Origin of the sequence: Microbacterium sp. B35-30, assembly GCF_010634855.1 — a bacterium.
Lineage (GTDB): Bacteria > Actinomycetota > Actinomycetes > Actinomycetales > Microbacteriaceae > Microbacterium.
In genome coordinates, this window is the sequence record NZ_MWLQ01000026.1 from 57,154 (window position 1) to 169,545 (window position 112,392).

Here is a 112,392-nt window from a genome sequence, read left to right on the forward strand (position 1 = left end):
GAGTAGCTCGAGATCGCGCTGTACCCGGCCGTCATGCACCCATTATCGCGGGAGCCTGCCGCCGATCGGGTCGCGCGGGCGCGGAGCGGATCAGAAGAGCTGGCCGAAGATCAGGATCGCGATGAAGAACACGGCCAGGATGGCGACGATGATCCCCAGCGTCCGGCCGGAGAGCTTCGCGACGCCCCACCCGATGAGCACGGGCACCGCGAACAGGAAGATCGCGACGATCCACCAGAACGTCGAGTATCCGGCGTTGCTGGCCTCTTCGAGGCGGCCGCCGAAGAGCTCCTGCGTCGCAGGGTGGGTGGCGAAGCGCACCGCGATCGAGATGGGGACCGCCACGAACACGAACACGACGAGCCCGATGAGCCAGCCCCAGAGGACGGGGCTGCCGTTGCCCGCGAGGACCCCGCCGTGAAGTTCGGGTTCGGGCTGGTGCTGCTGCTTGCCTGATGCCATGGGCATGACTCTAGCGGCGCGCGGCCGCGTCAGTCGCGAGTTGCGCCCGGACGTGGCGCTGCCCGCCGCTCATGGGGGAGGAGGCGGGCAGCGTCGGGGCGCCTGGGATCATCGCCTGGGGGTGCGATTCTCCGCGCTCACCATCCACGAGAGCTGCTCAACACGCTCGAGGACGGCGTGGAGGATGTCTGCACTCGTGGGGTCTTCTTCGTCGACGGCGTCGTGCACGTCGCGGCACGTTGCGGCCACGTCGTCCAGTCGTTCCGTCATGAGATCGATGACTTCCTTGGTCGCGATCTCGCCCTGCGGGAACTCCGGCAGGGTCGTGGTCTGTGCGACGACATCGCTGCGGCCGTCGGGGAGGGCGTGCAGCGAGCGCATCCGCTCGGCGACGGTGTCGGCGAAGTCCCGGGCCGCTTCGATGATCTCGTCGAGCTGCTGGTGGGTGTCGCGGAAATTGCGGCCCACGACGTTCCAATGCGCCTGCTTGCCCTGCAGTGAGAGCTCGATGAGGTCGACGAGCACCTTCTGCAGGTTCTCGCTGAGCGTCTCGGACGCCGTGAATCCGCGCTCGGCGTTCTGCTCGGGGGTGAGCTCCGCGCCCACTCCGCCGCGCGCCGTACGGCGCCTGCTCTTGGCCGTGCCGCTCGCGCTGCTCTTGCCGGCCGCACTCTGCGAGGTGCTCTTCTTCGCGGTGGTCGTCGCCACTGTCGCTCCGTTCCTGAGGCGCACCGGTGGGGGGCCGTCCGGGCCCGCCGTCGGGCGCCCTCGTCCAAGGATCCGCTGGGGCTAGCGGATGCCTCGACGGTAACCGGGTGGCGTCCTGTGCGCGCGGGGGTTGCCCTCCTGGCAGACGCGTGCTAGCCGTCGCCGCCGACCCGCGGTGCATGGTGGGATGGGATCGCCATGACACCGCCGAACCCCGTGCCTGACTCTGCCGGAGCGATCGCCGCCGCCGTCCGCGCCGGCGAAGCGTCCGCCCTCGAGATCGTCGAGAGTCACCTCCGGCGCATCGCCCGTTTCAATCCCGAGGTGAACGCGCTGAGCGTCCTCTTCGGCGATCGGGCGCGTGCGGCCGCCGTGGAGGTCGACGCGGCCCTCTCCGCGGGCGACGACCCGGGTCCGCTGGCGGGCGTGCCGTTCTCGGTGAAGGAGAACATCGACCTGACGTGGTCGGCGACGACGAATGGCTGGCGCGGGCTCGCCGACGCGGTGCCGGAGCGCGACGCCACGATCGTGCGCCGGCTGCGGCGGGCCGGCGCCGTGCCCGTCGGCCGCGGCAACATGCCCGACTTCGGCATGCGGTGGGACACCGACAACGATCTCTTCGGGCGCACCCTCAACCCGTGGAACCGCGACCGCAGCGCCGGCGGATCCAGCGGCGGCGACGCCGTCGCGGTCGCGACGGGCATGAGCGCGCTCGGGCTCGGCAACGACTTCGGCGGCTCGCTGCGTCTTCCCGCCTACGCCGCCGGTGTCGTCGGCCTGCGTCCTTCGCAGGGCCGGGTGCCGCGCGCGGCCGTCCGCGGGCAGTCGGTCGCACTCACGCTCCAGCAGTTCTCAGTCAACGGGCCCCTGGCGCGCACCGTCGGCGACGCCGCTCTCGCGCTCGGCGTGCTGCAGGGGTGGGATGCCGACGACCCGATGTCCGTCGTCGCCCCGCCGCCCTCGATCCACGTGCCCCGCCGCGTCGGCGTGGTGCGCGAACCCGGCGGGGGCGGCGTGCATCCCGAGGTGGCTGCCGGGATCGAACGGGCTGCGGCATCCCTCGCCCGCGACGGCTGGGATGTCGTCGACGTCGAGGCTCCGCACCTCGAGGAGGCAGCTGTGCTCTGGCGGCGGCTGTCGTGCACCGACATGCTGATGTCGCTCGATCCCGCTGTGCTGGGGCAGCCTCTCGGACGCTCAGCGACGTGGTTCCTGCGCGACAGCACGGCGGCAGCCGGCCCCTACGAGACGGCGCGCGAGTACGCCGAGGCGTGGGCGCGGCGGGCCGCGATCGCCGCGGACTGGCGCCGTCTGCAGGTCGATGTTCCGCTCCTTCTCGGCCCGGTGTCGACGTCGCGCATGCGGGAGCCCGACCACGACCTCGGCGGGCAGGAGCCGGCTGACCGTGCGTGGCGTGACCTGTGGCTCACGGTCGCCGCGAACTTCCTCGGACTACCCGCCCTGGCGCTTCCGACGGGACCCGGGACGGATGGGATGCCCACCGGCGTGCAACTCATCGGCCCGTCGTTCGGAGAGGACCTCCTCGTCGAGGCCGGACGTGCGGTAGAGGCAGGGGTGCCGCCGCTGGCCGCACTGCCGGGGCTGAGCCGGGCCTGACAGCGGCACACGCGGCTGACTACTCGCCGGCCAGGCGCCGCTGACGGCGGAGCGCGCCGGGCTCTCGGCACGGTGGCATCGGCGCGTCGACGGCGCCACGATGGGGGAGGGAGCGCGGCGTCGTCGGGTATCACAGGCACCCGCCGGTCCTCTTCCGAGACGGACAGCCGAACGGAGAGCCCATGTCTCGCACGCCCGCATCGCCGGTGGCGAGGTCCGACCTGCGCGGGCGCACCGCGCTCGTCACCGGCGCGAGCGACGGCGTCGGCGTCGAGATCGCCCGGGGCCTCGCTGCGGCGGGGGCGGACCTGGTGCTGCCGGTGCGCAACCGGGCGAAGGGTGAACGGGCGATCGAAAGCATCCGCGCGACCGTGCCGGGCGCGCGCGTGAGCCTGCGCGACCTCGACCTCGCCCGGCTGGAGACGGTGCGCGCGCTCGCCGACGAGCTGCGCGCCGAGCGCGGCCCGCTCGACATCCTCGTGCTCAACGCGGGCATCGTGCTGCTCGGCGATCCCGAGCGCCACGTCAGCGTCGACGGGTTCGAACTGCATTTCCAGACGAACTTCCTCGGACACTTCGCGCTCACGACGGCACTGCTGCCCCTGCTGGAGGAGCGGCGCGCGCGCGTCGCCGTGCAGCTGAGTCTCGCCGCGGGCGTCTCGAGGGTGCTTTGGGACGACCTGCAGAGCGAGCGCCACTACCGCCCACTTCGGGCGTACGGCGCCTCGAAGGTGGCACTCGGTCTGTTCGGGTACGAACTGGCACGTCGCTCCCGCGCTCGGGGGTCGGACGTCACGGTCGGTTTCAGCCATCCCGGCGTCGTTCCCGGCACCGCGATCGCGCCGGCGATGCGGGCGCGCGGGGGCAACAGCGCCGGCCGCGCACTCAGCGAGCGACTCGGGGGAACTCCGGCTCAGGCTGCGCAGTGCGCGCTGCTCGCGGCGACCGCCCCCGCCGAGGAGGCCCCGAGCTTCTTCGGCCCTTCGGGCGTGTTCCACTTCGGCGGTCCCGCCGCGCCGCAGCGGCCGTATCGCCGGCTCGCCGATCCGGCGGACTGCGCCCGCCTCTGGGGGCTCGCCGAACGCCTTCTGGGCGAGCGCATCGGCACGACCGCCCCCTGACCGACGACAGCATCGTTTCGCTTGCGCTGCTTGCACGCCCCGCCCGTCTGAATCCGTACGTTCAGCGCAAGTGGATCGACTCAGTCGGGCACGGGCAGGCGGAGGTTCGCGATCTCCGCGCTACGGGAACGGCGTCTCCGGCGTCTGCGGGAACGACGGCTCCGTCGGATGCGGCGCGAGCGGCTCTTCCGGCCAGGGCGCCGGTGGTTCGGCCGGCTGGTCCGGCATGGGCTGACCGGGCGCCGGCTGGTCGGGCGCCGGTTGGTCCGGAGGCGTGGTGCCCGGCGGCATCTCGCCCGGAGGGGGCTGGCCCGGGAACGGTTCGGGGACGGTGGGATCGGTCATGGCGAGTCCTCCAATTGTTCGGGCGCGTGTCGCCTCAGGGTCGGTGCCAGCATCCCGCTTCCGAGGGTGCGCTGTGAGGGCCTTGACCGCGTGCGGCAGAGGGACTACTACGCGTCGCGCGTGCCATCGTCTCGGAGCGCGCCGTGGGCGGCCGAGTCCCCGTCGAGCGCACCCCGAGTCTGCCCTCGACGTTCGTCAGAAGGGTGCAGCGGAGTCGTCGCCGGGGACGAAGACCACGCGGCGTGGGGGATCGTCGAAGTGGGCGCGGCCGGCGGGGCTGGTCCACTCGAGGGTGCCGCCGGGGAGTTGGCGGACCTTCCATTCGGTGGCGTGTTTCAACGTGTGGTGCCGAGCGCACAGGCAGGCGAGGTTGCGGATGTCGGTGGGTCCGCCGTGCGCGTGGTCGAGGGTGTGATCGTGGTCGCACCGCCGGGCTGGTCTTCGACACCCTGGGAATCGGCAATGCTGATCGCGGGCGTTCAAGAATCGCTGCTGCGCCGCGGTGGGTTGATATCGGTCGACGGCGAGCACCATCCCGGTGACCGGATTGGTCATGACGCGGTCCCACCCCGGTGCGGTGCCGGCGAGGCGGCGAGCCGTCTCGGGATCGACCGGCGCCACGCCGTCGAGTTCTGCGCCGCTGCTCGTGATTCCGGTGAGCGTCATCACCGGAACGGTGATCTGCACGATCGCGCGGATCGCCCCGAGCCCGCCGGGGGTGGCGTTGACGGTCGGGTCGATCCCCGGTGTGCCGGTCAACAGCATGTCGGCGACGAGGTCAGCCCGGATCTGATCGATGGTCCGTTCGTCGAACCACACGTCGTCTTCCCCGGCCGAGTCGCCGACGCCAGGGCCGGAGCCCAGGGCCTCACCGCCGGCCTCAGCGCCGCCGACCTCAGCGCCGCCGACCTCAGCGCCGCCGATCCCAGCGCCGCCGATCCCAGCGCCGCCGATTCCAGCGCCGCCGATCCCAGCGCCGCCAGGTTCGGTGTGGCCGGAGGTGGACGTGGCTGGGGCCGCGGCATCCGTCCCGCCGTTCGTCGCCAGCACGGCACGACGCCGTGCGGCGTCGGTGCGCTTGATGAGTTGCGCCTGGCGCGTGGTGCGCTCGATGATGCCGTGGGCGATGACGGTCGGCAGAAGCTGGCACAGCACTGACATGCCGTCGTCGACGTCGGTGACCCAGATGCGGCGCCCCCGCGCGGCGAGGTCGTGGCGTTCCTGCATGGTAAGTGGGTTGTGGATGTCGGCCTGTTGCTTCGCGTACGCGCGCGTGCGGGTGGGCGTGGTGGTCTCGGCGTAGTCGAGGACGGCTCGTTCGAACGCGGCGCGCGCGGCGGGGTCGTCGAGTGCGGCGCCGGTGTCGAGGATCGCGCTGACATGTCCGCGCGAAATGCGGCCCTGTTCGAGGGCGGTGACCGTGGACGGGAACGACGTGGTCAGGCGGTGCGCATCCCACATGTGCGACTGCATCATGCGGTCGCCGGCCCGGACGGCGAGCCCGAGCTCGGCCGCCAGCGCCCGCAGCGGCATGTCGCGCTCCTTGGACCGCGTCGATGGGATGCGAGCCTTCTGCGTCTCAGCGAGCGCGAACGCCTCGGCCAGCAGACGAAGCCTGCGGGCGTGGAGGGCGGCCTCCTCGTCGTGGAGGCGGCGCAGCTCATCGGCCAGGGCGCCGGCGCGTTGCGCCTCGACCTCGTCGCGTTGTGCGTCGTCCACGTTGTGCCCTTTCGCCGCGCAGCGCGCGACCGCGATCCTGATGGGGATCCCACCATGCGACACACGGGGCACAACGTGTATCGCGTCGTTCGAAGCCACCGGATCACCCGTCGCTTCGAATAGTTCCATCATGCCGGGGGCCTCCGACATGGCCGTTTCCGCGTGCGTGCCGAGGCCCAGCGCCGCCGCGGCCCCGCGGCGGAGCCATCCCAGCCCGCCAGCCGGCTGGGCCAGCGACATCCACCTCACTCATCCGAAGCACTCCCGCGCCGAGCGCGTGCAGCGCGGCATCAGCCCGGCTGACCGTTCGAATCTGGCGTGCGCCAGGCGGTGCAGCGTCAGGACGACGGTGCCCGGCTCCGGCCGTTCGCACGCCGTGGCGTCCGTAGGCTGGAGGGGTGGCATCCGTTCTCAACATCTCGGCGTATCTGTTCACGCGCATCGCCGACGCCGCCGAGCTGAAGCCGGTGCTGCGTGACCGCGCGGTGGCCGCCGGGCTCAAAGGCACGATCCTGCTCGCCGAGGAGGGCATCAACCTCTTCCTCGCGGGCGATGCCGATGCGGTGCGCGACTTCGTCGACGCGTTGCGTGCGGACCCGCGATTCGCGGAGCTGAGGACGAAGGAGAGCTGGTCCGAGACGCAGCCCTTCGGCAGGATGCTCGTCAAGGTGAAGCGCGAGATCATCCGCATGGACCACCCCGCCATCCGCCCCGAATCTGGCCGCGCGCCGTCGGTCGCGCCCGCGACGCTGCGCCGCTGGCTCGACCAGGGCCGAGACGACGAGGGGCGCGAAGTCGTGCTGCTCGACACGCGGAACGCCTTCGAGGTGGACTACGGCTCATTCGTCGGCGCACTGGACTGGCGCCTCGAGCGGTTCACCCAGTTCCCGGATGCCGCAGCCGCCGCCGCGGCGGACCTCGACGGCAAGACCGTGGTGAGCTACTGCACCGGCGGCATCCGCTGCGAGAAGGCGGCGATCTACCTTCGCGAGTCCGGCGTGGACGCGTACCAGCTGGACGGCGGGATCCTCGGCTACTTCGAGCAGGTCGGCGGCAACCACTGGAGCGGGGACTGCTTCGTGTTCGACGAGCGCGAAGCGCTCACCCCCGGCCTCGCTCCCCGGCCGGAGGTGCGCGCATGACGGGCGCCGCCCCGACGGCGCGTGCGACCGAGCGCCCCGCCCGGCGTGCGGTGGCGCTCGCGCTCGGGCTCGACATCGTGCTCGTGATCGCCTTCGCCGCGGTCGGCCGCGCGAGCCACGACTCGGACGTGTGGACGGGCCTCGGACAGACGGCGTGGCCGTTCCTCGCCGGCCTTGCGGCGGGCTGGCTCGTCACACGGGCGTGGCGCGCACCCGCAGCGCCCGTGCGGACCGGTCTCGGCGTGTGGGCGGTCACCGTGGCCGGAGGGATGCTGCTGCGCGCGGCATCCGGTCAGGGAACCGCGATCGCGTTCATCGTCGTCGCCGCCGTGACGCTGCTCGTCGCCCTCGTCGGCTGGCGCGTCATCGCCCCCGTCGTGCGCCGCGCGCGCCGGCGCTGAGGCGCAGAGCCCTTCGCGCAGCCGGGCGACCGAGGGGCGGCATCCGCTGTCTGCTGTCCGTGTGAAGCCGGGCGTCTGCCGACGCGCGTGGCAGCTGTTCACCTTCCGTTCCATTCGCGGTCCGGCGGTCTCGTAATTCGCCGTCACCTCGACGGGTTTGCATACCGGTGTTCTCGAAAATCCCCAGAACTCCGGAAGGAACCCCTCATGCGCCGCGTCGCAACCCCCGCACTCGGACTCCTCAGCATCGCCGCCCTCGCCCTCACCGGCTGCTCGGCCACGGCCTCGGCCTCGGGCTCCGACGCCACCGCGGACGCCCCCATCACCATCGCCACGCTCCCGCTCGGCGACGACCCCACCGCTGAGAACCCGATCGAGGCGTTCGCCGCCCTGATCGAGGAGGAGACCGGCCGCACGGTCGAGGTCACCGACGTCCCGGACTACCTGAGCGTCGTCGAGGCGATCCGCGCCGACCACGTCGACATCGGCATCATGAGCGGCTTCCCCTCGGCCCTCGCCGTCAACACCGGCGAGGTCGACGCGCTGCTGGCGTGGAAGGGCGACGACACCCCGGTGTCGACGTGCGTCGTTCTCGACGGCTCGCCGATCCAGGAGGTCGACGACCTCGCGGGCAAGACCATCGCGTTCGCCGACCAGGCGTCGAGCTCCGGCTACTTCATGCCGGTCTACATGCTCCACGAGGCCGGACTCGAGCAGGGCGAGGACTACGAGGCGATCTTCGCCGGCGGGCACGAGGGCAGCTTCGCCGCACTCGAGCAGGGCCAGGTGGATGCCGCCTGCACCGCGATCATGCTGACGCAGATGGGTGCTCCGTACTTCCCGTTCGCCGACGGCGAGTGGCGGGGCGTGGGTGAGAGCCCGTCGATGCCGGTCGCCGGCACGGTGCTCGTGCGGCAGTCGATCGACGACGACACCCGGACCCTCCTGGAGGAGGCGCTGCCGAAGGTCTTCTCGGAACCGAACGCCGAGGCGCTCGGCGCGCTCGGAGAGGGCTTCATCGGCCGCGAGACGATCATCGCGCCGGAGCCCGGGCTCTTCGAGGGCTTCGTCGACATCGCCGCCGTCGCGGGCGTCAAGCTCGAGGACCTGCGGTGACGGTGCTGACGGCGAGGACGGTGCCGACCGCGAAGACGGATGCCGCGCCCGCCGCGCCCGGCAGGTCGAACGGGGAGCCCGCCACTGCGCCGGTGCGGCCTGAGGCTCCGCAGGACGCGCCGACCACCGCCCCGGTGGTCGCCGTCCGCGGCCTCGCGGTCACGTACGACCGCACCCCTGTGCTCAGCGACGTCGATCTCGACCTGCACCCGGGCGAGACCGTGGCACTGCTCGGCGCTTCGGGATCAGGCAAGTCCACGCTGATGCGCAGCCTCACCGGGTTCGCGCCGATCACCGCCGGCAGCGTCCACGTCGCGGGGCACGAGGTCGCGTCGATGCGCGCCGGCGATCTGCGCGCCCTGCGTGCGCAGATGGGCCAGGTCTTCCAGCAGTTCAACCTGATCCCGCGTCTCAGCGTGCTCACGAACGTGCTGACCGGGGGACTCCACCACGCGGGGCCGCTCAACCTCGTCGGCGGGTTCACGCGTGAGCAGCGCACCCGCGCCCTCGAACTGCTCGACCGGGTCGGCATCGCCCACAAGGCGACCGAGCCTGCGCGTTCTCTCAGCGGCGGGCAGCAGCAGCGCGTCGCGATCGCGCGGGCGCTCATGCAGCGGCCTCGGGTGATCCTCGCCGACGAGCCGGTCGCCTCGCTCGACCCGAAGCTCGCCGACTCGGTGCTCACCCTGCTCCGCGGCATCGCGCGGGAGGACGGCATCCCGGTGCTCGTGAGTCTGCACGTGCTACCGCTGGCGCTCGCGCACAGCGACCGGGTGATCGGCCTGAAGCACGGCGAAGTCGTCGTCTCGGCGCCGACGTCGCGGCTCGACGCCGCCGCACTGTCGGTGGTCTACGACGACGAGGAGGCGAACGATGACGACGACCACTGACCGCCCGGCCGCGGGTACGCCCGGCCCGGATGAGAGGACCGCGAGCCGGCAGCGGCCCGTGCGCGACACGCAGGCGCCTCAGTTGGATCCCCACGAGCGCGAACGCCTCGAGCACGCGTTCCGCGTGCCGCGAGCCCGCTTCCTGCTGGGTGTCGTCGTCGCCGTCGCGGTGCTCATCTGGTCGTTCCAGGGAGCGGAGTTCAACTTCGCCAAGCTCGCCGAAGGCGCGGTCAACATGACCGAGTTCCTGGGACGCCTGTTTCCCCCCGACTTCTCGGACTTCGGCACGATCGTGGCGCTCCTGATCGAGACGCTGCAGATGGCGATCGTCGGAACGGTGCTGGGCGCGGTGCTGTCGCTCTTCGTCGCTTTCGCGGCCGCTTCGAACATCGCGCCGAAATGGGTGTACTACCCGGCGCGGTGGCTGATGAACATCATCCGGTCGGTACCCGACCTCGTCTTCGCGCTCATGTTCGTGTCGGCGGTGGGCCTCGGTCCGTTCGCGGGCATCCTCGCGATGACCCTCGGATCGCTCGGCTCCATCGGCAAGATCTTCGCCGAGGCGATGGAATCGGTCGATCGCGGGCCGATGGTGGCGATGGAGGCCGTCGGCGCCTCGAAACGGCAGATCATCCAGTACGGCATCCTGCCGCAGTCCGCGCCGCTGCTGGTGTCGTACACGCTGTTGCTGTTCGAGGGCAACGTGCGCGGCGCGACCATCCTCGGGCTCGTCGGCGCCGGCGGCATCGGCCTCGAGCTCACCACCGCGATGCGCATGTACGACTACGGACACCTCTGCGCGATCGTCATCTGCATCATCGTCCTGGTCACAGCGATCGACCAGGGCAGCGCATTCATCAGAAGGAGAATCACATGACCATCGCAGCCATCGACATCGAGCTGAGCGCCCCCGTGAACCTGCGCGACCTGGGCGGCATCCCGGTCGCAGGTGGTGCGCTGCGTGAAGGCTTCGCGATCCGCACCGACGATCTCGCCTACGTGACCGACGAGGTCGCCGAGCAGCTGGTCGGCGACGGCCTCACCGCGATCATCGACCTGCGCTCGCCCCTCGAGGTCGGCGTCACCGGTCGCGGCCCGTTCGCCGCGCACGCCGTGTCCTACCACCACCTGCCGCTCATCGCCAACGTGGGCGAGTCGATGGCGGCGGAGCGTCCGAGCTTCAGTCATGAGGCGATGGGCCAGATGTACGTGAACATGGTCGAAAGCGCGGCACCGCAGCTGGTCACGGCGTTGAACATCATCGCGTACACCCCGGGAACGACCGCTTTCCACTGTGCCGCCGGGCGCGACCGCACCGGGGTCCTCGCCGCGATGCTCCTGCTGGTGCTCGGCGCCGCCGACGACGATATCGTCGCCGACTACGCCCTCACCGGCGACAACATGGCGGCGATCATGCGGCGCACCCGCCCGGTGATGGCGGCGATGTGGAAGGCGTTCGGCTTCGACCCGGAGGCGGACGACGCGACGTCGTCGCTGTTGGAGGGGTCGATGGCCGTGTCGATGAGCCTCCTGCTCGCCACGCTGCGGGAGCGCCACGGCGACGCCCTCGCTCCGCTGCGCGCCGCCGGCCTCAGTGAGGCCACGGTCGCGCGCCTGCGGGAGCGGGCTGTCGCGGCATGACGGTCGTCGAGGCATCGTCCGGGACCGCGGTTCGCCGCGGTCCCGGCCGTCCCCGGGACGCCGACCTGGACGCGCAGATCCTGGCGGGCGCACTCGCCCTGATCGACGAGGGCGCGACCGTCACGGTCAGCCTCCTGGTGGCGCAGAGCGGGGTGAGCCGGGCCGCGATCTACCGGCGATGGCCGTCGCTGACGGCGCTGGTGGCGGCGGCGCTGGATGTCGGGCGCACTGTGCCGCCCGACATCCCCCTCACCGGCGACCTGCGCGATGCGGTGAGCGGTTCGCTGTTCGGCGGACAGCGCGTCAGCGTCGTCGGCTACTCCGAGGAGCGGTTCCGGCAGCGCATCCGGCTGGCGATGGCCGACCGCGACCTGCAGCAGGCGTACTGGGACTCGCACGTGTCGCGGCGCCGGGCGTCCTTGGAGCGAGCGCTGCAGGCGGGCGTCGAGCGCGGCATCCTGCGGAAGGGACTCGATCCCGCGACGTGTTTCGACCTCCTTGCGGGGGTCGTCTACTACCAGCTGGTGGTGCGCGGCGACACGCTGAGCGATCCCGTGGTCTGGAAGCGCTGTCAGGACGCGTTCGACATCGCCTGGCGCGGCATGGTCGCCGAGACCGGCTGACGACGGATGCCGGATGCCGGCGCCCCTGCTCCGTCGCAGGTGCCCGGCACCGGCTCTCACCCGGTCTTGCGCAGCCCGGTCTCGATCACGATCCGGTTGCCGTCGATCACGCCCGGGCCGTCCCCGGGGGTCGGAGCGGGGGCCGGGGTGATCTGCTCGGCCTCCCACACGGCCCGGGCGTTCTCGGCGCTCGGATGGAAGAACTCGTCGATGCCGAGCAGTCCGCCGGACGAATGCGCGGGCGCCTCGCCCTGCTTCCGCCGCCGATGTGTGTCGAACGCGAACCAGAGGAAGTACACGGGCAGCAGGGCGGCCAGCGTGGCGAAGCCCCACAGCATGATCTCGCCCATGTGCATGACGACAGGCTACGTCGTCGTCACCGGCGGGCGGTCATCGGTGGGCGAAGGCCTCCACGGTCGCATCAGCGGGAAGGTCCTCGAACCAGGCTTCGAAGGCCACCGGGGTGCCGTCGCCGGGGACCGCATCGAGGTAGGTGCTGGTTGCAGCGGCGATCGTGCCGTCGGCGGCTCGGGCGAGCACCGTGACGGCGACGAATTCCTGATCGTCGGCGAAGTGCGCGCTCGTCGTTCCTGTCACGGCGACGGTACCGTCCGTGCCGGCCGGGGTCGCGTCGACCTCCACGGTGAAGAACCCGGTCTCCGTGCCGGGCGACAGTGTCGCTTGCGAGGCTTCCGGCAGGTCGGCGTCGATGCGCGCGATCTCGGCATCGCCCAGATCGAAGAAGTAGCCCACCAAGGCCGTCTTGCCGGAGAGCAGCATCGTGTACGCCGGAGCCGATCCGATCATGGACCCGTCCTCCGCGTAGGCGTGGACCTCGGCGTACGCGTCGAACACGTAGTCCGCGTTCGGGTTGTCGACCACCACCGCGTACCACCAGACGTCGTCGTACTCGCGTCCGAACGCCGTCTCGGTCGCCGTCGGCTGCACCGGTGGGGGGAACTGTGCCCCCGGGTCGGGCTGCCCATCCGTTCCCGGTGCAGCGATGCCGGGGACGGAGTAGTCCTCCCCGTTGTACCCGTCGTACTCGTCGACGTCGCCGCCGGAGGAGCTGGTGAACGCACCGAAGACCCAGGCGACCGCGATCACGACGGTGAGGATGCCGCCGACGATGGAGAGCAGCAGCGCGCCGACTCCGAAGCCCTTGCCGCCTTGTTTGCGGCTGATCAGCGCGATCAGCGAGAGCACGAAGGAGACGCACAGCAGCAGCGGTGACAGCCAGCCGACTCCCGCCGAGCCGATGACCGCTGCGACGAGCAGCAGGAGGACCCCGGCACCCGCCATGGACAGCGCGACGACGGCGAGCGCCTTCGGCCGGGTGTCGATGCCTCCCGGTGGGAACGACCCGCCCGTGCCGAAGGCAGGCGCGCCCGGGTAGGACGGGGGTGGGGCGGCGGCAGCGCGTGCGTAGGGGGGCAGACCGGTGGCCGGTGCCGCGACGTGGGCCGCGTAAGCGGCGGAAGGCGCAGCATAGGCGGTGGGGTACGCGTACGTACCGGGTCGAGGAGCGGTGCCGGGATCGGCATACGACGGCGTGGCGTACGCATGGGCGAGGGGCGGCGTACCAGGCGAGGGGGCGGACGGGGCTTCGCCGGGTGCCGGGGTCACCTGTGAGGGAATGGCGTACGCGGGCATCGCATACTGCGGGGCATCCGGCGAGGGTGCCGTGTACGGGCGCGGCGACGCACCGTCCGCGACGGGACCCGTGGGTGCCCCGTCACTCGACGGCTGCTCGCCGGATGGCTGCTCGGCCGATGGTTGCTCGCCCGATGGCTGCGCGCTGGACGGCTGCTGGCCCGATGGCTGTGCGCTGGACGGCTGCTGGCCCGATGGCTGCTCGCCCGATGGCTGCGGGGGGCGGGGATCGGACATGCGGCTCCTCTTCTCGGTCCTCCGAGTCTGCCCTACGCCGCCGACGGCGCGCGGATCGGCCGCGCCGACGCGCGTCGGGCGAACAGAACGGCGCCTCCCGTGGAATCCGCAGGGATCCGGGGGAGGCGCCGCGCCGGCAGACGTTGGTTCAGCTGAGGCCGTTGTCGGCGAGCCAGTCCGCCGCGATGTCCTCGGGCGAGCGCTGCTCCTCTGTGGACTCGACGTTGAGCGCGACGAGACCCTCGGGGGTCAGCGCTGCGCTCACGGCGTTGATGACGTCAGCGATGTCATCGGCGATCTCGGCGTTCACGACCGGGACGACGTTCGACGCGAGGAAGAGGCCATCCGGGTCTTCCAGCGTCACGAGGTCTTCCGTCTCGATCCGCGGGTCGGCGCTGTACACGTTGGCGATCTGGATGTTGCCCGCGACCAGTTCGTCGACGGTGGTGTCGGCGGTGGCCTGGAACGACACCGTGACGCCGTAGAGCTCCTGGAGTCCGGTCGGCCCATACGGGCGCTCCTCCAGTTCGGGCGCGCCGCCGAGCACCAACCCGTCGATCCCCGCGAGGTCGGCGATCGTAGCCAGTCCGTTCTCGTCGGCGAAGGCGGCCGTGACGTTGTACGAGTCCTGGTCGGTCGCCGACGACTGGTCGAGCACGGTCAGGCCCTCGGGCAGTGCCTCCTGCAGCGCGGCGTAGACGTCCTCGGAGGTCGTCGCCGTGGTGTCGGGCTCGAAGTACTGCAGCAGGTTGCCGGTGTACTCGGGGAACAGGTCGATCTCGCCGTCCTCGAGCGCCGGCATGTAGGCATCCCGCTGGCCGATGTTGAAGTTGCGCTCGACCGTGAAGCCGCCGGCTTCGAGGGCCTGCGCGTAGATCTCGGCGATGATCTCGTTCGAGTAGTAGGCCTGCGAGCCGATGACGATGGCCGAGGAGTCGCCGGTGTCGCCCGTGTCGGTGCTGTCGCCGCTCAGTGGGTCGCTCGAGGCGCAGCCGGCGAGCGCGAGCGCGGCGATGGCGGTCCCGGCGAGCGCCGCGGTCAGGCGCGTGCGTGCTGTGGACATTTTCGTTACCTCCGGTGTGGTGGGATCAGCGGGAGAACTGCGGAGCGCGGGCGAGCGCGGGGACGCCGCCCTGGGAGCGTTTACGGGCGCCGTCCGTGCGAGGCACGGCGACGCGGGCGAGCAGGGCGAAGAGCCCGTCGAGGACCAGGGCGAGCGCGACGACCACGATCGACGCGCCGAGGATCTCGGCGAAGTCGCGCAGCGCGATGCCCTGCAGGATGTAGTAGCCGAGTCCGCCCACGCCGATGTACGCGCCGATGGTGACGGTGGCGACCACCTGCAGCGTCGCGGAGCGCAGCCCGCCGATGAGGAGCGAGAGTCCGAGTGGCATCTCGATCCGGAACAGGATCTGCCACTGGGTCATTCCCATTGCGCGACCGGCGTCGATCACGGTCCTGTCGATCGCCTCGATTCCTGCGTACGCGCCGGCGAGGATCGAGGGGATCGCGAGCACCACGAATGTGGCCACGGCAGCCTCGGTCTTGAACGCCACACCCAGCAGCAGGCTCAGCAGGACGACGAGTCCGAGGGCCGGGAGAGCCCGGGCGGCACCCGAGAGGAAGACTGCGAGCTCGCGCCCTCGGCCGGTGTGTCCGATGAGCCACCCGATCGGGATGGCGATCACCGCCGCGATCGCAACGGAGCCGAAGGTGAACGCGAGGTGCTGGGCGATGGCCGTGGGCAGCGGCAGCGAGCCGGTCAGCCGCGCGGGCGCGAAGATCCAGGCGAGCGCCTCGGCGAGCAGGTTCATGCCGTCACCGCCCGGAGGCGGGCCTGCTTGGGCGGCGAGATGCGCCGGGTCCAGGGCATGAGCGCGCGCCCGGCCAGGAGGAGCAGCCCGTCGATGACGACGGCGATGACCACGACCGCGACGACGCCGGCGAAGACTTCGGCGATGATGCGACGCTGCGACCCGTTCGTGAAGAGGTAGCCCAGATTCTCGACGCCGATCAGGGCGCCGACGGTCGCGAGGGAGATCGTCGACATCGCGGTCACCCGCAGGCCGGCGAGCACGACCGGGCCAGAGAGCGGAAAGTCCACCGTCCAGAACCGTCGCCACGCGCCGAAGCCGACCGCCACCGCGGCGGAGCGCGTCACCGGGTCGACCGAGCCGAGCCCCTCGGTCACCGAGCGGGTCATGATCGCGACGGCGTAGATCGTGAGAGCGATGACGAGGTTCAGCTCGGACAGGTACGGCACGCCGAACAGCGTCAGCAGAGCGAACAGGGCGAACGACGGGATCGTATAGAGGAGACCGATCACCGTCAGCACGGTGCCTCGCAGCTTCGTGTACCGGAACGCCAGCCACCCCAGGGGAATGGACAGCAGGAACCCGGCAAGGATCGCGACCGCGCTCTGACGCAGGTGGTCGAGGGTCAGCGCCCCGATCAGGTCGAGGTTGTCGAGCACCCAGTTCACGGCTCGTCCTCCACGAGCACGCCCTGCGTGCGCCCCGCCGGGTCGACGAGCACCGTGCCGCGCGGCGTCTGCTTGGCCCGCAGGGCCCGCGCGCCGCGCTCGACCCCGATGAAGTCGGCGACGAAGTCGCTCGCCGGGTTCTCGATGATCTCGCTCGGGCTGCCGATCTGGGCGACGCGCGCGCCCTTCTCGAGGATCACGACCTGGTCGCCGAGCAGGAACGCCTCGTCGATGTCGTGGGTCACGAACACGATCGTCTTGTCGAGCTCACCCTGCAGGCGCAGGGTCTCGGTCTGCAGCTCTCTGCGGACGATCGGGTCCACGGCGCCGAACGGCTCGTCCATCAGGAGGATGTTGGGGTCGACGGCGAGGGCTCGCGCGACACCCACGCGCTGCTGCTGGCCACCCGACAGCTGGCTCGGATACCGCTTGGCCAGTCCGCGCTCGAGGCCGACGACATCCATCAGCTCGAGGGCGCGCTCGCGGGCCTTCGCACGGGGGACGCCGCTGAGCACGGGAACCGTCGCGATGTTGTCGACGACCGAGAAGTGAGGGAGGAGGCCCGCGTTCTGCAGGACGTAGCCGATGCCGCGGCGCAGGGCCACCGGGTCCCGACCCGAGATGGGCTGGTCATCGATGGCGATGACACCCGCACTGGGCTCGACGAGCCGGTTGATCATACGCAGCAGCGTGGTCTTGCCACTGCCCGACGAGCCGACGAGCACCGTGGTCTTGTGCGCGGGGATGAGCACGCTGAAGTCGTCGACGGCGACGGTGCCATCCGGGTACCGCTTCGAGACCCCGCGGAATTCGATCGCCATGCTGCCCTTTCGGCCGGGGTTCCCACATAACCACAGGCCGACGACATCATGACGGAGGCCGACAGACGCCCTGATCTCCGGTATCCTCGCCCCCCGCGATGCGGCGGCATCAGTCTCGCCTGTGTCGCGGGACGCGGCTACGTTGGGGCGCATGACTTCTCGCGAGTACGACCTCATCGTGATCGGAGCCGGCCCCGTCGGCGAGAACGTGGCAGACCGGGCAACGCAGGGCGGCTTGTCGGTCGTCGTCGTCGAGAGCGAGCTCGTCGGCGGCGAATGCTCGTACTGGGCGTGCATCCCGTCGAAGGCGCTGCTGCGTCCGGGTGCGGCGCTGCGGGCCGCGCGGGCGGTCGGCGGGGCGGCACAGGCAGTGACCGGCGAGATCGATGTGGCGGCGAGCCTGCACCGCCGCGATGAGCTCGTGCATCACTGGGACGACACCTCGCAGGTCGACTGGCTGCACGGCGCCGGCATCGATCTCGTCCGCGGGCACGGGCGGCTCACCGGTGAGCGCGAAGTCACCGTCACCGACGCGGACGGCGTCGAGACGGTACTGGTCGCCCGCCACGCGGTCACCGTCTCCACCGGTTCGGCGGCGCTGCTCCCCGACATCCCCGGCCTCCGCGAGGTCCAGCCGTGGACGAGCCGCGAAGCCACCGGCGTGCAAGACGTGCCGGCATCCCTTGTGGTGCTGGGCGGCGGTGTCGTCGGCAGCGAGATGGCGACGCTCTTCACCTCGTTCGGCGCGACCGTCACGGTCATCGCGCGGTCCGGCCTGCTGGGGGGCGTCGAGCCCTTCGCGGGCGAGGCGGTCGCGAGGGCGCTGACGGATGCCGGAGCCGCCGTGCGCACCGGCGTCGAGGTCGAGCGCGCGGCGCGCGACGGCGACGGCGATGTCGTGCTGTCGCTGTCGGACGGCTCTGAGGTGCGCGCGGCCGAGGTGCTGGTCGCGACGGGACGCGTGCCCCGCACGGCCGACATCGGTCTCGAGAGCGTCGGGCTCGAGCCCGGTTCGTGGCTCGATGTCGACGACACGCTGCGCGTCCGCGGCGTCGACTGGCTCTACGCGGTGGGCGACGTCAACCACCGCGCGCTGCTCACGCACCAGGGCAAGTACCAGGCGCGCGCCGCAGGCGATGTCATCGCCGCGCGTGCGCAGGCGGCGGAGATCGACGACGCCCCCTGGGGCGCCCACGTCGCGACGGCGGATCACTCCGCGGTCCCGCAGGTGATCTTCACCGATCCCGAAGTGGCGTCGGTCGGTCACACCGAGAAGTCCGCGCGCGCGGCGGGGCTCGACGTCCGGGTCATCGACTACGACCTGTCGTGGCTCGCGGGCTCGAGCGAACTGGCCGACGACTACCAGGGGCGGGCGCGGGCGATCGTCGACGAGAAGCGGCGCGTCCTCGTCGGTGCCACCTTCGTCGGCCAGGACGTCGGCGAGATGCTGCACGCGGCGACGATCGCGATCGTCGGCGAGGTGTCGATCGAGCGCCTGTGGCACGCGGTGCCGTCGTATCCGACGATCAATGAAGTGTGGCTCCGCTGGCTCGAGGAGTTCGGCCGCTGATCGAGGTCCCATCCGAGCAGTCGGTACCGGCGGAGAGATGGATGCTGCGGCGCCGGAAAGTGCTTCGTCACTCGATCCTCGACCGCTACGGTGAGGGACATCACGACTTCCGATCGGGTGCTGGGGCGGGCCGAGGAGTTGCACACCCTCCGCGCGCTCATCACGCACGCGCGCAACGGGGTGAGCAGCGCGGTGCTCGTGCAGGGCGACCCGGGTGTGGGCAAGACGACACTGATCGAGGAGGTGATCCGCGACCTCGCCGATGTGCGGGTGCCTCGCATCACCGGCTACGAGGTCGAGTCGACCCTCGCATACGGCGCGATGCAGCGCCTGGGGCGACCGCTCGCCGGTTACGTCGATGACATCCCGCCGACGCAGCAGAGCGCACTGCGCGTGGCCGCCGGCCTGGCCGAGGGCCCCCCGCCGGAACGTGCGCTGGTGGGCCTCGCCGTGCTGTCGGTGCTCGCGCGGGCGGGGGACGACACCACCACCATCTGCGTCGTCGACGACGCGCACCATCTGGACGCGGAATCGCTCGAGGTGCTGGGGGTCGTCGCCCGGCGCCTCTCCGCAGAGGCGGTGGCGCTCGTATTCGTCTCGCGGGAGGACGACGGCGTCGACCGCGCACTCGCCGGGGTGCCGCGCCTGCGGTTGTCAGGACTGGACGCCGACACAGCGGCGACGGTGCTCCGGGCATCAGTGCGCGCCAAGATCGATCCTGCGGTCGTCGCCGAGATCGTGAGCTACACGGCGGGCAATCCACTGGCACTGCGGGACCTCGGCGAGCAGCTCTCGGCGCATGAGCTCACGTCGATCGCGATCGGCCGCGCACCGGCTCCGCTCGGTCCACGCCTTGAGGATCACTATTCGGCGCAGGTCGCGACGCTCTCCCCGGCGACGCGGATGTGGCTGCTGCTGGCTGCGGCCGAGTCGACCGGCGATGCGGGCGTCGTGCGGGGGGCAGCGAGCGCACTGGGGCTCGCCGACGATGCGGCGACCGAGGCCGAGAGGCTGCGGCTGGTCGAGGTGCGTGAGCGGGTCAGGTTCCGGCATCCGCTCGTGCGATCCGCGGTGTACGGCGGCATGCCCGACGCCGACCGGCGAAGGGCGCACGCCGCGCTGCGCGACCAGACGGCCGGGCGCGGCCACCGCGAGCTCGCGGCGTGGCATGCCGCGGCGGCCTGCGCCGGCACTGATGCCGCCGTCGCCGAGGAGCTCGCCGTGGTCGCCGACCTCGCCGGCGCACGAGGGGGTACGAAATCCCGCGCACTGCTGCTCGCGCGGGCTGCAGAGCTGGCCCCTTCGCCGCGGCTGCAGAGCGAGTGGCTCGTCGGCGCTGCCGAGGCCGCGATCGCGGCGGGCGCCGGCGTGCTCTCGCGCCAGCTGCTGGAACGCGTCGAACCGGCCTTTCTGGACCCCATCGGACGCGGTCGGATGCTGGTGGTCGAGGCGATCTGCACCATCTATCTGGCCGACCCGACCTCGATGCGAGACACACCGGCGGTGCTGATGGCGGCCGCCGACGAGTTCCGCGGCCGGGCCAGCGCCCTCGAGCAGAAGACGCTCCTTCTCGCCTTGAATTCGGCGATGTCCGTCGAGGACCGTGCTGTCGGCGCCCGCGTCGAAGAGCTCGCGGTGCGCATGCGTTCTGCTGCGGAGGGCGACGGCAGCGTGTACGCGATCGCGCTGCGGGCCATCGCCTCGTTCGCGCTCGACGACTACGTCGAGGCGCTGCCGTCGCTGCGCGAGGCGGTGGCGATGCTCGAGGGCCTCGACGACGATGTGCTGTTGGACTTCAGCTTCTACACCGTCGCTCCCTGCATCGCGACGTGGGACTGCGACGCGGCATCCCGTCTGCTCTCACGCACCGTGCGCCTGGGGCGTGAGCGCGGGGCGTTGCGAGAGGTGGACGGTGCGCTGTGGGTGCTGAGCGCGGTGGAGCTGTCGCGCATGAATCCGGCTCGGGCGAGTGAGTATCTCGCGCAGGCGGAGGAGCTTCGGCGCGCCCTCGGCTATGTCGACGAGCAGACCGTCAACGCTGCGCAGCTGGCATGGCAGGGCGCGCCGCGGGCCACCGTGGAGCAGATCATCGACGGCATGGGCGCGCTCGGCTACGGCGGTGTCGCGCGGATGGCTGTCGGCGCACTCGGCATCGTCGAGATCGCTGAAGGGGACTATGCCTCGGCGTTCGAGCGCCTGTCGCACCTGGTGGAGCATCCCTTTCTGCAGGCGAGCTTCCATCACATTCCCGAACTCGTCGAGGCCGCCGTGCGCAGCGGCAACGTTGCCGCGGCGCATACGGCGGCGGCCAGCATGCGGAGGTACGCCGCCGCGTCTGGGTCGCCGTGGGCACGCGGCCTCGCCGCACGATGCGATGCCCTTCTCGCCGGCGACGGCGACGCCGAGGCCCTCTACCTCGCGTCCATCGGGCTGCTCGACACTCCGAGCCATCGAGGCGACGCCGCCCGCAGCCGCCTCGTCTACGGCGAATGGCTGCGCCGCATGCGACGGCGCAGCGACGCGCGGGTCCCGCTGCATGCCGCCCGCGAAGCGTTCCTGGACGTCGGCGCGACAGGCTTCGCCGAGCGTGCGCGTCGCGAGCTGACCGCCGCCGGCGAGCAGATCAGCGAGCCCGCGCTACCCATGGGGCAGCTCACGCCGCAGGAGGCCGAGGTGGCGCGGCTCGCCGCGCGCGGAGCTACCAACGCCGACATCGGCTCTGCGCTGTTCATCAGCTCCAACACCGTGGACTATCACCTGCGCAAGGTCTTCCGGAAGCTCGGCGTCTCGTCGCGACGTCAGCTCACCGACCACTTCCCACCCCGCTGAGCATCGCCGGGACGGATGTCCCTGGCGCGTGGTGCCAGAGCTCTCGACGGCGGTGGCGACTACGTGCGCACGTGATGCGCGGGAGCGCTCCCGCGCCGGACCATGGCAGCACCGAAGGGAGCCGGCCATGCCTTACCTCACCACGGAAGACGGCACGCAGATCTTCTACATCGACTGGGGCGACGGGGCGCCCGTGCTGCTGAGCCACGGCTGGCCGCTCAACTCTGACGCGTGGGAGGCCTCGGCGCGGTTCCTCGCCGAGCGCGGTCACCGCGTCGTGGCGCACGATCGCCGCGGCCACGGCCGGTCGACCCGCAGCTGGAACGGCAACGACATGGACACCTACGCCGACGACCTCGCGTGTCTCGTCGATCGGCTCGATCTCTCAGGGCTGACTCTGGTCGGACACTCGACGGGTGGGGGCGAGGTCGTGCGGTACGTCGCTCGGCACGGATCCGCACGGGTGGCGAGGATGGTGCTCGTCTCTGCCGTGCCGCCGCTCATGGTGCACGCCGATGACAATCCCGGCGGGCTCCCCCTCGATGTCTTCGACGGGATCCGAGCCGGTGAGGTGGCGAATCGATCCCAGCTCTACCGCGACCTGGCCGATGGCCCGTTCTTCGGTCACAACCGTTCCGGCGCCATCGCGCAGGGCACCCGCGACGCGTTCTGGTCCCAGGGGCTCGCCTCGGGCACCCACAACGCCCACGAATGCATCGCGGCGTTCTCCGCGACGGACTTCCGGAAAGATCTTGCAGCGATCGACGTGCCCGTCCTCGTGATCCATGGCGACGACGACCAGATCGTGCCGTTCGAGATCAGCGGCCGGCTGTCGGCCCAGTTGATCCCGGATGCGCGGCTCGTGGTGTACGCCGGCGGCGCACACGGCCTGCCCGATACGGCGCGAGAGCGCCTCCACGCGGATCTGCTCGCCTTCATCGGCGAGTGAGCCGTCGCCCTCCTCGACCTGTGGTGATCGGCACCACGGCATTGCTACACGAATCCGGAAGGAAGAATCCATGTTCCGACACACGCGTCGCGTGGCGCTCGCCGCCGCGGCAGCGACCACGCTCGCCCTCCTGATCGGCGGGGCGGCGCTGCCGGCCACCGCCGAGCCGGCCGACACCGCACGGCCCTCCACTCCCAAGCCGACGATCGTGCTGGTCCACGGCGCGTTCGCCGACTCGAGCGGATGGTCGATCGTCGGCACCGCCCTGCAGGCGGAGGGCTATCCCGTGATCGCCTTCTCGAACCCGCTGCGAGGATTGACCTACGACAGCGAGTACCTGCGGCAGTTCCTGAGCACGATCGAGGGACCGATCGTCCTCGTCGGCCATTCCTACGGCGGTGCGCTGATCACGAACGCCGCCACCGGCAACCCGAACGTGAAGTCCCTCGTGTACATCGCCGCCTACGCCCTCGACGCCGGCGAGTCGGTCGCCCAGGCGAACGGGCTCGGCGGTGGTCACACCGATGTCACCGATCATCTGGTGGTGCGGCCCTTCCCGGGAGCGTCCGAGGGCGATGCCGACGCCTACATCGACCCGGCCGCCTTCCCCGAGCTGTTCGCACAGGATCTGCCGCTCGTCGTCGCGCAGAACATGGCGGCCACCCAGCGTCCGGGTGCGTTCGCCTCGCTGGTCACGCCGTCCGGCGAACCCGCGTGGAAGACGATCCCGAGCTGGTACATGGTCGCCACGCAGGACCGCATCATCCCGCCGGAGGCGGAGCGGGCGATGGCGGAGCGCGCGGGTGCGAAGGTCGTCGAGGTCAAGAGCTCCCACGTGCCGATGATCAGTCAGCCTCTGAAGGTGCTGTCGCTGATCAGATCCGCGGCCAAGTGAGGCGACGGATGCCGCGGCCCGGGTTCTCCGCCCGGGTCGCGGCATCCGTCGTTCCGGTCTCATCCCTGCGGCGGCGCGGGGTACGGGCGCTCCTGGAGGAGCTTCGCGAGATGAGCGGCGTTGCGGGCGAGGGTCGCCGTGGTCGACGCGACCTTCTCAGGCGTCTCGGGCAGGTCCTTGTAGTCGGTGGTCTGCATCGCCTCGCCGTTCCAGTAGACCCCGCCCTGCGAGGGGATGGTGAAGCCGACGTCGCCGAGCGCCTGGTAGAGATCGGCCGTGATGGCGTGAGCGCCGTCCTCATTGCCGACGACCACCGTCACCGCGACCTTGCCGGCGAGGATCGCGCGCCCCTCGTCGTCCGTCTCCGACAGCTCGGCGTCGAGGCGCTCGAGCACGCGCTGCGCGACGCTCGAGAGGTGTCCCATCCACGTCGGCGTGGCGAAGACCAGGATGTCGCTGGCCAGCACCTTCTCGCGGATCTGCGGCCACTGATCTCCGTCGCCCATGTCGGCTTCCACTCCCGGCCGGATGTCGAGGTCGACCACCCGGACCTGTTCGCCGGCGACGTCGTGCTCGGCGAGCGCGTCGAGTACCTGCTGGGCGAGCAGTTCGCCGCTCGAGGCATCCGGCGAGGGCTTCAGGGTGCAGTTCAGTGCGAGTGCGCGGAGCATGTCGATTCCTTTCGCGTCGGTGGGCACGCTACGGAACCCGCGGCGTTCCCGGCGGGGCCTTGACAGGGTCTCCCGCAGGTGGGTGGTGGTCGCGCGGGGTAGCCTTGCCCTCCCAACCGCTGCTCCTCAAGGAGGTGGCATATGAGGCCTGAGCCATCGCCGGTCGGCCCCGGTCAGGAGTCCGTCTGGGACTACCCGCGTCCGCCGCGCGTCGAACACGTGGCTCGACGTGCCGTGATCCGCCTGGGCGGTGAGGTGATCGTCGACACCGACGACGTCGTCCGCGTGCTGGAGACGAGTCATCCGCCGGTCTACTACCTGCCGATCTCCGCGTTCGCCCCGGAGGCGCTGACGCCGGGCGAGGGGTCGTCGTACTGCGAGTTCAAGGGCAGCGCCCGGTACTTCGACGTGCGCGGCGGGGATCGGCTGCGACCGCGCGCGGCGTGGGCGTATCCGCATCCCGCCGAGGGTTTCGAGTCCCTCGAAGGCCGGGTCGCGGTGTACCCCCGTGAGATGGACCTCTGCACGATCGACGGCATCGAGGTCCGGCCGCAACCTGGGCGGTTCTACGGCGGGTGGATCACCCCGGAGATCGTCGGGCCGTTCAAGGGGGACCACGGCTCCATGGGGTGGTGACGCTCCCGTCCCCGTCGGTGCGGGGCATCCGTCACCGCGATCTGCACAGCGAACACCCAGCCGGCTCCCTTGTCGAGCGATATATCGCTAGGTATCGTCGGCATATCGGCACACACTCGTTCAGGAGGTCGTCATGAGCGGTTCGTTCCCCGGATTCGGTTCCCGTCCAAGTGGTCAGGGCTCCGGTCTGCCCGGCAGTCTGTGGGATGCCATGGACCAGTTGAAGGATGCCTTCGAGCGCGGGTTCTCGCCGCGCGTCGGGCGCGGCGATGTGCGGGCCGCGGTGCTCGCGATCCTCGCTGAGAAGCCCATGCACGGCTACCAGATCATCCAGGAGATCGAGGCACGCAGCGACGGCGCGTGGAAGCCCAGCCCGGGGTCGGTTTATCCGACCCTGCAGCTCCTCGCCGACGAGGGCCTCGTGGCGGCGGAGGAGGCGAACGGCAAGAAGACGTACTCGCTCACGGAGGCCGGCCGCGCCGAGGCGGCGGCCGCCGACGGACAGTCCGCGCCCTGGGAGTCCTTCGGCTCCCGCGACACGGGGCGCACCAGCGCCCTCCCCAAGGCGGGCGCGAAGCTCGCGCAGGCGGCCGCTCAGGTCGGACGCGGGGGTACGCCCGAACAGGTGGCGCAGGCGGTCGAGGTGCTGGACGAGGCGCGGCGTAAGCTCTACTCGATCCTCGCTCAGGACTGAGGGGCAGGCCGGGTGCCGGCACGGCACCACGACCCGCGCGCCTATTGGCGCACGGTATTCCGGGCGACCGGGATCGCGGGCACGGCTGATGACCTGATCCGCACCGCCTAGGAGCTTCGATGGCCGACGTCGGGAACCCGCGCGCCCGCTATCGCCGGATCCTGCGGTTCGCCGGGCGCTATATGGTCCAGGCGTGGTGGTACGAACTGTTCCTGCCGCGGTTCGGGCTCGGCGCGCTCGCCGCCCGCGGACGCACCCGGCGGCTGCGCACCATCGCGCGCCGCTTCCACGCGCTGGCGGTCCAGTACGGCGGGCTCATGATCAAGGTGGGCCAGTTCCTGTCATCGCGCCTCGACGTCCTGCCGCCCGAGATCACGAAGGAGCTCGAGGGCCTGCAGGACGAGGTGCCGCCGGTCGCCTTCCCCGCGATCCGCGAGCTCGCGGAGGCGGAGCTGGGTGTGCCACTGAGCCGCGCGTTCGAGTGGGTCGATGAGACACCGGTGGCCGCGGCATCCCTCGGCCAAGCGCACCGTGCCCGGTTGACATCGGCAGACGCCGCGGAGACCGGGTTCGCGGACGTCGTCGTCAAGGTGCAGCGGCCGGGGATCGAGGCGATCGTCGACGTCGACCTCGCCGCCCTCCGGCGCGTGGCCGGCTGGCTCAGCCGGGTCAAGGTCGTGCGCGACCACGTCGACCTGCCGCAGCTCGTCGAGGAGTTCGCGCACACCAGCCGCGAGGAGATCGACTACCTCCACGAGGCCCAGAACGCGGAGCGGTTCGCCGCCGACGTCGCCGGTGACCCGCGCGTCGCAGCCCCCGAGATCGCCTGGGAGCGCACCACCCGTCGCGTGCTGACGCTCCAGGACGTCACCGCGATCAAGATCAACGACGTCGAGGGGCTGCGGGCGGCCGGAATCGACCCGGCCGCCGTCGCGGTCGAGTTCGCCAACGTGATGTTCGATCAGCTCTTCCTCCGGGGCTTCTTCCACGCCGACCCGCATCCGGGCAACATCTTCGTGACCCCGGTGACGCGCGCGGCCGGCGACACCCGGCATCCCTGGACCCTCACGTTCATCGACTTCGGCATGATGGGCGAGGTGCCCGACACGCTGCGGCACAGCCTGCAGCGGCTCATGATCGCGGTGGCCTCGCGCAACAGCCGGCAGATGATCGACAGCATCCGAGCGGTCGGTGTGCTGCTCCCGTCTGCTGACACCATCGAGCTCGAGCGGGCCATGACCACGCTGTTCGCCCGGTTCGGCGGCATGGGCTTCGCCGAGCTGCAGAAGGTCGATCCGCGAGAGTTCCGCGATTTCGCGAAGGAGTTCGGCGACGTCGTGCGGTCGCTGCCGTTCCAGCTGCCCGAGAACTTCCTGCTGATCATCCGGGCGGTCTCCCTCACGAGCGGGATGTGCAGCTCGCTCGACCCGGCATTCAACGTCTGGGATGCCGTGGAGCCGTATGCCGATCGCCTGCTCCGGGACGAGCGGGGCAACGTGGGCCGAGCAGTCGTAGAGGAGGCGGCGTCGATGGCGGGCGTCGTGGCTCGCCTGCCGCGGCGGCTCGACGACATGGTGACGCGCATCGAGGACGGTCGGCTCGTCGCCGACGTGCCGAAGCTCGACCGGTGGCTGAAGCGCCTCGAGCGCATGGTCCGCCGCGTCGTCTCTGCCGTGCTCTTCGCCGGTCTGCTGATCAGCGGTTCGGTGCTGCGTGCGGAGGACCTCACGATCGGCACCGTGCTGATGGTCGCGTCACTGCTGCCGCTGCTGCACGCCCTGTTCGCGGGCTTCTCCGGCCGCCAGGGACCGTACGGCTGACCACTGCCCTCATGATCGGCGCGGAGGACACGCCACAGCCTCGTCCTCCGCGGGGAGGAACCGCACGGTGACGACGCCGGTCGGGGGTGACAGCTGGTCGTAACCGGTCCGTGCCGTGCGCGCAACCCCGAAGCGCGCACCGCACCTTCCGCCTACCGTGACGGCATGGCTACCGACAGACGCGACCAGTACACGTTCACCAACCCCGCTGAGATGTACGCCGCCTTCGATCCGAAGAAGCAGCATCAGCCGGAGCCGGGACTCGACGCCGAGCTGGAGCCGAAGGCCGATCTCGGCGAGGACACCTATCGCGGCTCCGGACGACTCGCCGGCCGCAAGGCGCTCATCACCGGCGCCGACTCGGGCATCGGCGCCGCGACGGCGATCGCCTTCGCCCGCGAGGGGGCCGACGTGGCGATGTCGTACCTGCCGGAGGAGGAGAAGGACGCCCAGCGCATCGCCGGGCTCATCCAGGACGCCGGCGTCACAGCGCTCACGCTGCCGGGCGACCTGCGCAACCCCGGCTATTGCCGCGACCTCGTCGCGCGCGCCGTCGATGGGCTCGGCGGGCTCGACATCCTGGTGAACAACGGCGGCAAGCAGGTCTTCAACGAGGATCTGGCGACGCTCGACGATCAGCAGTTCGACGACACCTTCAAGACGAACGTCTACGCGATGTTCTGGATCACCAAGGCGGCCCTTCCGCACCTGAAGCCCGGCTCGACCATCATCAACACGACATCAATTCAGGCCTACAAGCCGTCCGAGATCCTCGTCGACTACGCGTCGACGAAGGCGACGATCAACGCGTTCACCAAGGCACTCGCGCAGCAGCTCGCGCCGAAGGGGATCCGCGTGAACGCGGTCGCACCCGGACCGATCTGGACCCCGCTGCAGGTGACTGACGGACAGCCGCAGGAGAAGATCGAGAGCTTCGGAGAGCAGACGCCGCTGGGTCGCGCGGGCCAGCCCGCCGAGCTCGCCCCGGCATATGTGTTCCTCGCGTCCGCGGAATCCAGCTATGTCGCCGGTGAGACGCTCGCGGTGACCGGCGGTTCGCCGACCCCCTGACCGCATCCCGGGCGAGCGGCGGGCGCCGGTGCGGATCCGGGGATGGCCGGGACCGCGGTGGCGGCATCCGTCCCGGAGAGGGGGCGGTCGTGGGCATCGGCCGGTCCGCGCCGCTGCTCTCTAGACTGCGAGAACGGATGATCGAGCCTCTGGGCTGGACGGACGAGTGGAGGAGCGGCGATGCAGCTGGGAATGGTGGGCCTGGGCCGGATGGGCGGCAACATCGTCCGGCGTCTGATGCGGGACGGCCACGAGTGCGTCGTGTACGACGTGAGCGCGGACGTCGTCAGCCGCCTGGCGGCGGAGGGCGCCGTGGGATCGGGCAGTCTGGCCGAACTGGTGGCGCAGCTCGAGGCACCGCGTGCGATCTGGCTGATGATCCCGGCGGGACTGACCGGGAAGGTCGTCGACGAGGTCGCGGCACTGCTCGAGCCCGGCGACATCATCATCGACGGCGGCAACTCGAACTACCGCGACGATGTGCGGCGCGCGGCGGCTCTGAAGGGCAGCGGCGTCCACTACGTCGACGTCGGCACGAGCGGGGGCGTCTTCGGGCTGGAGCGGGGGTACTGCCTGATGGTGGGCGGCCCCGACGAGGCGTTCCAGCGCATCGAGCCGATCCTCCGGACCATCGCGCCCGGCAGCGGCGAGGCGGGGCGCACACCCGGCCGCGCGGGAGACTTCGCTCCCGAAGAGCTCGGCTACCTCCATTGCGGGCCATCCGGCGCCGGCCACTTCGTCAAGATGGTCCACAACGGCATCGAGTACGGCGTGATGGCGGCGCTCGCGGAAGGACTGAACATCCTCGAGCACGCGGATGCCGGAGTGCAGGAGGCCGAGCATTCGGCCGAGGTGGCGCCGCTGGAGGAACCGGAGTTCTATCAGTTCACGATCGACACGCCGAAGGTCGCCGAGCTGTGGCGGCGAGGATCCGTGATCTCGTCGTGGCTGCTCGACCTGACCGCGGCGGCGCTCCAGGGAAATCCGACCCTCGAGGGCCTCGCGGGGCGCGTGTCGGACTCGGGCGAGGGTCGCTGGACGGTCAAGGCCGCGGTCGACACCGGGGTGCCGGCTCCGGTGCTCGCCGCATCGCTGTTCGAACGGTTCGCGTCGAGGGACGAGGACCAGTTCGCCAATCAGGTGCTCTCGGCGATGCGACTGCAGTTCGGCGGCCACCAGGAGCTGCCGGCGGGCGACGTGCTCGAGGCCGGCGGGCGTAAGTCCGAGTCCTCGAGCGGCGGGTCAGCGCAGATCGGACCGGCGTGACGAAGGTCGACCTGAAGAAATCGATCGACGCGTACACGGCACCGCGAGGGTCGTTCGAGATTCTCGACGTGCCGCCGATGCGCTACCTCATGATCGACGGCCACGGCGACCCGAACACCTCGGACGAGTACGGCGATGCGGTCGGAGCCGTGTTCACCGTCGCGTACAAGCTGAAGTTCCTGAGCAAGGCCGAGCTCAGCCAGGACTACGTCGTGATGCCGCTCGAGGGGCTCTGGTGGTCGGACGACTTGGCGACGTTCACGACGGAGCGCGACAAGTCGCGCTGGAGCTGGACCATGATGAGCCTGGTGCCGGGGTGGATCGACATGTCGCACTTCGAGCGGGCACGGCAGGCGGCGGCGGCGAAGGCTGCGTCACCGGCTCTGGAACAGCTGCGCATGGCGGAGCTGACCGAGGGGACGTGCGTCCAGACGCTTCACGTCGGCTCGTACGACGACGAGGCGCCCGTGCTCGACGAGATGCACCGCCGATTCATCCCCGAAGCGGGCCTGCGCATGCGGGGGCTCCACCACGAGATCTACCTGGCGGATCCGCGGCGCACCTCACCGGAGCGACTGCGGACGATTCTGCGCCAGCCGGTCGAACCGGCGTAGCCGGTCGACGCGGCCGGATGACTGTCGGCAGTCAGCCGGGGCCGAAGAGATCGGCCCCGGCTGACGACAGATCAAAGCGGCCGGATGTTCGCTGCCTGCATGCCCTTGGGGCCACGCTCGGCGTCGAATTCGACCTTCTGGTCCTCGCGGAGCTCCTTGAAGCCCTCGCCGGTGATCGCGCTGAAGTGCGCGAACAGGTCGGCCGAACCGTCGTCGGGAGCGATGAAGCCGTAGCCCTTCTCCGAGTTGAACCATTTCACGGTGCCAGTGGCCATCGTGTCTTTCCTTCTTTTTCGTGGGCCGTGTGAACGGCCGCGGGTGCCACTCGCGCGAGCGCGCAGTGGACGTGTGAGGCGCGCGTGATGCGCGGGTGCGACGGTGTGCGAGGCGAACGACGCGGCGACCGCCGCGGACGCCTGCGGGTGCGTGGAGTGCACGCCGAGCGGCGACCCGAGGGCGCTCTGCGCCTCGAAGCCGTGGGAGCCGACAGCGACGAATCCTGCATACTCGCCGGCGGCCGTCGCGACGAAGACGTCGGGGTCGGCCTGGTGCCAGGCGAGCACGGGATGTGCTGGTGCTGCGGTGGAAGTGACGGAAGTCAAGGGAACTTTCAGAAGGTGCGCCTTCGCGAGGAGGAGAGGGGCACGGAAATCGATGGGAGTGAAACCGCACGCGGCGGTGGGCGTCGGAAGCTCTGCATTCCTCGTTGATGGCAGAGGATGTCGACAAAACAGCCCGATCGGGCGTTCCAGGTTAGCACGGCTGTCTGTGCAGTGCGCACCTGTCGGTACCGGAACCGGCGGGCCGGACGAGACGCGCTCCGCCACGGCCTACTTCGCACGCCCATCGGCGGCGCCGGCGGCCGGGGCCGTGCCTGCTCCAGGGGGCGTTGCGGCGCGCGGTGCCGTCTCCGAGCCGTCGCGGGGACTGCGGGAGATGAGGTTGGTCGCCCAGCGTTCGTTGAAGCCCGCGAGGAATCCGACCGAACCCCAGAAGAACCAGCTCTCCACCCGACCCTCGGGGATGGTGAACACCGTTGCGGCCAGGATCCCGCTCTTGAGCAGGAACACGACCGCCGCGGCGAAGAACCACCCGAGGAAGATGCGGTATCGCGCGGCCCCGCCGGCGGCGACCTCGATCGGGAGATCGCCGAGTTTGTGCATGCGCAGCAGCACGCTCACGCAGGCTCCGGCGGCGCCCGCCCCCACCGCGACCAGCACGTCGCGCAGCGCGTCGGCCTGTTCCGTGGGAATCGGGCCCCCTCGCCAGAGCGTGATGACGGCCGCACCGCCGCCGCCGATCAGCCCCAGAACGAGGAAGGTCAGGATCACGCCGCCGAGCAGGCCCCGCGCGTACCTCCGCCGCGCGAGCTCGCCCTCGCGGCGTTTCAGGAAGTCCTCCGCGTAATCGAGTCGGGCCTCGAGCGCCGCGATGTCGGCCGCCGGCGATCCCGGGCGTGCGAAGCCCTGTGCCGCGATCCGGACCGCTTCGCGGACGAGCTCGTCCAGCGTCGCGATGTCGTCGCCGCGCAGCACGAACTGCCCGCGCAGGAGCACCTCGTTCAGACGACCGAACTGTCGAGGCGCATAGGTGGCGACCTTGCGAGCCGCGGCGCGGAATTCGGCGTCGTCGCTGCGCAGCAGGCCGATCGGGGGTTTCTGGAGCGCCCGGCGTTCACGCTCGGCCGCTCGGGATCTGGCGCGGTTCGGAATGCGGGCCAGCTGGATCGCCGACCACGTCGACCAGGATGTGTCGCCGATCCACCCTGTCCGCAGTGGGGCTTGCGCTGCTTCGGCCACGATCGCTCCTCTCCTTGCGCCGCGCACACGTGGCGATGCTGAGATGAGGAGGCGGCGCAAGGCGCAGATACACGGATGCCGCGACCCGTCGGGTCGCGGCATCCGTCGTCTCGTGCCTGCGGTGCCCGGTCACCGACCGGGCCTGTCGTCACGCGGTGGCGTCAGCGCGCTTGGGCAGCACCCAGCCGGCACGCGGGAAGTGGCACGTGTAGCCGTTGGGGATGCGCAGCAGGTAGTCCTGGTGCTCGGGCTCGGCCTCCCAGAACGGGCCCGCGGACTCGATCGTGGTGACGGCATTGCCCGGCCACAGCCCCGACGCGTCGACGTCGGCGATGGTCTCGCGGGCGACCTGGTCCTGCTCGGGGGAGAGCGGGAAGATCGCCGAGCGGTAGCTCGAGCCGATGTCGTTGCCCTGGCGGTTCAGCGTCGACGGGTCGTGGATCTGGAAGAAGAACGCGAGGATGTCGCGGTACGTCGTCTTGGTGGGGTCGAAGACGATCTCCACCGCCTCGGCGTGCCCGGGGTGCTTGCGGTACGTCGCGTGCGCGTTCTCGCCGCCGGTGTAGCCGACGCGGGTGTCGAGAACGCCGGGCTGGCGGCGGATGAGGTCTTCCACGCCCCAGAAACAGCCGCCGGCGAGGACTGCCGTCTCGGTGCCGGGGGTGCGGGTGATCTCGCCGGTGTCGAAGGGACCGCTGGTCATGATGCGTGCTCCTGGTTCTGGGTGGTGAAGAGGTGTCGGTAGGCGCCGTAGCCCTCGTCGTCGAGCGACGAGGCGGGCACGAAGCGCAGTGCGGCCGAGTTCATGCAGTATCTCAGGCCGCCGGCCTGCCGTGGGCCGTCGGGGAAGACGTGACCGAGATGGCTGCCGGCGCCCGACGAGCGCACCTCGGTGCGAGGCAGGAGCAGCTTCCAGTCCTTCTTGGTCGCGACGGCATCCGGCTCGATCGGCTTGGTGAAGCTCGGCCATCCGGTTCCGCTGTCGTACTTGTCGGTCGACGAGAAGAGCGGCTGGCCCGAGACGACGTCGACGTAGATGCCGGGCTCGTGGTTGTTCCAGTACTCGTTGCGGAAGGGAGGCTCGGTGCCGTCCTCCTGCGTGACGTGGTACTGGGTGGCGGTGAGGCGGCTGAGCGCCTCGGAAGTCTTGCGGTAGTCGTTGCTCACGATTCCTCCTCGGATGACGTCGCTGGCTGCGGCGTCATAGAGGAAGAACGGATGCCGCACCGCTTTTGGTCCCGCGAACCTGTGAGCCAGCTTCGAGTTCGTCGGGCTCATGGAGCTCACTCCTGCTCCACCAGCCTGACCCGCGCGACGACGAGACCGGCGACGAGGCCGCCGAGCCCGCCCGCGGCCATATCGCCGATCGAGTCCCGGTAGGTCACGAAGATGCCGGGGTCGACGAACGTCTTGCCGACCCACTCCGCCATCTCCCAGACGGCGCTCAGCGCCAGGCCGATGCTGGTGACCAGCACGATCGGCGTCACGGGGCGGGTGGTCGGTGCGAGGGGCGTCGGCACGATCGCCAGCCTCGCCAGCAGGATGTAGGCCATGGCGGCCAGTACGCCGGTGCAGACGAAGTGCACGACCAGGTCCCATCCCGGCACTGTCTCGTAGAGGCCGAGCACGTTGCTCCAGGCCGCGACGAGCACGGTGAGGCAGAAGACGACGTCGAACGCCGGGCGCACCCCGACGAACCGGGGAACGACCAGCGCCAGCAGCGTCAGAGCCACGATGCCGGCGTCGGCCGGGCTCCACCAGACGAGGGCCGCGACGACGCTCAGCGGCCCGAGTAGCCGCACCGCGTCGGCCACCCACTCGGCGGCGCCCTGCGGCGGCCTGAGGAAGCGCGCCTTCACGCGGTGTCCCGCCGCACCGGGACGCTCACGACGGCCTGGACCGGAAGATGGTCCGAGGGCCATACGCCGCGATGCCGGAAGGTGTTGATGCCGGCGCGCTCCACCTGCACGTCCGGCGTGACGACGATCCAGTCGATGCGAGGGCGCGTCGGGCGCGGCGGACGGTAGCTGGCGAAAGTGCCGACGGATGCCGTCACCCGGCGCGCCGCGGCGGTCCACGCATCCTTGAGTCCGCCGTCGTCGAGCAGCGCTCGCAGGGTGCGCGACGTCTCACCCGCGTTCAGATCGCCGGTCAGGATGCTGGGGCCCCGGCCCACCAGCGCCCGGAGCACGTCGACCGAGCGCATGCGCGAGCGAGGGGAGAAGGGGTCCAGGTGCGTATTGAGCGCAGTGAGCGCGGCTCCCGTGCGACGGTCGCGGAAGCGCGCCGTCACCACGACGCGGGGGATGAGGTTGCCCCACGAGCGGGAGCCGGCGGCGTGCGGGTGATCCGAGAGCGCGCTCTGCTCCCAGTCCAGGAGCTCGAGCCGGTGGGTGTCGAAGAACACCGGGCAGCCCTCGCCGGCCCCGCGCGGGCCGTGACCCCGGCCGACGAACCGGTAGCGCGTGCCCAGCGCGGCCAGCACGGCTGCGGCCTGGTCCGGCATCGCCTCCTGCACGCCGAGGATCGCCGGCTGCTCCGACTCGAGCAGGGCCCGAACCGCCGGCGCGCGATGCCGCCAGCGATCCGCCCGGCGCCACCCGTGGCCCGTCATCCGGCGCCGGATGTTGAACGTCATGACGTGCAGGAAGGGCGGCTCGACGGGGCCGACGAGCGGCATGGCAGGCCCCGGGTCGACCGTCCTGTCTCGTCGGTGCATCCCTCACCGTAGGCAGATCGCGGAGCGAGGCGGGAGGGGCTTGCGTCGCGGCGGGTCTGTGGGCACCCAGCGCTCAGGCCGACCCGAGGCCACCGCTCAGCCGCCCGTGGAACGACGCCGCGGCGTCGCTCATGCCCTCGAGCACGACGGTGGTGCCGCGCTGCTCGTACTTCGTGACGATGGCGTCGAGCGCGGCGACGGTCGAGGCATCCCAGACGTGCGTGTGCGACAGGTCGATGACGACATGAGCGGGATCGGCGGCGTACTCGAACTGCGTCGTGAGGTCGTTGCTCGAGGCGAAGAAGAGCTCGCCGTCGACCCGGTACCGCGCGGTGTCGCCGTCGACCGTCCGGCTCACGGTGGTGAAGTGTGCGACCCTGCGGGCGAACAGCACCATCGCGGCGAGCACCCCCAGCACCACGCCGATGGCGAGGTTGTGTGTCCAGACGGTGGCGACGACAGTCACGAGCATCACGAAGGTCTCGCTCAGCGGCATCCGTCTCAGCGTCGCCGGCCGGATGCTGTGCCAGTCGAACGTCGAGACCGACACCAGGATCATCACGGCGACGAGCGCCGCCATCGGGATGAGGCCGACGATGTCGCCGAGAGCGACCACGAGGATCAGCACCCACACGCCCGCCAGGAACGTCGAGATGCGGGTGCGGCCGCCCGAGGTCTTCACGTTGATCATCGTCTGGCCGATCATCGCGCAGCCGCCGGTGCCGCCGAAGAAGGCCGACGCGATGTTGGCGACGCCGAGCCCCCACGCCTCGCGCGTCTTGCGGGAACGGGTGTCGGTGATGTCGTCCACGAGCTTCGCGGTCATCAGCGATTCGAGGAGGCCGACGAGCGCTGCGGCGAAGGCGTACGGCGCGACGATCTGAAGGGTCTCCCACGTCAGGGGCACCTCGGGGATGAGCAGTTCGGGAAGGCTGCGCGGCAGCTCGCCCTGGTCGGCGACGTTCGGAACGGCCGAGAGTCCGAACACGACGACGGCGGCGGTCAGCAGCACGATCGCGATGAGCGGTGCAGGGACGGCGCGCGTGATCCGCGGCCAGACGAACAGGATGCCGAGCCCCACGGCCACCAGCACGTACACCGCCCACGGCACGTCGATCAGCTGCGGCATTTGCGACAGGAAGATCAGGATCGCCAGGGCGTTCACGAACCCGACCATCACGCTGCGCGGGATGAAGCGCATGAGCCGCGCGACGCCGAGCACGGCGAACAGCACCTGGATCACCCCTGCGAGCACGATCGCACGATGAGGTAGTCGGAGCCGTGCTCGCGCGCGACCGGGGCGATGACGAGCGCGACCGCTCCCGCGGCGGCGGTGATCATCGCGGGGCGCCCGCCGGTGAACGCGATGACGGCCGAGAGCGCGAACGACGAGAACAGCCCGACCCGCGGATCGACGCCGGCGACCACCGAGAACGCGATCGCCTCGGGGATGAGGGCGAGTGCCACCACGAGTCCGGCGAGCACCTCCCGCGTGAGCAGCCGGGGGCGGCGCAGCGCCTGCAGCACGGTGGGCTCGATGCGGTAGCGATCGGCGGATTCAGCGACGGTGGACACGGGGGACGACTCTAGCCGTGCGGGATCCGCCCGCGCCTGTATCCAACACCGCAGCGGATCTCAAGGGCCTGCCCGGGACGCGAGCGGACCGGCAGACTCGCGGCATGGATTCCACGGACTCTCATGCGATCCCGGATGCCGCGGGATACGGCATCCTGCCCCACCCGAGGGGGAAGCGATGAAGATCACCGACACGAGCGACCTCTGGTGGAAGAGCGCCATCGTCTACTGCCTCGACGTCGAGACCTACCTCGACTCCGACGGCGACGGCACGGGCGACCTGCAGGGTCTGGCGCAGCGGATCGACTACCTCGCGCAGCTGGGGGTGACGTGCCTGTGGCTGATGCCGTTCTATCCGACGCCCGATCGCGACGACGGGTACGACATCACCGACTTCTATGGCGTGGATCCGCGGCTGGGCAGTCACGGCGACTTCGTGGAGGTCATCCGCACCGCCCACGACCGCGGCATGCGGGTGATCGTGGATCTGGTCGTCAACCACACCTCCGACCGGCATCCGTGGTTCCAGAAGGCGAAGCGCAGCGTGAACTCGCCGTACCGCGACTTCTACATCTGGCGCGACGATCCGCCGCCCAAGGGCCAGAAGAACACCGTCTTCCCCGGCGAGGCCGACGGCATCTGGACGAAGGACGATGCCTCCGGGCAGTGGTACCAGCACAGCTTCTACGAGCACCAGCCCGACCTCAACATCGCGAACCCCATGGTGCGCGATGAGCTCGCCCGGGTGATCGGCTTCTGGCTGCAGCTGGGGGTGTCGGGCTTCCGCGTCGACGCCGTGCCGTTCTTCCTCGAGATGCCGCCCGGGGCGCAGATCCCCGACCCGCACGAGCTGCTTCGGGACTTCCGGCGCTTCCTGCAGCGCCGCTCGAGCGAGGCGATCCTGCTGGGGGAGGTGAACCTGCCGTACGACCAGCAGGTCGCCTACTTCGGCGGGGGCGACGCGAGCGAGCTGTCGATGCAGTTCGACTTCGTCGGCATGCAGGCGTTCTACCTCTCGCTCGCGCGGCAGGATCCGGCTCCGCTCATCAAGGCGCTGACCTCGCGGCCGCAGCTTCCCGACGAGGTGCAGTGGGCGAACTTCCTGCGCAACCACGATGAGCTGACGCTCGACAAGCTGACCGACGCCGAGCGGGAAGAGGTGTTCGACGCCTTCGCGCCGGACGAGCGGCAGCGCGTGTTCGGCCGCGGCATCACCCGCAGGCTGCCCCCGATGCTGGGTGACCCGCGACGCATCCGCATGGCCTACAGCCTCATGTTCACGCTGCCTGGCACACCGGTCATGTTCTACGGCGAGGAACTCGGCATGGGGGAGAACATCGACATCCCCGGGCGCAGCGCGGTGCGCACGCCGATGCAGTGGACCGCGGAGAAGAACGGCGGCTTCTCGCAGGCCGCACCGTCGCGGCTGATCGCCCGACCGCCGGGCGACGGCTATGCACCGCAGCACGTCAACGCCGCGGATCAGATCGAGGACCGCGAGTCGCTGCTGCACTTCTTCCGCGATCTGATCTCGCGATACCGGATCTCACCCGAGCTCGGGTGGGGGGCGTTCGAGGTGCTGGAGCAGCCTGTCGATTCGCTGCTGGTGCACTCGCTCCGCGCGGACGTCGGGCGGATGATCGCCATCCACAACTTCACCGACGTGCCCGCGGCGACGAGCTTCGCCTTGCAGGACGAGCCTGAGGGCACGCGGCTCGTCGATCTGCTGGGCTCGGACCGCATCCCGCTCGATGAGCGCGGAGGCGTGCAGCTGGAAGTGCCGGCGTACGGCTATCGGTGGCTGCGCGTGTCGAGGCCGGGGGACGGCCGGGTGTCGTAGCGGCGGCCGGCCACCCGGCGTCGCACCCCGCGCAGCAGCCGCCGCGTCCAGCGCACCGGCGGGAAGTCGTGCGGGAAGTGCACCAGTACCGTGCGCAGTCCGCGGGCCGCGCGACGGCCGAACGCCTGCCCGGGGGCGAACGGCCGCATGGAGATGCCCATCCGCGCGCCCGACAGGTGCCGGATACGGCCCCGCTCACCCAGGTGGAAGGCGAGGTCCATGTCGTCGTGCAGCTCGGCATCGAGATGCACGGACGAACGGATGCCGAGCCACGCCGCGCGACGCAGGCCCATGTTCGAGCCGAACAGCGGGAGATGCCCGAGAGTGGGGATCATCACGGCGGCGTAGGTGCCGAGGTAGAGCGTCGCCAGCGGTGTGCGCAGCAGCGCCGGACCGTCGATGAAGCGGGCGGCCCCGGTGAACGCGGCCACGTCGCGACGGGCGGCGAACGCGACCGCCATCGCCGCCGTCCATGACTCATCGGGCACGCAGTCCGCGTCCAGCCGCAGGATGAGGTCGCCCTCTGCGGCGTCGTATCCGGCGGCGCTCGCCGCGGGGATGCCAGGTGCCTCGCAACGGACCAGGCGGGCGCCGAAGGCGCGGGCGACGTCGGCGGAGGCATCCGTCGATCCGTTGTCGACGACGATCACCTCGTCCGCCGGAACGGTCTGGCGCGCCAGTGCACGCAGGCATCGTGCGAGCTCGGTGTCGTCGTCCTTCACCGGGATGACGACCGATATCCGCGCGGCGTTCGGCATGCCGCAAGTCCACCCGACGTGACCCGTCGCCGAGAAGACCCTTGACTGCCGCAGCGTTCGTGGAGCACGCGGGGAGTCGTCCGATCCAGCATCGATTCCTCGTCCCGCGCCGTTAACAGGCCGACGGCTTCGTGTCAACGGGCAGATGCCGGGGGATGCTCTGCCTACGCTGAAGGGGTAACAAAATGCAGTGCCGTACGAAGCGGTCGAGGATCGGCGTTCGGGTCGCCGTTCAAGACTCCCGCGAGCGTGCTGACGGTCCCGGTGGGAGGGCTACCCACCGGGACCGTCGCTGCATCCGCGCGGCTCGCGGCGTCTGCCGCGGCATCCATCGCGATTATCCTGGCGAGATGCACCGCATCTTCTCGCTGAGCTTCGCCGTGCTCTATCCGCTCTACGTGACGAAGGTCGAGAAGAAGGGGCGCACGACCCAGGAGCTCGACCAGGTCATCGAGTGGCTCACGGGCTTCGACGACGCCGAGCTGCAGCAGCACATCGCCGAGCACACGACGCTCGAGGACTTCTTCGCCGACGCCGACCTCAACCCGAACGCACCGCTCATCACCGGCGTGATCTGCGGGATGCGGGTCGAGGAGATCGAGGACCCGCTCATGCAGAAGATCCGCTACATGGACAAGCTCGTCGATGAGCTGGCCCGCGGAAAGGCGATGGCGAAGATCCTGCGCACCGCGTGAGCCCTTCCGGCGTCGGGGGCCCTGCTAAGTTCGGAGCGACCCCGATCGAGGAGAACAGCATGGAGCGCAGCAGCTGGGTGCTGGTGGACGGCGAGAACATCGACGCCACCCTCGGTGGATCGATCCTGGGCAGGCGTCCACTTCCCGAGGAGCGGCCGCGGTGGGACCGCCTGCTGACGTTCATCTCGGATCGCTGGGGCCGGCCGGCGAAGGGACTGTTCTTCCTCAACGCGAGCACCCACCTGCCGATGCCGTTCGTGCAGGCGCTCCTCGCGCTCGGCTACCAGCCGGTGCCGCTCTCAGGGCCGGCCGACGAGAAGATCGTCGACATCGCGATCCAGCGGACGCTGCGGGCGCTCGCCGACCGTGACGACGACGTCGCCCTCGTCAGCCACGACCGCGACTTCGCCGAAGATCTTGCGCGGCTCGCCACGAACGGGCGGCGCGTCGGCGTCGTCGCGTTCCACGAGTTCCGCAGCACCGAGTTCACCGGCATCCCCGGTCTCGAGTTCTTCGACATCGAGTACGACGCCGAGGCCTTCGACGCTCCGCTGCCGCGGGTGCGCGTCATCCCGATCGAGCAGTTCGACCCGGCCGCGTTCCTGCGCTGACTCAGTACCAGCCGGTCGACTGCGAGTGGCCCCAGGCGCCGCACGGGGTGCCGTAGCGGCCCGAGATGTAGCCCAGGCCCCACGCGATCTGCGTCGCGGGGTTGGTCTGCCAGTCGGCGCCGGCGCTGCCCATCTTGCTGCCCGGGAGTGCCTGAGGGATGCCGTAGGCACCGCTCGAGCGGTTGTAAGCCTGGTAGTTCCAGCCCGACTCCTTGTTCCACAGCGACACGAGGCAGCCGAACTGGTCGTCGCCCCAGCCGTAGTTGCCGAGCATGGCGCGGGCCGTGGCCTGCGCGTCGGCGGGGCTGGTGCCGCCCACGGCGCCGCCGGTGGCGTACACCGGCCGAGGCGCCGACGAACCCGAAGACGACGACGACTTCTTCGCAGCGGCGGCGGCGGCCTCGGCGGCCTCGGCGGCAGCCGCTTCGGCGGCGGCCTCAGCCTCCTTGCGCGCCTTCTCCTCCGCCTCCTGCTGCGCCTTGAGCGCGACGGCGGCGTCGAGGCGGCCACGCAGGCCCTGCGTCTGCTCGCCGACCGACGCGGTGAGGGTGGTCACGGCATCCGCGAAGTCGGTCGAGTACATCGCCGGCAGCGACTGCGCGCGCTCGAGCTGCACGACGGCGGCTTCGAGCCCGGAGGTGTCGACAGTGGTATCGGGCGTGCCGACGTCGAGACCCGACGCGGCGATGTCCGAAGCGATGGCGCTTGCCGCCGTCACGGCGGCGTTCGCCTCGGCGACGGCCTGCTCGACGGCGGATGCGGCGGGCGCTGCTTCGACCGTCGCTGAGGGCGACGTCGTGTACGACGCCAGCGTGAAGCCGGCGAGGGAACCGGATGCCTCAGCCTGCGATGCGGGAGCTGCCGTGGTGAATCCGGCAGTGGCCAGCACGCCGATCGCGAGCGTCGCGGCCAGCAGCGCGGGGCGGCGGCGAAGGCGGCGTTCAGCGCGGCGGAGAGTGCGGCGGGCGGGCAGGTGGGGCATGTGGTTGCGCATGAAAGACCGGGTTCCGTATCAGCGAAATGCGCCATCTTGCAGCGCCTCGTGCCCGTTCGGGCGGGCACAAGTCCCCGAGTCTCCCCGGCGTTTCTGGACGGTTCCGGTGCGTTACCTGAACGTTACATGTGAGTGGAATGTTCAAAAAGGCCAGATCAACGCGCCGCATCCTGCGCCGCGCGCGGGCGGGAGAGCGCTCCGAACTACGATCGGAGAACCCCTGCACCGCTATCGAGGAGGCTCGCCCGTGCCCTCACCCACTGCTCCCGTCGCCACCGGCGCCCTCGCTCACGCCGAGGATCTCGCCGCCTTCGTGGCGGCGTCGCCGTCGAGCTTCCACGCCGCCGCCGAGGTCGCGAATCGCCTGGAGGGCGCGGGGTTCACCCGTCTCGACGAGTCGGCCGGCTGGCCGGCTCCCGCGGGCGGAAGATTCGTGGTGGTGCGCGACGGCGCTGCGATCGCGTGGGTGGTGCCGCCGACGGCGACCGCCGCCACGGGCGTGCGGGTCTTCGGGGCGCACAGCGACTCTCCGGCGTTCAAGCTCAAGCCGAAGCCGACGACCGGGCGGCTCGGCTGGCTGCAGGCGGGCGTCGAGATCTACGGCGGGCCGCTGCTCAACTCATGGCTCGACCGCGAGCTGCGTCTGGCCGGTCGTCTCGTTCTCGACGACGGAACGAGCGTGCTGGCCGCGACGGGTGCGCTGCTGCGCCTGCCCCAGCTCGCGATCCACCTCGACCGCGAGGCGAACGACCATCTCGCCCTCGACAAGCAGTCGCAGACGCAGCCGGTCTGGGGGCTGGGATCCGCCGACTCGGCCGATCTCCTGGGTGAGCTCGCCGCTCAGGCCGGTGTCGACGTGGCCCGCATCCGCGGCTACGACATCGTGACCGCCGACGCCGCGCGCGGCGCGACGTTCGGGCACGATGACGTCTTCTTCGCTTCGGGTCGCCTCGACGACCTCGCCTCGGTGCACGCGGGAGTGGTCGCGCTGGAGCGGGCGGCCGAAGGGCACGACGCCGACCACATCGCGATGCTCGCGGTCTTCGACCACGAGGAGGTCGGCTCGGCCACACGATCCGGAGCCGCCGGCCCGTTCCTCGCAGACGTGCTGGAGCGACTGTGGCTGTCGCTGGGCGCCGATCGTGAGCAGCAGCTGCGGGCACTCGCGGCATCGTGGTGCGTGTCGAGCGACGTGGGCCATTCGGTGCACCCGAACTACGCCGAGAAGCATGACCCCGTCGTCCAGCCGGTGCTCGGGTCGGGCCCGATCCTCAAGATCAACGCGAACCAGCGCTACGCCACCGACGGCGCGGGTGCCGCGGCCTGGAACGGGTGGTGCGCGGCAGCGGGTGTCACGAGCCAGGAGTTCGTCTCGAACAACGCGGTGCCGTGCGGCTCGACGATCGGCCCGATCACCGCGACGCGCCTCGGCATCCGCACCGTGGACGTCGGCATTCCGATCCTCTCGATGCACTCGGCGCGCGAGCTCGCCGGGGTCAGCGACCTGTGGGACCTCACCCGCGTCGCCGAGACGTACTTCCGCGGCTGAGGTCGCGGCGCGCTCGCCGCCGCTCTGACACTTCGGGCGCTCGAACGCAACCCCCTCCGCGGATTCCGCCCGGCGCCGCGAGGGTGTCGTGAGAGACCCAGGAGGAGCGCATGAAGGCGATGACGTACCGCGGACCGTACAAGGTCCGCGTCGAGAGCAAGCCCGAGCCGAAGATCGAGCACCCCAACGATGCGATCGTGCGCGTCGAGCTCGCCGCCATCTGCGGATCGGATCTGCATCTGTATCACGGCATGATGCCCGACACCCGGATCGGCCACACGTTCGGCCACGAGTTCATCGGCACGGTCACGCAGGTGGGCGGGTCGGTCGAGAGGCTCCGCGTCGGCGACCGGGTGATGGTGCCGTTCAACATCTACTGCGGCTCGTGCTACTTCTGTGCGCGCGGGCTGTTCTCGAACTGCCACAACGTGAACCCGAACGCCACGGCGATCGGCGGGATCTACGGGTACTCGCATTCCACCGGCGGCTACGACGGCGGACAGGCCGAGATGGTGCGCGTGCCGTTCGCGGATGTCGGACCCTCTGTGATCCCCGACGACATCGCCGACGAGGACGCACTGCTCCTCACCGACGCGTTCTCGACCGGCTACTTCGGCGCACAGCTGGCCGACATCGGCGAGGGTGACACCGTGGTCGTGTTCGGCGCGGGTCCGGTAGGGCTCGCGGCGGCGCGCTCGTGCTGGCTCATGGGCGCGGGTCGCGTGATCGTGGTCGACCATCTGGACTACCGCCTGCAGAAGGCACGGGAGTTCGCGTACGCCGAGACGGTGGCGTTCACGCAGGTCGGCGACATCGTGCGTGAGCTGAAGCGGATGACCGACGGGCTGGGAGCGGATGCCGCGATCGACGCGGTCGGCGCGGAAGCCGACGGTCACGTGATCCAGCACGTGACATCGGCGAAGCTCAAGATGCAGGGCGGCTCGCCGGTGGCGCTGAACTGGGCGATCGACTCCGTTCGCAAGGGCGGAACCGTGTCGGTCATGGGTGCGTACGGCCCGATGTTCAGTGCCGTGCGCTTCGGCGACGCGATGAACAAGGGCCTCACGCTGCGGATGAACCAGGCGCCGGTGAAGCGCCAGTGGCCGCGGCTGTTCGAGCACATCCGGGCCGGCTACCTGCGGCCCAGCGACCTCATCACGCACCGCATCCCGCTCGACCACATCGCGGAGGGGTACCACCTCTTCTCGACGAAGCTCGACGACATCATCAAGCCGGTCATCGTTCCGGCGCCCTGAGAATGGGAGGACGACATGCCCTACACCTCGAACAAGCCGGGCTCCCCGGCCAGCCCCGACGAACTGCGCGCACGCATCCCCGGCTGGGGAGCCGACGCCGACCCCGCGCAGCGTCCCGCGGTGCCGCGGGAGCAGCCCGGCATCGAGACCGGCGCGCATTGGAACCTGCCGGAGGACCAGCCCGGCCGCGGCGGACGCGAGAAGTCCGTCGAGCATGATCGGCTCACGCCCGTGTTCGGCACGGCACAGCCCTTGCATGGAGTAGCCGGCAGAGTGCGCCGCTACGCGTACGACACCTACAGCGAGGGGCAGACCGCGCACTGGCTGCTGCTCCTGCTCGGCGATCGCGTCGACTCGACGACGGCCCACCTGAAATCCCTCTTCTCGCGGCGGCCCGACGATCCGATCACCCAGAGCGGCATCCTGGGGGAGCGCGGCCACCGGCCCTTCGCGTCGCGCTTCGGGCGCGGGCGAGCCGACCTGAAGCACGCGTGGCTTGATCCGCTCCTGGTGCTCGGGCCGTGGCTGCTCGCGGGAACGATGATCGTCATGCTGGGCCGGGCGATCGTGCGGCCGGCCGCCCGCCGGCGCAACGCCCAGGGGTGACGGCGTCTGCGGCCGCGACTACCGCTCCAGTGCCAGGTACTGGTGGGTGAAGGCGACGGCCATGCCGCCCTCGCCGACGCCGGCGACGACGCGCTTCACCGAGCCGGAACGCACGTCGCCGACGGCGAAGACGCCCGGAGCTGTCGTCTCGAGGGCGAACGGACGCCGCGTCTCGGCCCACCTTCCCGATTCGAGGGCATCCGCCCCCGTGAGCACGAAGCCCCGCGCGTCGAGCGCGACCCGCGACGGCAGCCAGGCCGTCTCGGCATCCGCTCCGATCATGACGAAGAGGACGTCGACGTCGCGGCGGTGCACAGCGCCGGTGCGCCGGTCGGCGATGTCGGCGGCGCACAGGGCGTCAGTACCGTGGAGCGCCACGACCTCGCTGCGGGTCTCCACCCGGATGGCGGGGATGGCCGCGAGCTGGTCGATGAGATACCGCGACATGGTCGCCTCGAGCGACTCGCCCCTCACCAGGAGCGTGACAGAACGCGCGTGGCGGCTGAAGAACAGCGCCGCCTGGCCGGCCGAGTTTCCGGCGCCGATGATGCTCACGTCGGCCCCCTGCGCGACGGCGGAGTCGCTGCGCGCGGCGCCGTAGTAGACGCCGTTGCCGAGGAACCTTCCGACGTCGTCGAGGGGGAGCGTGCGCCACACGACCCCGGTGGCGAGGATCACCACCTCGGCGCGGACGACATCGCCCCCGTCGAGCGTCAGCTCGTGCGTCACCGGGTCGAGCGCCTCGACGGTGCGCGTCACCACCAGCTCAGCGCCCAGGCGCTTGGCCTGCTTGAACGCCCGGCTGGCGAGATCGTCGCCCGAGATGCCGAACGGGAAGCCGGTGTAGTTCTCGATCCGCGTCGACGTGCCGGCCTGTCCGCCGGGTGCGAACGTCTCGACGACGAGCGTCCGCAGGCCCTCGGCCGCGGCGTTGACGGCGGCCGTCAGACCGGCCGGCCCGGCGCCGAGGATGACGACGTCGTAGTCGCGGACTGCCGGCGCCACGTCGAGCCCTACGGCTTCGGCGACCTCTCGCATCGTCGGGTTCGCGAGGCGTCGCCCGTCGGCCAGCTCGAGGACGGCGTCCCCGACGGCGTCTGCTCCGGCATCCACCGTCACGCTCTCGAAGTCGACCTGGTTGCGCGTGAGGAAGCCGCTCACACGATGTGCCCGTGCACTGCGCCGGGGGTGGATCAATCGCACCCCGGGCTCGCGCTGCTCCGCGGCCATCGTCTGGAGTGAGTCGAGGTAGCGCCGTGCGAGAGCGGCGACCCGATCGGGCACCGACGGGGCGAGCGCGGCCAGCGTGTAGTACACGGCGGGCTCGAGCTTCAGCACGCGGGTCGGTCCAGCGGCGCGACCGCTGGCGGGAAACGGCGTGCTCAGCGTCATCGGCACCTCGCCGAAGAACCGGCCGGGACTGCGCGTCCCGATGACCCGCTCGTCGCCGTTCACGATCTTGGTGATCTCGGCGAGACCCTCGACCACGACGAAGAGCGACCGCTCGTCGCCCTCGTGCGCGAAGTACTCGCCCGGGACGAGCCGGATGTCCTCGACGGCGCCGGCGAGGTAGGTCAGGCCCTCCTCGGGCACCCCTTCGAACACGCGCATCGCGCGCAGACCGTCGACGGTGATCATGCGGCTCCCAGCAGTCAGGCGGGAGCGCGTGCGCACCCGGCGACGCGATGCGCCACGGGGCGAAGCTACCGGGGCCGCCGAGCGCCGGTCAACCTGAACCCAGGCCGCGCAGACGCTCGCGTGGGGAACGAAGGCCTCCTGTTGCGTGACGCGGTGACCTGCCAGGTCCACTTCGCAACGGGAGGCCTTCGCGAACGGCTCAGCCGCTCGAGTATCGGATCAGCCCGGCAGCTGACCGCCTCCGCTCGCATGACCCGGCATCCCCGGAACTCCGGCGTGATCAGGCGGGCCTGGCACCCCCGCGTGGTCGGGCGCGTGGCCGTGGCCGCCACCCGGTCGCGACGGGTCGGAGAGTCCGCCGTGCGTGAGGCTGAGGTGCGGCGCCGAGTGGATCGTCGTCATGGCACCTTCCTCGGCGAGCAGAGCGTCGAGGATCGTCGAGGGGAAGTGGTTCGCGGCGAGCTCGAAGTAGCTCATGCTGTGGGCGGTGACGCCGACCGCTCGGAGATAGTCGATCGTCCGCACATTGGCGAGCTTCGCGATGTCGCCGGTGTAGTACGGGAAGCTCTCCGGCGCCGCGACCCACGAGCTGGCGGCCTCCACCGCGTCGCCGAGACCGGCCCCGTTGGCGTTGACGTACGAGTGCAGCTCGAATCCGTGGCCCTCGAGCGTCTCAGCCGTCAGCAGAAGCGGCAGCAGCGAGAAGTGCGTGTACCAGATCCCGTAGTCGCCCACGCCGTTGTTGCGCGTGACCTCCTCCGGCATGTGCCCGTTCGCGTCGATCTGGTGCTCGATCAGCTCGGTGGACCGCGTGTACGCCGCCTCGATCGCCGCCGAGTCGTCCAGGTACGCCGCGCTCGCCGTGGTCAGCTCGAGAGCCCAGCTGCCCCAGTTGTTCATGCGATGGAGGATGGACTCTGCGACCGGAGTCGCCGTCTCCGCAAGGAAGCCTGCGAACGCACGCTCTCCCTGCTCCGACCACGCCGGCGTGCCGCGGAGCAGCTCGGCGGCGAACACGAACGCGGGGAAGTGGTAGCTGAACGCCAGCGCGGAGTCCTCGCTGGTGCGCACGCAGTCGACCGTGCCCATCCACGCGTCGATGAACCGGGCGGCGTGTGAGCCGTAGCTCTCGTCGCCGGTGAGCCGGTACGCCAGCGCCAGCTGGTAGGCGGTGTTCGCGTCGTTCTGCAGTCCGTCGCGCGCCGCCCGGTGGGCGGTGGGGTTGTTGTAGAAGAACGGCACGAAGAAGACCTCCGGCGGTGCCGGCGTGCGCGCCATACCGGCGGCGACGTCGGCCATGAGCAGATCGAACCCGGATGCCTGAGGCTCGACGCCGCGGTCCACGCGACGGGCGACCTCGGCGATGCGCTCCGGGCTGTTCAGGACGAGACCGCGCTCGGCCGCCGCGGCGGGCTCGCCCGACCACGCGACGCAGTCCGCGGGTGCCGGCTCGTCGCGCTGCGCAACGCCGGTCAGCTCGACGGAGTCGACGACCATCCGAAGGTCGCGGTGCGCGGCGAGCGAGAAGCCGCCGTCGTCGAACGACGAGTCCGTCACGGAGAGAAGCGGCTGCGCCGCCCCGCCCAGCGAGACGTCCAGCCGGGCGCCGTCCAGGCGAGCCGTCACCGTGACCCAGTCGGTCCCAGGCCGTGCAGCCGTCGTTGTCGCGCCCAGGTACGTCACGCCCGAGTTGCCGGCCGCCTTGATCACCGCGAGCTCGCCGTTGTTGCGGAGCAGGACGGTGTAGCCCGACTGCGTGTAGTCGTCGGTGGTGCCGGCGCGGTGCACGGTGAAGCCCGCCCACGCCGTCGCGCCGCCGCCTTCGGTTCGGAAGGTCGCGGTCGCCGTGCTGACGGGCTCGAGGTCGAGCTCGGTCAATGCCAGCACCGATCCGCGCGTCGAGCCCGGCGTCACGACGCGGGCGGCGCCGTCGGCCGCCTGCCAGTCGCCGGCGGCGCTCGTCCACGCGCTGCTGAGCGTGTCGAAGTCGTCGCGGAACGTGCCGTCCTCGCCGGTCTGTGCGAGCGCCGGCTGCGCCGCTCCCACCAGCGCGAGCACGGCGACAGCGGCGAGCGAAGCTCGCCATCGAGCCTTCATCATCGGTTTCCTTTCCCTCGATCGGTCATTGAGTCGTGATCACGGACCGTGACGGTCACTGGTTTCGACGCCGTCTCGCCGTTGGCGTTGGAGAAGAAGGCGATGAGTGTGTGCGCACCTGGGGCGACGCCGGTGAGCGAGACCGACGCCCGCTGCGCGTTCGGCGTGCGCGCCGTGAGCTCTCCAGAGCCGACGACCACGCCGTCCAGCTCGAAGCGATACGACGTCGCGTTGGTGCCCCACCACATGTCGGCGGTCGCCGTGAACGAGGCGTCGCCGTCCCAGTTGTCGTTGCTCGCGACCGGCGCGGCCGGCGCCGCATGCACGACAACGACCGTTGTCGAGGTGGTGGTGGTCGTACCCTCGGCGCTTATGAGCTCCGCGGTGTACACGTACGTGCCGTTCGGCTTCCCGGTGAAGCTGACGCCCGTGGTCTGAGACATCCCAGCCGTTGCGGTCAGGATCTTCGTCGCGATCATGATGCCGTTCTCGTACAGACGGAACGCTGCACCGGGCGTGCCCCACCAGAGGTTCATGACGACGTCGAACGCGCCGTCGTGCAGGCCGTGCGCGTGCCCGCTGGTATTCGAGAGTGAACCGCGCCCGGGCGGTGCCGCCGGAGTCGTGTCGGCGAAGACGAAGATCGTGGCGGATGCCTCGGCCACGACACCCGCGCCATTGACGGCGCGCACGGTCACAGTGTGCGTTCCCGCCTTTCCGGAGAGGTCGATCGTCGCATCCGGCGCGACGCGCTCTCCGTCGAATGCGACGTCGAACTCGTCGACTCCAGACTCCGCGTCATCGGCGCTGACCGTGAGCGCGAGTGTGTCGCTGTCGCTGAGGAGCGTGCCGTCGGCCGGCATGCCCGTGAGGACCGGCGCGGTGTCATCTGCCGGCGCGGTCACGACGAGGGAGGCTGTGCGGGCGAACGGTCCGACACCGTGGCTGACGGTCACCGTGTCTCCCGGCTCGACCTCGAGCGCGGCCAGGTCGAGCTGACCGGTGTAGTCGAGTGCGTTAATGCCGACCTGCGTCACCTGGAGCGGGTGAACGGCCACGCCGTCGATCGACACACGCACTTCGCCCGTGTTGCCTCCCTCGGCGTCCATGTTCAATGGGGCGCGCAGTGTGACGGTCGCCGATCCGTCGGCGGGGGCCGTCTCGTCCATCCCGATCGAGCTCGATGCGAAAGCCCGCCAGACGAGGGATTCGATCCAGGCGGTGGTGAAGGTCACCCACCCTTCGGTATGGCCGATGTTCGCGACGCTCGTGTTGAACGGATAGTGGCCGTTCTTCGGGCTGCCATCGAAGACACCCCTCGCGCCCTGGAGCAGTCCGTAACCGCCCTGGTACTCCGAGAACCAGCCGAGGTCGAGACCTTCGAACGCCAGTTGCGGGTCGCTGATCCGGTACTGCGCGGCGCGGCCGGTCGGGTTGCGCCCGAAGATGTCGTCGACGTGTGCCTGGGCGATCTCGGCCAATCGTGCATCGATGGCGTCGTCGCCGATGAGCGTCGTCGCAGCCAGCGCCGCGGCGGGAAAGCCGAGGACGTTGCCAGATTCGTTCGGGTCCTCTCCGGACCCGCCGCCGGTGAAGCTGGGGATCGTCCAGCGGTCGTCGCTGTACTTGCGGAAGTCCCACATGTTCGCCGACCGGCTGATTGCGACGTCCGCCCACGCACGGGCGAAGTCACGGGTGCGCTCGGGTGCGTCCGATGGAATCGTCGCTGCCAGAATCGCGAGCGACGTCATGAGGTGGTACTCGCCCTGACGCTGTCCCTTCGTCGTGCCAGGGTCGACGAGGTCGACGTTGTCGATCAGCCACTGCGCCTGGGCGACTGCCGCCTCACGGTACCGGTCGGCGTCGTCGCGACCCTCGCGGACCGCGACTTCCCACATCCGCAGGTTCGGCACGATCGAATGCCCCGGCGGGAACTCACCCTTGCCGGTGCCGACTTGCGTGTACACCTGGAGCAGAGCCGCGGTGTGCGGCGTGTAGTCGTGCCAGAAGTACCTGCTGTACTCGGCTTTGTTCCAGATCGGGAACAGATAGTCGCGTACGTCCTCGTACAGCGCATCAGGTATCCACTCGTCGAACTCGGGATAGGCCCAGAGGAAGGACGCGAGCTGCTCCTTGACGAGAGCGTGATCGTACTGGCCGCGCAGATAGATCTCGGCGCCCCATGCGAGCAGACGGGCGATCTCAGGGCTGCCATCCGCCGTCGGGTAGTGGAGGCCCTCATATACCGCGTCCGGCATCCGGATCTCGGCGATCGGCGTCGGGTTGGCCATATAGAGGTCCACCAGACTCGAGAGCTCGAACGACATCTGGTGAGAGTCCCGCCAGCCGAGGCCGCGCATGCATTGCGCGTGGGTCCCGTTGAGCGGCTTGCCCGTCAGGTCTCCGAAGAAGCACCGCACATCGCTCATGAACGCGATGGCGTTGTCGTAGCTCACGCGTTCGGTCCAGTTCGCGCCGATGCCGAACTCGTACGAGTCGCCCTCGCCGGCGACCCCGTGCACGAGGATCTTGTAGGGACCCGTCGCGGCCGGATCGAAGTCGCTGAACTCGCCGACCTGGCCGTGGACCGAGCCTTCGTAGACGACGGCATCGGACGCGTCGACGACTTGGAACGGCTCGCCGTCCAGGGCGTTCGGTGCGGTGAAGCGTTTGGGACCGCCGAGATCGTAGCCGGTCTGGTTGATGACGACCGGCTGAGGGGCGCCGGTGCCGGTGGAGGGCGTCCACCCGCAGCCGGTCGCCGTCGTCGGGTGGCCCGCGGGGACGGACTCGAGCTGCTCGACACCGATGCCGCCGACGCGGGCGTCGGCGCGGTAGGCGCCGATCCCGATCGTGCCTCCGGCGTTCGCGGCGGGGACGGCGGCGACGAGCGCGCTGTCGATCCACACCGCGACGATGCCGTTCGCACGCGTGACCTCGAGGTTCGCCCAGTCGCCGAGTTCGATAGGGGCTCTGCCCGTGCACAGCACCGCGCCGCCGTTCGGGCGGGCCACCTTGATGCCCGTCGCCGTGATCTGGATCGCCGTGTTGCGCGCGACGTGGCTGAATGGCGCCGTCGCATCGACGAGCAGCGAGACGGTGCCGTTCGCGGCGAGCTCGTCCACACGCACAGACGTGCGCAGCGTGTACGCGTCGGGCAGGTCGATCGCCGCGGTGGGACGCAGGTAGCTGCCTGACGTCGCCGCCGTGTTGTCGATGGCCGCCGCGTCGACCTCGCCGCTCTGGATGCCCCAGGCCTCAATCGCACCCGAGAGCGGCGTCCAGCCCCCGAGTCCGCCGGACCACGTCTCGGCGAACGGCAAGCCGGACCCCGCCTCGGGAGAGTCCTCCACGGGGACGAGCCGCATCCCGGCGGCACGGGTGTTCGTCCCGGTGGTCGTGGCTTGGCGGGCGAGGCGCACGGTCGCCGTCTCGCCGGCGGCGAGACGGACCGATCCCAGGCCCGCCCACGTTCCCCGCGCCGCGTTCTGGTCGACGGTGGTGGTCGTCGTGGCGCCGGCACCACCCGACACCGTGTATGCCGAGCCGGTCTCCGAGTTCCCGGCATCCGGAATACCGGCCTCGACGCGGTAGGTGCCGGCCTGCTCGACGGGCAGGGTCCAGGTGGCGGTGGTGGTCGTGCTGCTGCTGTACAGCGACGGCGCGCCATCCGGGCCGGTCACGGCACTCGGGACCCATGAACCGGTCACCGAGAAGGGCACGGAACCGTCGGCACGAGGGGTCGTGTCCGTCACCTGCACTGTCACCCCGACGCTGGCCGCGGCCTGGGCGGCAGGAGCCGCGACGACGGTGACCGCAGCGACCGCGATCGCTGCGACGGCTGCGAGACCGCGCGTTCGGGCACGCCTCGTCAGCGGGCGAGTAGCGGGAACGGACATCAGGATCTCCTTTGATCGTTGGTCGCGCGGCGGTCCGCGCCGGTTCAGTAGACGCGGATCGACACCACCCGCGCCTGCGGGGCGCCGTTCGTGGCGAGCACGCGCAGGCGGAGCGCCTGCACGTCGTCGGCGGATGTCTCGTGCACCCGCTGCCGGCGTCGGTTGGCCTCGACACGCACGATCTCGCGCCAGGCGCCGCCGCGCTCACGCGCCTCGAGCACGTAGTCCCGCACGAGTTCGGGGAAGATGCGATCGGGCGTGCGGTGGTGGTGCAGGGTGTTGAGCTCCACGTCCGTGTCGTCGTCGAAGACGAGACGGATGCTGCGCACCCGCTGCGGCTCGGACCATTCGAGCGTGAGCGACTCCGCGGCCTCCGGCTCGGCGCCGCTCGGCAGCGACATCCAGAGGTTCGGGCCGCCGTAGAAGCGCTGATAGCCGGCGACGGCAAGGGACTCGTCGAACGCGGCGGTCGCGGGGCTCACCCGCACGCGGGGCGTGCGGCCGCGCAACGGGATGGCGGGCCAGGCGATGACGCTCTCGGACTCGTCGACGGCGACGTTCGCGTCGCCGTCGGCCTGCGGGCGGTGGGGGAGAGCGAGCACGCCCGGAATCTGCGCCTCGCTCAGCACGACCGCCACGCCCTCGGCGGCCTCGAGCACCACTACGACGCTCTCGGGCTCATCCGGGTTCCAGCTGAGCGGGAGACGTACCCACTGAGGTTCGGGCGAAGCCGCGACCCCGACTTCGACGCGCGCGCGCTCGTCGATCGGCACCGCGTTCTGCGGGTGCCCCGTCGTCCACAGCGACGCACCGAGCGTCACGTCGCGCTCCGCGTGCAGCAGGACCTCGACGTGGTCCAGTCGAGGGTCGACGGGCAGCAGGATCCCGAGATCCCGCTCGAGCGCGAACGGCGCCTCGCCGGCGCCCGGCACCAGCTCTGCCGGGTCGAGCGTGCGGGCGGTGCTCGACGCGGTCACGACGGCACGGCGGGAGAGATCGGACGGATCGCAATTTCGGATGCCGAAGACCGAGGCATCCTGCCGCAGCATCGTCTGGCGGAGGGTCTCGACGTGCGCCGTCGCCAGCTCGCGCGGACGCACGCCGAGGTCGAGGGCCAGCGACGCCCCCGTGCCCGCCGCCTCGCCCCCCGCGCCGCAGGTCGCCATGACGCGCGTCGAGCCGAAGGCGACGTGCGTCGCCGAGATGTCGCGGCCGGCCAGGAGCAGATTGGCGATGTTGCGCGAGTAGTAGCTGCGGAACGGGATGCCGTAGATGCCGTTCGAGTAGCGCTGATGAGCGCCGGCCTTCGTGGCGTACATCCCCTCGACCGGGTGGAGGTCGATCGACCAGCCGCCGAAGGCGACGGCGTCCGGATGATCGACCTGGTCGAGGATGTCGTTCTGCGACAGCACGTGGTCGCCGAGGAAACGGCGGTACTCCCTCTTGCCCGGAAGCGAGCCGACCCACTCGAGGTCCAGGTTCGCGGCATCGAACTTCCCGGAGTTCTTGATGTAGTCCCAGATGCCGAAGATGACCGAGCGCAGCTCGTCGCGGATGATCTCGTTGTCGTGGACGGTGTCGAGATGACCGCCCCATTCGATCCACCAGTAATGCGCGCCCTTGTCGCCCGAGCGCAGGATGCGCGACGTGGGGATCGGGGTCTTCGTGATGTCCTTCGCGGAGTCCGGGGCGACGAAGTCGACCGGGCGGCCGAGATCCTTCGTGTAGAAGAGGATCGTCGAGCCGAGCAGCTCACCGTCCGCTTCCTCGGGTGCCCACGACTCGCCGAACTCGTGCGACGCCTCGCGACCGATCCGGTACTCGGCGCCGGAGAGGTGGCCGACGAGGCCGTCGCCGGTGCAGTCCAGGAAGTAGGGGCTCGTGAAGGTCGTGAGAGTCTCGGATCCCATCGTCCATCCGTGCACCGCGGTGACGACGCGCTCGCCGTCGATGTCGGCGGCATCGACCTCGCGCACGTCGGTGTTGAGGAAGACGGTGATGTTCGGCTCGGCTCGGACCGCGTCGAAGACGACCTCGTCCCAGATGATCGGGTTCCCCTCGGGGTTGCGGTACTGGTTCTCGACGTAGAGCTCGCCGATGACTCCGCTCTCGCGGGCGAACCGCTGCACCCCGTGTCCAGTTGCGCCCACGACCCAGACGCGCACCTCCGACGACGAGTTGCCGCCGAGCACCGGTCGATTCCCGATGAGCGCCACCCTCTTGCCGAGGCGCGCCGCGCTGATCGCGGCGCAGACGCCGGCAAGGCCGCCTCCGACCACGGTGATATCGGCTTCGACGTTCTGAGTGCGCATGTTTCCTTCGGCGGGTTGCGGGGCAGGGGAGGTCGCCGGCCCGGGGACGAGCCCGGGCCGGCGTGGAGGAGGGGTATTCAGATGAGGCCGTTGATCGTGTCGCCGGCGGTCTTCATGGCGTCGGATGCCGACTTCTGGCCGATCAGGACCGCTTGGACCTGCTCGGCGATCGCGGTCTCCATCTGCGCGTACGACGGGTACTCCCACAGCGGGCTCGGCTTCGCGGTGGAGGTGACGGTCTCGGTGAAGGCCTGGACGAACGCGTTCGCGGTGACCGTGTCGGAGGCGAGTGCCGCTTCGGTCGTCGGTGGCAGCCCGAGTGCCGCGAAGTAGTCCTCGCTCTGCTGCGGGTCGCTGGTGAGCCACTGCGCGAAGTCGGCGGCGGTGCCGGCACCCTCGCCGTCCACGACGACGACGAGATGGCCCCACAGCACGTGCTGAGGAGTGGACCCCGCCTTGACGACGGGCCGCGCGATGGGGGTCATCTTGTCGCCGAGCGTCGCGTCGGGTGACTGCGACACGACCGACGACTTGCCGACCGGCGCGTCGTCGTAGAGTGCGGTGGCGCCCTGCGAGAAGAGGGTGCGGGCTGCCGCGCGGTCGACGTCGGCCGCGATCAGGCCGTCGTCGTACAGCTTCTTGTACCACTCGACGGCTTCGACCGACGCGTCGTCTCCGATCGTCGACTTGCCGTCCTCGATGATCGGCGAGCCGAATGTCTGCATCCACACGACGATGTCCTTCAGCTGCGCGGCCTTCGTGCTCGCCGCGTAGGGGATCAACCCGATGCCCTTCAGTGCGCGGAGGCCATCCTCGAACTCGTCGATCGTGCCCGGCGTGAGCGAGGCTCCCGCCTTGTCGAACAGCTCGGCGTTGCCGATGAGGCCGATCGCTCCGATCGTCCAGGGGAGTCCGAGCTGCTTGCCGCCCGACGTGCCGGCCCCCAGTGCGGCATCGGTGTAGCCGCGGCCGCCGGTGTATGCCGACAGGTCGGTCAGCTTGCCGAGTGCCGCGATGGCCGACAGCCACGCGACGTCGAGCTGTGCCGCACCGGAGAACTGCCCGCCGCGAACCTGCAGGGTGAGCTGATTCAGATACTCGTTGTACGGGTACGCGCTGGTGTCGATCGAGATGCCCTCGGCGCTCGAGAAGCTCTTGAGCGCCGCCTCGATCGTGGGCTTCGCCGCCTCCTCGGACAGGCTCCACGACGCGAATGCGAAGTCGGTCGGCTCCGCTGTACCGGGAGTCGTGACCGGCGCGCCGGCGCCTCCGGTCGAGCAGCCCGCGAGGCCGAGCAGAGCGGCCCCGCCGAGCCCCAACACGGAGTAGCGCAGCAGAGACCGCCGCGAGATGTCGTTTGCCATGATTTCTCCTTCGAAACAGTGCGATCGGGTGGTGGTGGGAGAGGAACAGCAGGGAGGTTCAGCCCTTGACGGCACCGGCGGTAATCCCGCCGACGAGGAAGCGCTGGAGCAGGATGAAGGCGATGCAGACGGGAACTGAGACCACGAGCGAGGCCGCCATGAGCGCGGGCCACGACGTGCTCGCTTCGGAGATGAAGGTGTTCACGAGGCCCGGGGGAAGGGTCTGCCGGTCGGGACCCGCAAGGGTGAGCGCGAAGATGAAGTCATTCCATCCCCGCACGAAGGCGAACAGCCCTGCCGCGACCAGTCCAGGAGCGGCGAGCGGAAGGACGATCGAGTGGAAGATGCGCCACGGGCCGGCGCCGTCGATGCGGGCGGCTTCGATCAGGTCGTCAGGAAGCGCATCGAAGAAGCCCTTCAGCATCCAGACGCACAGCGGGAGCGTGAAGGTGGTGAACGAGAGGATGAGTGCGAGGTAGGTGTTCAGCAGGCCGAACTGTGCGAAGACGAGATAGAGCGTCACGAGCAGCAGCGCCTGAGGGAACATCTGGCTCGACAGCACGAAGTACATGAGGGACTTGCGGCCGGCGAAGCGGTACTTCGAGAAGGCGTAGCCCATGTACATCGACACGATCACCGAGAGCACGGCGGTGATCACCGAGACGATCACGCTGTTGCGGAAGTAGACGAAGATCGCCTCGTTTCCGAACACCGTCGCGTAGTGGGCGAACGTCACCTCCTTCGGGAACAGCGTCGGCGGGAACGCGAACACCTGATCGCTGGGCGTGAGCGAGGTGGCGAGCAGCCAGTACACCGGCGCGAACCCGAAGAGCGAGATCACGGCGAGAGTGATCCAGGTTCCCCAGCGGATGCGACGGCGCCGACGCCGGGCGGCGGGAGGCGGCGTCTGCTCGGCGAGCACCGTGATGGGTGTGGCGGTGATGGTGGTCACCGGTGGGCTCCCTTCTCGCCTCGCTCGGAGAGCCAGACGTAGACGACGACGAGGACGGTCAGCAGCGCCATCCAGAGGATGCCCAGCGCGCCCGCGTGACCCAGGTCGTACCCCTTGAAGGCGGTGTCGTACACCTCGGTCGCGAAGGTGTTCGTCGTACCCGCCGGTCCGCCGCCCGTGAGGACGAAGATCGTGTCGAAGTGCTGGAAGTTCCAGATGAACTCGAGCAGCACCACCAGTCCTGCGACGCCGCGGATGTGCGGCCAGGTCACCGTGAAGAAGCGCCGCACCGTGCCGGCGCCGTCCATCGCCGCCGCTTCGTGGAGCTCGGCGGGGACCGTCTGCAGCGCGGCGAGGAGCATCACCATGATCCAGGGGAAGGTGTTCCACGTCTTCGCGACGATCAGCGCGACGCGCGCGGTATCGGTCTGGAACAGCCAGGCGATCGGGCTGTCGATGGCCCCGATGCTCAGGAGGATGCCATTGAGCACGCCGTAGTTCGCGTCGAAGATCCACATCCAGAGGAAGGACACGACGACGCCGGGGATCAGCCAGGGGATGAGGAATGCTCCGCGGAGGAACCGTTGACCGCGGAAGGTCTGGTTCAGCACGAGCGCGAGCGCGAGTCCGATGACGAACGGCGCCACCGTGGCCCCGACGGTGAAGATGAGGGTCTGCGTGAGCAGCAGGCCGAACTCGGTGGTGAGGACGCCGATGATGTTCTGCATTCCCACGAACGTCATGCCGGGGTACAGCAGGTTCTCGTCGAAGAATGCCGAGATCAGGGAACGGATGAGCGGGTAGAGCACGATCGCGCACAGCAGCACGATGCCGGGGAGCAGCAGGAAGGCCAGGAACGTGCGCTCGCTGAGCGGGGTGCCTCGCGTGCGCCGAACGGCGGCGGGAGCTGCCACGCGGGAAGTGGTCATCGTCGTCCTTCGCAGAGTCGGACCGGTGCGTCATCTCTGAGCCGCCGGCGGGGCGTCATCCTTCGACGCCGCCTACAGAGTGCACGAGCCGCGCACTATTCGCAACTGCTGTGCACTATGTGCATGGGTGTGCTTTAATGAGCGCACGGGCCGACGACGAACCGGAGGACACATGGCTGCTGACAAGGGCGCGAACCAGAGCGTGGAGAAGGCGATCTCCGTGCTCGAGTCGTTCGCCAGCGGCGAGCCGATGCGCGTGGGCGATGTGGCCCGCGCGGCCGGCATCGGCCAGTCGACCGCCTCCCGCCTGCTCGCCACCCTGGAGGCGGGCGGCCTGGTCGAGCGCGATGCGCAGACGACGCTCTACTTCCTGGGTTCAGAGCTGCTGACGCTGGCGGGCATCGCCATCAACCAGAATCGCGTCCATCGGGTCGGTCGTCAGATCGCCCAGGGGCTTGCCGGCAAGCTCGGTCTCGGCGTCAATCTCGCGCTGTTGCGCGGCGCCGAACTCATCTACCTCTGCAACTTCGAGGGTCCGCTCTCGCCCAAGTCGCACACCCTCATGGGGCAGCGGGTGCCGCTGCACGCCACGAGCATCGGGAAGTCGACGCTCGTCGGCACATCGCGAGACTCCCGTCACGCCCTGCTCCGCGAGCTCGTCGGCTACACCGAGGCGACCATCACCACTCACGAGGCCCTCGACCGGGAGGTCGCCCTGATCGCCCGCCGGGGATACGCCACCGAGGTCGAGGAGTTCGTGCTCGGCCGGGCGTCGGTCGCGGCGCCGATCCTCGACCAGTCCGGACGCATCGTGGCCGCGGTATCGATCTCGGGGCCGCGATCCACCATCGATCTCGAGACCCGTGAGGCGGAGCTCGGCCGGATCGTCATCGAGACCGCGGACCGCATCAGCTCCGGCCTCGGGTACCAGGGCCCCGCCGGCTGAGTCCCGCCCGATCCCGGTGTCGCCGACCGGGCGTACATTGAACCAATGCGCGCCGAACCGACCACCCGGAGCGCGCGGGCACAACTCGCCGCTCTCGCCGATCCCGCCGGCGACCGCCGACCGTTGATCGACCTGCCGCCGGAGCCCCGCGCCCGGCCGGCCGCGGTGCTCATGCTCTTCGGTGTGCTCGACGCGTTCCCGAGCGGCCACGACGCCGAGGCGCAGGCGGTGTCGCGCGATCTCGACGTGCTGCTCCTCTCGCGAGCGACCACGCTGCGGGCGCATCCCGGGCAGGTCGCCTTTCCCGGTGGGCGCGTCGACCCCGGAGACGACGGCCCGGTCTCGGCCGCGCTCCGCGAAGCCCGCGAAGAGACCGGCCTCGATCCTGCAGGCGTCGACGTGCTCGGCGAGCTCACCGACATCTCTCTCGCGTTCTCGCAGCACCTCGTGACGCCGGTGCTGGGTTGGTGGCGGCATCCGTCTCCCGTCCGCGTCGTCGACGAAGCCGAGTCTGCCGCCGTGTTCCGGGCACCCGTCGCCGACCTGCTGAACCCCGCCAACCGCGGCGTGACGGTGATCCGCCGCGACGGGCGGGAATGGCGCGGCCCGGGATTCCTCGTGCGGCATGCGACGGGGGAGCACCTCGTCTGGGGTTTCACCGGAATGGTGCTGGACGGGCTGTTCGACCGCCTCGGGTGGAGCGAGCCGTGGGACGACACCCGCGAGCTGCCCCTCGTGCTCCCTGGATGAGGGCGCGGGTCAGCGGTACCGGTAGTGCTGCGCGCTCGTGTTGACCCAGGCGATGAAGCGCCGGGCCTCCGTCTCGTGCGCGGTGGGATAAGGCGCGACCCAGACCTGCGCACCCCCGATCACCACGTGCGGCGCCATGCGGTTGATCGCACGGTTGATGGTGCGGGGCGTGATGGGCCCGGCTGCGCCGAACATGCGCCGCTCGACGGCCGCTCGCGTGAAGGCGGGACGCCGCAGCAGCGCATCGCCGGAGTCGACGGATGCCTCGACCTCGGCGACCGGCTGGCTCAGGTCGCCGAAGTGGATCCACCGCCCATCGATGACGATGCCGGCGAAGTCCTGCTCCTGACCGCTGTAGCGCACATCGGCCGTCCAGCGGCGTCCGTCCCACCACCGCGTGCGTCCGCGCTGGTCGTCGTACCAGCCGGGCAGCGCGGGGCCGGCCGCGGCGGGCCCGGCATCCGTCCGCAATTCGATGTCGGGCGCGCGCAGATCGATGTACTGCTCGGTCCAGTGCGTGCCGTCCCACCAGCGCTGCTTGCCCGAGCCGTCGTCGTACCACCCGGGTGCGGGTTGCGTCGCCATGAACCGAGAGTAGTTCGTGACACCGAAGCTCGGCGAGCGGCCTCGAGGCGCCGGGGCACGCCAGACTGGACCCATGCCTTCCGTCGACGACATCCTCCCCGCTGACCGACGCCATCTCCTCGATCTCCCGGTGTATGCGCACCTCGGAACCGTCCGGCCCGACGACACCGTGCAGGTGAACCCCATGTGGTTCGAGTTCGACGGCGAGCACGTCAGGTTCACGCACACGAACTACCGGCAGAAGTACCGCAACCTCCAGCACAACCCGTCGATGTCGCTGTCGATGGTCGACCCCGAGCACCCCTTCCACTACCTGGAGGTCGCCGGCCGGCTGGTAGAGGTCGTCCCCGACCCGGAGGGCGCGTTCTACGTGCGACTCCAGAACCGCTACGGCAACCCGAGCCAGACGCCGCCACGCGACAAGGCGGACCGCGTGATCCTCGTCATGTCGATCGAGCGCGCGACGAAGCAGTAGCGACGAGGCGGTAGCGACGAGGCAGCAGCGGATCAGCCGCGGTTCCCGGCGGCCCCGTAACCGGATAGCATCGTCCGGTGTCGACGAAGACCCCACCCGAACCCTTCCACCCCGACCTGGCCGCCGCGAGATGGCTGCCGCTCTTCAGTGCCGGACCGCGCACTCTGTGGATGTTCCGGCTGACGCCACCCGGCATCCAGCCGGAACCCGACGTCGACGTCTCGACGGTGCCTTTCCGCACGCCTGCCGGCGAACGGCCGTACCGGGTCTTCCGGCCGCGGCAGGCGCCTGACTCAGCAGCGGCAGCACCGTTGCCGGCGCTGTTCTGGATCCACGGTGGCGGACTGATCCTCGGTACGCCGCAGCAGGACGACGGCACCAACCTCGCCCTCGCGCGCGACCTCGGGATCGCCGTGTTCTCGGCGTCCTACCGCCTCGCCCCCGAGCATCCGGCACCCGCGGCGCTCGACGACCTCGTCGCCGGGTTCCGCGAGGTCGTCGCTCGTGCCGCCGAATTCGGCATCGACCCGAGCCGCATCGCCGTCGGGGGTGCGAGCGCCGGGGGCGGCCTGGCTGCGGCGCTCGCGCAGCGGCTGCATGACGAGGGAGGCCCACAGCCGGTGTTCCAGCTGCTGGCCTATCCGATGCTCGATGACCGCACCGTGCTGCGCGACGACATCGACACGCGCCACCTGCGCATGTGGTCACCGGCGAGCAACCGGTTCGCGTGGTCGGCCTATCTCGGCGCGGACGCCGGTGCGGCGGACGATGCTGCGGGTGCCGGCATCCGCTCGTCCGTCGTTCCCGCGCGGCGCGACGACCTGAGCGGGCTGCCTCCGGCGTGGATCGGGGTCGGCACGCTCGACCTCTTCCACGACGAGGATGCCACGTACGCGAATCGCCTGGTCGCGGCCGGTGTGCCGTGCGAGCTCTCCCTCGTGCCCGGGGCGTTCCACGGCTTCGACGCGGTGTTCCGCAAGGCGGGGGTGTCCCGGGCGTTCCACGCAGAATGGGCGCGCGTGCTGCGCGGCGCATTCCAGCTCGAGACGGAGACCGCCGGCTGACGTCGCGGCCGTTCAGGCGCACGACCTGACTGCATCTCCCCGTCGGTCGATGCGTCAGGAAGCCTGGCCGGGCTACGGTCGGGGGATGACCCCGCATCGGCTCACCCGCGACCAGGCGCGCCGTATCGTGGTGCGCGCGCAGCTGCTCGATGCCGAGCGGCCTGGTGACGTCGTCGAGGTCGCCGAGCAGCTGGGGTACATCAAGATCGACCCCACCGCGACGATCGCGCCGTGCGAGCAGACCGTGCTGTGGTCGCGCATCGGCTGGTCGTACGAGCCGGGTCAGCTGCGCAAGGTCGTCGAGGACGACCGTCTGCTGTTCGAGTTCGACGGCACCTTCCGCCCCATGAGCGTGCTGCCGCTGATGCTCCCGGGCATGCGGCAGTGGCCGCAGCGCGAGAGCAGCCGGCAGTGGCTCGAGGCGAATGCGGGGTTCCGCGCCGACGTCCTCGCCCGACTGCGCGCCGAGGGGCCCCTGCTCGCGAGCGACATCCCCGACACCGCGCAGGTGAGCCGGGCACCCGACGGCTGGTCCGGTGCGAACCAAGTGCCGCACATGCTCGACTTCCTGCTGCGCCAGGGCGAGGTGGCCATCGTCGGACGCGAGGGTCGCCGCCGCCGGTGGGATCTCGCCGAGCGCGTCTACCCGCGGAACATGCCCGAGTACGACGACGAGGAGGCCGCCCGGCTGCTCGCGGAGCGCCGCCTGCAGTCGGCCGGGCTGGCCAAGCCGCACTGGTACTGGAGCGGCGTCGCGAAAGACACCGGGGAGCCTGGCGTCGTCGAGGGCAGCACGACGGCGTACCGCGTCGATCCCGAGGCGCTCTCTGCGCTCGACGACGACTCCGGCGGGCGGGTGGCGTTCCTCAACCCCTACGACAGCCTGCTGTTCGATCGTCGACGCCTCGAGGAGCTGTTCGAGTTCACCTACGTGCTCGAGCAGTTCAAGCCGAAGGCGCAGCGCCGGTACGGCTTCTTCGCCCATCCGATCCTGATGGGCGATCGCTTCGTCGGGATGCTCGACGCCGAGGTCGACCGCGAACGCGAAGTGCTCAAGGTGAACGCGGTGCACGAGTTCCTGCCCCTCGAGCCGGAGGAGTCCGACATGGTGCGCGCCGAGATCGCCGAGCTGGCCGAGTGGCTCGGCGTATCGGTGACCGGACTGCCCTGAACAGGACGGATGCCGCCCCGCGGCGGCGAGCGGCAGACGCGGCGCGGGGGCGAGAGGTGCGGCTGCCGTCGCCCTCTCGGTACGCTCGAAGACGTGACTCCTCGTACGCTCGCCGGTGGCGCCATCCTTCGTGAGGCCCGCTCGGGTGACGAGCCGGGGATCCTGGCATGCATTCGTGCGCTCGCCGTGTACGAGCGCGAGCCGGACGCTGTCGAGAACACGGTGGGCGCCCTCGAGGCTGCGCTGTTCGGCGACGAGCCGCGGGTCTTCGCCCACGTCGTCGAGCGGGACGGCGAGATCGTGGGCATCGCGATCTGGTTCGTGACCTACTCCACGTGGACCGGGCGGCACGGCTTGTGGCTCGAGGACCTCTTCGTCGACCAGCACCAGCGCGCCTTCGGCTACGGCAAGTCGCTGCTCGCGTCGCTGGCGGCCGTGTGCGTCGAGCGCGGATACTCGCGCTTCGAATGGACCGTGCTCGACTGGAACGAGCCGGCGATCGGCTTCTACCGCTCGATCGCCGCCGAGCCGATGGGCGACTGGACGACGCAGCGTGTCACCGGCGAAGCGCTCGCCGCACTCGCGGCGACGCTCGACGCCTGACCGGCGCGCGTCAGTCGGTCACGGCACGCGGTTCGACACGGTCAGCAGGACGACCGAGTCCTCGAGCGCGGCGAGGCTGTGACGTTGCGGCGGCACGGTCAGGTGATCACCGGATGCCCCTTCCCACGCATCGTCGCCGGTGATCAGACGCACGTGGCCCTGGAGCACCTGCAACGTGGCCTCGTGCGGGCTGTCGTGCTCGGAGAGTTCGTGCCCGGCGAGGAGTGCGATCACGGTCTCCCGAAGGGCGTTCTCGTGGCCGCCGCGGATGGTCCGCGCCGCGCGGCCGCTGGACGCCACTCGCGCCTTCGCCATGAGGTCGTCGATCAGGTCGGCCAGATCCGTGCTGTGCATCGTCATGCCTCCATCGCCTCGGATGGCCGGAGTCTACCGGTGCGGATCGTCCCAATGACAGGGAACCGACGGAGCGGCTCAGCCGAGCATCTCGGATCCGCCGTCGTCGGGCGGCTCGGCGACGACCTGCAGCCCGACCGGCGAGTTGGCCGTGCGCATCAGCGCCTCGAGCCAGGTGCGGTTGATCTTGGCCGTCCGGCCGCCGTAGTAGGTGAAGACCAGGCTCGCAGCCGCGTGCACCCAGACAGTCGTCCGTCCGCCGCCCGTGCTGACGTCACCGTGCCACGTGAAGTAGAACGGCTCATTCCGGCGGAGCTTCGTGCCGATGGCGACCTGGACGTGCGAGAGCACGCGATCGTCGAACTCCGTGCGGACGCCGCCCTCGTAGATGAACTTGCCCACGTGCCTCCTTCGGCGAGCGGCGTGCCCGCTCCAAGAGACTCTGCGACAGCCCGGTCGACGCCGGCTCCCCGCGGACCGCCCTGCGAAAGCGGAGCACGGAAAGCGAAACCTCACGCGGCCGCCGTGGAGGGACTTCAGCCGCCGTGCAGTGTCTGCCGCGGCGACCTCCCGTACGCGTCGCGGTAGTGCTTGGCGAAGCGCGAGGCGCTCGCGAAGCCCCAGCGCCGCGCGACCTCCGACACGCTCGCGGGCTTCGCGTGCTGCAGTTCGGCATGCGCCCCGGCCAGCCGTTCACGGCGGAGGTACTCCGTGGGCGTCTGATCGAGGGCGCGACGGAAGGCGTACTGGAGTCCCCTCGACGAGATCCCGGATGCCGCGGCGACGTCATCGATCGTGATCGGCTCGTGCGCGTGCTGCTCCATGTAGGCGATGGCCCGCCGGACGCTCCGCGGGGCGGCACCCCGCTGGGACGAGCGTTCGAGGGCGGCGCCGAAGGCGGGTGAGAACGCCGCGAGGGTGGCGTGCAGCGCGTGGCGCCGCAGCTCCACCTCGATCATCGGAGTGCTGAGCCCCGGCACGAAGAACGACCCGGCGACGTGCTGGAACACGCGCTCCCAGTGCGCGGCGAGGTCCCGGTCGATCGGAGCGGAGCTCGTCGTCGCAGCGCGCAGCGTGAAGCGGTCGTCGCCGGCCAGACGCCGTGCCTCCTCCTCGGCCGAGGCACGGTCGAACACGAACGCGCGCACGTCGGCGCGCGTGTGCCAGCGCGCACTCGTCGGCCCGTCCAGCGCGAGCCACGGCAGCCCGGCATTCAGATCGCCGCGGGGTGTTCCCACCCAGCCGCCGCGGGAGGCCACACGACAGCCCATCAGCTGACCGTCCGGTTCGATGGCGGACTGCACCGAAGCGTTCAGCCGGTACTTCACGACTGAGAAGCCGGGTGTCGCGGCGGACGTCCACGAGAACGCGAACGTGCGAGGATCCACTCGCTGCAGGGCGGCCGAAGGCACGAACTGGCGCCACGTCGACTCGACATCACCCACGTCCCGCGACGCGAGCGTCAACACTTCGCCCAACTGCCCCTCCCGGCATCCCGGGCACATGTCGCCGTGTCCGGTCCGGACACTCTAACCTGCGCGCGCGGGACGACCGGAATCACCCTGAGCACGCAGCGGCAGACGCGACGCCGGGCCGCGGCATCCGGGAATCCTGTTGCTCCCGGTGCGGTTGGATGATCATTGCACCGAAGGGAGCCCGCATGAATGGACTCGAGGTCACCGTCCTGCTCGGAATCACCGTCCTCACCGGTGCGATCCTGGCCCCGAAGCTCAGAGTGGCCGTCCCACTGCTGCTCGTCGTCGCGGGACTCGCGCTGGGGTTCATCCCGGAGGTGCGCGAGATCGAGCTGCCGCCCGAGACGGTGCTGCTGCTCTTCCTGCCGGTCCTGCTGTTCTGGGAGAGCATGACCACGTCGCTGCGTTCGATCATCCGGGACTTCCGCGGCATCGTCCTCATGAGCACGGCGCTCGTCGTCGCCAGCGCTTTCGCCGTCGCCGGCGTCGCCTACGCCCTCGGGCTGCCCTGGAACGCCGCGCTCATCCTCGGCGCCGCGGTCGCCCCGACCGACGCGACCGCGGTCGCTGCGCTCGGGCGCATGCTGCCGCGGCGCAACTTCATGAACCTCAAGGCCGAGAGCCTCACCAACGACGGGACGGCGCTGGTCATATACGGGGTCGCCGTCGGTGTCGCCGCGGGCGGCCAGTACACCCCGCTCGACGTCACCGGCCTGGTGGTGCTGTCGTACGTGGGCGGTGCGGCGGCGGGTGTCGTCGTCGCGGGTCTCGCTTACCTCGTGATGCGACGCGTGCGCAACACGCTGAACCTCAACATCGCCCTGCTGCTCGTGCCGTTCACGGCGTTCCTGCTCGCCGAGCTCGTCCACGCGTCGGGTGTGCTGGCGGTCGTCGTGGCCGGACTCATCGTGGCGTACATCACGCCGCGGATCAGCACGGCGGCGTCGCGGCGTCAGGCGGCGTGGACATGGCCTCTCGGCTCGTTCCTTCTCAACGGCTCTCTGTTCGTGCTCATCGGCTTCGAAGTGCAGGCCGTCGCGCATGAGATCCCCGGGCGCGAGATCGGCTGGCTGGTGGTGGTCACCCTGGCGTCGTGGCTGGTGCTGCTCGTAGCCCGGTTCGTGTTCCAGACGACGTCGGTCATGATCATCCGCATGCTGGATCGCCGGCCATCTCAGCGACTGCGCCGGACCACGTACCGGGCGCGGATCGTGAGCGCGGTCGCCGGCTTCCGTGGCGCGGTGTCGCTGGCGATCGCGCTCTCTGTGCCCCTTACGACGACGGCCGGAGATCCGATGCCGGGGCGCGACGAGATCATCTTCGTCACGGCGGGCATCATCCTGCTGACCCTCCTCGTGCAGGGACCCATCCTGCCTGCGGTCGTGCGGTGGGCCCGCCTCCCCGAGGACATGGCGATGCAGAGGGAGCTCGAACTCGCCGAGCGTGCGATCACCGGCGCGGCGCTGACGGCGATGAAGGATCTCGCCCACGACCACGGTGTCAGCGAGGAGACGCGCGACCGCCTCACGCGCGACTACTACGACTACCTCGAGCGCAACAACGAGCGCGTGCAGGCGCGCGAGCAGGCCGAGGTCGACCGCAGGATCGTCGATCTCGACTCGATGATCGGGGCGACGGATGCCGAGGCCGAGGCAGCCGCGACGGCCACTGCCGTGCTGGATCCGCCCGCTCCGCTGCCTTCGCCGCGCGAACGCGACGAGGAGTACTCGCGACTGCGGATCGCGCTCCTGGACCGCAAGCGCGAGGTGCTGTATCGGCTGCGCCGCGAGGGCGCCGTCGACGATGCCGTCGTGACGCAGATCCAGACCAGGCTCGACGTGGAGGAGCTGCGCATCACGGGCATCGAGGTGCTCGACTGATTCTGCGGCCGATGGCGCGGCCGCCCGCCGCGTGAGGAAGGAGTTCAGGCCGCGGGTTCGCGCAGGCCGGCCGAGATGAGATCGGCGAGTGCGGGCAGGTCGGCGGCATCGGCCGGGCCGGCGAGCTCGTCGCCCGCCTCGAGCTCCTCGTCTGCCGAAAGGGCCGCGAGCGTCGGGGTCGTGATGATCGCGACCCAGGCCTCCGCGGCGATCCGCACGCGCCGTGCGGCGATCGGATGCAGGATGCTCGCGCCGAGCACGCGTTCGACGATCGCCTGCAGCTGGCTGCGGTAGTCCCGCAGCCTCGCGCGCACCTCGGGGTGCGTCCGGTGCTCGCGCCACACGATGACGCGGCGCACCGCCGACTCGCCCTGAAGTTCGCGGAGCCTCCCCGTGACGTTGAGCAGCGACTGCGCCGGGTCACCCTCGGCGATCAGCGCGGAGGTGTCGATGGGATCGAGATCGAGCCGTTCGCCCATCAGCGCGCGCAGCAGATCTGTCTTGCTGGGGAAGTAGTAGAAGAGCAGCCCCTTGGGCACGCCGGCCAGGTCGGCGATCGCCCCGGTCGGGGTGGCGTCGAAGCCGCGCTCGGCGAAGAGGCGCTCGGCCGCATCGAGGATGAGGATCCGGCTCTCCCGGCTTCGCGTCATCTCGGATCCTCAGGAAAGGCGCTGGGGCCGCCGGCGGTGTCCGGCGCCCCCGTCTCGACGGCGCACGTCAGTGGGGAGGGCACCCTCAGTGCGGGAGGGAACGGTCGTGCATCTGCATGGCCGGTCGGATGGCGAGGGCCGCGACGATCACCGCGACCGCCCCGCCGATCCAGCAGATCCAGGCGGCTGCGGAATCCATGCTGGCGTAACCACCCAGCCACGGAGCGACGAACAGCACCGCACCGAGCGCGAGCTGCACGTACTCCATCGCGACCATCCCCGGCATCGCGAGGTTCATGACGCCGGCGGCGATCAGCAGGATGCCGACGATCAGCATCCATGGCATGGAGGCGCCCATCGGCGGCATGAACAGCGCCGCCACTGCGGCGACGAGGCCCACGACCACGGCGACCCAGTCCTCCCAACGAGTCCACTTGTTCATCGGAATCTCCTCCTTCGGAGACGGTGATGGCTCCCGATCGGGGGTCGATTCCACGGTATTCCTGACTGACCGACCGGTCAAGATCCCTCCCGAACGCTCCCGTTGCGCTCCGTACGGCGGCGTCACACGCGGGTGGGCTGCCAGCCGAGCGCGGGGGCGACGTGCTTCGCGAACGACTCGACCATCCGCAGGTTGAACTCCACGCCGAGCTGACTGGGGATGGTGAGCATGAGCGTGTCTGCCGAGGCGATGGCGGCGTCGTTCTGGAGCTGCTCGACCAGCTCGTCGGGTTCCCCGGCATAGGTCTTGCCGAAGGTCGAGCGGATGCCGTCGATCACGCCGATCTGGTCGCCGTCCTGGCGTCCGCCGAAGTACATGCGCTCCTCGGCGGTGGTGATCGGGAAGATCGAGCGGCTCACCGAGACGCGCGGCTCGCCGGCGTGACCCGCCTCCCGCCACGCGGCGCGGAATCCGTCGATCTGCTCCGCCTGCAGGATGTCGAACGGCCGCCCGTCCGCCGAGGTGAGCAGCGTCGACGACATCAGGTTCACGCCCGTGCGGCCCGCCCACTCGGCGGACTCGCGGTTGCCGGCGCCCCACCACACGCGGGAGCGGAGCCCGGGGGAGTGCGGCTCGATGCGCTGCAACCCCGTGCCCCCGCCGCCGAACGGCGAAGAGTCGTCGCGCTCCGCCAGGCCTTCGCCCTCGATCGCACGCAGGAAGAGGTCGAAGTGCTCGCGGGCGATGTCCGCGCCGCGGGGGTCGCCTGACCCGGTGTATCCGAAAGCCTCGTAGCCGCGCACGACGGTCTCGGGTGACCCGCGGCTCACGCCGAGCGCGAGCCGGCCGCCGGAGATGAGGTCGACCGCGGCGGCCTCCTCCGCGAGGTACAGCGGATTCTCGTAGCGCATGTCGATCACCCCGGTGCCGACCTCGATGCGCTCCGTCCGTGCCGCGATAGCGGCGAGCAACGGCATCGGCGACGCCTGCTGACGCGCGAAGTGGTGGACGCGGAAGTACGCGCCGTTCACGCCGAGCTCATCCATGCCCTGGGCGAGGTCGATCGCCTGCAGCATCGAGTCCGCGGCCGTGAGCTGCCGACCGCCGCCCAGTGGGCCGTAGTGTCCGAACGAGAGGGTTCCGAAGCGCTGCATGTCGACTGCAACGGTACGCGCGCAGCATCCATTCCGGTGAATGCAGTGCCGCAGCCTCGTACCATCGCGCACGTAATCGGGGAAGCCTTGTCGGCGCCTCGTGGTTGCCTGGACCTCAGAAGCGCACCGACGGAAGGACGAAGCATGGCACATCTCCTGGTGTTCGAATTCCCCTCGGCGGGGCCGTTCGGCGCGGAGGCGGTCGCCGCGTTCGGCGAACTGGCCGGCGACATCGCGGGTGAGAAGGGCCTCGTGTTCAAGGTCTGGACCGAGGATGCCGAGAGCGGCATCGCCGGCGGCGCCTACCTCTTCCAGACCAAGGAGGATGCCGATCGCTACCTCGCCTTCCACAGCGAGCGGCTGCGGGGCTACGGCGTGACGGACATCGAGGTGAGGAGCTACGGCGTCAACGACGGTCTGTCGGCGCTCACCGGCGTTCCGCCGCGTTGAGCGGCGCACGGGGTGCCGCGTCGTGTCAGTCCCGATGCACCACCTCGGCGAGCGCCCGCGTCAGCTCGGCGCGTGAGCCGATCCCCAGCTTCGTATAGGCCTTGCGCAGGTGGTATTCGACGGTCTTCGGGCTGAGGAACAGGGCGGCCGCAGCTTCGCGGGTCGTGCGGCCCTCTGCGAGCAGCACGCTGACCTGGAGTTCCTGCGGCGTGAGGTCCTCGACCGCGTTTCCCGACGTGGCGCGGACGTGTTCGCCGGTCGCGGTGAGCTCTGTCGCGGCGCGGTCGCGCCACACCGACGCCCCGAGCTCGGTGAAGTCGTCGAATGCCGCGCGCAGCTGAACGCGCGCGTCTTTCCGCCGACCCGACCGGCGAAGGCGCTCGCCGTACGCGAGGCGGGTGCGCGCCGTCTCGAACCGATCGAGCGTCTGCTCATGCCAGTCGAGCGCCGACGCGAACAAGTCGTCGGCATCGTCTTCGGCTGCGGCGATCCCCATCGCGCGGTCGCCACGGGCGCAGGCCCACGGCTGCCCCTTCGCCGCGGCGCGCGTGCGGTACAGGGTCGCCGTCGCCAGCGCATCTTCGCGCCGCCCGATGCGCATAAGGGCGTCGCCGTACTCGGGACCGGGCCAGAGGTCGACATCGTCGAGCCCGAGGCGTGCGAGCAGCACGATGAGATCTGCGAAGAGCTCCGCCGCGATCCCCGGGCGACCCAACGAGAGCTCGAGGTCACCGAACGCGTGGCCCACCCAGGCCTCGCCCACGTGGATGTCGCGCGCCGCGCAGTGCGTCCGTGCCGCCTCACCATGGGCGCGGCACGCGTCCGCTCGGCCGGCACGGGAGTCGAGTCGCGCGAGCCCCGCCAGCGACATCGCGAGCTCTGTCGTCTGACCCGTTTCGGTGGCGAGCCGGATGGCCTCGGCGAAGTTCGCCTCTGCCCGCACCCAGGACGCGGACGTGGTGGCCTCGTCGACCGCGACGTGGAAGAGGAGCGCAGGCAGGGCTCCGATCCCGGCGGCGCCGCGCACCTCGTCGACGAGCTCCCGAAGCCGCACCCCGCTGGTGGCGTCGCGCAGGTACAGGGGCGCCAGCATGAGCCACGACAGGCGGCGAGGATCCCGCCCCAGCTCCGGATCGGTCTCGAGGAGCGGCACGGCGGCACGGAGCTCGTCGGCTCCGCCGAGGCCTGCGAGCGTCTTCGCCATCCCGGAGGCCATCAATCCGAGTGCATGAGCACGCGTCGTCGTCACCTCAGGTCGGAGTCCGGCGATCCGATCGGCCAGCGCCGACGCAGTGCGCGCGTCTCCGAGGTAGTAGGTGGCGTGCACGGCGTCCGCCAGCGCGACGGTCGCTGCATCCGCCGATGCCGCGTGATCGGCCGCACGCAGCAGGATGTCGAGCGCCTCCCTCAGCGATCCGGTGCGCGCCGCCACCGACGCACGCAGTTCGATCTCTCGGACGTCGTCAGCAGCAGACCCGACCTCGACGCCGGCCGGGGCCTCGACGCGGCCGGCCACCTCCGAAACGGCGTCCCGCCCTCGCCGGTCCAGGAGCGAGACGGCGCGCTCGCCGTCGCCGGCTTCCCAGGCGGTGTCGGCGGCACGGAGCAGCCGTGCGGCGCGCGTGCCGGCTTCAGGAGTGAGACGTGCCGAGCGCTCGAACGCACCCGAGGCGACGGAGTACGCGGCCCGTGCGACGGCGTGGTCGCCGGCCTCGGCGAGGAGGCCGGCGATCGCGGCGTCGGGGTGCGAGGTCGCCTCCGACAGGTGCCAAGCCCGCCGGTCGACGTCGCCGGGTGACGCGGCTTCGGCGGCGGCGCGGTGCGCGGCACGGCGTTCATGTGCGGACGCCCCGGAGTACACGGCGGCGCGCAGCAGCGGATGCCGGAACCCGACGTGCCCGTCGCGCACCGCGATCAGGCCGGCGTCCTCCGCCGCGTCGAGTCGGGCCACGTCCACCCCGTGCGCTTCGCAGGCGTCGGTCACGAAGCGGAGGTCGGCGCCGCACACAGCGGCGACGAGGAGGGCTGAACGGCAGCCGGCATCCAGCGTCGACAGCCGCCTGCCGAACGCGTCTATGACCGCACGCGGCACCCGTAGGGGAAGCCCGGTGTCGAGGCTCTCGACCACACCGAGATCGGCGGCGCGCAGTTCGAGCATGGCGAGCGGGTTGCCTTCGGTGGCGCGGTGCAGCACGCGGACCCGTTCGTCGGCGACCGCGGCGCCGGGGGCATGCTGGAGGATCGTCCGCGCGGACTCGAGGTCGACACCGCCCAGTGTCAGCGTCCGAAGGCCGGCGACGAGCCCGTCTCCCTCTGGGCTCCGCGAGCCGAACAGCGCCACCACCGGGTCCGCGGCGAGCCGTCGGGCGGCGAAGACGAGGGCGCTCGACGAGGGCGCGTCGGCCAAGTGCAGATCGTCCACGACGACGGCGACCGGTCCATCCTCCGCGAACCGGCAGACCAGGCTCAGCACCGCCGCACCGATGGTGAATCGGTCGCGCCCGTCGGCTGGTCCTGACGCTCCCGGAAGCGCGAGCGCCGCCGCGAGGGCATCGGCCTGCGTCGAGGGGATGCCCCCGAGCGCCCCGAGCGCGGGTCGCAGCAGCTGCAGCAGCGTGGCGAAGGCGATCTCACGCTCGGACTCGAGCCCGGTCGCGCGCAGCACCTGCATGCCGTCCAGTTGCGAGACGGCGTCGTCGAGGAGTGCGGTCTTCCCCACGCCGGCCTCGCCGCGCACGGCGAGCACGCCGCTCGTCCCCAGACGCGCAGCCGCCCCGAGCCGAGCGATCTCCTGCTGCTCGGCCCGCCGACCCACCAGCATGGAGCCGAGTCTACGACCGCGGTCGGGACTAGGGGGGTCCCCGGATGCGGCGGCCGGCTCCGCATTCCTACCGTCGAGGTGACGGCGGATCACGCCGCACACCACCGACCGAAGGAGCCGCTGATGTCTCTCACCGCCCCACCCGCCCAGATCGACACCGACAAGCTGATGAGCTTCGTCTTCCGCGCCGTCGACGAGGTCGGCGCGACCCTCAACGCCGCACTCGTCGTGATGGGCGACAAGCTCGGGTACTACCGGGACCTCGCCGAGTACGGAGCGAGCACACCGGCCCAGCTTGCCGAGCGCACGCAGACCGCCGAGCCGTACGCGCGAGAGTGGCTCAACGCCCAGGCCGCGGGGGGCTACGTCACCTATGACCCGGCCACGAAGCGCTACACGCTGCCGCCTGAGCACGCGCTCGCGATGACCGACCCCGACAGTGCCGCGTTCCTTCCCGGGTTCTTTCAGATCGCGCTCGGCACGGTCCATGACACGCAGCACATCGTGGACGCCGCCCGCAGCGGCGCCGGCTACGGCTGGCACCAGCACGGCTCGGACGTCCACGTCGGCTGCGAGCGCTTCTTCCGCCCGAGCTATCACGCGAACCTCGTCGGGTCCTGGATCCCGGCGCTCGAGGGTGTCGAGGAGAAGCTCCGGACCGGCGCGCTCGTCGCCGATGTGGGCTGCGGGCACGGGGCATCCACGGTCCTGCTCGCGCAGGCCTTCCCCGACTCCACGTTCGTGGGCTCGGACTACCATGCCGAGTCCATCGAGACGGCGCGCGCCCGTGCCGCGGAGGCGGGCGTCGACAACGCGCGCTTCGAGGTCGCGTCCGCCGGGGAGTTCGGGGGCCGCGGCTACGACCTGGTCGCGATGTTCGACTGCCTGCACGACATGGGGGACCCGGTCGGCGCTGCCCGTCGGGTGCGCGAGGCGATCGCCGACGACGGCACCTGGATGATCGTCGAGCCGATGGCCGGCGACCACGTCGAAGACAACCTCAACCCGGTCGGCCGCGCGTACTACGGCTTCTCGACGCTGCTCTGCACCCCATCGTCGCTCTCGCAGGACGTCGGTCTGGCCCTCGGCACGCAGGCGGGTCCGGCACGCATCCGCGACGTCACCACCGCTGCCGGGTTCACCCGATTCCGCAGCGTCGCCGAGACGCCGTTCAACCGCGTGATCGAGGCGCGTCCCTGACGGGGCCGTGGCGACAGGAGCAGACTGACCTCGAATGCGGGTGAGGCCTCGAGCGAGGAGATGGCCGCCATGGGCAACCGCCATACCTGGGTGCGGGCGCAGCGTCGTCCGCGCAGGGCACTGTTCCTGTCGTCCCCGATCGGCCTCGGCCACGCCCGCCGCGACGTCGCCATCGCGCAGGAGCTCCGGGCACTCCACCCCGATCTGCAGATCGACTGGCTGGCGCAGCATCCGGTCACGCGCGTGCTGGCGGATGCCGGGGAACCTGTGCACCCGGCATCCGCCCTCCTTGCCAACGAATCCGCCCACATCGAGGACGAGTCGGCCGACCATGATCTCCACGCCTTCCGGGCGATCCGACGCATGGACGAGATCCTCGTGAACAACTTCATGGTCTTCAACGACGTCGTCGACGAGACCTACTACGACCTCGTGATCGGCGACGAGGCGTGGGACGTCGACTACTTCCTGCATGAGAACCCGGAGCTCAAGCGGTTCGCGTTCGCGTGGCTCACGGATTTCGTGGGATGGCTGCCGATGCCGAGCGGCGGGGATGCCGAAGCCGCGCTCACCGCCGACTACAACGCCGAGATGCTCGAGCAGCGGGCGCGTTACCGGCGGCTGCGCGACCGCTCGATCTTCGTCGGCAACCCCGACGACATCGTGGACGAGTCGTTCGGGCCAGGGCTCCCCGGCATCCGCGAATGGACGACGGCGCACTTCGACTTCGCGGGGTACATCACCGGCTTCGTGCCGCCGACCGACGAGGAGCGCGCCCGGACGCGCGCAAGGCTCGGCTACGGTCCCGATGATGTGCTGTGCGTAGTGACCGTCGGCGGTTCGGGTGTGGGCCGTGCACTGCTCGGCAGGGTCATGGATGCCGTGCCCCTCGCGCGCCGCCTGCTGCCGGCGCTGCGGTTCCTGGTCGTGACGGGTCCCCGGATCGATCCCGCGTCACTGCCGCGCAGGCAGGGCGTGCGGGTGCGCGGATTCGTCCCGGATCTCTATCGGGCGCTGGCCGCCTGCGACGTCGCGATCGTCCAGGGTGGGCTCACGACGTGCATGGAGCTGGCCGCGGCCCGGCGCCCCTTCCTCTTCGTGCCGCTCGAGAACCACTTCGAGCAGAACTTCCACGTGCGTCATCGGCTGGAAAACTACGGCGCCGGGCGTGGCATCCGTTATTCGGAAGCCAGGGATCCCGACGCGCTCGCCGCGGCACTCGTGGCCGAGGTCTCGCGCGACGTCTCGTATCGCCGCGTGGAGACCGATGGGGCGGCGCGCGCGGCCGCGATGCTGGCGGAGCTGATCTGATGCGCGCGCTCGAACCCACGACGAGCGGTTTCGTCGACCGCGACGGCATCGCCGTGCACTACGAGGTGTACGGCGACGGCGCGCCCACCGTGTATCTGCTCATGCCCGACGTGATCGTGCACAGCCGGGCGTGGAAGGCGCAGATCCCGTTCCTGGCGCGGCACTTCCGTGTGGTGGTGAGCGACCCGCCGGGCAACGGGCTGAGCGGCACGCCCACCTCGCCCGATCAGATGGACGATGGCGTGGTGATCGCCGGCCAGTGGGCCGTGCTGGATGCGATCGGCGCGGATCAGGCGGTGCTGGTCGGGGTGTGCACGGGCGCCGGGCACGCGCTGATCATGGCCGGCCAGCGTCCCGGGCGGGTGCTCGGGGCGTGCGCGATCAACCCGGGCGTGCGGCTGACGGAGCCGCTGCCGCACCGGATCGCGTTCGACTTCGACGCGCAGCGCGACTCGTATGAAGGCTGGCAGAAGCAGAACCGCCACTACTGGAAGCAGGACTGGGCCGACTGGTCGCAGTTCTTCTTCGGGCAGATGTTCCCTGAGCCGCACTCCACGAAGCAGGTAGAGGACTGCGTGGACTGGTCGATGGGGGCCGGCGCCGACATGCTGCTCCTCGAAGACGCATCGACGTATCTCGCCGCGGACATCCCGGCGTCGCGGGCGATCTGCGAGGCGGTTCGATGCCCGGTGCTGGTGATCACGGGGTCGCTCGACATGTGCCAGGACCCGCGGCGCGGGCCGATCGCCGCCGAGATCACCGGGGGCGACCTCGTCGTCATCGACGGCGGGGGACATCTGCCCCAGGCGCGCGACCCGGTGAAGGTCAATCTGCTGCTGCGGGAATTCATCACACGCCTGTGACCCCTCTGTCCGACTGCGGCCGGCCGAGCCTACGATGGCCAGACGAAAGATGACGCAGACGGATGCCGCGGCGAGAGGAGGCGCGTCATGGTCCAGGTTCGCGTGGCCGGCGTGGCGCTCGATGCCTCCGGGCAGCACGTCCTGCTGCTCAAGCCGGTCGATCAGATTCCGGGCGACGGGCTCGTGCTGCCGATCTGGATCGGGCAGCTCGAGGCGACCTCGATCCTGGTCGCCGTCGAGAATGCCGACGTTCCCCGCCCCCTCGCCCACGACCTGATGGGCCTGATGCTCACCGCGCTGGATGCCTCGGCGACGCGCGTCGAGGTGACCCGCATCGAGGACGGCACGTTCTTCGCCGAGATCACGCTGTCCACCGCGCTGGGCGACCGCATCGTCGATGCACGGCCGTCGGATGCGATCGCGCTCGCCTCGCGCGTGGGTGCGCCGATGTGGGTCGCGGACGAGGTGCTGGCCGAGGCCGGCGTGCCCGACGTGCTCACCGAGACCGACGCCTCGCAGCGTCTGGACGAGTTCAAGCGCTTCCTCGACGAGGTCGAACCCGAGGACTTCGAGAGCTGAGAAACCGTCGTCGCCCATGTATCTGGGGTGACGTGCCGTGCTCATCAGTGGGGTGGCCCGCGCCCGATGCGCCGGGCCCGACGACGGAGCCGGTCGAGACCCTCCGTCGCGATCCGCTCACCGAAAGGCATCCCCATGTCCCTCAACGACCTCGCGATCGACGTCCCTCAGGCTGCGGCCGGAGCGGCGGCAGCCGAGTTGCGAGCCGCGCTCGGCGACCGGGTGCTGCTTCCCGGCGACGCCGGGTTCGACGCCGCGCGCACGCCCTGGAACACCGCCGTGGCGCAGCATCCGTTCGCCGTCGCGCTTCCGGCGTCGGCCGAGGATGTCATCGACATGGTGCACGTCGTGGCACTGTCGGGGCTGCGCATCGCGCCGCAGTCGACCGGTCACGGCGCCGGGGCGCTCGCCGGCATCGACCTGCGCCACACCGTGCTCGTCTCACTGCGGGGGCTGCGCGGCGTCGAGGTGGACGCCGCGGCGCGCACCGCGCGGGTGCTGGGCGGCTCGCTCTGGAACGACGTGCTCGAGGCGGCCGCGCCGCTCGGGCTGACCGCACCGCACGGGAGCGCCGGCGACGTGTCGGTCGTCGGCTACATGCTCAGCGGCGGTCTGTCGTTCTACGCCCGGGCGCACGGTCTCGCCGTCAACGCGGTGCGCGCCGTCGAGGTCGTGACGGCCGACGGCACGCTGGTGCGGGCGAGCGAGGACGAGCACCCCGACCTCTTCTGGGCGCTGCGCGGTGGCTCCGGCGCCTTCGGCGTCGTGGTCGCCATGGAGATCGACCTGCTTCCGATCGCCGAGATCTTCGCCGGCATGCTGCTGTGGGATGCCGCGCGGGCCGCCGAGGTGTCCCGTGCGTGGGCGGAGTGGACGAAGTCCGCACCCGAGACCGCGACGACGACCCTCCGCATCCTGAACCTGCCGCCGCTGCCCGACCTCCCGCCGTTCCTCTCGGGACGCTCGGTGGTCGTGATCGACGGTGCCATCGAAGAGACGGATGTCGCGGCATCCGCTCTGCTCGAGCCGCTGCGTGCGCTGCAGCCCGAGATCGACACGTTCGCGCGCATTCCCGCGCCCGCGCTGGTCGGCGTGCACATGGACCCGCCCGAGCCGACGCCGTCGGCCAACCACCACGCGATGCTCGGCGACCTCCCCGACGCAGCCGTCGAGGCATTCGTCGCTGCGGCGGCGACGCCCGGCATCTTCGTGCAGGAGCTGCGACACCTCGGCGGCGCCGCGGCCCGTCGCCCGGTCGGCGGCGGCGCGATCGCGTCGCTGGCGGGCGATTACCTGGTGCACGCCGTCTCGATGGTGCCGGTTGCGGAGGCGCTTCCCGCCGCCACGGCTGCGGTCCACGCGGGCGTCGCGGCGCTCGAGCCGTGGCGCATCGATGCCCTGGCGCTGACGTTCATCGAGGGGCCGGACGCTGACCGCTCGGCCGCCTTCGGCCCAGCATGGGCGCGCTTGCGTCAGCTCAAGCTCGCGTACGACCCGGCGAACCTGTTCACGGCCGCCCGCCCGGTCTGACCCGGGGCCCGCTGTGGAGCGGAGCGGCTCAGGCCGCTCCGCTCCGCACGGCGGCCGCGACATCCGCCGGCGAACCCTGCCACGGCGCGCCGTGGCCGGGAAGGACCCACGATGCCGACACGCCGGCGAGGCGGTCGAGAGACGCCGATGCCTCGTCGGGGTCGTCGGTGAACGGGGCGGCCTGCATGCCTTCACGACCCGTCAGAACGTGGCGGGTGGTGAGCGCGTCGCCGACGAAGACGGCGTCGACGAGGGGCACGTGGACGGCGATGCTGCCAGGGGAGTGCCCCGGCATCCCGATGACCACCGGGGATCCCGGCAGGTCGAGCACGTCGCCGTCGTGGACCTCGACGACCTCCGACACGTAGGTCGTCGGCATGGCGCGCTTGCGCAGCGCGTAGGCGAAGAAGCCGACAGTCGGGCCGAACTTCATCGGGCCGGCGGAGACCTTGGGCTTCTCGCCGGTGCGGGCCCGCTCGGCGTCGGCCTCGTGCACGTAGACGGGCACGCCGTGGTCGCGGCGCAGGCGCTCGGCGAACCCGATGTGGTCGCTGTCGCCATGGGTCAGGACCACGCCCTTCACGTCGTCGGGCGACAGGCCCAGACCGTCGAGCTCGCGCACCAGGTCCTTCCAGTGACCGGGAAGGCCGGCGTCGACGACGGTGACCCCGTCGTCGGTGACGACGAGATAGGCGGCGACGATGTCGTTGCCGATGCGGTGCAGGTGGGGTGCGAGCTTCATGGCGCATCTTTCGGGAGTGAGGGTTCGGGTAGGCATGGCTACGATAGTTAGCTATGATGGCTATTGTCAATAGCCGATGGAAGGATGCCGCATGCCGACGCCGGTACGCACGTCATATGCCGAGATCGTCGCCACCGGGCGCGACATCCTGGAGGAGTCCGGACCCGCGGGGCTCACCATGCAGCGGGTCGCGGAGAAGGTCGGTGTGCGTGCGCCGTCGCTGTACAAGCGGGTCCGCGACCGTGACGCTCTCGTCGAGGCCGTCGCCGGCGCCACCGTCGAGGATCTGACACGCCGGCTCGAGGCATCCGATCGGTCCCTCGAAGGTCTCGCGCGCACCTACCGGGCGCTCGCGCACGAACGCCCGGAGGGCTTCCGGCTGCTCTTCGCCGCGGCGGCGCCGCAGCAGCTGGTCGATCGCGCGGGTCTCATCATGGTGGACACTGCCGCCGGGGTCGCGGGGGAGGCGCACGCGCTCGACGCCGCACGCCTCGTCACGGCGTGGGCTACGGGCTTCATCCACATGGAGCTCGCCGGGGCGTTCCGCCTCGGCGGCGACGTCGACGCGGCCTTCGAGTACGGCCTCGCAGCGCTGCGGCGGGGGCTCGGCGGCTGACGGACCGGACTGTCAGCCGTGCGCGACGACCGGCTCGGGAACCGCGACCGGGAAGAGCACGCGGACGACGCCCCATCCCACGGCAGCGCCGAGAAGCTGTGCGGCGATGAACGGCAGAGCCGAGGCCGGGGCGATGCCCGCGAACGTGTCGCTGAACATGCGACCGACGGTGATGGCGGGGTTTGCGAAGCTCGTGGATGACGTGAAGAAGTACGCGGCACCGATGTAGGCGCCGACCGCCGGTGCCGCGAGCTGACCGCGGCCGGTGCGCACCAGAGCGAAGATCACGACGATCAGCCCCGCTGTCGCGACCGCCTCGGCGAGGAGGAGGTGCCATCCGGAGCGGTCGGTCGTGCTCCAGGCGACCGCGGGCTCCGCGAACATCAGGTTCGCCAGAACGGCGCCGGCGATGCATCCCAGCACCTGACTGGGCAGGTAGACGGCCGCTGTCGACCAGCTGCGGCGATGGAGGAGGATGTCCACGACCGTCACGACGGGATTGAAGTGGGCGCCGGAGACGGAGGCGAACACGAGGATCAGCACCATGAGCCCGAGTGCCGTCGCGAACGCGTTCTCGAAGAGCTGTAGTCCGACATCGCCGGGCGACAGCCGCTGTGCGGCGATGCCCGATCCGACGACGACCGCGGCCAGCCCCGCGCTGCCGAGGAACTCGCCCAGGGCGGCGCGCGCAGTGCCGCTCACGACGCGACGAGGAGCTGCGAGATGCGGTCGAGGGCGCCGGGCACGAGCTTGAAGTACGCCCAGGTGCCGCGCTTGCTGCGTGTCAGGAAGCCGGCGGTGGTGAGGATCTTGAGGTGGTGCGAGACTGTCGGCTGGCTGAGGCCGACGGGCTCGATCAGGTCGCAGACGCAGGCTTCGGAGTCTTCGGAGGCGGCCACGATCGACAGCAGACGCAGTCGTGCGGGGTCGGCCAGTGCTTTCATGGTCGTAGCCAGTTGCTCCGCCTCCGCCGCGGTCAGTGGTTCGCGCACCAGAGGTGTGCAGCAGGCCGCGGCGGTGACATCGGTCACCTCGAGCGTCGTGGTCATATATCGAGGGTAGTCGATATTGACAGGTGTCGATAGATGGGCTCACAATCAGTATCGACGTTCATCGATATCCGTTGGAGGATGCTGTGACTCTGCTTGATCTGACACCTCGCGTGGTCGAAGCCGATCGGCTTTCGACGCTTCCCGTCGCCATCATCGGCGCCGGCCCGATCGGCCTGGCGGCCGCCGCGAACCTCGTCGAACGCGGCATCGACTTCGTCGTCTTCGAAGCGGGCGCGGAGGCCGCGGCCAGTGTGCGTGGGTGGGGGCACACCCGCCTCTTCTCGCCCTGGAAGCACCTGGTGGATCCGGCATCCCGTCGCCTGCTGGAAAGGAGCGGGTGGGAGCTCCCCGATCCGGAGCGCGCTCCGAGTGGCGCCGAGCTGGTCGAGAAGTACGTGGCGCCCCTGTCCGAGGTCGACGAGATCGCCGCGCGTGTGCGCCTCGGCGTCGAGGTGATCGGTGTCACGCGTGAGGGCATGGACCGCACGCGGACGCGGTCGCGCGCGGCCACTCCGTTCTCCGTGCGCATCCGCACCGGGGACGGCGAGGTCGAAGACGTTCCCGCCCGCGCCGTCATCGACGCCTCCGGAACCTATCTCTCGCCCAACTCGCTCTCGTCGAGCGGGCTGGAGCTGCTCGGCATGACCGAGATCACGGATGCCGTCACCCCGGCGCTGCCTGACGTCCTCGGACGGGACCGCGCCACGTTCGCGGGCCGCCACACGACGGTCGTCGGTGCCGGTCACTCCGCCGCCAACACCCTCCTCGCGCTCGCCGAACTCGCCCGGGAGGAACCCGGCACCACCATCACGTGGCTGATCCGCAACGCGCAAGCGGTCCGCGTGTCCTCCTCCGCCGATGACGAGCTCGCAGACCGCGCGCGCCTGGGCAGCAGAGTCGATCGGGCCGTCGCGGACGGCCGGATCACCGTGCTCGACGGCTTCGAGATCATCCGCGGCCGTCGCGCCGCGGGTGGCGTCGAGCTGGTGGGGCACCGCCACGGCGAGGTCGTTGTCCACGCCACCGACGTGGTGGTCAACGCCACGGGATTCCGCCCCAACCTCGACATCCTTCGGGAGATCCGGCTGGAGCTCGACGAGATCGTCGAGGCGCCCCGACGGCTCGCGCCGCTCATCGATCCGAACGTCCATTCGTGCGGGACTGTCGAGCCGCATGGCTTCCGCGAGCTGACCCACCCCGAGCAGGGGTTCTTCATCGTCGGCATGAAGTCCTACGGCCGTGCGCCGACCTTCCTGCTGGCGACGGGTTACGAGCAGGTGCGCTCGGTGACCGCCTGGCTGGCGGGCGACACGGCATCCGCCTCGAACGTGGAGCTGGTCCTCCCTGCGACAGGCGTCTGCTCGACCGACGCCGGCAACGGGGGTGGATGCTGTTGATGATCGGTGTGCGCGAGATGACGCCGGCGGATTGGCCGGCAGTCGAGGCGATCTACGCACAGGGGATCCAGGACGGTGAGGCGACGTTCGAGACGGCTACGCCGGCGTGGGAGGCGTTCGATGCGGGCAGGCTTCCCGACCTGCGGTTCGTGGCCGTCGATGCGGACGGCATCGTGCTGGGCTGGATCGCGGGTTCGGCGGTCTCGTCGCGTCCGGCGTATCGCGGCGTGGTGGAGCACTCGGTGTACATCGACCGCGGTGCGCGCGGCCGGGGCATCGGCCGGATCCTGCTGGACGCGTTCATCGCCGCCGCCGAAGCGGCGGGCGTCTGGACGATCCAGTCGAGCATCTTCCCCGAGAACGGCGCGAGCCTGCGCCTTCATGAGGTCACCGGATTCCGGGTCGTCGGCCGACGCGAGCGGATCGCCCGTTCCGGAGCCGGCCCGCACGCCGGTGCGTGGCGGGACACGCTGCTCATCGAGCGTCGGAGCGCTGCGGTCGAGAGTGAGTGACGATGGATGACGCGGCGATGCGTCGCTACCCCAGCGGGCACGGACGCGGGCGATCGACCGCTCGTGCCTCGTTTCGCCGATTCCGCGCACGGGCGTAGCCTCGGCTCATGATCGAGGCCGGAGGTGGCATGGATCCCGCACACGCCGCCGCCGAGCAGTGACCATGAAGATCGCCATGCTCGGACCGATCGCGTGGCGCACGCCGCCGCGTCACTACGGGCCGTGGGAACGGGTCACCAGCCTCTTGACCGAGGGGCTGGTGCGCAGGGGCGTCGACGTCACACTGTTCGCGACCGCCGACTCCGAGACGTCGGCGACGCTCGACTTCGTGGCACCGCACGGCTACGCCGAGGATCCGCAGATGGATGGCCGGGTGTGGGAGGCGCTGCATGTCGCCCGTGCGATGGAGCGGTCCGCCGAGTTCGACATCGTCCACAACCAGCTCGATTGGCTGCCGCTCGCGTTCGGTGCGCAGTGGGCGGCGCCGATGGTGACGACGATCCACGGCTTCTCGGGAGCGGCGATCCTGCCCGCGTACGAACGGTCGGCATCCGCCTTCGTCTCGATCTCGGATGCCGACCGCTCGCCGGCCCTCGAATACGTCGCGACGGTCCACCACGGCATCGACATGGCCGAACTCGACAGCTCGGCGTCGACCGGCGACGACCTCGTCGTCTTCGGGCGCATACACCCCGACAAGGGCATCGCCGACGCGATCGAGATCGCCGCACGCGCTGGGCGTCGGCTGGTGATCTGCGGGATCGTGCAGGATGCCGCGTACTTCGCGCAGCGGATCGAGCCCCACGTCGACGGCGACAGCGTCGTGTACCGCGGATCGGTGGGCCCGGACGAGCGGGCAGACGTGCTCACTTCTGCCGCGGTGCTGCTGCATCCCATCCACTTCGACGAGCCGTTCGGGCTGTCGGTCGTGGAGGCCATGGCGTGCGGGACGCCCGTCGTGGCGTACCGGCGCGGATCCATGCCCGAGGTCATCGATGAAGGCGTCACCGGCTTCGTCGTCGACGATGTGGCCGCGGCCGCCGACCGCGTCGCCGCTGCGGGGGCGCTCGATCGGCGCGCCGTCCGCGCGAGGGCCCGCGAGCGGTTCGACGTCGAGCGAATGGTGGACGGCTACCTCGAGGTCTACGACAGGGTCCTCGCTTCGCCCCGGAGTCCCACATGAGGGTGGTGTAGGGTGCGAACCAAAGCGCGGCCATGTTCACCGGTCGCGTAAACCGGACCGCGGCGACGCTGGCGTAGTTCCACGAGGGATGCCGTCGGCAGACGTCTCGAGTCCTCGGGGTCGATCGACACCGGGCCGATAGAGATGGTCATCATGACCCGATTCGGTTTCCTCTCCACCTATCCGCCCACCCGCTGCGGTCTGGCCACGTTCACCGAGGCTCTGGCCGGTGCGCTCGCTGTGGGCGAGCCGCACACGCCCACGATCGTTCGAGTGCTCGACGTCATGGACAGCCGTCGGGGTGCCGAAGAGATCGGCCGGATCCCGAGCACGGTCGAGCTGGTTGCACGCAATCGGGTGACCATGCGCGCGGCCGTCCGTGCGCTCGATGAGTGCGACGTCGCGATCGTCCAGCATGAGTACGGGATCTACGGCGGCCCGGACGGCGACGAGATCATCCCGTTGCTCCGGTCGCTGAACACACCGGCGATCGTCGTGCTGCACACGGTGCTCACCGCACCGACCGCCCATCAGCGGGTCGTCCTCGACACGGTGTGCAAGCTGGCCGCGATCGTCGTCGTGATGACCGACAACGCCAGTGAGATCCTGATGCGCACCTACAGCGTCAAGCGATCCAAGGTCCGCGTCATCCCGCACGGCGTGCCGGTGTCACGTGGGGCCCATGTGACGAAGGACGGCGGGCCGAAGCGCGTCCTCACGTGGGGGCTCCTCTCGCCCGGCAAGGGGATCGAGTGGGGCATCCGCGCCTCGGCCAGGTTGCAGGATGCCGGCGCCCCGGTGGAGTACGTCATCGCCGGTCAGACACACCCCAAGGTGCTCGCCCGTGAGGGCGAGCGCTACCGCGAAACGCTGCAGCGGCTGATCGACGAACTCGACCTCACCGACGTCGTCACACTCGACGACCGTTACCTCGACGACGCCCAGCTCGCCGAGCACGTCGCCCGAGCCGACGTCGTCCTGCTGCCTTACGACTCGCGTGACCAGGCGACGTCCGGCGTGCTGATCGAGGCCGTGGCTGCGGGAGTGCCCGTCGTGGCGACAGGCTTCCCGCACGCCGTCGAGCTGCTGAGCAGGGGAGCGGGCATGATCGCCCGGCATCAAGACCCGCAGTCGATGGCAGAGGCCCTCCGAACGATCCTCGGGGCGGAAGCGACGGCGCGGCAGATGCACGACGCTGCGCTGCGCGACACGCAGGATGCCTCGTGGCCGGCGGTTGCCGAGCAGTACCGCGCACTGGCCGACCGTATGGTGGCGATCGCGGCATGACCGGTCACGACAGCCACCGCGACGCGTCCGGCGCGCCGACCTTCGCCCACCTCCTGGCCATGTCGGACGGTCACGGCCTCTTCGAGCACGCGTTCCTGGATGAGCCCCGCCGGAATCACGGCTACTGCGTCGACGATGTCGCTCGCGCTCTCGTCGTTCTGCTGCGTGAGCCGGAGCGCACCCCGGAACTGGAGCGGCTGGTCAGCACGTATCTCCGATTCCTGGAGGCCTCAGTCGACGTCGACGGCCGGGTGCACAACCGCATGGATGCCGGTGGCACGTGGACAGACGATGCCGGGCTCGGCGATTGGTGGGGTCGCGCGGTGCGCGCGCTCGGCGCGGCATCCGTCGATCTTCCGACTGCCTCCGATCGCTCGCGCGCCCGGATCGCGTTCCACCGCGCCGCGTCCTCGAGATCACCGCACGGGCGGGCGATGGCGTTCGCGACTCTGGGAGCGGTGGACGTGCTCAGCGCCGACCCCGACGATCTCTCCGCTCGCGCCTTGCTGCTGGACGGGGTCGCTTCGATCGGAGTCCCGTCCGACCCCCGCTGGCCCTGGCCCGAGCAGCGCCTGCGCTACGCCAATGCGGCGCTCCCCGAAGCCCTCCTCGCCGGGGGTGCGGCCATGGACGACCCTCGGGTTGTGGCTCGCGGACTCGCGATGCTGCGGTTCCTGGTCTCTGTGGAGACACGTGACGGCCACCTGTCGGTCACGGGTGTCGGAGGCCGCGGCCCCGCGCAGAGGTCGGTGCAGTTCGATCAGCAGCCCATCGAGGTGGCGGCCATCGCGGATGCGTGCGCCCGTGCCTTCGACCTCACCGCGGACCCTTCGTGGCGGGACGGAGTCGCGGCGGCGTGGGCGTGGTTCACGGGCGACAACGACGCCCTCACGCCCATGATCGATCGAGAGTCGGGAGCGGGCTTCGACGGACTGGAAGCAAGTGGGCGCAACGAGAACCGAGGGGCGGAATCCACACTCGCGGCCCTCGGCACGTACCAGCAGGCGGCGCGCCTCGGGGTGCTGGAACGGGTGGCGCCGTGACGATCCGCGAGCATCCTGCGGGCCTCGATCACGATCCGGCCCGTGTCGTGGCACGGTTCTTCCTCCCGGGCGAGGGACTGCGCTCGTCGCACTCGCGCGTCGCGCAGATCATCGCCCGAGTGCTCGCGGGACCGGCCGCCCTGACGGAGCGGATGGCGGCCGACGTCGTCCGGGAGCTCTCGGCCAGGCACGCTGGTGTCGCAGAACTCCTGGCCGCGAATGCTCGAGCTGTCGCCAGCCGCATCGTGGGCCACGCGGCTCTCACGGATGCTCAGGGAGCCGTGCTGGGGGCTGCCTTCACAGCGGAGTATGCCGTCGAAGGGGCGGCTCTCTGCAACCCCAGCGCCGTTGAGCATCCCTCGCAGGACGGGCTCGGTCCGAACGAACTGCGGGTGGCCATCGCCTTGCGCTGCATCGGAGAAGGGCACGTCTCGTCCATCGGGTTCGCCGAAGCAGTGATCGATGCCGATGGTGGCTGGACGTTCGAGGGGCGCTCGACGCCCCTGACGCTTCCCCACGTGCGGGCCGCCGAGTGGTCGCGACAGCACTTCGGCCGCGCGCTCGAGCATGAAGGCCACCTCACCGACCTGGCCAGCGCGGTGCTCAGCAATCTTCCCGAAAGGTTCAGCGTGGCCGAGCTGGAGTACGCCCTCCTCGAGCTGCCGGACCAGCTCTCGACCCGTCCCGACAGTCGCTGGCCGACGCAGGCGATGCGCGACATGGCGGCGTCCGCATACCGGGCCGATTTCCCGTCCGCCACGCCGCTGAGCGGACGGATGCTCCTGCCCGTCGATGCCGAGGAGAACCGCGGCATGGAAGACGCGCGGTTCGTTCGCTTCACCGGTGCCGACGGCGTCACCGGCTATCGCGCGACCTACACGGCGTACGACGGACGCGACATCGCGCCTCGCCTGATCACATCGCCGGATCTCGGCGAGTTCACCATCCACCGCCTGACCGGCAGTGGAGCCCACAACAAGGGGATGGCGCTCTTCCCCCGCCTCGTCGGGGGTCTCCACCTCGCCCTCAGCCGCACCGACGGTGAGAACATCTCCCTCGCGACGTCGGTCGACGGCGTCATCTGGGACGATGCCGGCATCATCCATCGACCTACCGAACTGTGGGAGCTCGTCCAGCTCGGAAACTGCGGAGCGCCGATCGAGACCGAGAGCGGATGGCTTGTCCTCACACACGGCGTAGGGCCGTTGCGCACCTACTCGCTCGGAGCGATCCTGCTCGACCTCGATGACCCGTCTCTGGTGGTGGGACGGCTGCGCGAACCGCTCCTGCAGCCGGCCCGCATGCTGCGGGACGGGTACGTCCCGCGGGTCGTGTACTCGTGCGGCGCCATCGCACATCGGGGAACGCTGTGGATTCCCGTGGGCGTCGGGGACGACCGCATCCGGGTCTTCTCGGTCGGGATCGATGAAGTGATCGCCTCCCTCCGTCCGTGAGCGCCTCCACGGCGCCGGGCGACCGCCCACCCACACGCGTGGGAGAGGCAGGAGTAGCCTGAGGGCATGCTGACGGTGATCGTGATCCTCCTCGTGGCCTGGGCGATCCTCGCGGTCGTGGGGTTCGCTCTCGAGGGACTGTTGTGGCTGGGCATCATCGGCGTCATCCTCTTCGTCGGCACCCTGATCTTCGGTTTCGTGCGACGCGCGGCAGGCCGCCGCAACAGCAGCCCCTGACCGACGGTCAGGGATCTGCGTGGCCGGGGCCGACCTGCCGGACCATGCCGCCGGATAGACTGCTGTCTATGGATCCGATGGGGAGCCTCACGTCGCTGGGCGATCCGACGCGTGCTCGCATCCTCCGGCTGATCCGCGAGTCCGAGGATGGGAAAGCACTGGTGAGTCGAATCGCCGATGCGCTGGAGCTCCGGCAGCCGACCATCAGTCACCATATGAAGTCGTTGCGCGACGAGGGCATCGTCGTCCGTGAGCCTGATGGGCGTCGGGTCTGGTACTCGATCGCTCCGGATTATGCGGCCCGTGTCGACGCCCTTCTCGGCGATGGGGCACGGCCGGCGCCGGACCCCGACCTGGGGCGGATCGCAACGGATCTCACCCTCAGATATCGCGGCGTCTTCGGTCCGGAGACCGTTCGCGCCAAGGTCGTGGAGAGCTACGAGCTGCTGGCCGGCCGGTCGCAGTCGCCGATGCTGGCTAGTCGGACGGCCGCGTTCGCCGCGGCTCGACTCGACGCTCTGAAGCGGTCTCAGGGGAAGCCGGGCGCCGTGCCCTCCGTCCTGTTCGTCTGCGTGCAGAACGCCGGTCGATCGCAGATCGCGGCCGGGATCCTTCGCCAGCTCGCCGGTGATCGAGTGCTGGTGAGGACGGCCGGGTCCGAGCCGGCAGGAGATGTGCGCAGCGCCATCGTGGGCGCCCTCGATGAGATCGGCGTCTCGCTCGGGGACGAGTTCCCCAAACCCCTGACCGACGAAGCGGTGCGCGCGGCGGACGTCGTCGTCACGATGGGGTGCGGCGACGCCTGCCCGATCTACCCCGGCCGGCGCTACGTCGACTGGGAGCTGGACGATCCGGTCGGCAAGTCGCCCGCTCAGATTCGCGTGATCAGGGACGACATCGACGGGCGAGTGCGCACGCTGCTCCAAGAACTCGTCGCCGAGCGTTCATCTGCCGGCCTCACCGAATGAATAGATGGTGGTCTATGCTTCTTGCAAGAGAAAGCGAGGCCACCGTGACCGAGAAGCCCACCGTCCTGTTCGTCTGCGTGCACAACGCCGGCCGCTCCCAGATGGCCGCCGGCTACCTCAGCGCCCTCGGCGGCGACGACGTCGAGGTGCTGTCCGCAGGATCCGCGCCCAAGGATGCCATCAACCCGGTCGCCGTCGAGGCGATGGCGGAGGAGGGGATCGACATCGCGGGCAACACCCCCAAAGTGCTCACCGTCGACGCCGTCCGGGAATCCGATGTCGTGATCACGATGGGCTGCGGTGACGCCTGCCCGATCTTCCCGGGCAAGCGCTACGAGGACTGGGAACTGGACGACCCGGCGGGCCAGGGCATCGAGGCGGTGCGCCCGATCCGCGACGAGATCCGTGGTCGGGTGGAAGCGCTCCTCACCGAGATCCTGCCCGCGCGCGGTGCCGCATGACAGGCGGCGCGCAGGGAGTGCTTCTCTCACCAGTGCCGGTTCTGCACCGCGCCGCGGAACGTCTCGCGCAGCAGTTCACCGGCATGGTCAATGAGGAGACGGTCGAGCGGGTCGTCTTCGAGTCGTACACCGCGCTGGCCCGTACCGCGATCGTGAAGACTCATCTGGCCAGCCTCGCCGAGAAGTTCGCGCACGACCGCCTCACCGCGCTCGCACAGTCCAAGGGGCTGATCGCGAAGCGTGTGCCGGAAGTGCTGTTCGTGTGTGTTCAGAACTCCGGCAGGTCGCAGATGGCGGCCGCGCTGACCCGGCAGATCGCCGGTGAGCGCGTCCACGTGCGCTCCGCCGGCTCCCAGCCTGGCGAACGGATTCTGCCGCACGTCGCCCTCGTTCTCGGCGAGATCGGCCTCGACGTGACCGACGAGTTCCCGAAGCCACTGACCGACGACGTGGTGCGCGCCGCGGACGCCGTCGTCACCATGGGGTGCGGCGACGCGTGTCCGCTGTACCCCGGCAAGCGCTACCTCGACTGGAACCTGGACGATCCATCCACCCTCGACCTGGATGGCGTCCGTCGTGTGCGAGACGACATCCGCGACCGGGTTGAACAGCTCGTCGGCGAGCTCCTGCCCAGCTGATCGCGCACCGCTCCGCTCCGACGCGAGGTCGGCAGGGCATGCGGCCCGTCGTTGACCCGACGCGATCGCCGTCTGCGGCGGATGTGTCAAGGGAGCGCGTGGCGACCGGAGATCGACTAGTTTCGCTGATGCCCGCGTTCCGCGTTGCGCGGTGGGAGGAACGATGACAACCGACGACAGCCAGGAGGCGGCCGCGTTGCTGGATGGCCGATATCGGCTGGGTGAGTGCGTCGGCGAGGGCGGCATGGCGCGGGTCTACCGTGCGGAGGATGTCGTCCTCGGTCGGACGGTGGCGATCAAGCTCATCCGCCCCGGTGTCGACGGAGCCTCGTCGGAGCGGGCTCGCAGTGAGATGACCGTCCTCGCCTCGCTCAATCATCCGTCTCTCGTGACGCTGTTCGACGCTCGCCTGGTACCGGGCCAGCCGGAGTACCTCGTGATGGAGTTCGTCGATGGGCCCACGCTCAGTTCTCGGCTCGCGGCGGGTGGGCCGCTGCGGCCCGATGCGGTGGCGCACCTGGGCGCCGAGCTCGCGGAGGCGCTGCACGTCGTGCATCAGGCCGGTGTCGTCCATCGCGACATCAAGCCTTCCAACGTCCTGCTGAGTCCGGCTCAGCTTCCGGGCTCCCGTCCGCGCGCGAAGCTCGCAGATTTCGGCATCGCCTATCTGCTCGATGCGTCGCGACTGACGTCGCCGGGACTGGTGGTCGGGACCGTCGCCTATCTCGCTCCCGAGCAGATCCGTGGCGGCGAGCCCGCTCCGGCGTCTGACATCTACTCACTCGGCCTCGTGCTCCTGGAGGCGCTCACCGGCGAGCGAGCCCATCCTCACGGCGGTGGGATGGCCGCTGCGGTGGCGCGCGTCGAGAACCCGCCGGCGATTCCCCCGATGCTGCATTCCCGCTGGCGTGACCTCCTCATGCGCATGATGGACGCCGAGCCGCAGAGCCGGCCGACTGCGGCCGAGGTGGCGGCCGCGGCGGGCGCGCTCACCGATCCGGCCGGCGCGGTCGCTGTGCCGGCGCCCGCCACCGACGTCACGGTACCGCTCACCGCTGCCACGCTGGTCGCGCCCGCGGCGGGGGTGCTCGCGGGTGGTGCGGCGGCCACCGCTGGCGCCCCGCCCCCGCCGGCCGCACCGGCGGAGAATGGCACGCCCGTGCGCGGCGGTCGGCCGGCACGTCTGATGGCCATGATCGGCGGCGCACTCGCCGCCGTTGCTGTGGGGATCGCGGTGGTCATCGGTGCGACTGCGCCGGGCGGGCGGCAGGACACGCCTGCGCCCGTGCCCGCTGTCACCGACCCGTCCGATTCTCCGCCGCCGGCGGACGACACCGGCAACGACACCGTCGTCGATGACCCCGGCATGACCAAGGAAGAGCGCAAAGCGGCCGAAGAAGCTCGGAAGGAGGCTGAGGAAGCGCAGAAGAAGCTGGAGGAGGAGCAGCGCAAACAGGCCGAGGAGGAGCAGAAGCGCCTCGAGGACCAGCAGAAGCAGGACGACGACGAACAAGGCGACGAACAAGGCGACGACTGACCGCCGCCACTCACCGCGCCCAATCTGTAGGGCGTGCGGCTCCACCGCCGTCCCGCTGCCGCTCGGCCCCGACTCTCACGGGTTCGGACGCGCTCCGCGGTCCCTTACGTCGTATCGTGGTCCGGGCTCGGTGGGAGTGGGGCCTCGAAACTGAAGCGGTTCTTGCCGGCACCCTTCGACTCGTACATCGCACGGTCGGCGCGCACGAGCAGCTGCTCGGGTGTGGGGTGGGGGTGCGCCCCGGGGCGGAACATCGAGACGCCGACGCTGACGGACGCGGAGATCTGCCCCGCCGCGATCATGATGGGCTCGTTGGTGAGACGGAGGATGCGCTCGGCGATGGCGGTCGCCGCATCCTGATCCGCGTTCGCGCAGATGGCGACGAATTCGTCGCCGCCGATCCGTCCCACCACGTCCTCGGAGCGCACTCCGGCGCTCAGTCTGACAGCCAATTCCACGAGGATCATGTCGCCGACGGCGTGGCCGAACCGGTCGTTGATCGACTTGAACTCGTCGACATCGAGGAACAGGACGGCGAGTGGTTCGTTGCGCGCGGATGCCGCTTCCAGGGCATCGGCGAGGCTCTGCTCGAGAAGCTGTCGGTTGGCGACGCCGGTGAGCTGGTCGTGGAGGGCCAGGAACGCCAGTCGGCGCTGCAACCTCACGCGCACCAGCGTCTGCGAGGCTTGGCGCCCCAGCGCCTTCTGCAGGGCGAAGAACTGGTCGTCGAACCGCCGGGCACGCCCGAAGAAGCAGACCAGGATTCCCAGCCGCCGACGGTCGTCCAGCAGGGGCATCACGCTGACCGCCGCCAGCCGTGTCGCGCGCAACGCGACGGCGAGCTCGGGGAATTCGCCGGCGGCGGTCTCTTCGTCGACGACGACGACGTCCGGACTGTTGCGCAGGCTGACGATCGGCGGAACCAGGCCGGCGAGCGGGTTGGTGCCGCCGACCAGAGTGAGTTCGCCGTCGTCGTCGAGCAGCAGCACTCCGGCGTCGCGCGCGGCGAACGCGGTTCTGGCGACCTCGGCGAAGGAGTGCGCGACGTCCTCGTCGCTCGCGCTGACACCGAACGTGCGCGACACCTCTTGCAGCACCCGCACCTGCGCCTCGGACGATTCAGCCGCCCGCCGCGCGTGCAGGAGATCCCGCTCGTACTCGATGCGCCCGGACGCATTGAACACCGCGATCCGGATCATCTCCGCCGCCGCGTCGCGGATCGAGTTGATCAGAACGTGCAGCGGGGTGCCGTCGGCGCGGAGCATCGTGAGCGCGACCTCGTTGAGCCGACCTTGCAAGGGCAATGCCTGCGCGTGCCTGGTCTCGTAGAACAGCTGGCTACCCGGATCCAGGAGCGACGCGAACGATCGGCCCTCGACCTGCGCCGCGCTGTAGCCCGACCAGTCGAGCATCGTGCCGTTCGCCTCGAGGATCAGACCGTCGAGCGAGGTGGCGATCAGGCCGCAGGGCGCGTTGTGGAACCACCCGGGGTCGCTGGTAGGCGTCACTCGAGGTACCCGCGAATCTGAGCGACCACCTCATCGGGTGCGGACAGGATCGGCACGTGCCCGGTGGCCTCCAGCACCGACAGGGTGCTGCCCTCGATCGCCGCGTGCATGTATCGCCCGACCTCGAGGGGAGCGATCGCGTCCGCGCTGCACTGCAACACCAGCGTCGGCACGGTCACCAGCGGAAGGTCGGCGCGATTGTCGGAGAGGAAGGTGACGTGGGCGAAGTGCCTCGCGATCTCCGGATCGATGGCGCAGAAGCTCGCCGTGAGCTGATCGCCCAGCTCGGGCCGCTGCGGATTCCCCATGATGACGGGGGCGATGGTGCGGGACCAGCCCAGGTAATTGCTGTCGAGGGAGTCCAGCAGCGACGTGATGTCGCCGGGCTCGAACCCGCCGCGATACGAGCCGTCGTTCACGTACCGCGGTGACGGACCGACGAGCACCAGCGCGCCGAAACGTGACGGGTCGCGGTTCGCGGCCAGGATGCCGATCATCGCGCTGACGGAGTGTCCGACGAACACCACATCCGTCACGTTCAGCGTGTCGAGGATCTCGAGGACGTCCTCGGCGTAGCCGTGCAGCGAGTCGTACTTGCCCGGATCATAGGCCGACAGATCCGATTCGCCCGCGCCGACATGGTCGAACAGGATCACCCTGTGGTCCGCCTCGAAGTGCGGAGCGACGAGATCCCACGTCGCCTGACTGCACCCGAATCCATGCGCGAAGATCATGGCGCGGCCGCCGGCGGCGCCGGAAACCGTCACGTTGTTGCGCTGCAGCGCATCGCGCGTACCGAGGACCGACATGTGTGCTCCAGGTCCGTGTCGCCGTCGCGCCGGAAGGACGCGCCCAGCAGAATCGTAGACGCTTGCCCGTCGAACAGCCGCTTCGGTGTGCGACGAACTGCGTCCGGAGATCGAATCGGGGAGCGCCGTGAAACACGCGGACCGCAGGCCGACACTCGTTGTTCATGGCAGTCCGACCGGCCAGGGCGGCACAGCCTCGAGAAGTGACATCCGCAGGATTCGCTGCGGTCAGCCCGGTCTGCGCACGCTGAAAGGAGTGCGAGGCTACTGCTCGGTGGAGTTCGAGGGCGTCGGAGCAGGGCTTTCAACTGGCTCTGCTGGTGCGAGGCCCTCGATGGCCTGCCGCAAGGCGCTGACAGTGGCGGCGTCCACGGCGCCGGTGGGCTCCACGCCCAGCTCGATCTGGAACGCCTTCACCGCTTCGGTCAAGGCCGGGGTCCACACGCCGTCTACTGGTCCATCCCAGAAGCCGGCCAGCTTGAGGGTCTGCTGGACCGCTGCGGTGGTCGCGATCGACTCCTGCGCCGCGGCGCCACCGAGCGCCAGCAGCTCCGCCTGGAGGGCGGCGGAGGTCGCAGCGTCCACGGAGCCGGTGACCGGCAGCCCATTCGCTTCTTGCAGCGCTTCGACCGCTCCGACCGTCTCGGGGCCGTACACTCCGTCGATTGCACCCGAGTAGTAACCGGCGTCAGCAAGGTCTTGCTGCAACGCGGTCGTGTACGCACTCACCGAGGCCTGAGCGTGCACCGCTTGCTCATCGGGGATGCACCCGGCATCGGCGAACAGGCGCAGCCAGGCGAACTCGAGCGCGACGACGGCGCTGTTGAACCGCTCGGAGGCGTCTGCCAACGGTGTGTCGTCGGTGATCGCACCCTGCGCGGCCGCGAACTCCGATTCCGCCTGCTCCACCCGATCGACGGTCGCGGCCGGTGCCAGCGGAGCCGCGGTCGCTTGCGGTGTTGCGGGTGAGCTGGGCGTGGCTGAGGCGCTCGCCTTCACCTGCTCGAGCGCCTCCCGCGCCTCCGCCAATTCCTGCTCTGCGTCCACCACCTGCTGCTGGGCATCGACGGCCGCCTCGGCGCCCTCGAACGCGTCGTCCCGTGGGTCCGCGAGATCGGCCCCGGCCGCCCTGACATCGCCGACGGTGGGCGCTGTCTCATTGAGCACGTCCCCGTACCGATCGAGCGCCAGAATGTACGTGTTGCTCGCGTTGCAGAAACTCGCCGATGCGCTGGTCAGCTGTGTCTGGGCCTCAGCCAACGCCTTCTCCTTGGCGGCGACCCTCGACTCCGCCCGGTCGAGGCTGGTGGTCTCAGACGCGCAACCGGCGAGACCGATTGCCAGAATCGCCACACCCATCACGAACCCACGACGAAGACTCCGCCGCTGCGTGGTCTCGATTTTCACAGCAGCCTCCATTGAAGCGGTCGGTCGCATCTGGCCGCTTGCGCCGCGGCGGCGAACGTGGACTATCCCTGTCGCGGACCCGAAAGACTCGCCGAGTTCAGACGATATCAGTGAGTCCGCCACGCGCCTCAGTCTCTTCGTGTGATCGCAGCCCGCGGCGCCGATCGCATCTCGGGGGCCTATCGCGACAGCCATCTGCGATGCCAACATGAGTGGTTGATGGCGTGGATGCGCATGAACCTGACGCGCCCCTGGCGCAGGACTTTCCTGTGCGCCGCCGCCAGCGCGCCCCTCCTCCTCCTCCTCCTACTCCTCGGCGCCGACAGTCAGGCGACGGCTTCCCCGCCTTCCGCGAACGGGGCCGCGCAGATATCGCTCACCGTTCCCGGCGCGCCCGCTCCCTCGCCCACGCCCACGCCGACGCCGACTGTCGAACCGACGCCGACGCCGGCACCGGCGCCGACGCCGACGCCGACAGCGCCGGGCCCGGCTCCCACGCCCACGCCGACGGTCGAGCCCACTGCTTCTCCCGATCCGACGCACGTTCCCTCCGCAACCGCGACGCCGGAGCCGACGGTCACCTCTCAGCCGACGGCGCCCGCTGTGCCGGCGATTCCACCGGCAGCAGCGACCTCGACGACGCCCCTGCCGACGCTCTTGATCGCAGTGGGCGTACTCCTCGCCGCCGGCGTGATGCTGTTGCTGTTGCTGCGGCGGGAGCCGGCGCGAAGCGCGGCGGATGCGGGCAGCGGCCCGGTCGGCACAGATCCGGCACCGGTCGTGCTGGATGCGATGGCGTCCTTGGGCACCGCGATGATCGACAGCGGCTATCCGGTTGGACTCGTCCGCAGCGCGCTGGACGACATGGCGAAGGCGAGCGGTCTGACTGCCGCGGAATCCGTCGTCTTCCCGACGTCCATACTCGTTTCATCGGGCGATGCCGGGGCTGTGGAGACGCGCGCCGTCACCGCCGGCGACAGATCGTCGCTGCTGTACCAGGTGGATGCGGTGGATCGCATCGTCGGTGTGGCCCGCACCCGAGCGAGCAGCGCGCGCTGGGTGCGCCGGCAGCTCGCCCGCGTCGACACCCTGCCGCCGCCCTTCACCCGTGCGCAGCGGATCGGCGCGTATGCGCTGCTGTCGGCCGCGCTCAGCGTCCTCCTCGGCGCCTCGTGGACCGGTGTCATCGCCTCGGGGGTGCTCGGGATCGGTGTCGGGGCTCTGCTGCTGGCGACGGAACGGCTCGCCGCGGCATACCAGGCACTCATCGTCGTCACCGTTTCGCTGGGAGTGGCGATCGTGGTTCTGGCCGTTGCGCATCTGTTCGATCCCGGCGCGCTGCCCGCGATCGTCGCACCCCTGATCATGCTGCTGCCCGGCGGCCTGCTGACGATCGGGGTGATCGAGCTGGCGACCGGGAACATCGTCTCCGGCGGTGCCCGCCTCGCTGCGGGAGCGATGCGACTGCTTCTGCTGGCGACAGGGATTGTCGCCGCCGCCGCGCTCCTCGGCGTGCCGGCGCTCACCGCGACTCGGTGGCCGCTCGGGCCTGTCGCGCCGTGGGTGGCTGTCGCCGTCTTCGGCGTCGGCATCGGCATCTATCAATGCGCGAAGCCGTCTTCCATCGGCTGGATCATGATCGTCCTGTACGTCGCGTACGGCGCCCAGGTGATCGGCGATGTGCTCTTCGACGGCGTGCTCTCGGCACTGGTGGGCGCCGCCGCGATGACCCCTGTCGCAGTCGTCGTGGCCCGTCAGCGCACCGGACCGCCGGCGCTGGTGAGCTTCCTTCCAGCGTTCTGGCTGCTCGTGCCCGGAGCGCTCGGGCTCATCGGGGTCGCCAACGCCCTCGAGGGCGATTCGTCGGGCATGAGCACGATCATCACCACGATCGCCACCATGGTCTCCATCGCGCTGGGCGTGCTGCTGGGCCTGGTCGCGACGGGCTCAGCACGAGGATTTCGGAATGCACCCGCCGCCGACTGGATGCTCGACGATCTCGACGACGAACCGGAATGACGGATGCCACGGCCGGCGAAGCCGCATGACGAAGCCGCATGACGAGGCCACCGCGCCGACACCGGTCGCGGGTCAGGTGGCAGTCCCGTAGGTGCGGAGGAAGATCGCTTCAGCGATGGCCAGCTTCTCGATCTCGCCGGGGTCCACGCTCTCGTTGGGTGCGTGAATGAGCGCGAGCGGCTCTTCGACGCCCATGAGGATGATCTCGGCTCCTGGGTAGGCGTCGGCGAACACATTGCACAGCGGGATCGACCCGCCCTGTCCGAGAGTCGTCGGCTCCACGCCGTACGCCGATCTCAGCGAGTCGGCGAAGGTGCGATACGCCGGGCCGTCGGTCGCCGCGCGGAACGGCTCGCCGACGGCTTCTGTCTCGACCTTGACATGCACGTTCCACGGTGCGTGGCTGCGGAGGTGCGCGACGAGCGCATCGTGGGCGTCCTGTGCACGCGTTCCCGGTGGCACCCGCAGGTTCAGGCGAGCCGAGGCGCGCGGGACGATCGACGCGGTCGAGCCCACGACCGGCGGGCAGTCGATGCCGAGAATCGTCAGCGCGGGCCGCGCCCACAGCTCGTCGGCGACGGAACCGTCGCCGAGCAGGTCGACGCCTTCCAGCACGCCCGCGTCCCCGCGGAACTGCTCAGCGGCGTAGGACTCCCCGGTCCACGATTGAGTGCTGCCGAGCCCGTCGATGACGGTGCTGCCGTCCTCATCGCGCAAGGATGCCAGTATTGCCACGAGCGCCGCCAGTGCGTCGGGCGCCGGGCCGCCGAACATGCCCGAGTGGACCTCGGATGCCAGGGATTCGACGTGCACGATCACGTTCGCGAATCCTCGCAGCGAGATCGTGGCCGCCGGGCGCCCGACGGCGGCGTTGCCCGTATCGCATACCAGGATGACGTCGGCAGTCAGGACCTCGGGGTTCGCCTCCACGAAGCGTTCCAGGCCGCCGGTGCCCTGTTCTTCGCTTCCTTCGACGACCAGCTTCAGGTTCACCGGGACGTCGTCACCGAGTGCGCGCAGCGCGAGCAGGTGCATCAGGATGTTGCCCTTGCAGTCCGCGGCGCCGCGACCGGCCCACCGTCCGTCGACGTCGGTGAGTTCGAACGGGGGCGTCCGCCAGGCGGATTCCTGCAGTGGGGGTTGTACGTCGTAGTGGGCGTACAGCAACACGGTCGGAGCGTCCGGACGCGTCGTCGAACGCATGCCCACCACGGCATCGCTGCCATCGGGGGTGCGTACCAGGTGCGCGTCGGCGAAGCCCACCTCTGCGAATCGCGCACGCACCCATTCGGCGGCCTTCGCGCACTCCTCAGGCGGGAACTGGCGGGCATCTGCCACCGATCGAATCGCGACGAGCTCGGCCAGCTGGTCGCGCGCGGCCGGCATCATCGCGTGGATGCGGTCGCGGATCTGCTCGGTCACGTTCCGTCGCTCACCGTGTCGAGGCTGTCGATGAACTCCTGGAACTCCTCCGCCTCCTCGGGACAGTACGTCTGGATGATCAGCAGCTGCCCCTGGAGCAGCCGCGACTCTACGATCGTGGCACGAAGTCCCGGCCCTCCTGCCCCATTGGACAGCCCCGCGAGGAGGGTCGAACGGGCCAACGCGGAGTTCGGGTCTGCACAGGTCGCACCCCCATCGTTGCCCAGCACCTGCGCGACCTGGTCGGGCGTGAAGGAGACGGCGATGCCGGCATCCGCGAAGGAATCCAGCAGTTGCTGCGCCTTATCCACGTCACGGGCTTCCTGCCGAGCACCGACGAACAGGACCGTCGCGATCACCGCAAGCACGACGAGGACGGTGATGGCCACGATTGAGATCACCGAGCGTTCGCGCGGGCTCTGGGTCTCGTTGGCGGTGCTCATGATTCACTCGCCTCCACGTGGGCAGGCTGCTTCCACGACGGCTTGCGGAAGCGGTAGAACAGGAACGGCACCAGCAGTCCGAGCCCCAGCGCGCCACCGCCCACGATGACCAGGTAGATCCACGGGCTCCCACCCGCGAACTGCGACGGCGGGATGAATCCGACCAGCAGCGCAGCGAGTGAGGCAGCGAAGCCGACCCCGCACAGTGCCACCAGCATCGGCGCGCGGTAGCCACGCGGGTGCTCCGGATGCTTCCGCCGCAGCCGGACCGCGGCAACGAACATCAGCAGGTACATGATCAGGTACACCTGCGTGGTGATGACCGAGAAGATCCAGTACGCGCTCGAGACATTGGGGATGAGCGCATACCCCAGGGCGATGATCGAGGTGACGACACCCTGCGTGACCAGCAGGTTCTGCTGCACGCCGTTCTTGTTCAGCTTCTGCAGGAATGGCGGCAGGTAGCCCTCCTCGCGGGAGATGAGCAGCAGACCCTTCGAGGGCCCTGCGAGCCAGGTGAGCATGCCGCCGAGAGACGCGGCGACCAGCATGATTCCGACGATCGGCGTCAGCCACGTGATGTCGAACGTCGCAAAGACCGCCTCGAACGCCTGCATGATCCCAGCCGTGAGCGAGATCTGCTCGGCAGGAACGACCCAGCTGATTGCGAGCGCGGGAAGGATGAAGATGAGAAGCACCAGTCCCATGGCGAAGAAGATCGCCTTCGGGTACTCCTTCCCAGGGTTCTTCAGCGACGAAACGTGAACAGCGTTCATCTCCATTCCGCTGTAGGAGAGGAAGTTGTTCACGATCAGCACGAGGCTCGCGAGGCCCGCCCACTGCGGTAGGAGATTCTCCGCCGTCATCGGCGCAGCGGAGGGGTTCCCCTGCCCGAGGAAGAGCGCCCCGAGCAACACGAGAACGGCGCCGGGGATGAGTGTGCCGATGATCAGTCCCCAGCTCGCGAGGCCTGCGACACCCTTGGTCCCTCGTGACGAGACGAAGACGCCCGCCCAGTAGCAGACCATGATCACGAGCGCCGTCCACACACCGTTCGATGCGAGTTCGGGATTGATCACATAGGCGAGCGTCGAGGCGACGAAGCCGAGCAGAGTGGGGTAGTAGAAGATCGTCATCGCGAACTGGCACCAGATCGCGAGGAAGCCCATGGGCTTGGATATGCCCTCGGACACCCACTTGTAGACCCCGCCCTTCCATCCGGACGCCAGCTCAGCGGCAACCAGCGACGTGGGCAGCAGGAAGACGATCGCGGGGACGAGATAGAGGAAGATCGAGGCGAGCCCGTAGACGGCCATCGTCGGCGCCGGTCGCAGGCTCGCCACGGAGCTCGTCGTCATGAGCGCAAGGGCGATCCACGAGATCCAGACCGGCGCTGGAACTGCCGCCGCCCGCGAACGGACCGGCTTCGATCCGGTCCCCGACGAACTCATGATGGGCCACCGCGGTAGTTGACTGTTTTCGACATCACAACTTCCTTCCAGCGTCATTGCCTTCGTGAAACCCGATGAGCTCGTGATGAGACTAGCGCTGGTAGGGCCGGCGGCGCATCGGGTTCACGCCTCTGCAACGACGATGGCGTCGGCATCCCGGTGCGGCACCGTGAGGCGTTGCGGAGCCGCGCCTCGTCACTCGACCATGACGAGCCCGCGATCCGTGTCGTTGAACCGCTTTCCGCCGTCCGCGGTGACGGTGACGATATCTTCGATCCTCACGCCGAATGCGTCCGGAATGTAGATTCCCGGTTCGATGGAGAAGCACATGCCGGGGACGGTGGGGCGCTCCTCGCCCTCGACCATGTAGGGAGGTTCGTGGGTCGTCATGCCGATTCCATGGCCGGTGCGGTGGATGAAGCGCTCGCCGTAGCCGGCCTCGGTGATGAGCCGGCGCGCGGTGCGGTCGATCTCCTGACAGGCGACACCGGGGCGTACGGCCTCGAAGGCGGCCTGCTGCGCAGCACGGACGATGTCGTGCACCTCACGCATCTGCGAAGTCGGCTCTCCGACGCACACCGTGCGCGACGTGTCGGAGCCGTATCCGTACATCAGCCCGCCGAAGTCCAGGACGACCATGTCGCCGCGGAGGATGACGCGATCGCCCGCTTCGTGGTGAGGGTTGGCGCCGTTGGGGCCCGATCCGACCACCGTGAAGTCCACCTGCTCATGTCCGAACTCCCGGAGCAGCTGCGCAAGGTCTGCGGCCACCTCCGTCTCCTTGCGGCCGGAGAACTGCGTCTTGACGATCTCGCCGAAGGCCGCGTCCGCAGCTGATCCCGCAGCCGCCATTCTCGCGAGTTCGTTCTCGTCTTTCACTGCCCGCAACATCGGCAGGCGCTCCGTGACCGCGAAGAATCGCGCTCCTTCCACCCGCCGTTGAAGACCAAGGAGATGCAACGCCCATGCCGAGTCCGATACGGCATAGCTCGCGCCGGGATCAAGCAGTCGAGCGGCGACCTCGTAGGGATCATCGCCGTCACGCCAGTCGCTGATCTTCATCACCCCTGCCCCGACCGCCGCCTCGGCATCCGGCCGCTCCAGCTTCGGCACGAGCAACTGGGGATCGGCGTCGCCGCCGAGCACGAGCAGGGTGAGTCGCTCGGTGATGGCGGTGGGCTGGTAGCCGGTGAGCCACAGCAAGTCGGGCCCGGGGGTCACGAGCAGCCCGTCGAGACCCTCTGCCGCCGCGTCCTGCGTTGCTCGCGTCATCCGAGCGCGGAAGTCTTCCGCGGTGAAAGCGATCGGCGTGAGAGCCATGACGCACCTTCCTCTTTTGGTGACACCCTGCACTGGGCCAAAGCGCGAGTCAATGACCGGCCTCGGCCAGCCCGCGCTATAGCACAGCGCGAGTTCGCAGACCAACCCGTATGCCATCGGCGGCTCAGCGAGCGAAGCTCATGAACATGTGGCCGACAACCTCCACGAAGCGGGCCATCGCGCTCTCCGCCATCCCCTTGGCGCTCACGCTCGCCTTGGCCGGATGCGGCAGCCTCGACGGCGATGAGTCGCCGCCCGGGATGAACCGCGATGAGGGGGCAGAGCCGGCATCGCCGACGGCCGAGACGGTCGGCGAGTTCAATGAAGCCGACGCGACGTTCGTGACGATGATGATCCCGCACCACGAGCAAGAGGTGGAGATGAGCGAGGAGATCCTGGCGAAGGATGGCATCGACGAGCGGGTGCTGGCACTTGCCGAGCAGATCCGGGATGCGCAGGAGCCCGAGATCGAGCGGATGGAATCCCTGCTGGACCAGTGGGAGATCGACGACGACGCCGAGCCTGACGATGACGACGACGGCGGCTGGATGTCGGAAGACGACATGGATGCACTCGAGGCCGCGGACGGCTCGGCAGCGGAACGGCTCTTCCTCGAAGGCATGATCGAGGGCCACGAGGCCGCGGTGGAGATGGCCGAGACCGAGATGGATGAGGGAATCAACCCAGACGCCCTCGAGGTGGCGCAGGCGATCATAGATGTGCAGACCGCCGAGCTCGCGACAATGCAGGATCTGGTCACCGAGACATGACGCCCACGGCGATCGCGAAATCGCTCAGCGGTTCAACGTGGTGAGTTGCTCCGCCTCGACGTGGAGGCCGTGCCCGCGCCCGGAGACGTTGTCACGCTGCAGGAGCTCGCTCCCCTCGAAAATACTGGGGTCACAGTGGCGGAGGATGGGGGATTCGAACCCCCGAGGGCTTGCACCCAACACGCTTTCCAAGCGTGCGCCATAGGCCACTAGGCGAATCCTCCAGGAGGCCCCGGAGGGCCGCCGACCATCCTACCCTGCCCGGCTACCGTGCCCGAACCGGGGCGGCGCTTCCCGCGTAGACGCTGCCGGGGCGGATGATGAGCGATCGCGGCGCGAGCAGTGCGAGGATGCGGCGCGACGGAGGCACCGAGGTCAGCAGCGCCACGCGCACGGAGCCCGCCGCGTCGGCAGCGGCATCCCCCATCCACAGCGAGCGGGTGCCCGCACGCGAGTAGCTGGCGCGCTCGATCGCCAGGACGACCGTGTTCATCTCGGATGCTGGAGCTCCGTGCTGCTCGACCAGGCGACGCGCGAACGCGCGCGGCGTCTCGCTGGCCGGCACCGCGATGCCCACGTCGATCGCCGCCTCCTGGACGGACTGCCAGGCAGCGGCCGCGTCGCCACCCCGGGCGGCGGCGTCCTGCTGGCGGCGGCGGAGTTCGCGAATGAGGAAGGGGAGCGCGAGCAGCACCACCAGCGCCGCCACGACGCCCAGGATCGGGAGCGGGTCGAGTCCGTTCCGCGCACCTCCGCCGGCCGCGTTCTGACGCTCCTCTTCGAGGGCGATCTGGGCCTCGTCGCCCGGCGCCGTGGGCGTGGCGTTGGACTGCGGGGTCACGGCATCCGGATTCGTGGACTGGCCAGGCAGCGCCGCCTCGGACGAGAACGTCGTCGGCACGCCGAGGCCCGACGTCGGCTCGAACGGGATCCAGCCGACGCCGTCGAAGTACACCTCGGGCCAGGCGTGCAGCTGCGAGCTGTACACCGAGTACACCGGCTGACCGTCGATGCTCTCGGTCGTGGGCGTCCCCGGCAGGTAGCCGACGACGATGCGCGACGGCATGTGCAGGGTGCGGGCCATGAGCGCGAACGCCGATGCGAAATGGATGCAGTAGCCTGCGCGCACCTCCAGGAACTGCGCGACGGCCTCGGCGCCGCTGCCGTCGAAGCCCTCCTCGACGGGGGCGTCCAGCGAGTACTTGAAGTCGCCGCCGCGGAACCAGCGCTGCAGCGCCGTCAGCCGGTCGTAGTCCGTGGTGGCATCGGCGGTCATCTGCAGTGCGAGCTCACCGATGAGCGGAGGGATGTCGGAGGGCAGCTCCGTGGTCTCATCGCGCACCTGCGATCCCACCGATGCCGTGTTGCGCACCTGCTCGAGCGAGGGTCGCGCCGGGGCATAGGCGACCTCGTACGCCTGCCCCTGCGTCGAGCTGTTCGTGGAGGCCACCGTGTGGTTGTAGGGAACGGCGCCCCAGACGCCCGCGCTGAGCCCATCGACACCCACGGCCGGGTACGGCACCGGCGCCCAGGGCGAGTCGAGGTTGACCACGTCGATCTTCGCCGTGTAGTCGCCGAGGCGGACTTCGGCGTCGGCATCCACCGCGCCGAAGGCTCGCTCGGAGCCGAGCGAGATCGTCTGGGCGCGGTCGGGCTCCCACACGCCGCCCTCGAAGCGCGACAGCGTCGTCGCGCGCAGGTACGGCACTGACGGGGCATCGGTGCGCACGCGGAGCACCTCGGCCTCCTGCGGGCGGCGCAGATCGTCGCCGAGTTGCAGCGTGGCGTCGATCCCGGGGCCCGGTCCCACCCCGGTTCCGGCCCGCGCACCCGGCTGGGGCAGCACCGGCGTCGCGACCACGGCGACGACGATCGCGATCGCACCGATGCCGAGCGCTGTCGCAGGGACTCCCGCGGTGCGCTCCGCCTCGCGCTCGAGCGGCTTCTCGCGGGAGCGCGTCTCGGATCGGATGAGGAAGAGGATCGTCACAGCGAGGAACACGAACCCGATGATGTCGACGTCGCTCGGCGCGGCGATGGCCGGGATGAGCGACACCGCGACGATGCCGACGGAGGCGAGCAGAGGCATCCGTGCCGTCACCGCGACATGGTCGACGATGATCGTGAGCAGGCCCATCGCCCCGACCACGACGAAACCCAGCGACAGCGTCGGCTCCAGCGGCGCCGCGCCCACGGTGATCTCCACCATCGCCGCCTCGACCAGCTGAGGGACCACTCGGAAGGTGTCGGTCGTGGGGATGATCCAGAGCAGGGCGGTGTCGCGCAGGAACACCAGGGTCATGAACGAGACCCACACCGCTGCCTCGATCAGGCTCACGGCGACGGCCGGAAGGCGATACCGGCGGGCGGTGTAGCCGGCCGCGAGCACCATCGCCGCCAGCAGCAGCGCTCCGATGAGCCACCATCCCGGCTCGATGACGCGCACCACCGGCAGCAGTGCCGCCAGCAGCGCCGCGAGGATCGAGATCGTCAGCAGGCGCTCGCCGCCGCGTCCGCGGGCGAGCCGTGCGGCCTCAGCCGAAGACATGGTGCACCCCGCGTCCGATCGCATTCGCCCACGCGACGCCCAGGTCTCGGTCCGGGCCGAAGCTGGCGACGTGCCAGCCGTGGTCGGCCGCGATGTCGAGCGCGTCGCCCATGGGCGACGCCGTCAGCAGGAGGGGCAGGGTGCTGTGGTGGGCGACGGGTCCCAGCGCCACGGCGTCGGCCGGATCGAGCCGTCCGGCGATGACCACGACGGGTCCCGTCGACAGGCCGGCGAACAGACGCGACAGCTGGGGGAGCGCGTCGTCGCGGTGCGCCGTCACGGTCGCGAAATGGACGAGCATCGCATCCACCTCGGTCATGTCGCCGCCGTCGATGCGGTCGGCGAGCACCGTGCCCTCGGAATCGAGCACTTCGACGGCGTAGCCGTCGTGCACGAGCCGGGCGACCGCCGACACGCATGCCGAGACCCCGGATTCGAAGCCGGCGTCGGCGCCCGGCGCGCGCAGGGCCTCTGGCGACCAGCGCAGCGCCGCTCGGTCGAGCACGACCGTCGCCTCGGGCGTCGACTCCTGCTCCTCCTGCCTCACCATTAGCTCGTCGCGGTGCGCGGTGGCGCGCCAGTGGATGCGGCGCATCGAGTCGCCGGAGGCATACGGCCGAGCGACCAGGTTGTCGGCGCCCTGACCGGGCTGATCCGTCGTGGTGTGCAGCATGCCGCCGGTGGCACCGGCGTAGTCGATGAGCGGTGGCAGGTCGACGACCGCCGGCGCGACGGTGACCGGCGTGCGCTGGCTGAAGACGACGGTGCGCCGAGCGAGCCCGAACGGGTCGGAGGTTCGCACCGTGAGCGGGCCGATCGAGTGGACCCCGCGGCGCGCGCCGGTGAAGGTGTAGGCCAGATCGATGCTGCGGACGCCTCCGCGCTCACCTCCGCGCAGGCCTGAGCCGAGCGCCGGGAAGGCACCCTCCGCTTTGCCGCGGAGACCCTTCGGCAAGGTGTCGCGCCAGGTGCCCGGCGCCGTGGGCAGTGCCGTGCGCACTTCGACGCGCACCGACACGCGCGCGTCGCCCCCGACCGACGCGACGTCCGGCGTGAGCGAACGTGTCACGGCGTCGGTGCGACGCCCGACGTACAGCGATCCGACGCTCGCCGCGACGACGGCGAGCAGCAGGATCCCGAAGTACATCAGCTCGGCGATCCCGGCCTCGTTGGCCACGATGAAGCATGCGATCGCAAGGACCAGCGCGCCGGTTCCCCGGACGGTCAGCGGCCACAGGCGTCTCATCGTCGGCTCACTGACGGGAGGCGATCGGCACCCGCACGTTCGCCGCGATGCGCTCGAGGATCGTCGCGATCGCGTCGGCCGCGCTGCCGCCGCGTGCGCCGCCCGCGGCGCGCGTGGGGATGAGGCGGTGGGCGAACACCGCCGCCAGGAGCGCGGTGATGTCGTCGGGGATGACGAACCCGCGCCCGTCGAGCGCCGCCCAGACCTTCGCGGCGCGGACGAGCTGCAGGGTCGCGCGAGGGCTCGCGCCCAGTCGCAGGTCGCTGTGGGTGCGCGTGGCCTGGGCGAGGGCGACCGCGTAGTCCTCGATCGCCGGGGCGACGTGCACGGCCCGCGCCCATCCGATCAGCCCCGACACCTGGTCGGCAGAGACGACCGGTGCGAGCTGGTCGAGCGGGTTCGCGGTGTCGCGCTGACGGAGCATGAGCGCCTCGGACCGCGCGTCGGGGTAGCCCATCGAGATGCGCATCATGAAGCGGTCGCGCTGTGCCTCGGGAAGGGCGTAGGTGCCCTCCATCTCGAGCGGGTTCTGCGTCGCGACGACGAGGAACGGCTCGGGCACGAAGTGCGTCCGGCCGTCGACGGTCACCTGACGCTCCTCCATGGCCTCGAGGAGCGCGGACTGGGTCTTGGGGGATGAGCGATTGATCTCGTCGGCGATCACGATGTTGGCGAAGATGGCGCCGGGTTTGAACTCGAATTCGCGATCGACCGGATTGAACACGCTCACACCGGTCACATCTCCCGGCAGCAGGTCGGGCGTGAACTGGATGCGGCGGACCGTGGCATCGACCGACGTCGCCAAGGCCCGAGCGAGCATGGTCTTGCCGACGCCGGGGACGTCCTCGATGAGCAGGTGTCCCTCCGCGAGGAGGCAGACCAGCGAGCTGCGCACCGCGTCGGGCTTGCCGTCGATCACCGTGCCGACCGCAGCCAGGATCGCGTCCGTGACGCGGGCGAATCCCTCGGCCGTGAGCGCGCCCGCGGGCGCCTCCGGTCCGGTTCGGGCATCCGTCGCGGTGTCGACCATCGAGGCCTCCTGTTCCGCCCGCGATCGGGCGGTGGGCGGGTGGGTGAGGGCGTCCTCGCCCACGGCTCGATCCTAGCCACCGCGCACCCGCAGCGGCACTGGGAGAACGCTGGATGCCGCCGCCCGGCGGCGTCGGCCTACACCGACGCTGCCGCCATCAGTACCACCGAGACGCCCATGCAGATCAGCTGCGCCCGATCGAGCCGGCGGTGTGCGCGGGTCAGCAGCAGCGCCGAGAACGCCGCGTACGCGAGCGCGCCGCCCAGCAGGAGCGTCATCAGCGATGCGCTGCCGCCGTGGTGCCCGTGCGCCGACGCGCCGGCGGAGAGCGGGTCGTGCCCCATGGTCAGCTCCAGAGCGGCCATCGCGATCAGCCCGAGGCCGGTGTGCACCGCCATGCCGGCGGGCGGCCGCGCGTGCGAGGAGGTTGCTCGCCCGCGCGGGCGGTGCCAGGCGGCCAGGGCCATCGCAGCGGCGACCAGGAGCACGGCCCAGTACACCGGCGCGACGAGCCTGGTGAGGGCGGCGTCGATCATCGCGACCAGCATGAGGACGGATGCCGCGGCGTCGGGCCACCGCGCCCGGCCGCGGTCGGCTGCCAGACAGCAGGCGCCGAGCGCGGCCGGGGCGATGGCCCAGGCGTGCAGCAGTTCGGTCACGGGTCAGCCGTGGTGGTGGTGCTCGCCGTGCGCGTGGCCCTCGTGCCCGCCGCCGTGAGCGTGGGCAGCGGCGTCATGGCCGTGGGCGCCGGGGGTCGGGCCGTAGCCGCCGCTCGCTGCGTGCACGTGACCGGTGCCCGCCGCACAGTGCGCAGACTCGGGCGCCGGCACGTGGAGGGTGGGGTTGCGCTCGAAGAAGTTGTACGGCTTCAGCGTGAACTTGGCGTAGTCCATCGGCATGACCGGCCAGTCCTCGTTACGGGGGAAGTGCGTGAGCCCGAACGTGTGCCAGAGCACGACGTCCTGGCCGATCAACGGCTCGTCTCCCTCGATGAAGGCCGGCAGCCCGCCGCCGCCCGGGTGCTGGTTGACGAAGTCGCCGGCCGCATAGCGCTCGGCGGGGTCGTACTTCGTCACGAACAGGTTCTTCGTCGCGAAGGCTGCACGCGACGCGATCGACGACGCGTCGTCGGCGAGGAGCACGGGTGTCTCGGTGGGGAAGAGCACGTAGGAGGTGGGCTGACCCATCGACGTGGTCTGCTCGGTCGACGCGATCTGCCAGACGCGGTTGCGGGCGCCGTCGGCGAGGCGGCCCGACACCTTCTCGGAGGCGATCGGCACGACGCTCTTGGTGAACGCGTTGCCGGCGGGGTTCTCGGCCGAGATCGGCACGCGCACGGCGTCGATCTCGTTCACGACGTTCGCGACGCCGTCGACCGTCATGTCGAGCCGCGCCGAGAAGAGGTGCTGGTGGTACGGGGCGCCGAGGCCCGGCGCGACCTCCGAGGCGAACGGGTAGGGCGATCCGTCCTCGTTCACGCCCGGGTAGGCGGAGGTGAACAGGATGCCGGTGAGCTTCGCCTCGCACTCGATGGTGCCGTCGAGGTAGAGGTACCAGAAGAACCCGTAGTCGTAGTTGCCGACGGTGGTGAAGAACGAGATCACCAGCCGCCGCGACCGTCGCACCTCGGCCGCGCCGGTGAAGATGTCGGTGTGCTTCCAGAGCGAGCCGAAGTCCTCCTCGTGCATGCACACGCCGTTGCGCACGGTGCGCGGCATCCCGAGCTCGTCCGCGAGGATCGCGTCGACGTACGTGATGTCGCCCACGCAGTCGCAGCCGAGCTCGAGCTCGTTGGTGTACCGGCCGAAGAGATATTCGCCGGTGTCGAAGTAGTTCTGCCAGAACCTGTTCGGCTGCGGGTCGGCGTAGGGCACGACCATCTCGCTGATCGACCCGCGGTACATGACCGGGCGTCCCGCGAACGAGAGCTGTCGCAGGATGAGTCCCTCGCGCGTGTCGAAGCCGATCCGGAGGTCCCACTCGCCCCAGGTGACGTGTTCGCCGTCGACGGTCAGGCTCGATCCTTCGGGCTGCGCGATCACGATGGGCTTGAGGCCCTCGAGGGGTGGGCCCTGCAGCGCGGGATCGTCGTAGTTGCCGCTCGTCTGCGGGATGTCGTAGCCCGGGTTGTCGACGACCTTGATGACCGAGCGGGCGGCGACGTCGATGTAGGCGGTGAGCCCATCCACCGGGTGCGCCCAGGGGTGATCCGCGGCGTGGAACTGCTGGAAGGCGAACGTGCGCAGGATACGGCGCCCGGCCTCATCCTCGTACCCGTAGCTGCCTGCCGACAGCGGCACGAGCACGACGTCGTCCGGCGTCAGCCCGCGCCCCGCGAGAGCAGCCACCCACTCCGCGTTCTCGTTCGCGATGACGCCGACCTCTTCGAACTCGGCGTCGAGGATCGGCAGCTGCCCTGCGGTGCCGTCCAGCTCGACGGACGAGAGCACGTCACCGTCGGCCAGCGAGACGACCAGGTCGAGCGACCGTGCCGACCGCATGTCGAGCAGCTGCACGCGTGCGCGCCGCTCGGGCAGCGGGCCGGTGCCGGCCTCCCACGCCAGGATCTCCGGCTTCGGCGCCTCTTCGAGACCGACGTAGGCGAATCGCGTCGCGTCCGTCGTCGTGTCGAGTCCGAGCACGATCGCGCGCACGGCTTCGATCTCGGCGGGCGTCAGTGACGCGAGCGGATGCTGCGGCGCGGGCGGTGCGGTGAAGCCCGAGGCGGTGGCGATGTCGGTGATGGTCATGGTGCTCCTTCGGTGCGGGGATGGATGTCGGATCGCCGTGCCTCAGCCGGCGATCGAGTCGGTGAGCTTCGCGTACGCCGCCGGGCGGCGGTTCTTGATCCAGGCGGCCTGGACGTACCCGAAGACGGGGACGACGACGACGAGTCCGAGCAGGAACCAGCTGACGGCCGCGAAGACCGGGTTGCCGTCGGCGTCGACGTCGCCCACCATGATCGGGAAGTACGCCACGATGAGGGCCGCCGAGAGCATGAGCCCGACGAATCCGAGGGCGGGAGCGATCACGGTGTTCCACACCCGCCGGTCCTTCTTCGTCCTGACGAAGTACACGATCACCGCGACCGAGGTGAGCCCCATCAGGATCGCGATGGCGAGCGTCGCGACACCGGCGAACCAGGTGAAGACCTGCAGCACGGGGTCGAGGCCCAGGACCGCGAAGACCGCGATCAGCACGACCGCCGTGACCGTCTGCACGAGCGACGACACGTGCGGCGAGAGGTGCTTCGCGTGCACCGCGCCGAGCTTGTCGGGGAGCACCCCGGAGTTCGCCATGGAGTGCTGATAACGCGTGACGACGTTGTGGAACGACAGGACGCAGGCGAACATCGCGGTGATCAGGAGGATGTTGACGGCGATCTCGCCGAACGAGCCGAGGTAGCGGGCCATCGTGGTGATGATGAACGTGCCGGGGTCCTCGGCGATGGCGTCGAGGACGTTGCTCGGCCCCCACGCCATGACCAGCCCCCACGCCGCCAGTGTGTAGAACACGCCGATGCCGATCACCGCGGCGTACGTGGCGCGAGGGATGGTCCGGTTCGGGTCCTTCGCCTCGTCGCGGAAGATCGCCGTGGCCTCGAAGCCGATGAAAGCGGCGATCGCGAACATCAGCCCGACACCGGGGGAGCCGCTCGCGACGTTCGCGGGCTCGAAGGGAGCGAGGCTCAGGCCCTCGGGGCCGCCGCTGACGACGACGGCGACGACCATCGCCAGGACGATGCCGACCTCCGCGATCAGCAGCACGCCGAGCACCTTGCTCGACAGATCGATGTGGCGGTAGCCCAGCACGCCGACGACCGCGATCGTGATCAGCGACATCAGCCACCAGGGCAGAGCCGGGCCGCCGATCGACTCGACGGTCACCGACAGGATGTAGCCGATGTACCCGTACACCGACACCTGGATGGTGGTGTAGGTCAGCATCGCGATCCACGCGCTCGCGAGCCCGGTCGAGCGGCCGAGGCCGTAGCCGACGTAGGTGAAGAAGGCGCCCGGCTTGGGCACGTGGCGGGTCATCGCCGCCAGCCCCACCGAGAACAGCAGCAGGATCACGGCGCTGATGGCATAGAGCGCCGGGAAGCCGATGCCGTTGCCGAGGAGCATGCCGAGCGGCGCGGCGCCGCCGATGACGGTGAGCGGGGATGCGGCGGCGACCACCATGAAGACGATGGCGGTGACTCCGAGCGAGCCGGTCAGCGTCCGCTTCGCGGACGCCTCGACTCCCTTCGATTCGAGCTGGGTCATGGCAGAACCTCCGGGCGACACGGGAACGGGGATGCCCTGAGCCTCGCGGCAGCGCATTGCGGCGCCGTCGCGCGCCGGTGAAACCTCGCGCATGCCGACTGAGATCGGCCAGCGCGGGTGTCTCAATCGGGCGATACACGGGCGAAACACGCGGGTAGCGGCCCGGCAACCGCGCCCGCGTAACGTCTCACGGGCACCACCGGAGGCGACATGACCGCACTCGAGCGCGCGATCGCGCGACCCGACCCCGTCCACGACTTCGGGGCGCGTTCACCGCTGGACGGCCTGGATCGCCGCAGCGTGGGCTTCTTCGATGTGCTCGCCCAGTCGGTGGCCGCCGTCGCCCCGGCTGCCGCGGCGACCACCGTCGTGCTGCTCGTCGCCGGCATCTCACCCTCGGCGACCGTGCTGTCGATCGTGCTCGCCGGCGTCCTCAGCCTCCTGGTGGCCCGGACGATCTCGCAGTTCGCGCGGCGGCTGGCCGCTGCCGGTTCGACCTACACCTACACCGCCCGCGGCCTGGGTCCGGGTGCCGGACTCGCGTCCGGCGCGGCGATCCTGGTCGGCTACGGTGCAATCGCGATGTTCGCGCTCCTCGGCGGGGCGTACTACGTCACCTTCCTCCTGGAATCGGCTTGGCCCGAGGCGGGTGGCCCCGGAACGCTCTCCGCGGTTCTGGCGGCGGAGGCGGCCTTCGTCGCCGTCGTGCTCGTGCGCGGCATCCGTCTCTCGTCTCGCATCGCGCTCGTCGTCGAGGTGCTCTCGGTGGCTCTCATCGCCGTGCTCCTCGTCGTGCTCCTGATCCGGATCGGTCCGATCGACCCGGGGCACGTGCTCGGCTTCGCCGGCTTCGATCCCGCTGCGCTCGCCGCCGGCTCGGTCATCGCGCTCACCGCCTTCGTCGGCTTCGAGAGCGCGTCGACGCTGGGCGTCGAGGCGCGTGCGCCGCTGCGCAACGTGCCGCGGGCGATCGTGTGGACGGTGCTGCTGTCGGGCGGGCTCTTCGTCCTGGCGGCGGTCGCCCAGGTCGCGGGCTTCGACGCCATCGGCTCCTCGCTCGCCGCCAGTGCCTCGCCGATCAACGAGCTCGCCTCGGCGTACGGGCTGGGCGGCTGGGGCGTCGTCGCCGACATCG

The 112,392-nt window shown here is 70.2% G+C and carries 105 protein-coding genes, 1 tRNA gene and 1 pseudogene (2 of these 107 cut by a window edge); 53 read left to right on the plus strand and 54 right to left on the minus strand.

The genetic code is table 11. From position 1 onward, the window contains the following. From B2K11_RS14445 to B2K11_RS14455, 3 genes are all read right to left on the minus strand, one after another. A protein-coding gene (locus tag B2K11_RS14445; protein WP_163619111.1) for an ArsR family transcriptional regulator crosses the window boundary here: on the minus strand, positions 1-35 show its 5' portion. It extends 574 nt beyond the left edge of the window; the window shows 35 of its 609 coding nt (coding positions 1-35); its start codon is at positions 33-35; its stop codon lies off the left edge, out of view. A gap of 55 nt (positions 36-90) precedes the next feature. After that, positions 91-462 carry a hypothetical protein gene (locus B2K11_RS14450; RefSeq protein WP_239526073.1) on the minus strand — a complete coding sequence of 124 codons (372 nt, stop codon included), beginning with the start codon at positions 460-462 and terminating at the stop codon, positions 91-93. 108 nt (positions 463-570) lie between these two features. After that, positions 571-1,170: a DNA starvation/stationary phase protection protein gene (locus B2K11_RS14455; protein ID WP_163619115.1), complete on the minus strand. Its 600-nt coding sequence runs from the start codon at positions 1,168-1,170 to the stop codon at positions 571-573. 198 nt (positions 1,171-1,368) lie between these two features. Here B2K11_RS14455 and B2K11_RS14460 point away from each other — a divergent pair, with 198 nt between their 5' ends. Beyond that, positions 1,369-2,787 (plus strand): amidase, encoded by a 1,419-nt coding sequence (locus tag B2K11_RS14460; protein ID WP_163619117.1) that lies wholly within the window; start codon positions 1,369-1,371, stop codon positions 2,785-2,787. Between the two features lie 182 nt (positions 2,788-2,969). Further along, positions 2,970-3,908, plus strand: a complete 939-nt coding sequence (locus B2K11_RS14465) for an SDR family oxidoreductase (protein WP_163619119.1) — start codon at positions 2,970-2,972, stop codon at positions 3,906-3,908. A 120-nt stretch (positions 3,909-4,028) separates the two neighbouring features. Here B2K11_RS14465 and B2K11_RS14470 read toward each other — a convergent pair whose 3' ends face one another. Together B2K11_RS14470 and B2K11_RS14475 are read right to left on the minus strand one after the other, a co-directional pair. Beyond that, positions 4,029-4,253, minus strand: coding sequence for a hypothetical protein (locus B2K11_RS14470; protein ID WP_163619121.1), 225 nt, complete (start codon positions 4,251-4,253; stop codon positions 4,029-4,031). Between the two features lie 195 nt (positions 4,254-4,448). Beyond that, positions 4,449-5,972: an HNH endonuclease signature motif containing protein gene (locus tag B2K11_RS14475; RefSeq protein WP_163619123.1), complete on the minus strand. Its 1,524-nt coding sequence runs from the start codon at positions 5,970-5,972 to the stop codon at positions 4,449-4,451. 398 nt (positions 5,973-6,370) lie between these two features. On the opposite strand from B2K11_RS14475, the gene B2K11_RS14480 reads away from it, so the two are divergent. From B2K11_RS14480 to B2K11_RS14510, 7 genes are all read left to right on the plus strand, one after another. Beyond that, positions 6,371-7,114, plus strand: coding sequence for a sulfurtransferase (locus B2K11_RS14480; RefSeq protein WP_163619125.1), 744 nt, complete (start codon positions 6,371-6,373; stop codon positions 7,112-7,114). Then, entirely contained in the window at positions 7,111-7,515 is a 405-nt protein-coding gene (locus B2K11_RS14485) for a DUF3054 domain-containing protein (protein WP_163619127.1), read from the plus strand. Before B2K11_RS14480 ends, B2K11_RS14485 begins: the two co-directional genes overlap by 4 nt. A gap of 207 nt (positions 7,516-7,722) precedes the next feature. Continuing rightward, a complete protein-coding gene (gene phnD / locus B2K11_RS14490) occupies positions 7,723-8,631 on the plus strand; it encodes a phosphate/phosphite/phosphonate ABC transporter substrate-binding protein (protein ID WP_163619129.1) in 909 nt (302 codons plus the stop codon). After that, the gene (phnC, locus tag B2K11_RS14495; protein WP_239526075.1) at positions 8,628-9,521 is read left to right on the plus strand and encodes a phosphonate ABC transporter ATP-binding protein; all 894 of its coding nucleotides are present in this window, start codon (positions 8,628-8,630) and stop codon (positions 9,519-9,521) included. Before phnD ends, phnC begins: the two co-directional genes overlap by 4 nt. Further along, a complete protein-coding gene (gene phnE / locus B2K11_RS14500) occupies positions 9,505-10,398 on the plus strand; it encodes a phosphonate ABC transporter, permease protein PhnE (protein ID WP_163619131.1) in 894 nt (297 codons plus the stop codon). The genes phnC and phnE overlap by 17 nt, the downstream gene beginning before the upstream one ends. Continuing rightward, the gene (locus tag B2K11_RS14505; RefSeq protein ID WP_163619132.1) at positions 10,395-11,162 is read left to right on the plus strand and encodes a tyrosine-protein phosphatase; all 768 of its coding nucleotides are present in this window, start codon (positions 10,395-10,397) and stop codon (positions 11,160-11,162) included. The genes phnE and B2K11_RS14505 overlap by 4 nt, the downstream gene beginning before the upstream one ends. Beyond that, the gene (locus B2K11_RS14510) at positions 11,159-11,785 is read left to right on the plus strand and encodes a TetR/AcrR family transcriptional regulator (protein ID WP_163619134.1); all 627 of its coding nucleotides are present in this window, start codon (positions 11,159-11,161) and stop codon (positions 11,783-11,785) included. The genes B2K11_RS14505 and B2K11_RS14510 overlap by 4 nt, the downstream gene beginning before the upstream one ends. Before the next feature lie 56 nt (positions 11,786-11,841). Here B2K11_RS14510 and B2K11_RS14515 read toward each other — a convergent pair whose 3' ends face one another. The 6 genes from B2K11_RS14515 to B2K11_RS14540 form a co-directional block, all read right to left on the minus strand. After that, entirely contained in the window at positions 11,842-12,141 is a 300-nt protein-coding gene (locus tag B2K11_RS14515) for a hypothetical protein (protein ID WP_163619135.1), read from the minus strand. A 34-nt stretch (positions 12,142-12,175) separates the two neighbouring features. Further along, positions 12,176-13,675 carry a YrzE family protein gene (locus B2K11_RS14520; protein WP_163619143.1) on the minus strand — a complete coding sequence of 500 codons (1,500 nt, stop codon included), beginning with the start codon at positions 13,673-13,675 and terminating at the stop codon, positions 12,176-12,178. 148 nt (positions 13,676-13,823) lie between these two features. After that, on the minus strand, positions 13,824-14,738 hold the full coding sequence (locus B2K11_RS14525) for an ABC transporter substrate-binding protein (protein WP_163619145.1): 915 nt from the start codon (positions 14,736-14,738) through the stop codon (positions 13,824-13,826). A 25-nt stretch (positions 14,739-14,763) separates the two neighbouring features. Continuing rightward, positions 14,764-15,489 (minus strand): ABC transporter permease subunit, encoded by a 726-nt coding sequence (locus B2K11_RS14530; RefSeq protein WP_163619147.1) that lies wholly within the window; start codon positions 15,487-15,489, stop codon positions 14,764-14,766. Further along, positions 15,486-16,157, minus strand: coding sequence for an ABC transporter permease subunit (locus tag B2K11_RS14535; RefSeq protein ID WP_163619149.1), 672 nt, complete (start codon positions 16,155-16,157; stop codon positions 15,486-15,488). Before B2K11_RS14535 ends, B2K11_RS14530 begins: the two co-directional genes overlap by 4 nt. Continuing rightward, positions 16,154-16,978, minus strand: a complete 825-nt coding sequence (locus B2K11_RS14540; protein WP_163619151.1) for an ATP-binding cassette domain-containing protein — start codon at positions 16,976-16,978, stop codon at positions 16,154-16,156. Before B2K11_RS14540 ends, B2K11_RS14535 begins: the two co-directional genes overlap by 4 nt. Before the next feature lie 151 nt (positions 16,979-17,129). Here B2K11_RS14540 and B2K11_RS14545 point away from each other — a divergent pair, with 151 nt between their 5' ends. From B2K11_RS14545 to B2K11_RS14560, 4 genes are all read left to right on the plus strand, one after another. Then, complete coding sequence (locus B2K11_RS14545; RefSeq protein ID WP_163619153.1) at positions 17,130-18,548, plus strand: NAD(P)/FAD-dependent oxidoreductase; 1,419 nt, start codon at positions 17,130-17,132, stop codon at positions 18,546-18,548. A 90-nt stretch (positions 18,549-18,638) separates the two neighbouring features. After that, a complete protein-coding gene (locus tag B2K11_RS14550; protein WP_163619155.1) occupies positions 18,639-21,377 on the plus strand; it encodes a LuxR family transcriptional regulator in 2,739 nt (912 codons plus the stop codon). A 127-nt stretch (positions 21,378-21,504) separates the two neighbouring features. Next, on the plus strand, positions 21,505-22,326 hold the full coding sequence (locus tag B2K11_RS14555; RefSeq protein ID WP_163619156.1) for an alpha/beta hydrolase: 822 nt from the start codon (positions 21,505-21,507) through the stop codon (positions 22,324-22,326). A gap of 70 nt (positions 22,327-22,396) precedes the next feature. Next, positions 22,397-23,221, plus strand: coding sequence for an alpha/beta hydrolase (locus tag B2K11_RS14560; RefSeq protein ID WP_163619158.1), 825 nt, complete (start codon positions 22,397-22,399; stop codon positions 23,219-23,221). Between the two features lie 59 nt (positions 23,222-23,280). Here B2K11_RS14560 and B2K11_RS14565 read toward each other — a convergent pair whose 3' ends face one another. Continuing rightward, entirely contained in the window at positions 23,281-23,892 is a 612-nt protein-coding gene (locus B2K11_RS14565) for an NAD(P)H-dependent oxidoreductase (RefSeq protein ID WP_163619160.1), read from the minus strand. Between the two features lie 141 nt (positions 23,893-24,033). Here B2K11_RS14565 and B2K11_RS14570 point away from each other — a divergent pair, with 141 nt between their 5' ends. The 6 genes from B2K11_RS14570 to B2K11_RS14595 all read left to right on the plus strand — a co-directional run bounded on the left by B2K11_RS14570 (position 24,034) and on the right by B2K11_RS14595 (position 29,993). Continuing rightward, positions 24,034-24,528 carry a DUF427 domain-containing protein gene (locus B2K11_RS14570; protein WP_163619162.1) on the plus strand — a complete coding sequence of 165 codons (495 nt, stop codon included), beginning with the start codon at positions 24,034-24,036 and terminating at the stop codon, positions 24,526-24,528. Between the two features lie 133 nt (positions 24,529-24,661). Then, positions 24,662-25,222: a PadR family transcriptional regulator gene (locus B2K11_RS14575; RefSeq protein ID WP_163619164.1), complete on the plus strand. Its 561-nt coding sequence runs from the start codon at positions 24,662-24,664 to the stop codon at positions 25,220-25,222. A gap of 119 nt (positions 25,223-25,341) precedes the next feature. After that, positions 25,342-27,042 carry an AarF/UbiB family protein gene (locus B2K11_RS14580; protein WP_163619166.1) on the plus strand — a complete coding sequence of 567 codons (1,701 nt, stop codon included), beginning with the start codon at positions 25,342-25,344 and terminating at the stop codon, positions 27,040-27,042. Positions 27,043-27,255: 213 nt separating this feature from the next. Beyond that, positions 27,256-28,113: an SDR family oxidoreductase gene (locus tag B2K11_RS14585; RefSeq protein ID WP_163619331.1), complete on the plus strand. Its 858-nt coding sequence runs from the start codon at positions 27,256-27,258 to the stop codon at positions 28,111-28,113. Positions 28,114-28,293: 180 nt separating this feature from the next. Further along, positions 28,294-29,379 (plus strand): phosphogluconate dehydrogenase (NAD(+)-dependent, decarboxylating), encoded by a 1,086-nt coding sequence (gnd, locus tag B2K11_RS14590; RefSeq protein ID WP_163619167.1) that lies wholly within the window; start codon positions 28,294-28,296, stop codon positions 29,377-29,379. Continuing rightward, entirely contained in the window at positions 29,376-29,993 is a 618-nt protein-coding gene (locus B2K11_RS14595; RefSeq protein ID WP_239526078.1) for a GyrI-like domain-containing protein, read from the plus strand. The genes gnd and B2K11_RS14595 overlap by 4 nt, the downstream gene beginning before the upstream one ends. A gap of 71 nt (positions 29,994-30,064) precedes the next feature. Here B2K11_RS14595 and B2K11_RS14600 read toward each other — a convergent pair whose 3' ends face one another. The 7 genes and pseudogenes from B2K11_RS14600 to B2K11_RS20785 form a co-directional block, all read right to left on the minus strand. Next, complete coding sequence (locus B2K11_RS14600; RefSeq protein ID WP_026059428.1) at positions 30,065-30,268, minus strand: cold-shock protein; 204 nt, start codon at positions 30,266-30,268, stop codon at positions 30,065-30,067. A gap of 555 nt (positions 30,269-30,823) precedes the next feature. Next, on the minus strand, positions 30,824-31,792 hold the full coding sequence (locus tag B2K11_RS14605; protein ID WP_163619169.1) for a hypothetical protein: 969 nt from the start codon (positions 31,790-31,792) through the stop codon (positions 30,824-30,826). A gap of 148 nt (positions 31,793-31,940) precedes the next feature. Further along, positions 31,941-32,495 carry a peptide-methionine (S)-S-oxide reductase MsrA gene (gene msrA / locus B2K11_RS14610; protein WP_163619171.1) on the minus strand — a complete coding sequence of 185 codons (555 nt, stop codon included), beginning with the start codon at positions 32,493-32,495 and terminating at the stop codon, positions 31,941-31,943. Next, the gene (gene msrB, locus B2K11_RS14615) at positions 32,492-32,959 is read right to left on the minus strand and encodes a peptide-methionine (R)-S-oxide reductase MsrB (RefSeq protein WP_163619335.1); all 468 of its coding nucleotides are present in this window, start codon (positions 32,957-32,959) and stop codon (positions 32,492-32,494) included. Before msrB ends, msrA begins: the two co-directional genes overlap by 4 nt. Before the next feature lie 116 nt (positions 32,960-33,075). Then, positions 33,076-33,651, minus strand: coding sequence for a hypothetical protein (locus B2K11_RS14620; protein WP_163619173.1), 576 nt, complete (start codon positions 33,649-33,651; stop codon positions 33,076-33,078). After that, positions 33,648-34,511 carry an endonuclease/exonuclease/phosphatase family protein gene (locus tag B2K11_RS14625; protein WP_239526080.1) on the minus strand — a complete coding sequence of 288 codons (864 nt, stop codon included), beginning with the start codon at positions 34,509-34,511 and terminating at the stop codon, positions 33,648-33,650. The genes B2K11_RS14620 and B2K11_RS14625 overlap by 4 nt, the downstream gene beginning before the upstream one ends. A 73-nt stretch (positions 34,512-34,584) precedes the next feature. Continuing rightward, a pseudogene (locus B2K11_RS20785) lies at positions 34,585-36,086 on the minus strand (SulP family inorganic anion transporter). A gap of 178 nt (positions 36,087-36,264) precedes the next feature. Here B2K11_RS20785 and B2K11_RS14635 point away from each other — a divergent pair. Further along, positions 36,265-37,926, plus strand: coding sequence for an alpha-amylase family protein (locus B2K11_RS14635; RefSeq protein ID WP_163619175.1), 1,662 nt, complete (start codon positions 36,265-36,267; stop codon positions 37,924-37,926). On the opposite strand, the gene B2K11_RS14640 is transcribed toward B2K11_RS14635, so the two are convergent. After that, on the minus strand, positions 37,878-38,684 hold the full coding sequence (locus tag B2K11_RS14640) for a glycosyltransferase family 2 protein (protein WP_163619177.1): 807 nt from the start codon (positions 38,682-38,684) through the stop codon (positions 37,878-37,880). The genes B2K11_RS14635 and B2K11_RS14640 overlap by 49 nt on opposite strands. A gap of 350 nt (positions 38,685-39,034) precedes the next feature. On the opposite strand from B2K11_RS14640, the gene B2K11_RS14645 reads away from it, so the two are divergent. Then, positions 39,035-39,379: a DUF2200 domain-containing protein gene (locus B2K11_RS14645; protein ID WP_163619179.1), complete on the plus strand. Its 345-nt coding sequence runs from the start codon at positions 39,035-39,037 to the stop codon at positions 39,377-39,379. A gap of 59 nt (positions 39,380-39,438) precedes the next feature. Next, positions 39,439-39,990, plus strand: coding sequence for an NYN domain-containing protein (locus B2K11_RS14650; RefSeq protein WP_163619181.1), 552 nt, complete (start codon positions 39,439-39,441; stop codon positions 39,988-39,990). A 1-nt stretch (position 39,991) separates the two neighbouring features. On the opposite strand, the gene B2K11_RS14655 is transcribed toward B2K11_RS14650, so the two are convergent. After that, a complete protein-coding gene (locus B2K11_RS14655; RefSeq protein ID WP_239526081.1) occupies positions 39,992-40,972 on the minus strand; it encodes a lytic transglycosylase domain-containing protein in 981 nt (326 codons plus the stop codon). A 259-nt stretch (positions 40,973-41,231) separates the two neighbouring features. On the opposite strand from B2K11_RS14655, the gene B2K11_RS14660 reads away from it, so the two are divergent. The 3 genes from B2K11_RS14660 (at position 41,232) to B2K11_RS14670 (ending at position 44,395) form a co-directional block, all read left to right on the plus strand. Next, positions 41,232-42,533 (plus strand): M18 family aminopeptidase, encoded by a 1,302-nt coding sequence (locus B2K11_RS14660; RefSeq protein ID WP_163619185.1) that lies wholly within the window; start codon positions 41,232-41,234, stop codon positions 42,531-42,533. A 110-nt stretch (positions 42,534-42,643) separates the two neighbouring features. Continuing rightward, positions 42,644-43,789, plus strand: coding sequence for a zinc-dependent alcohol dehydrogenase (locus B2K11_RS14665; protein WP_163619186.1), 1,146 nt, complete (start codon positions 42,644-42,646; stop codon positions 43,787-43,789). A gap of 15 nt (positions 43,790-43,804) precedes the next feature. Beyond that, entirely contained in the window at positions 43,805-44,395 is a 591-nt protein-coding gene (locus tag B2K11_RS14670; RefSeq protein WP_163619188.1) for a hypothetical protein, read from the plus strand. Between the two features lie 18 nt (positions 44,396-44,413). Here B2K11_RS14670 and B2K11_RS14675 read toward each other — a convergent pair whose 3' ends face one another. From B2K11_RS14675 to B2K11_RS14705, 7 genes are all read right to left on the minus strand, one after another. Beyond that, positions 44,414-46,033, minus strand: a complete 1,620-nt coding sequence (locus tag B2K11_RS14675) for a cyclic nucleotide-binding domain-containing thioredoxin-disulfide reductase (protein WP_163619189.1) — start codon at positions 46,031-46,033, stop codon at positions 44,414-44,416. A 219-nt stretch (positions 46,034-46,252) separates the two neighbouring features. Further along, positions 46,253-48,133 (minus strand): alginate lyase family protein, encoded by a 1,881-nt coding sequence (locus B2K11_RS14680; RefSeq protein WP_163619190.1) that lies wholly within the window; start codon positions 48,131-48,133, stop codon positions 46,253-46,255. Then, a complete protein-coding gene (locus B2K11_RS14685; RefSeq protein ID WP_163619192.1) occupies positions 48,130-52,029 on the minus strand; it encodes a cellulase N-terminal Ig-like domain-containing protein in 3,900 nt (1,299 codons plus the stop codon). The genes B2K11_RS14680 and B2K11_RS14685 overlap by 4 nt, the downstream gene beginning before the upstream one ends. Before the next feature lie 44 nt (positions 52,030-52,073). Next, the gene (locus B2K11_RS14690; RefSeq protein ID WP_163619194.1) at positions 52,074-54,341 is read right to left on the minus strand and encodes an FAD-dependent oxidoreductase; all 2,268 of its coding nucleotides are present in this window, start codon (positions 54,339-54,341) and stop codon (positions 52,074-52,076) included. 77 nt (positions 54,342-54,418) lie between these two features. Next, positions 54,419-55,705, minus strand: a complete 1,287-nt coding sequence (locus B2K11_RS14695) for an extracellular solute-binding protein (protein ID WP_204260144.1) — start codon at positions 55,703-55,705, stop codon at positions 54,419-54,421. A 58-nt stretch (positions 55,706-55,763) separates the two neighbouring features. Next, a complete protein-coding gene (locus tag B2K11_RS14700; protein WP_163619196.1) occupies positions 55,764-56,657 on the minus strand; it encodes a carbohydrate ABC transporter permease in 894 nt (297 codons plus the stop codon). Then, positions 56,654-57,586, minus strand: coding sequence for a sugar ABC transporter permease (locus tag B2K11_RS14705; RefSeq protein ID WP_163619198.1), 933 nt, complete (start codon positions 57,584-57,586; stop codon positions 56,654-56,656). The genes B2K11_RS14700 and B2K11_RS14705 overlap by 4 nt, the downstream gene beginning before the upstream one ends. Positions 57,587-57,758: 172 nt before the next feature. Between B2K11_RS14705 and B2K11_RS14710 the strand changes: the two genes are divergently transcribed. Both B2K11_RS14710 and B2K11_RS14715 read left to right on the plus strand, forming a co-directional pair. Further along, positions 57,759-58,532 carry an IclR family transcriptional regulator gene (locus B2K11_RS14710; protein WP_163619200.1) on the plus strand — a complete coding sequence of 258 codons (774 nt, stop codon included), beginning with the start codon at positions 57,759-57,761 and terminating at the stop codon, positions 58,530-58,532. A gap of 45 nt (positions 58,533-58,577) precedes the next feature. Then, positions 58,578-59,282: a CoA pyrophosphatase gene (locus B2K11_RS14715; protein ID WP_163619202.1), complete on the plus strand. Its 705-nt coding sequence runs from the start codon at positions 58,578-58,580 to the stop codon at positions 59,280-59,282. Positions 59,283-59,291: 9 nt separating this feature from the next. Here B2K11_RS14715 and B2K11_RS20670 read toward each other — a convergent pair whose 3' ends face one another. Next, positions 59,292-59,867, minus strand: a complete 576-nt coding sequence (locus B2K11_RS20670) for a DUF2510 domain-containing protein (RefSeq protein ID WP_204318880.1) — start codon at positions 59,865-59,867, stop codon at positions 59,292-59,294. A 73-nt stretch (positions 59,868-59,940) separates the two neighbouring features. Between B2K11_RS20670 and B2K11_RS14725 the strand changes: the two genes are divergently transcribed. The 4 genes from B2K11_RS14725 to B2K11_RS14740 all read left to right on the plus strand — a co-directional run bounded on the left by B2K11_RS14725 (position 59,941) and on the right by B2K11_RS14740 (position 63,180). Further along, positions 59,941-60,342 carry a PPOX class F420-dependent oxidoreductase gene (locus B2K11_RS14725; protein ID WP_163619204.1) on the plus strand — a complete coding sequence of 134 codons (402 nt, stop codon included), beginning with the start codon at positions 59,941-59,943 and terminating at the stop codon, positions 60,340-60,342. A gap of 77 nt (positions 60,343-60,419) precedes the next feature. Then, positions 60,420-61,406, plus strand: coding sequence for an alpha/beta hydrolase (locus B2K11_RS14730; protein WP_163619206.1), 987 nt, complete (start codon positions 60,420-60,422; stop codon positions 61,404-61,406). 85 nt (positions 61,407-61,491) lie between these two features. Further along, the gene (locus B2K11_RS14735) at positions 61,492-62,577 is read left to right on the plus strand and encodes a crosslink repair DNA glycosylase YcaQ family protein (protein ID WP_163619208.1); all 1,086 of its coding nucleotides are present in this window, start codon (positions 61,492-61,494) and stop codon (positions 62,575-62,577) included. 93 nt (positions 62,578-62,670) lie between these two features. After that, positions 62,671-63,180, plus strand: a complete 510-nt coding sequence (locus B2K11_RS14740) for a GNAT family N-acetyltransferase (protein WP_239526082.1) — start codon at positions 62,671-62,673, stop codon at positions 63,178-63,180. An 18-nt stretch (positions 63,181-63,198) separates the two neighbouring features. On the opposite strand, the gene B2K11_RS14745 is transcribed toward B2K11_RS14740, so the two are convergent. The 3 genes from B2K11_RS14745 to B2K11_RS14755 form a co-directional block, all read right to left on the minus strand. After that, on the minus strand, positions 63,199-63,540 hold the full coding sequence (locus B2K11_RS14745) for a cupin domain-containing protein (protein ID WP_345770784.1): 342 nt from the start codon (positions 63,538-63,540) through the stop codon (positions 63,199-63,201). A 72-nt stretch (positions 63,541-63,612) separates the two neighbouring features. After that, the gene (locus B2K11_RS14750; protein WP_163619210.1) at positions 63,613-63,936 is read right to left on the minus strand and encodes an ATP-dependent DNA ligase; all 324 of its coding nucleotides are present in this window, start codon (positions 63,934-63,936) and stop codon (positions 63,613-63,615) included. 134 nt (positions 63,937-64,070) lie between these two features. Next, the gene (locus B2K11_RS14755; protein ID WP_239526083.1) at positions 64,071-64,979 is read right to left on the minus strand and encodes an AraC family transcriptional regulator; all 909 of its coding nucleotides are present in this window, start codon (positions 64,977-64,979) and stop codon (positions 64,071-64,073) included. Between the two features lie 215 nt (positions 64,980-65,194). Between B2K11_RS14755 and B2K11_RS14760 the strand changes: the two genes are divergently transcribed. After that, complete coding sequence (locus B2K11_RS14760) at positions 65,195-66,889, plus strand: Na+/H+ antiporter (RefSeq protein ID WP_163619212.1); 1,695 nt, start codon at positions 65,195-65,197, stop codon at positions 66,887-66,889. Between the two features lie 44 nt (positions 66,890-66,933). Here the strand turns inward: B2K11_RS14760 and B2K11_RS14765 are convergent, their stop codons facing one another. The 3 genes from B2K11_RS14765 to B2K11_RS14775 form a co-directional block, all read right to left on the minus strand. Beyond that, positions 66,934-67,539 carry a TetR/AcrR family transcriptional regulator gene (locus B2K11_RS14765; protein ID WP_163619214.1) on the minus strand — a complete coding sequence of 202 codons (606 nt, stop codon included), beginning with the start codon at positions 67,537-67,539 and terminating at the stop codon, positions 66,934-66,936. An 85-nt stretch (positions 67,540-67,624) separates the two neighbouring features. Further along, positions 67,625-67,981 carry an SPW repeat protein gene (locus tag B2K11_RS14770; protein ID WP_163619216.1) on the minus strand — a complete coding sequence of 119 codons (357 nt, stop codon included), beginning with the start codon at positions 67,979-67,981 and terminating at the stop codon, positions 67,625-67,627. Positions 67,982-68,103: 122 nt separating this feature from the next. Further along, on the minus strand, positions 68,104-69,135 hold the full coding sequence (locus tag B2K11_RS14775) for an LLM class flavin-dependent oxidoreductase (protein ID WP_163619218.1): 1,032 nt from the start codon (positions 69,133-69,135) through the stop codon (positions 68,104-68,106). Between the two features lie 144 nt (positions 69,136-69,279). On the opposite strand from B2K11_RS14775, the gene B2K11_RS14780 reads away from it, so the two are divergent. Continuing rightward, positions 69,280-69,585, plus strand: a complete 306-nt coding sequence (locus B2K11_RS14780; RefSeq protein WP_163619220.1) for a YdhR family protein — start codon at positions 69,280-69,282, stop codon at positions 69,583-69,585. A 25-nt stretch (positions 69,586-69,610) separates the two neighbouring features. Here the strand turns inward: B2K11_RS14780 and B2K11_RS14785 are convergent, their stop codons facing one another. Continuing rightward, entirely contained in the window at positions 69,611-72,406 is a 2,796-nt protein-coding gene (locus B2K11_RS14785; RefSeq protein WP_163619222.1) for a helix-turn-helix transcriptional regulator, read from the minus strand. 123 nt (positions 72,407-72,529) lie between these two features. Here B2K11_RS14785 and B2K11_RS14790 point away from each other — a divergent pair, with 123 nt between their 5' ends. From B2K11_RS14790 to B2K11_RS14810, 5 genes are all read left to right on the plus strand, one after another. After that, positions 72,530-73,606: a class I SAM-dependent methyltransferase gene (locus B2K11_RS14790; RefSeq protein WP_163619224.1), complete on the plus strand. Its 1,077-nt coding sequence runs from the start codon at positions 72,530-72,532 to the stop codon at positions 73,604-73,606. Positions 73,607-73,675: 69 nt separating this feature from the next. Next, positions 73,676-74,917: a glycosyltransferase gene (locus tag B2K11_RS14795; RefSeq protein WP_239526084.1), complete on the plus strand. Its 1,242-nt coding sequence runs from the start codon at positions 73,676-73,678 to the stop codon at positions 74,915-74,917. Next, positions 74,917-75,780 carry an alpha/beta hydrolase gene (locus tag B2K11_RS14800; protein WP_163619228.1) on the plus strand — a complete coding sequence of 288 codons (864 nt, stop codon included), beginning with the start codon at positions 74,917-74,919 and terminating at the stop codon, positions 75,778-75,780. Before B2K11_RS14795 ends, B2K11_RS14800 begins: the two co-directional genes overlap by 1 nt. A gap of 87 nt (positions 75,781-75,867) precedes the next feature. Beyond that, a complete protein-coding gene (locus B2K11_RS14805; RefSeq protein WP_163619229.1) occupies positions 75,868-76,359 on the plus strand; it encodes a bifunctional nuclease family protein in 492 nt (163 codons plus the stop codon). Positions 76,360-76,494: 135 nt separating this feature from the next. Continuing rightward, the gene (locus tag B2K11_RS14810; protein WP_163619231.1) at positions 76,495-77,889 is read left to right on the plus strand and encodes an FAD-binding oxidoreductase; all 1,395 of its coding nucleotides are present in this window, start codon (positions 76,495-76,497) and stop codon (positions 77,887-77,889) included. 28 nt (positions 77,890-77,917) lie between these two features. Here B2K11_RS14810 and B2K11_RS14815 read toward each other — a convergent pair whose 3' ends face one another. Next, positions 77,918-78,631, minus strand: coding sequence for an MBL fold metallo-hydrolase (locus tag B2K11_RS14815; RefSeq protein ID WP_163619232.1), 714 nt, complete (start codon positions 78,629-78,631; stop codon positions 77,918-77,920). Positions 78,632-78,722: 91 nt separating this feature from the next. On the opposite strand from B2K11_RS14815, the gene B2K11_RS14820 reads away from it, so the two are divergent. Next, on the plus strand, positions 78,723-79,247 hold the full coding sequence (locus B2K11_RS14820; RefSeq protein WP_163619234.1) for a TetR-like C-terminal domain-containing protein: 525 nt from the start codon (positions 78,723-78,725) through the stop codon (positions 79,245-79,247). Positions 79,248-79,259: 12 nt separating this feature from the next. On the opposite strand, the gene B2K11_RS14825 is transcribed toward B2K11_RS14820, so the two are convergent. Both B2K11_RS14825 and B2K11_RS14830 read right to left on the minus strand, forming a co-directional pair. Continuing rightward, a complete protein-coding gene (locus B2K11_RS14825) occupies positions 79,260-79,949 on the minus strand; it encodes an MIP/aquaporin family protein (RefSeq protein ID WP_163619236.1) in 690 nt (229 codons plus the stop codon). Continuing rightward, positions 79,946-80,296 carry a metalloregulator ArsR/SmtB family transcription factor gene (locus B2K11_RS14830; RefSeq protein WP_163619237.1) on the minus strand — a complete coding sequence of 117 codons (351 nt, stop codon included), beginning with the start codon at positions 80,294-80,296 and terminating at the stop codon, positions 79,946-79,948. Before B2K11_RS14830 ends, B2K11_RS14825 begins: the two co-directional genes overlap by 4 nt. An 86-nt stretch (positions 80,297-80,382) precedes the next feature. Here B2K11_RS14830 and B2K11_RS14835 point away from each other — a divergent pair, with 86 nt between their 5' ends. From B2K11_RS14835 to B2K11_RS14880, 11 genes are all read left to right on the plus strand, one after another. Then, complete coding sequence (locus B2K11_RS14835; RefSeq protein ID WP_163619240.1) at positions 80,383-81,696, plus strand: NAD(P)-binding domain-containing protein; 1,314 nt, start codon at positions 80,383-80,385, stop codon at positions 81,694-81,696. Beyond that, a complete protein-coding gene (locus B2K11_RS14840; RefSeq protein ID WP_204260149.1) occupies positions 81,696-82,208 on the plus strand; it encodes a GNAT family N-acetyltransferase in 513 nt (170 codons plus the stop codon). Before B2K11_RS14835 ends, B2K11_RS14840 begins: the two co-directional genes overlap by 1 nt. 163 nt (positions 82,209-82,371) lie before the next feature. Then, entirely contained in the window at positions 82,372-83,391 is a 1,020-nt protein-coding gene (locus tag B2K11_RS14845; protein WP_163619242.1) for a glycosyltransferase family 4 protein, read from the plus strand. 153 nt (positions 83,392-83,544) lie between these two features. Continuing rightward, positions 83,545-84,678 carry a glycosyltransferase gene (locus tag B2K11_RS14850; protein ID WP_204260146.1) on the plus strand — a complete coding sequence of 378 codons (1,134 nt, stop codon included), beginning with the start codon at positions 83,545-83,547 and terminating at the stop codon, positions 84,676-84,678. Further along, positions 84,675-85,721: a glycosyltransferase gene (locus tag B2K11_RS14855; RefSeq protein ID WP_163619244.1), complete on the plus strand. Its 1,047-nt coding sequence runs from the start codon at positions 84,675-84,677 to the stop codon at positions 85,719-85,721. The genes B2K11_RS14850 and B2K11_RS14855 overlap by 4 nt, the downstream gene beginning before the upstream one ends. Beyond that, positions 85,718-87,175, plus strand: coding sequence for a glycosylase (locus B2K11_RS14860; RefSeq protein WP_204260147.1), 1,458 nt, complete (start codon positions 85,718-85,720; stop codon positions 87,173-87,175). The genes B2K11_RS14855 and B2K11_RS14860 overlap by 4 nt, the downstream gene beginning before the upstream one ends. 66 nt (positions 87,176-87,241) lie before the next feature. Then, on the plus strand, positions 87,242-87,412 hold the full coding sequence (locus B2K11_RS20495) for a hypothetical protein (protein WP_204260148.1): 171 nt from the start codon (positions 87,242-87,244) through the stop codon (positions 87,410-87,412). A gap of 68 nt (positions 87,413-87,480) precedes the next feature. Further along, a complete protein-coding gene (locus tag B2K11_RS14865) occupies positions 87,481-88,380 on the plus strand; it encodes a metalloregulator ArsR/SmtB family transcription factor (protein ID WP_239526085.1) in 900 nt (299 codons plus the stop codon). A 44-nt stretch (positions 88,381-88,424) separates the two neighbouring features. Further along, positions 88,425-88,841, plus strand: a complete 417-nt coding sequence (locus B2K11_RS14870; protein WP_239526086.1) for an arsenate reductase ArsC — start codon at positions 88,425-88,427, stop codon at positions 88,839-88,841. Between the two features lie 32 nt (positions 88,842-88,873). Next, positions 88,874-89,479 (plus strand): arsenate reductase ArsC, encoded by a 606-nt coding sequence (locus tag B2K11_RS14875; RefSeq protein ID WP_345770785.1) that lies wholly within the window; start codon positions 88,874-88,876, stop codon positions 89,477-89,479. Positions 89,480-89,642: 163 nt separating this feature from the next. Next, positions 89,643-91,016, plus strand: coding sequence for a serine/threonine-protein kinase (locus B2K11_RS14880; protein ID WP_163619249.1), 1,374 nt, complete (start codon positions 89,643-89,645; stop codon positions 91,014-91,016). Between the two features lie 104 nt (positions 91,017-91,120). On the opposite strand, the gene B2K11_RS14885 is transcribed toward B2K11_RS14880, so the two are convergent. The 4 genes from B2K11_RS14885 to B2K11_RS14900 form a co-directional block, all read right to left on the minus strand. Continuing rightward, complete coding sequence (locus B2K11_RS14885; protein WP_239526088.1) at positions 91,121-92,524, minus strand: diguanylate cyclase; 1,404 nt, start codon at positions 92,522-92,524, stop codon at positions 91,121-91,123. Further along, positions 92,521-93,333, minus strand: coding sequence for an alpha/beta hydrolase (locus B2K11_RS14890; RefSeq protein WP_163619251.1), 813 nt, complete (start codon positions 93,331-93,333; stop codon positions 92,521-92,523). The genes B2K11_RS14885 and B2K11_RS14890 overlap by 4 nt, the downstream gene beginning before the upstream one ends. Positions 93,334-93,597: 264 nt before the next feature. After that, positions 93,598-94,863, minus strand: a complete 1,266-nt coding sequence (locus B2K11_RS14895) for a peptidoglycan-binding protein (RefSeq protein WP_239526091.1) — start codon at positions 94,861-94,863, stop codon at positions 93,598-93,600. 203 nt (positions 94,864-95,066) lie between these two features. Further along, positions 95,067-95,321, minus strand: a complete 255-nt coding sequence (locus B2K11_RS14900) for a hypothetical protein (RefSeq protein WP_163619015.1) — start codon at positions 95,319-95,321, stop codon at positions 95,067-95,069. 22 nt (positions 95,322-95,343) lie between these two features. Here B2K11_RS14900 and B2K11_RS14905 point away from each other — a divergent pair, with 22 nt between their 5' ends. Continuing rightward, positions 95,344-96,759 (plus strand): threonine/serine exporter family protein, encoded by a 1,416-nt coding sequence (locus tag B2K11_RS14905; RefSeq protein ID WP_163619253.1) that lies wholly within the window; start codon positions 95,344-95,346, stop codon positions 96,757-96,759. Between the two features lie 72 nt (positions 96,760-96,831). Here B2K11_RS14905 and B2K11_RS14910 read toward each other — a convergent pair whose 3' ends face one another. The 4 genes from B2K11_RS14910 to B2K11_RS14925 all read right to left on the minus strand — a co-directional run bounded on the left by B2K11_RS14910 (position 96,832) and on the right by B2K11_RS14925 (position 101,395). Continuing rightward, the gene (locus B2K11_RS14910; protein ID WP_163619255.1) at positions 96,832-98,181 is read right to left on the minus strand and encodes a dipeptidase; all 1,350 of its coding nucleotides are present in this window, start codon (positions 98,179-98,181) and stop codon (positions 96,832-96,834) included. Continuing rightward, a complete protein-coding gene (locus tag B2K11_RS14915; RefSeq protein WP_163619257.1) occupies positions 98,178-98,624 on the minus strand; it encodes a hypothetical protein in 447 nt (148 codons plus the stop codon). Before B2K11_RS14915 ends, B2K11_RS14910 begins: the two co-directional genes overlap by 4 nt. Further along, positions 98,621-100,075: an APC family permease gene (locus tag B2K11_RS14920; RefSeq protein ID WP_163619259.1), complete on the minus strand. Its 1,455-nt coding sequence runs from the start codon at positions 100,073-100,075 to the stop codon at positions 98,621-98,623. Before B2K11_RS14920 ends, B2K11_RS14915 begins: the two co-directional genes overlap by 4 nt. Before the next feature lie 195 nt (positions 100,076-100,270). Next, positions 100,271-101,395: an aminopeptidase P family protein gene (locus B2K11_RS14925; RefSeq protein ID WP_163619260.1), complete on the minus strand. Its 1,125-nt coding sequence runs from the start codon at positions 101,393-101,395 to the stop codon at positions 100,271-100,273. A 146-nt stretch (positions 101,396-101,541) separates the two neighbouring features. On the opposite strand from B2K11_RS14925, the gene B2K11_RS14930 reads away from it, so the two are divergent. Further along, a complete protein-coding gene (locus tag B2K11_RS14930; RefSeq protein WP_163619262.1) occupies positions 101,542-102,165 on the plus strand; it encodes a DUF305 domain-containing protein in 624 nt (207 codons plus the stop codon). A 136-nt stretch (positions 102,166-102,301) separates the two neighbouring features. Here the strand turns inward: B2K11_RS14930 and B2K11_RS14935 are convergent. The 7 genes from B2K11_RS14935 to B2K11_RS14965 all read right to left on the minus strand — a co-directional run bounded on the left by B2K11_RS14935 (position 102,302) and on the right by B2K11_RS14965 (position 111,257). Continuing rightward, positions 102,302-102,389, minus strand: a tRNA-Ser gene (locus B2K11_RS14935). Positions 102,390-102,430: 41 nt separating this feature from the next. After that, on the minus strand, positions 102,431-104,713 hold the full coding sequence (locus B2K11_RS14940) for a DUF3488 and transglutaminase-like domain-containing protein (RefSeq protein WP_163619264.1): 2,283 nt from the start codon (positions 104,711-104,713) through the stop codon (positions 102,431-102,433). After that, positions 104,700-105,959: a DUF58 domain-containing protein gene (locus B2K11_RS14945; RefSeq protein WP_163619266.1), complete on the minus strand. Its 1,260-nt coding sequence runs from the start codon at positions 105,957-105,959 to the stop codon at positions 104,700-104,702. The genes B2K11_RS14940 and B2K11_RS14945 overlap by 14 nt, the downstream gene beginning before the upstream one ends. A 7-nt stretch (positions 105,960-105,966) precedes the next feature. Further along, positions 105,967-106,989 (minus strand): AAA family ATPase, encoded by a 1,023-nt coding sequence (locus B2K11_RS14950; protein ID WP_163619357.1) that lies wholly within the window; start codon positions 106,987-106,989, stop codon positions 105,967-105,969. Positions 106,990-107,126: 137 nt separating this feature from the next. Then, positions 107,127-107,648: a hypothetical protein gene (locus tag B2K11_RS14955; RefSeq protein WP_163619268.1), complete on the minus strand. Its 522-nt coding sequence runs from the start codon at positions 107,646-107,648 to the stop codon at positions 107,127-107,129. Between the two features lie 3 nt (positions 107,649-107,651). Then, positions 107,652-109,739 carry a primary-amine oxidase gene (locus B2K11_RS14960; RefSeq protein WP_163619270.1) on the minus strand — a complete coding sequence of 696 codons (2,088 nt, stop codon included), beginning with the start codon at positions 109,737-109,739 and terminating at the stop codon, positions 107,652-107,654. A gap of 42 nt (positions 109,740-109,781) precedes the next feature. Then, entirely contained in the window at positions 109,782-111,257 is a 1,476-nt protein-coding gene (locus B2K11_RS14965) for an APC family permease (protein ID WP_163619272.1), read from the minus strand. A 210-nt stretch (positions 111,258-111,467) separates the two neighbouring features. On the opposite strand from B2K11_RS14965, the gene B2K11_RS14970 reads away from it, so the two are divergent. Then, a protein-coding gene (locus B2K11_RS14970; RefSeq protein WP_163619274.1) for an APC family permease crosses the window boundary here: on the plus strand, positions 111,468-112,392 show its 5' portion. 575 nt of this gene lie beyond the right edge of the window; the window shows 925 of its 1,500 coding nt (coding positions 1-925); its start codon is at positions 111,468-111,470; its stop codon lies beyond the right edge, outside the window.

What these genes read in the sequence shown, in the direction of transcription:
- B2K11_RS14645 (WP_163619179.1), top strand. Translation starts at nt 39,035, where the DNA reads ATGCACCGCATCTTCTCGCTGAGCTTCGCCGTGCTCTATCCGCTCTAC.
- B2K11_RS14805 (WP_163619229.1), top strand. Translation starts at nt 75,868, where the DNA reads ATGGTCCAGGTTCGCGTGGCCGGCGTGGCGCTCGATGCCTCCGGGCAG.
- B2K11_RS14520 (WP_163619143.1), bottom strand. Translation starts at nt 13,675, where the DNA reads ATGTCCGATCCCCGCCCCCCGCAGCCATCGGGCGAGCAGCCATCGGGC.
- B2K11_RS14850 (WP_204260146.1), top strand. Translation starts at nt 83,545, where the DNA reads ATGACCCGATTCGGTTTCCTCTCCACCTATCCGCCCACCCGCTGCGGT.
- B2K11_RS14745 (WP_345770784.1), bottom strand. Translation starts at nt 63,540, where the DNA reads ATGACGATGCACAGCACGGATCTGGCCGACCTGATCGACGACCTCATG.
- B2K11_RS14600 (WP_026059428.1), bottom strand. Translation starts at nt 30,268, where the DNA reads ATGGCCACTGGCACCGTGAAATGGTTCAACTCGGAGAAGGGCTACGGC.
- B2K11_RS20670 (WP_204318880.1), bottom strand. Translation starts at nt 59,867, where the DNA reads ATGGCGACGCAACCCGCACCCGGGTGGTACGACGACGGCTCGGGCAAG.
- B2K11_RS14950 (WP_163619357.1), bottom strand. Translation starts at nt 106,989, where the DNA reads ATGGTCGACACCGCGACGGATGCCCGAACCGGACCGGAGGCGCCCGCG.
- B2K11_RS14940 (WP_163619264.1), bottom strand. Translation starts at nt 104,713, where the DNA reads ATGTCTTCGGCTGAGGCCGCACGGCTCGCCCGCGGACGCGGCGGCGAG.
- B2K11_RS14785 (WP_163619222.1), bottom strand. Translation starts at nt 72,406, where the DNA reads ATGCTGGTGGGTCGGCGGGCCGAGCAGCAGGAGATCGCTCGGCTCGGG.
- B2K11_RS14695 (WP_204260144.1), bottom strand. Translation starts at nt 55,705, where the DNA reads ATGGCAAACGACATCTCGCGGCGGTCTCTGCTGCGCTACTCCGTGTTG.
- B2K11_RS14705 (WP_163619198.1), bottom strand. Translation starts at nt 57,586, where the DNA reads ATGACCACTTCCCGCGTGGCAGCTCCCGCCGCCGTTCGGCGCACGCGA.
- B2K11_RS14815 (WP_163619232.1), bottom strand. Translation starts at nt 78,631, where the DNA reads ATGAAGCTCGCACCCCACCTGCACCGCATCGGCAACGACATCGTCGCC.
- B2K11_RS14650 (WP_163619181.1), top strand. Translation starts at nt 39,439, where the DNA reads ATGGAGCGCAGCAGCTGGGTGCTGGTGGACGGCGAGAACATCGACGCC.
- B2K11_RS14925 (WP_163619260.1), bottom strand. Translation starts at nt 101,395, where the DNA reads ATGGCTCTCACGCCGATCGCTTTCACCGCGGAAGACTTCCGCGCTCGG.
- B2K11_RS14460 (WP_163619117.1), top strand. Translation starts at nt 1,369, where the DNA reads ATGACACCGCCGAACCCCGTGCCTGACTCTGCCGGAGCGATCGCCGCC.
- phnE (WP_163619131.1), top strand. Translation starts at nt 9,505, where the DNA reads ATGACGACGACCACTGACCGCCCGGCCGCGGGTACGCCCGGCCCGGAT.
- B2K11_RS14880 (WP_163619249.1), top strand. Translation starts at nt 89,643, where the DNA reads ATGACAACCGACGACAGCCAGGAGGCGGCCGCGTTGCTGGATGGCCGA.
- B2K11_RS14655 (WP_239526081.1), bottom strand. Translation starts at nt 40,972, where the DNA reads ATGCCCCACCTGCCCGCCCGCCGCACTCTCCGCCGCGCTGAACGCCGC.
- B2K11_RS14760 (WP_163619212.1), top strand. Translation starts at nt 65,195, where the DNA reads ATGAATGGACTCGAGGTCACCGTCCTGCTCGGAATCACCGTCCTCACC.
- B2K11_RS14575 (WP_163619164.1), top strand. Translation starts at nt 24,662, where the DNA reads ATGAGCGGTTCGTTCCCCGGATTCGGTTCCCGTCCAAGTGGTCAGGGC.
- B2K11_RS14710 (WP_163619200.1), top strand. Translation starts at nt 57,759, where the DNA reads ATGGCTGCTGACAAGGGCGCGAACCAGAGCGTGGAGAAGGCGATCTCC.
- B2K11_RS14845 (WP_163619242.1), top strand. Translation starts at nt 82,372, where the DNA reads ATGAAGATCGCCATGCTCGGACCGATCGCGTGGCGCACGCCGCCGCGT.
- B2K11_RS14665 (WP_163619186.1), top strand. Translation starts at nt 42,644, where the DNA reads ATGAAGGCGATGACGTACCGCGGACCGTACAAGGTCCGCGTCGAGAGC.
- B2K11_RS14555 (WP_163619156.1), top strand. Translation starts at nt 21,505, where the DNA reads ATGCCTTACCTCACCACGGAAGACGGCACGCAGATCTTCTACATCGAC.
- B2K11_RS14485 (WP_163619127.1), top strand. Translation starts at nt 7,111, where the DNA reads ATGACGGGCGCCGCCCCGACGGCGCGTGCGACCGAGCGCCCCGCCCGG.
- B2K11_RS14795 (WP_239526084.1), top strand. Translation starts at nt 73,676, where the DNA reads ATGGGCAACCGCCATACCTGGGTGCGGGCGCAGCGTCGTCCGCGCAGG.
- B2K11_RS14580 (WP_163619166.1), top strand. Translation starts at nt 25,342, where the DNA reads ATGGCCGACGTCGGGAACCCGCGCGCCCGCTATCGCCGGATCCTGCGG.
- gnd (WP_163619167.1), top strand. Translation starts at nt 28,294, where the DNA reads ATGCAGCTGGGAATGGTGGGCCTGGGCCGGATGGGCGGCAACATCGTC.
- B2K11_RS14470 (WP_163619121.1), bottom strand. Translation starts at nt 4,253, where the DNA reads ATGACCGATCCCACCGTCCCCGAACCGTTCCCGGGCCAGCCCCCTCCG.
- B2K11_RS14770 (WP_163619216.1), bottom strand. Translation starts at nt 67,981, where the DNA reads ATGAACAAGTGGACTCGTTGGGAGGACTGGGTCGCCGTGGTCGTGGGC.
- B2K11_RS14690 (WP_163619194.1), bottom strand. Translation starts at nt 54,341, where the DNA reads ATGCGCACTCAGAACGTCGAAGCCGATATCACCGTGGTCGGAGGCGGC.
- B2K11_RS14505 (WP_163619132.1), top strand. Translation starts at nt 10,395, where the DNA reads ATGACCATCGCAGCCATCGACATCGAGCTGAGCGCCCCCGTGAACCTG.
- B2K11_RS14715 (WP_163619202.1), top strand. Translation starts at nt 58,578, where the DNA reads ATGCGCGCCGAACCGACCACCCGGAGCGCGCGGGCACAACTCGCCGCT.
- B2K11_RS14820 (WP_163619234.1), top strand. Translation starts at nt 78,723, where the DNA reads ATGCCGACGCCGGTACGCACGTCATATGCCGAGATCGTCGCCACCGGG.
- B2K11_RS14790 (WP_163619224.1), top strand. Translation starts at nt 72,530, where the DNA reads ATGTCTCTCACCGCCCCACCCGCCCAGATCGACACCGACAAGCTGATG.
- B2K11_RS14890 (WP_163619251.1), bottom strand. Translation starts at nt 93,333, where the DNA reads ATGTCGGTCCTCGGTACGCGCGATGCGCTGCAGCGCAACAACGTGACG.
- B2K11_RS14560 (WP_163619158.1), top strand. Translation starts at nt 22,397, where the DNA reads ATGTTCCGACACACGCGTCGCGTGGCGCTCGCCGCCGCGGCAGCGACC.
- B2K11_RS14565 (WP_163619160.1), bottom strand. Translation starts at nt 23,892, where the DNA reads ATGCTCCGCGCACTCGCACTGAACTGCACCCTGAAGCCCTCGCCGGAT.
- B2K11_RS14735 (WP_163619208.1), top strand. Translation starts at nt 61,492, where the DNA reads ATGACCCCGCATCGGCTCACCCGCGACCAGGCGCGCCGTATCGTGGTG.
- B2K11_RS14965 (WP_163619272.1), bottom strand. Translation starts at nt 111,257, where the DNA reads ATGACCCAGCTCGAATCGAAGGGAGTCGAGGCGTCCGCGAAGCGGACG.
- B2K11_RS14800 (WP_163619228.1), top strand. Translation starts at nt 74,917, where the DNA reads ATGCGCGCGCTCGAACCCACGACGAGCGGTTTCGTCGACCGCGACGGC.
- B2K11_RS14635 (WP_163619175.1), top strand. Translation starts at nt 36,265, where the DNA reads ATGAAGATCACCGACACGAGCGACCTCTGGTGGAAGAGCGCCATCGTC.
- B2K11_RS14675 (WP_163619189.1), bottom strand. Translation starts at nt 46,033, where the DNA reads ATGATCACCGTCGACGGTCTGCGCGCGATGCGCGTGTTCGAAGGGGTG.
- B2K11_RS14680 (WP_163619190.1), bottom strand. Translation starts at nt 48,133, where the DNA reads ATGATGAAGGCTCGATGGCGAGCTTCGCTCGCCGCTGTCGCCGTGCTC.
- B2K11_RS14920 (WP_163619259.1), bottom strand. Translation starts at nt 100,075, where the DNA reads ATGAGTTCGTCGGGGACCGGATCGAAGCCGGTCCGTTCGCGGGCGGCG.
- B2K11_RS14840 (WP_204260149.1), top strand. Translation starts at nt 81,696, where the DNA reads ATGATCGGTGTGCGCGAGATGACGCCGGCGGATTGGCCGGCAGTCGAG.
- B2K11_RS20495 (WP_204260148.1), top strand. Translation starts at nt 87,242, where the DNA reads ATGCTGACGGTGATCGTGATCCTCCTCGTGGCCTGGGCGATCCTCGCG.
- B2K11_RS14625 (WP_239526080.1), bottom strand. Translation starts at nt 34,511, where the DNA reads ATGCACCGACGAGACAGGACGGTCGACCCGGGGCCTGCCATGCCGCTC.
- B2K11_RS14450 (WP_239526073.1), bottom strand. Translation starts at nt 462, where the DNA reads ATGGCATCAGGCAAGCAGCAGCACCAGCCCGAACCCGAACTTCACGGC.
- B2K11_RS14960 (WP_163619270.1), bottom strand. Translation starts at nt 109,739, where the DNA reads ATGACCATCACCGACATCGCCACCGCCTCGGGCTTCACCGCACCGCCC.
- B2K11_RS14510 (WP_163619134.1), top strand. Translation starts at nt 11,159, where the DNA reads ATGACGGTCGTCGAGGCATCGTCCGGGACCGCGGTTCGCCGCGGTCCC.
- B2K11_RS14570 (WP_163619162.1), top strand. Translation starts at nt 24,034, where the DNA reads ATGAGGCCTGAGCCATCGCCGGTCGGCCCCGGTCAGGAGTCCGTCTGG.
- B2K11_RS14545 (WP_163619153.1), top strand. Translation starts at nt 17,130, where the DNA reads ATGACTTCTCGCGAGTACGACCTCATCGTGATCGGAGCCGGCCCCGTC.
- B2K11_RS14765 (WP_163619214.1), bottom strand. Translation starts at nt 67,539, where the DNA reads ATGACGCGAAGCCGGGAGAGCCGGATCCTCATCCTCGATGCGGCCGAG.
- B2K11_RS14780 (WP_163619220.1), top strand. Translation starts at nt 69,280, where the DNA reads ATGGCACATCTCCTGGTGTTCGAATTCCCCTCGGCGGGGCCGTTCGGC.
- B2K11_RS14810 (WP_163619231.1), top strand. Translation starts at nt 76,495, where the DNA reads ATGTCCCTCAACGACCTCGCGATCGACGTCCCTCAGGCTGCGGCCGGA.
- B2K11_RS14525 (WP_163619145.1), bottom strand. Translation starts at nt 14,738, where the DNA reads ATGTCCACAGCACGCACGCGCCTGACCGCGGCGCTCGCCGGGACCGCC.
- B2K11_RS14640 (WP_163619177.1), bottom strand. Translation starts at nt 38,684, where the DNA reads ATGCCGAACGCCGCGCGGATATCGGTCGTCATCCCGGTGAAGGACGAC.
- B2K11_RS14465 (WP_163619119.1), top strand. Translation starts at nt 2,970, where the DNA reads ATGTCTCGCACGCCCGCATCGCCGGTGGCGAGGTCCGACCTGCGCGGG.
- phnD (WP_163619129.1), top strand. Translation starts at nt 7,723, where the DNA reads ATGCGCCGCGTCGCAACCCCCGCACTCGGACTCCTCAGCATCGCCGCC.
- B2K11_RS14670 (WP_163619188.1), top strand. Translation starts at nt 43,805, where the DNA reads ATGCCCTACACCTCGAACAAGCCGGGCTCCCCGGCCAGCCCCGACGAA.
- B2K11_RS14585 (WP_163619331.1), top strand. Translation starts at nt 27,256, where the DNA reads ATGTACGCCGCCTTCGATCCGAAGAAGCAGCATCAGCCGGAGCCGGGA.
- B2K11_RS14930 (WP_163619262.1), top strand. Translation starts at nt 101,542, where the DNA reads ATGTGGCCGACAACCTCCACGAAGCGGGCCATCGCGCTCTCCGCCATC.
- B2K11_RS14915 (WP_163619257.1), bottom strand. Translation starts at nt 98,624, where the DNA reads ATGAGCACCGCCAACGAGACCCAGAGCCCGCGCGAACGCTCGGTGATC.
- B2K11_RS14530 (WP_163619147.1), bottom strand. Translation starts at nt 15,489, where the DNA reads ATGAACCTGCTCGCCGAGGCGCTCGCCTGGATCTTCGCGCCCGCGCGG.
- B2K11_RS14540 (WP_163619151.1), bottom strand. Translation starts at nt 16,978, where the DNA reads ATGGCGATCGAATTCCGCGGGGTCTCGAAGCGGTACCCGGATGGCACC.
- B2K11_RS14685 (WP_163619192.1), bottom strand. Translation starts at nt 52,029, where the DNA reads ATGTCCGTTCCCGCTACTCGCCCGCTGACGAGGCGTGCCCGAACGCGC.
- B2K11_RS14855 (WP_163619244.1), top strand. Translation starts at nt 84,675, where the DNA reads ATGACCGGTCACGACAGCCACCGCGACGCGTCCGGCGCGCCGACCTTC.
- B2K11_RS14945 (WP_163619266.1), bottom strand. Translation starts at nt 105,959, where the DNA reads ATGAGACGCCTGTGGCCGCTGACCGTCCGGGGAACCGGCGCGCTGGTC.
- B2K11_RS14725 (WP_163619204.1), top strand. Translation starts at nt 59,941, where the DNA reads ATGCCTTCCGTCGACGACATCCTCCCCGCTGACCGACGCCATCTCCTC.
- B2K11_RS14865 (WP_239526085.1), top strand. Translation starts at nt 87,481, where the DNA reads ATGGATCCGATGGGGAGCCTCACGTCGCTGGGCGATCCGACGCGTGCT.
- B2K11_RS14515 (WP_163619135.1), bottom strand. Translation starts at nt 12,141, where the DNA reads ATGCACATGGGCGAGATCATGCTGTGGGGCTTCGCCACGCTGGCCGCC.
- B2K11_RS14775 (WP_163619218.1), bottom strand. Translation starts at nt 69,135, where the DNA reads ATGCAGCGCTTCGGAACCCTCTCGTTCGGACACTACGGCCCACTGGGC.
- B2K11_RS14830 (WP_163619237.1), bottom strand. Translation starts at nt 80,296, where the DNA reads ATGACCACGACGCTCGAGGTGACCGATGTCACCGCCGCGGCCTGCTGC.
- msrA (WP_163619171.1), bottom strand. Translation starts at nt 32,495, where the DNA reads ATGACCAGCGGTCCCTTCGACACCGGCGAGATCACCCGCACCCCCGGC.